Consider the following 115,343-nt stretch of genomic DNA (forward strand, 5'->3'; position numbering starts at 1 on the left):
AATACGAAAATATTATTAGATTGTGGCAGCGGAGCACTTTCTAAACTACAAGCAAGAGCAAATTTAGAAGATTTAGACGCTGTATTTATAAGCCATACACATACAGATCATATGGCAGATATTTATAGTTTAGGGTATGCCATGCTGATATTAACACAGTTAGGTAAACGAACAAAGCCCTTAGATGTGTATGTGTATACAGAAGATATAGCTTCGTTAACCTTTGAATTTCCGGATGTGATGCGTGTGCATCAGTTGCAATTAACTGACACTGTTAACATCGGTTCATTAATGCTAACATTTTCTGAAAATATTCACGAAATTCCTTGCTGTTCGATGAAAGTTAGTAATAACAAAAGCAAGCTTGTATATTCTGGTGATACCGGCTATACAACTGCACTTGTCGATTTTGCTATGGCTGCGGATTTACTGTTAATTGAATGCAGCTTTTATAGGAAGCAGAAAGGGATGATGAAAGGGCATTTATCTAGTGAAGAAGTAGCGGATATTGCCACAAAAGCGAAAGCTAAACATGTTGTTCTCACTCACTTTCCTCATTTTGGTGATATCTTGCAATTAAAGCAAGAAGTGGAGAGTGTATTGGGTCAACCTGTTTATCTAGCAAAGGAAGGTTTTACATTTACCATATAATATATTGGAGGATTTTATTATGAAAAAGAATGGATTGAAATTACTTATCTTTTTATCATTTATTTCTCTTTTATTAACAGCGTGCTCCAATGACAGTAAGAAGAATGAAGACAAATCAGCAAAAGCAAATGATGAGGTAAAATCCGGCGGTATTGTTAGAATTGCCATGAGTACAGAGATTGATACTTTAGATCCATATCAGTCGGCAGCAACCGATACGATGTCCATGATGGATAATGTTTATGATGGTTTATTAGATACCAATGAAGCAGGTAAATTGGTGCCGGCCATTGCAGCGTCCTATGAAGTTTCTGATGATGGACAAGTATATACGTTTAAATTGAAAAAAGATGTTACCTTTCATGATGGCTCAAAGTTAACCTCTGAAGATGTAAAATATTCGTATGAAAAATTAGCAGGATTAAGTGGGGGAGAGCCGATTTCTTCGCAATTTGAAATAATTGAAAAAATAGAAACACCATCAGATTTAGAGGCTGTTATCACATTAAAGGAAAAAAATTCAGCATTTTTAGCAGCGACGATTAGACCAATTTTACCGGCTGATTATGATAAACAAAGTGAAAAACCAATTGGTGCAGGTCCATTTAAGTTTGAAGAATATAAAGTCGGACAAGAATTACGGCTAGTAAAAAATGAAAATTATTATGATCCAGAAAAAGTACCAAAAATAGCTGAGGTTCAATTTAAGATTATGCCAGATCCAGAATCTGCTATTCTAGCAATGAAGTCAGGAGAGATAGATGTTATTCCCGGTATTTCTTCGCAAGGTAAGCAGCAATTAGATGATTTGATTGAAACGGTATCGGCACCGCAAAACATGGTACAGTTAATGGCGCTAAACAATAAAGTAAAACCATTAGATGATCCGAACGTTCGAAAAGCAATTAATCTGGCAATTGATAAAGATATGATTATAGAAACAGTAGCAGAAGGTGAAGGAATTAAGCTTGGTTCTAACTTTAGTCCTTCCATGGAACTTTATTATCAAGAAGGTTTAGAAGATACGTATCAAACGAATCCTGAAGAAGCAAAGAAATTATTAGAAAAAGCGGGGTACCCTGATGGGTTTACATTAGAATTAACGGTTCCCTCTGATTACCAATTTCATGTTGATACTGCGCAAGTGATTGCAGATCAACTAAGTCAAGTTGGGATTAAAGTAGATATGAAGCTCATTGAATTCAGCACGTGGTTAGAAAAAGTGTATAATGAAGCACAGTATGAGAGTACGATTATTGGATTTACTGGAAAATTAGATCCGTATGAAATTTTAAGCAGATATGTTAGTGATTATAAAAATAACTTTGTCAAGTATGAGAATAAAGAGTACGACCAGTTGATTCGTCAAGCATTGGTAGAAACAGATGTAGAAGAAATAGTTACTATTTATAAGCGAGCCCAAACATTGTTAACAGAAGATGCTGCTTCGGTATTTATTATGGATCCATATCGGACTGTTGCAATGAAAAAGGGCCTGAAAGGGTGGAAGATGTACCCAATTCAAAAGTTCAACCTAGAAGACTTATACTATACGGAATAACCGTCTAGTAAAGGAGACGTTGATGTGAGGTATTATCTATATAAAACTTCTATGTTCATCTTAACATTAATTATGGTTTCTCTAATAATTTTTTTTGTATTTCAACTGTTACCAGGGAATCCAGCCCAAATTATTCTTGGGCTGGATGCTGATGAACAGCAAATTCGTAATTTGGAACAAGCGTTAGGGCTGAATCGTCCAGTAACGGAACGGTATATTGATTGGATTGCAGGTGTTTTTCAAGGTGACTTAGGAAAGTCACTACGCTATCAGCTTCCTGTTAGCGAAGTTCTTGCGGATCGAATACCGGTGACCATGTCAATTGCTGTCTTTTCCATGCTGTTGACAGTTTTGGTTGGCTTTCCGTTAGGAATTCTCATTGCCCGTACGGATGGAAAATTCATATCCGTTTTTTTATCTATGATTACTCAACTGGGGATTTCTATTCCATCCTTTTGGTTTGGGTTTATGTTAATATTGTTATTTTCGGTTATCTTAAAGTGGTTTCCAGCATTTGGTTACGTCCCTTGGTCAGAGGATTTTTTTGGTGCTTTACGGGCCTATTTCTTGCCATCGCTAGCAATTGCCATCTTGAACATAGCAGTTGTCATTCGATATTTAAGAAATACGATTTTGGATCAGAAAAAAATGGATTATGTACGAACAGCAACATGTAAGGGTCTATCAGAGCGAACGATTTTGTATAGACATGTACTGCGAAATGCATTCATTCCAGTATTAACCATTATTGGATTAATAACCGCCGATACGCTTGGCGGCAGTATTATCATTGAGAATGTTTTTGCACTTCCTGGATTAGGAAATTTACTTGTTCAATCCATTACTTCGAGAGATTTTCCGCTTGTTCAATCCATGGTGCTATATATTGCCGTCATCGTTTTAGTAATCAATTTTATAATTGATTTATTATATAAGCTCATTGATCCAAGAATTAGCAAAAGGAGTGAACAGCTATAATGAACAAGGCAAATCGACTCCCTTTCTATTTAGGATTGAGCTTAGTTATTGTTTTATTGTTCATGATGTTTATTAGTTTATTTTATACACCGTATGAGCCTAATGCGATTGATCCGTCTAATCGACTTGCGGCTCCATCATTAGCCCACCCATTTGGTACAGATAACTTCGGAAGAGATATTCTAAGCAGGGTGATGGAAGGAGCTCAGACTGCTTTTTTAATTGGAACAACTACGGTTATGATAGGGTTGAGCATTGGTTTTTTTTTAGGTGCTTGTGCAGGGTATTTTGGCGGTTGGCTCGATGAATTACTGATGCGATTTATTGATGCGATGCTAGCTTTTCCAGGTATATTATTAGCTATTATGCTGATAGCTGTTTTTGAAGCGGGAATGAAAAATACAATAATCGCACTAGGAATTATGAGTATTCCAGCATTTACTCGAGTTATTCGGAGCAGCTTCATTCAATATAAATCATATGATTTTGTTAAAGCAAGTATCGCCAAGGGTGCAGGATCGTTTCATATTATTCTGAACCATATCTTGCCTAATGCTATTTCCCCTATACTAGTTGTGTCCAGTTTAAGTTTCTCTGGCTCTATTTTGGCTGAGTCAGGCTTGAGCTATTTGGGCTTAGGTGTTCAGCCACCAGATCCTAGTTGGGGAAGGATGTTAAAGGAAGCACAGCCCTATATTGAATCAGCTCCTTGGTATGTAATTATTGTTGGAAGTATTATTACAATGATGGTGTTAGGGTTTAATTTATTAAGTGATGGTTTACGTGACATTCAGGATAGAAAGGCATAGGAGGGGCTTAAATGGTAAAACCTTTATTGTCAGTTGAGGAAGTTGATGTGGCCCTTCAGCTTCCGGAGGGAGAGTTTAATGCACTAGAACGCATTTCATTTTCCGTCTACCCCAATGAGGTTGTCGGTATTGTTGGTGAATCGGGCTGTGGAAAAAGTTTAACTTCCCAAGCTATTATGGGAATACTCCCCAAGAATGCCACCATAAAGCAAGGCAAGATTATTTTTCAGGATGATGAGCTTACAGCTTTATCTCAAAAGCAGTGGCAGCAGATTAGGGGGAAAAAACTCTCCATGATTTTTCAAGAGCCAATGACTTCGCTTAATCCTGTACTAACAATTGGTAAACAAATATCTGAGGTATTGAAACAGCATACAACCTTATCGAAAAGAGATATGAAAGAAAAGACCATATCTGTCATGAAAGAAGTTGGGTTACCTCGTGCTGAACAATTATGGAAAGCATACCCCCACCAGTTATCTGGCGGTATGCGTCAACGGGTTGTAATCGCGATGGCTTTAATTGGCCAGCCGAAGCTTATTATCGCTGATGAACCTACAACTGCCTTAGATGTTACAATCCAAGCACAAATAGTAGAGCTCTTTAAAAAAATTAAACAGACTCGGAACACATCGATGATTTTTATCTCACATGATTGGGGAGTTATTCATGCCATTTGTGATCGTGTGCTTGTCATGTACGCAGGACGAATCGTTGAACAAGGATCGATATCAAAACTCTTAAGTTCGCCAAAGCATCCTTATACAAAGAGTTTAATACAATCAATTCCAGATGGCGCAAGACGAGGACAGCCATTATATACAATTCCCGGTACAGTACCACAGCTCCATGTTCGGCATACGGGATGCCCCTTCGCCGATCGCTGCCAGTTCAAAATAACGTCATGTGAACAAATTTTTCCTCATACGTATAAAGTCAATGAGCAGACAGTTACTTGTCATTTATATGCAAAAGAGAAGGAAGTCAGCTTATGAAGCCACTAATTGAAATAGAAAATATGAAAAAATTTTACAAACAAAAACGGACAAATATATTCGAAAAACCTTCGTTTGTAAAAGCTGTTAATGGCATATCACTCACATTATACGAAGGTGAAGCTTTTGGTTTAGTTGGTGAGAGCGGTTGTGGCAAGTCGACAATTGGTCAGCTGATTACTCAATTAATGAAGCAAACAGACGGAACTATTCGTTATAAGGGGAAAGATGTTTCTACGTTTTCGACTAAGCAGTTAAAAGCATGGCGACAAGAAGTACAAATCGTTTTTCAAGATCCATATTCATCATTGAATCCTAAAAAAACGATGAAGTGGATATTAAATGAACCGTTAGCATTGCATCGAATTGGGGATAAGGCATACAGAAATGAAAAAATTATTCAGACATTAAAAGAAGTAGGTTTAGATCCTTCTTTTTTGTATCGGTATCCTCACGAACTTAGTGGAGGACAGCGACAACGCGTAGCTATTGCAGCAGCAATTATTTTAGAGCCTCGATTTATAGTAATCGATGAAGGAGTCTCGGCGCTAGATGTTTCTGTCCAAGCCCAGATTATTAATTTATTGAAAGAGTTGCAAGAAAAGTATTCTTTGACATACTTATTTATTTCTCATGATTTAAATATTGTCCAATATTTTTGCGATCGGATTGCTGTGATGTATATGGGGGAAATAGTAGAACATGGCATGACGGAAGAAATAGGAGCTTATCCAAAGCATCCTTATACACAAGCGTTATTTTCAGCTATTCCAACGATAGGAAACAAGCAGTCATCAACCAAGTTAAAAGGAGACCTACCAGATACATCAGATCCGCCATGTGGTTGCACGTTTCATCCTCGGTGTCCTCATGCTTTTGAACGTTGTAAGTTTGAAAAGCCTAGTACCGTGACAATAAGTAAAGGACATGAGGCAGCTTGTCATCTTATGAAGCTGGAGAAAGGAAAATGAGACATCTGGTGTATGCTTATCCCGCATGTAAGGCGCCGTAATACCCCCCTTTAAGAATGTAGACATAGACAATACGAAGAAGCCAAAGTGGTAAAAAACGGCCCCTAAATGCCCGATTGGTTCATCTAACATTTCTTGGGAAAAGCATTCCAAGAAATGAAGTTTCACTTTATCCCGCATGTAAGGTGCCGTAATACTCCCACTTTAAGAATGTAGGCAATACGAAGAAGCCAAAGTGGTAAAAAACGACCCCTAAATGCCCGATTGGTTCATCTAACATTTCTTGGGAAAAGCATTCCAAGAAATGAAGTTTCACTTTATCCTTTAAGGAGAGCTGCACATGATAAATCCCTGTTGGCAGCTAATAAACAAACGAAATTGAAGAATGGAGAAATGCCATGAATAGCGAGATTAGGATTGAACAGTTGGTGGAAAAACATGAATTGGAAAAGGTGATCCCCATAGAGAAGGCGATCTGGGGAAATGCTACACCTGTGCATCAGACCTATACAACAGTAAAAAATGGTGGGCTTATGCTTGGCGCATATGATACGGACCAATTAGTCGGCTTTTCATATGGGTTTAGTGCCTATGATGGAAAAGAAGTATATTTATATTCGCATATGCTTGGAATTACTCAACCATATCAAAAAATGGGGTTAGGGATGAAGCTAAAGTTAAAGCAAGCAGAAATAGCAGAGCAAATGGGGTATACCAAAATGAAGTGGACATTTGATCCGCTGCAAAGCTTAAATGCATATCTTAATTTGGCTAAACTCGGAGCTGTCGGAATGACATATAAAGAGAATTACTATGGTGAAATGAAGGATGAGTTAAATCAAGGAATGCCCTCTGATCGTATGATTATAGAGTGGTATTGGAACCAGCGTTCATCAATGGATGTCCAGAAAGTAGTCGATGATCAACTGTTATTAAGAGAAGTTAACGGAAATCCAGTTACGGCAGATATAGCTGATCAGTTGCTTCAAGGAAAGGAATATTTTGTCACTATTCCTAACAATATACTAGAGTTAAAAAAAGAAGATTTGCAAAAGGCATTAGAATGGCGAATGAAAACACGCGAAGTTTTCCTGTCGCTATTCAAACAAGGTTTCCAAGCAAAGCACTTTATACGTGATTCTAATCGACCGTTTGGATATTTTTATTTTTCGAAATAAAGTAGAAGAAACCGAAAAGCCTGATTCGGCTTTCCGGTTTTTAAGGTTACCTATCTACTTTTTCTTACGATAAGTTAACATCGCCTCGGTGTGTCGTATCTTCGTTAGAAGCTCTTTAATTTGTGCGTTACTAACCGAGCGCTTCTAGCTTTTGTTTCTTAATGAATAGGTTGTTTTTTTACGATAGGATTGATTCAGCCATACACTTGTACCAAGGAGTAATAAGAGTGTGCCGATTAACATCCAATTAAATATATTTGTTGCTGTATTCGGTAAGGAAGATGATCCTGTACCATTGTGATTGGAGGTATTTTCAATAATTGGAGCTTGGCTATCATCCCTTGTTTGATTTGGTTTCGATTGGTTGATGCCATTATCCGCTGCTGGTTGCTCCATGCTAGGCTTTTCATTGTTGTTACTATCTTGATCGCTTCCAGTAGATCCCTGGCCGCCATCCCTACCGGTAGAATTATCTTGCTCGTTTTTACCATCATTGGTACCTCCACCTGGTTGGCCGTCGTCCTCTGGATTTTCCGGCTTCTCTGGATTTTCTGGTTCAATGATTTCTCCATCAACGGTTAGAAAATTCCAAATGCTGGAGCGTGTTTTGCCGCCAAATTTATCCGTCGCTATCGTATACCAGAAATATTCATGGTTCGGATCTAAATCATTCCATATGACAGAAGCTTTTTTACCACTTGGAACATTGTTTACGGTACCGATTTTTTCGTCTGTATAAACATTGACTTCAATGTAATCCGTAGCAACCTTTTTTGTTTGTGCTGCTGTATCAAACTCAAAAGAAAATTCATCTTTTCCAGGATACTCCGTTGGATCATAATAATTATAATCATCCAGATAAGGAGAATACGTTTGGACATAGACTTGATTATCTTTCATTTTGAAATTTAAAATCCGTAAATATCCTTGACCGCCTTCAGGGCCGCCTTGATAATCAGCCAACATTTGATAAACGGTCCGATCAGCAAAGCCGTCTCCATTATCATCAATGTCATCTACCAACGTTTGGGCATTATGATAATGTCCAGACAATACGGCAAAGACATTTTCATTTGGTACAACCACTTTTTCAAAAAGCTGATCCCCGATAGGGCTTCTATTACCAGTCGCTAATAGATATTCATGTACATTAAGAATAGCTTTTCTGTTAGGATGAGCTTCAAGAACTTGATTTACCCAGGCAATGCCCTCTTCTTCAATTCCCCAACCAAGATATATCATAATAAAGTCAATACCGTTTACAGACATTAAATCATAATGTCCACGGTTGTTTTGAAACGAACCTCCATAATAATCATTATTTTTAAAGCGATCTTCTCCAAAGAAACGACTATAGTAACTATAATCATGGTCTTTGTTGTTGACATCATGGTTTCCAGCAAGAACTCCATATGGAACACCTGCATCATCTAACGTTTTCATAGCTTTATCTGCAACATTCCATTGGTTTAAATCATTATACACATTTACGATGTCTCCTGTGTGAAAAACATATTCAATGTTTAGTTTTTCTCTATTTTTTACGATCCACTCTGTTTGCTTTTCATAAATATATGGATAGCTTTCCGTATAGTATTGTGTGTCAGACATCCAAACAAAGCTGAATTCTTCCCCAATAGCAGCAATCTGATCTTGAACGATAACACTTATTTTTTGATCTTGAACATATTCCTGCCCCTGAACAGTTCCCACAAGTTCAAAGTCTTCTTTTCCGGCAATCGTAGTTATAAGAGCATCCCATTTACTAGTTTGATAGTTCCAAGCGTACATGGTTACTTTTCTGCCTTCTAAGGAAGAACCGTTCCAAACAATTTCAATTTCGTCGTTTTCATCTACCTGTTGATCGACAGTAACATCAAAACGGTGATAAGGAAATTGATAATCGGATTCCGTTTCTAGTTTGTTTCCATCGCGTACTTGTAATTGGTTGCGCCTATCATCTGTTATACGTTCTTCTCCTTCAGGAAGATACCCCTTGGGAGGCTCGGTATCAACAGCATTCTGGGAAATGGTTATATTTTTATCTGCAGCAGTATATTGATACGCTTGATAAAAATCAACATTCATTTCATCATTTGTCGGATCTTTTACCGTAACGGATAGATTAGCACTGGTACTATCCGGATCATTTGCCAGCCAGTCAGGTAAGAACGGATGCTCTTCCACTACATGAAATGTTACCTTTTTTTCTACCGTATTGTTTGCGGCGTCTGTAGCTTGATAGACGAGCTCATGTTTTCCTGGTTTTAAAAGGGCAGAAGAAGTCTGATAAGGAAGTGAAATATATTCTCCATCTAATTGTGCAGTTAGTGAAGTAACTTCACTTGTTTCATCTTTTGCTTCTGCATTAATTATAAATTCGCCTTTATATGTTTCACCATCTTTGATAGAAGGAAGAATAATCGGCTTTGTATTATCCGTTATAACCGTAGCGGCAACTTCTTCGTTATCCGAAACAGCTTTTATGTGATGCTTGCCATCGGGTACTTTCGTTGTATCAAATAAATAAGCGGTTGAAGCAAATTCTTCTTCTCCAAGATTAAACGTGAAATCATAAACTGCATTTTTTCCAGGGCTGTCGCCAATCGAATAATCCTGATTTGGATCACTGTATTTTGGATCATATATCGTTGTTCCATCAGATAAAACCAAGCGAATGTTTTTAATGGTAAAATCATCCCGATTTTCTTGAGAGGTTTCATCAAATGGCCCTACTTTGTTACCGGCCCGAATGGTAATGGTGTTTTCATTCTGTTTCAGTTTATCAGCAGGGATTGGAACAGTTAATGTAGTAAATTTCGTATGTGTATCATCGAATATCCGGAGAATTTCATCTCCCATCGTCACTCCGTTTTGAAAATAAATATTTGTATCTTTAACATCGAAAGCAAAATATGCCTCTGATTCCATTGCTTTAAAGGTGTTTGTCGCTTCATTGTTATCGATAAATAATTTAGGTGCAGTTTTTCCATCATCTGTTGTCGCCTTCATTACTTTTTCTCCAGAAAGCAGCTCATTATTGCTAACATTTAGTCGTAAACCTTCTTGTATCGTTGAAGTTTTAATGTTGATTGTACTGGAATTAGAAATCGATTCATTTCTACCATCGCTTGCGACAAAATAATATTCTAATTCACGTTTGCCAATGAACTCTGGTTCATAAACAATATGTTCATATTTATGATCAGCTTGTGTTTCTAAATTAACTTTTTTAAAGTCGGCTGTTTTATCTGTGCGATAATAAACACTAACGGATTTAACATCAAGATTATCTGTAATGGTGGCTGAAAGAGTAACAGGTTCGTCTAAAGTAATTTCCTTGTTATTTGTTGTATGTTTAATTACTGGTTTTTCTGTGTCTTTAGGTAAATTGACTTTTTCAGCTGGCACTTGTTCCGTTAATACAGATCCTGGAGTTGCCGGGGATTTTCCGGCACTGATTTTTTTCGAATAAAGTCCTCCGTCGGTTGGATAACGATAAAAGATGCCTTTGTTAGCTGCCGTATCATCTACATCAACTTCATCATTATAGCTTGCATAGGAGAGTTCTTTTCCTGTTTTGGTAGCAATAATTAGTGTACGCTGGCCGCTGTTCGCCATTGATGTATTATAAATCTTAAAAAGGTTTTTCCCTTCTATTAAATTTGTTTTAAAATTCGCATTAAAATCAGCAGCTGTTTTATCTGTGTTTGCATGATTTATTATCCAGAATACGATTGTTTCTCCGGGATCAACCATCACTTCTTGGTCATCTTTTGGGTCCCAAATTAAGTCATTTCCCGCACCTGTATTCGGATAACGATAACGGATCGAATAGTCTTTAAAATTAATCGATTCTGTTGAATTGTTATAGACTTCGATAAACTCATAGGCATCAGCGCCATTACTATTTGTCGTATCCGGAACAAGTTCAGTAATTAAAAGAGGCGGCACCTTTTGATAATCTATATTTTCTACTGGAAAGTTGTATTCTTGAACTTTAGTTTTTGTCTCACCCGCTTCATTGGAAGCTGTTAAATAAAAGTTTATTTTATCGCTCCATATCGCATCCCGAGGAATTGTCACGGAATAGATAGTCGGGTCATCTTTAGAAGGTTCTAATTGCCAAGTTTGATAATCTGCTTTGTCACTTTGTGAAATTGAAATAGTTGCTCCTAATAACTTCTGTTTAGATGAGATGTTTACATTTATCGTAATTTGATCGTTGTCAACGGTAACCGCAGGATTTTTAATGATCGGTTTAGCTGCATTTTCGTCTTCAATCTTGACAGTTTTTTCCGGAGCTTGCCCAGGAACGATGGTTAATGGTGTAATCGTTTCACCAATTCCAACCTTCAGCATCTTTGTTCCTTCTCGAGGGTAACTGTATACAATGCCTTGATCTGGAAGTGTATCATCTGTTGCAGTATCATTATAGGTTGCTTGCACAATTTCGTTATTAAACTTATCTGCAACGACTAAGGTGCGCTGATTGCCATTAGCCATTCCATCATTATAAATTTCTGTCACATGACTTTCTGGCAGATTTAGCCCATATTGTTGATTGAAGTCTGCAAGTGTTTTGTCTTGGTTGCCGAAATTTTTAATCCAGACAATAAAGCTTTCTTGCGGCTCAATTACTTTGTTATCAGATAGCTTCCATACTTGATCGGCTGTACCGTCAGGATAACGATAAAATAATTGATAGTCTTTCATATTAATAGATTGGTTTGAATTATTATAGATCTCAATGAACTCATAACCATCTGCTTTATTCACATTTGTAGTGTCAGGAGTGATTTCAGTAATTAATAGCTTAGGAAGCTTTTGCGTATCCATGTTCGTTACTTGATCGACGGTAACGTGTATATCATTCTCTTTTGGGTATACAATTGTTCCGCCGTCCATAGTCTCTGCAACTATTTGGTAGCTAAAACTAGGTGACCAAAGGTATTGTTTTGGCACCGTTACGGTAAATGTATCTGTTCCCTCCATTTTTATAAAAGAAAGCTCTTGGGTCATCATTTGCTTTCCAGTTTTATATTTTAGTGTCAAGTTTTTCACATGAGAGGCAGTTGCGCGAATAGTTAGATCGTTTGCATTGGAAATCTGTTCCACCGGCTCGTGCTTAATAATCGATTCTTCGTTAGCCGTTTCTGCTTTATTTGTAGAGTTTTTATTCTTTTTTTCTTGAACTGGTTTTGTGGAATTGGCTGTCTTTTCTTGTTTGCTGTTATCTTGAGGAGTTTCTTGAGGTACTTCTATTTCCACTTGTTGATCTGGTATTTGTCCATGAATTAATGTACCAGGTGTAGCTGTTTCGGCTACGCCACCGTCATTCATCTGGTTATTGTGAAAATAAAAGAGTTGACTTGCACTAGCTTCATGATAGTTGTAAGTAATTTCGGATATTTCTTTATTTTCCTCTTGTTTAATAAATTTGATGGTTGAATCTTTCGCTGATATTGTTACATGACCAACCATGATGAATTGCTCACTTTTTAAGTTTGTATTGTAATGATGATTAAAGGTTTCCACATGATTCGCTTTGTTAGTAAAACGGATGATTTTGGTCTTTCCAGCTGGAATTAGCGGTGAATCATTAAATTCAATTTTTTTACCCTGAATCAATAACGAATAATCTTTTAACGGTACAGCTTCTGTCGTATTGTTATACACTTCGATAAATGGCTCGTTACCTAGGTTAACTTCCGTTATCATAAGATGTGGAGCGGCTTGTGAATCAGCTTTAGATTCTTTTTTGATAGGGACTGTAAAAGTGTTTGAAGTTTGTTGGGTTTGCCCATTATCAGCTACAATCCAATAGTTGATTTTTTCTGACCAAAGAGAAGTAGCTGGGATAGAAGTTGTAAAGGTATTGTTTTCTTCCTTATTCATCATTACTGCAACCGGCTTAGAAAATGGTGTAGGCTGATAGTATAAGGTTGCTTTTGTTGCGGTTGGAATGGTTGCGGTTATTTGCTGATTTTCGTAAGCAATAAACGATTCAGGTACGTCATGTTGAATTTCTAATGGTTGCTTTATTTCTTCAGATGAATTGGAACTTTCATTTGATTGCTCATTCCATTTTTCTGTCTGTTGCTGTGAATTAGAAACAGCGGCATAAGCAATAGAGCTAGTTTGTAATAAATTTGTGATGACTAGCGTAATTGCAGTTATTACTGCTAAAAGCGTATGTAATTTTCTTTTTTTCATTTTTATAACCATTCCTTTCACTTTCGCTCAAGGCACAAAACGGTATGAAATGTACTTGTGCTGAGCGCTTTTTTATTATTCTAGATTTATGGGGATGCTTAGTTAACTACAAATCACGTGGAGGTGAGTGTGCTATTCTGTAATTTAGACAGTTTGAAGAAAAAGGACCTTATAACCCAGAGCTATATAAAAAATCAGATGTACTTCCTGTAAGTCGTGAGATAACGGTCGAACAAGCTATTGCACTCGCAAAATCTCAAGGTTTTCGCATGCTATATTAGAAACTAAAGAACATAGACAAATTGCTATTGGTTTATAATTTTTTTTAAAAAGTCATCTTTGATGGTTTATTTGGCATATAGTTTTAATTTAAAAAGTAATTATGGGGTTATTTCATACTTTCCCTCCCTTTTATAGACTTTATATAAAGTATAAATATTAACTATTAATACTCAGTTAAAACAATGTAAAGATTTGTAAAGCATCACAAAAAGCGAAAGGAGTGCATATATCATCGGTTCTTTTCACTTTTTTATGTGTGTCAGGCATGGCGACTATCTTAGTGGTGAAAGTCCACTGTGGGGGTTACACAACAACCAACCACTAGAGAAGCGCAAGGCACTTATCGTGAGGAAAGGGCTGAACAATTTATAGTGTTTTTACACCATGAATGCACGAAGGATAAACTTCTAAATGAGTTAATGAGCGCTGATAAGGCTGCGCTTTTTTTAGTGGCTGATGTGGAAGAACAAACCACAGACATGGCGCCAGCTACCCAGGCATTTATTGATACGTTGAAAGCGAAGGGGTGGAAGGGTGATCTATATTCAGGCCACGACACCTATAAGCCGCTGGACATGGACAAGGTGAAAGCAGACTTTGTTTGGATCCCGCGTTATGGTAGCAACAAGCCAGCTTGCCCGTGTGATTTATGGCAATATACGGAGACTGGTCGTCTTGTGTCCAGTAATGTGGACTTGAACAAACTGACTGGTAGCAAGTTGTTGTCATATTTTACTGGCGGTAGTCTAATGTACAGCAAACCGCTAAACCGGTGAAGCCATCCAGTAAGCCTGCTGCCGCTTTCAGTACTTATACCGTAAAATCTGGAGATACGTTGTCAGGCATTGTGGCTAAGTATGGTACAAGCGTAGCAGCCCTGCAGCACCTGATCTATAAGGGACAAAAGATCAAGCTGTCCAGATCTGCACAAGCAAAGCCGGTCGCTAAATACCATACAGTTAGAGCAGGAGATGCCGTATCTGGACTTGCTGTTAAATATGGTAGTACGTAAGCGCAGACCAAGACATGGAATAAGCTTTCTGATGTCAATAAAATTTATGTGTGTCAGAGACTACTGATTAAATGAGAACGGGGCTGGGACAAAACTAGCCAAAAATAAATAAAAATGGTTTCAATCATCGGTTTTTGATAATTGGAACCATTTTTTGTTGGTTTATTTCCATTATCGATTGTTTAGTTTCTGTTCATAGCGATATACTTCTTCAAGTTCACCGCCATGAATGCAAAACCTAATTCATTTTCTACTTTCTCTTTGCCCTGACGGACAAACGAGTGAAACCCAAATTATCCTTCAAAAATCCGAAGACTGGCTCTACATCAATTTTACGTTTTCATAGATTTCACCAGTTTCTTTATTCGAAAGCTGTTGTCTTACATATTTTTTTTGTTGTTCCCATTTTTCGGTATGACAGTTTGTCAAATTAAGTGCAACAGTTCTTCCTGAAACGCTTCGTGTGTAGTTTTCCAATTTAAACATTTTCAAGGTCTATTGTTGATCAGTGTTAGTGCATTTTCTAGTTCTGCATCTGAGGCTTTAGCCAAAACGATTTTTTTAGGGAGGAACTCTTGTAATAAAATTTATGACGTAGAACAATCAAGTTTTTGTTTTCTAACCATCCTTGATATATCCAACGATAAATGGTTTTGATGCTAAGCCCCTTGAAATAAGCGTCCGGCAATGTGTTCTGGACCAGGTAAGCTTCAATTTTAGGTGTTTCACTTAATATTACAATGCGTCATGTAACCCAGCCTACAGTACTTTTAGTAATTGTTTTTAGAGAGTCTAACACAGTTCTTTGTTTATCTGTTAATCAGTTAGATAACGCTAGACGTTTGATTTCATACAAGGATATAGAACAAGGAGTGCGTGGCTTGAAGCACAGCGTAATAGTCAATACGAAAGGATTAAACCAATGATTTATGAGGGTATTGACGTAGCCAAGCATAAACACCAAGTGGCAATCATTGATAATGGAGGTGAAATCTACGAACATGATTTAGTTATATATCAGGATTTCAAAGACTTCATGAAAAACTTTGTCGTTTACAGACAGAAGTAGCGTAAGAATGCTAAATAGCGATGGAAGATACTGGCCATTATAATGTTCCTATCCTACAATTTTTCACGATTAATAGCCAATTATTCACAAACGTTCAAGGCGTACTATTGGAAAAAGCTAGCTGAGGGTAAGCACTATAACGTGGTGCTCAGCCATGTAACGAAGAAATTAATAAAAGTGATATTCCATTTTTGCTGTAAACCGGTGAATCATATAAAGAAGTATGTGCGTAATGTAAAAAGTGAAGCTATGGTAAATAGCGTTACAATAATCTCAGATTTCACACTACAAATAAGCTTGATGATTAATTTGAAATTCACAAATCATCAAGCTTATTTGCCATGCTCCAAAACTTCTAATGGAAAATACTAAATTTATTGCTAAAAGCTTATTGACTTTATATAGTTAGCCTCAAAGTATAAAAAAAGTGATTAGTATAGTCTTATTGATTCTTTGAATTCATTAAATGCATTTTTACCGTAATCATCACCATATTGATTTATATGTTTTTGAATTTCATCAAGATGTTCATGGAGAAAAGAATGTATTTCAGTAGTATCTGCTACATTATATATTTCATGAAGAAAATCTATAGTTTCTCCAATAAGAAAGCTATTATTAAGTTTTAATAAAACTGAACATATTTCTGGTATAGCATTAAATGCTTCTTCCGCTGAAAGACCTTCAGTAAGTTCTTCAAAAGACTCTTTGAAATACCATTCATTTTGATCAAGTTCTGCTTCCCAATTTTCAAAGATATTTAGTAGTTTTTGTTCCAACGATGTTGACCACCTTTATTTGTATTTGAAATCATCAAATTTCTTAGTCTTCTTATTATAATTGAAGTGGATTGTAATTGTTTTACTACCTTTAACTTTAAATGTTCTTTGCATTTTAACCCATCCTTTTTTACCAGACCAACGTTTATCCGTCAATTTTTTTGATGGAAGAATTTCTTTAGCACCTTTCAAAGGGTTGGATAAAACACTTTTCATTGCGATTTGTTCTTCAAGATTTTTTAGCTGTAGTTCTCCCTGTAGACCCCTTTCCTAGGGACTTTTTTTCAGTTGTTTATTTAAATCTTTAACTGCGCTTTTAATAGCCTTTTTTCCAAACTTCTTTACAACCCATTTGATACCAAATCTTGCTAAAAATCCGACTATTATAGGGATAGCAGGTATTACAGAGGCACTGATTTCAGATGAATTTATATCAAATACTTCACCAGTTTCCTGATCAGCTTTATCTAATAAACGATTAAGACAAAGGGGTATCCCCCTTTGTCTTAGACCAATATCTAAAAGTATACACCGCAATATCTTTCTACGTGGGGGACAACCTTTTTGAAAAGTAGCTTTGTCGTCTAGCTTTAAGCGCTCATCTGCTAGCAAACTTCGAATTTCTTCCTACGATAAGTCAACATCGGCTCGAATCTAAAAGAAGGCCGATTAAAAGCGGGCTGGTCGCTTAGGCGTTGGCATGACTCTGTTTATAGCATGTTTTTTTTATCTTGGATGTAAGAATCCGTATTTTTCTTATTTCAAAAACTACTTGAGATTTTACGTACTAATGGGAAAAACGGCACCTAAATGCCCGATTCATTAAAGGCTTTTAGGTCAAACCCTTCGCGGTACTGACATTCTGTGTATAAGGCGTTCACGGAATGAAGTTTCACTGTTCTTGTCAAAAGGTATCTAGTTTGCGTCATTAACTACGCTTCTAACTTAAATAGTATTTCAAATACCCATTATATAAGTTAGAAAATGTGTTTTATTGAGCATGTGATTACATAAAAAACATCATTAATTGCGCTGAAATGGCAACAAAAATAAGTGAAAATGGATAAGCAGCAGCGTAAGCAATAATGGCATCATCTGTATCGACTACTTGGTTTAATACACCTAAGGCGGGTGTACTTGTTCTGCCTCCGCATAGCGAGCCAAGTGAATGGACAATGCTAAGTTTAAACAGTTTTTTTGCTGCTAAATATCCTAAAAAGATTGGCACAAGTGTTATTATTGTGCCTCCAATTGCCAATTTAACTCCTTCTGTTTGAATCACATCTACAAAACCCTTTCCTGCTGTTGTACCTGCACCCGCTAAAAATAATACAAGTCCTAATTCACGAATAACATGATTAACAGGCTCAAAATAGCGTACATGAATCGGACCAATATGACCAAAATGGCCGATAATTAAGGCGATAAATAAAGGGCCTCCAGCTATTCCGAGCGTAATTGTTCCAAGTCCCGGTATGTAAATGGGGAGCATTCCAAGCATGATCCCTAATAATAGGGTTATGCTAATCGAGAAAATATGAATGTTTGTAAGTGTCACATTTTTTTGTGAGAAGAGTTTTTCTATCTGGTTTAAACGATCTTCCGTGCTTACAATTGTTAATACATCGCCACGAAGTAAACTCAAATTTGGATGCTGGTTTAATTCCAGTCCTTTTCGTTCAATTCTAGTTACTGTCGCACCATATTTTTTTCGGAGCTTCAATTCTTGAATACTTTTTCCGATTATCGTTTCGTCCTCTACAGTTACTTTTTTGAATTGTATATTATCAGGATTTTCAAGCTGGGTATTCACTTGCTGGCCAACATAATTACCGAAAGATTTCAGTTCTTTCTCTTCGCCAACAGTAACAAGATTATCACCCATTAAAACTGTAGTATCACTGAGCGCAATCATCGTATGACCATTACGAATAATCCTGCTGATGACAACGGCTTTTTTACTGATTGCAAGCTCTTTTAACGTTTTTTTATGGAGCTTCGGGTTTGTAACTTTAAATGACATGACTTCAGGAGAATGTTCATTTTTAACCGGATGATTCGTTTTCTCTAAGTCTTCCATAAGGTCTACTTTACTAAAACGGGGCAAAAGCTGAACAAATAGAATGATTGCAAGTACTCCAAAAGGATAGCCAATTCCATAGCCCACGGAGGCAATTGGATCGTTTGTTGCCTGTAATGCAGCAGCTAAGCCCGGTGTACTTGTTAATGCTCCCGTCATCAATCCGATACTTAATGGTGCTGTAAGATCAAATACTTTTGCAACTAACACTGTCGTTAACACAGCGCTGGAGACGATAAATAAAGAAATAACACAAAAAATGATGCCATTTGAACGAATCATTCGGAAAAAACGTGGCCCGGCTTGAAGACCGATAGCTACAGTAAATAAGCTCAATCCGAATTTTTGAATGATTGGTGAAACTTGATACCCAAAATGACCAAAAATCATAGCAATGAGTAATACTCCGGCAGTTCCTAAGCTTAATTTTTTTATTTTGATTTGGCCTAGAAAGGAGCCAAGAAATAAAATAATAAAAACTAAAGTAAGTTGTTCATCTAGTAGATCATGCAGTAAAGATTCCATTTTCCTCTCCTCTTTCATTTATCCCGCATGTAAGGTGTCGTAATTTTCTCCATTGCAAAATATGCTAGTGATGTTAGGAACATGATGAGAAAAAAGGCACCTAAATGCCCGATTCGTTCAGCTAGCATTTCTTGGGAAAGGCATTCCAAGAAATGAAGTTTCACTTTATAAACATATTGTACTATAAGCCGATTTAAAATCTTAGATTCAAAAGCAATGTTCAATAAGTTTTCAAGCTTCTATGGGCTAATTAAGTATGTAACCGTTTTGAATTAACTGTAAGTTGTTTTAATTAAGAAATTTATGAAAATAAGGAAGTGAAAAATGCATAATTGATTAATGAACAAGGAGAAGGAAAAAATGTATGCATTTACATTTTTGTTTTTGTTTCATATGTTTTGGCTGCTCCATGGACAAATGATTGACATTGCAGTTGTATGAGATGCACAAAACATTCAAATTAATTTAGAATGTAGGTTATAAAAGTGACAATGGAAACAAGAAAAACCTTTATTATAATAGCCCGTCACTTTGAAATAAATCTAAAAAATATGGTGACACGTTGGATTAGGGAGTACAAAGATGGTAAATACGGAGATATAGATATAACCACGTAACCACTGCTTTGGATCTTGCTTCTAAACTGATCGTCCATAGAAATGATGAATTGAAAAAATTATTGGGAGAGAGTGCCGTCAAATATGATCTCCATATAGAGCTATTATAACAATATGGAAGAAACGTATATCTGGATATAATTTTAAATCTTATGGGGGGCTGTGAAGCGGTTACGTATTTGTGAATTTCTACAGTTATTGACATAATTATTCTAGTTTCATGTCTATCACTTGTTACAAAAGAGTAAGAAGGTAGCTATAGAAGAAATTTGGGTGTTTTTCTTTTTGTCCACACTTTGTAGCTGTCAATTCTGAAATGGAAGTAAGGGCGAAGTATAGCGGACAAAGCCATTACCCTTTATGACATAAAAGAATTGGCTATCGTCTTAAGGAATAGCTAACGAAAAAAGAAGTGTATTTTGAAGAGTGTTATTGTCAAAAAAAGGGTTAATCTGTTGGTACAGAATTATAAAAAATTGTGCAATGCGGCTAATTTGTTTTAAAATTAGCCGCATCCAACTCAGCACTTAGTGATCCTAAGGTATCGTTTCAACTTCTTACAGCTTAGAAATCTTACACCAACGCGTAAAGCACCTTGTTGAGGGCGGATTAAGAAGCCCAATTTTGCTCCTGAAAAGTCGTATCATGTAATTCGTTATCTTGTGAAATAAAGAACATAATATCGAGAACTATAAAAAAATTATAAATTGAATGATGTTACGTACAGATGAATCGTTAGCGTAGATTCAATCAATATATAAAACATATTTTGTTTAGGTTGTAACTGTTTGCCGTTTATTAAGTTTTTATTTTACTATAGGAAAGCATAAAATTTTAGAGTTTATCATATAAGAAAAACTGTAGCTTTCTAATATAGACGTTAAAAGAAAATTAAAATGAGTTGAGCAGCAATGGATCCAAAAATAAGTGAAAATGGATAAGCGGCAGCATAGGCAATTGCCGGGTCTTCTGAATCTACTAACTGATTTAAAGCACCTAGTGCTGGGGTGCAGGTTCTGCCACCACATAGTGTGCCAAGCGAATAAACAACACCAAATTTAAACAGTTTTCTGGCCACAGTATAACCAATAATAATTGACACGATTGTTATGATAGTACCACTAACAACTAATTTGAATCCCTCGGTTTGAATGACTTCCACTAAGCCTTGTCCTGCTGTCGTCCCTGCACCAGCTAAAAATAAAGCAAGACCTAATTTCAATATCACGTGATTAGCTGGCCCATAGTAGCGTACATGAATTGGTCCAAGCTTACCAAAATGACCGATAATTAAAGCGACGATTAATGGTCCTCCTGCTAACCCAAGTTTCATCGTGCCAAGACCAGGAATAGGGATAGGTATCATTCCAAACAAAATTCCTACTAATAGTGTAATACTTATAGATAAGATATGAATATTCGTTACCGTTAGCTTTTTTCGGGAAAAGAGTTTCTCTAATTCATCTAATCGACTTTCACTACTTACCATTGTTAAAACATCGCCGCGAAGCAACGGCATAGTTGGATTTTGATTAAGCTCAATTCCTTCTCGTTGAATTCTAGTTACGGTTGCTCCGTATTTTCGTCTAAGTTTAAGTTCTTTAATACTTTTACCAACAATTTCGTCATCTTCAACCGCTATTTTTCGAAATTGAACATTATCTGGATTTTCTAAAAGTGTATCTACTGGTTCCCCGACATATTTGCCAAATAATTCAAGTTCATGGGCTTCTCCGACTGCAACAAGGTGGTCACCCATTAAAATAATTGTGTCGTGAAGTGCGATCATTGTATGACCATCTCGAATAATTCGGCTAATCACAATGGAATTTCGACTAAAAGCAATTTCGCTTAATGTTTTTTTATGCAACTTTGGATTAGTCACTTTAAATGTCATTACTTCTGGTGAATGTTCTGTTTTTATTGGATTGTTTGTTTCTTCTAAATCTTGGATTAGGTCTATTTTACCAATACGGGGCAGAAGCTGTATGAATAATATAATAGCTAATACTCCAAACGGATATGCAATCCCATAGCCAACCGATGTGATTGGATCATTGGTTGCTTGAAGAGCTGCTGCTAAGCCTGACGTATTTGTCAACGCACCCGTCATTAAACCAATTGCTAATGGAGGTGATAGGTGGAAGACTTTTGCTACAAAAACAGATGTGAGAACAGCGCTACAGACAATAAATAAAGAAATAAGGCAAAAAACGATCCCATTAGATCGCATCATTCGGAAAAAACGCGGTCCTGCTTGAAGACCAACAGCAACAATAAATAAGCTAAGGCCTAAATTCTGAATCGTTGGTGATACTTGATAACCATAATGACCAAAAATCATGGCAATAACTAAAACACCTGCTGACCCTAAGCCAATCCCTTTAATTTTTAATTGTCCTAGCCATGACCCAAGAAACAAAATAACAAAAACTAAAATAAGCTCTTCACTAAGTAAATCATGTAGTAAATCTTCCATTTTAATCTCCTTCATTCATTCTTCCTATATATATTACTACAACTAAATAGAGAAAACGAAACCAATTGATAAACTTCACTAATTTTTCAAGCTTATTGAAAGAATACATAGGTTTAAAACGGTTTTTACTAATATACAAGCTCTGGTAAAAAAGAATGATGTTTGTATTACGCCACTATTTGTGTGATTCTTACGAAAATAGGAATAAGAAGAAATAATTAGGGGGATGAGCATGGATAATAAGATGCATAAGATAAATATGACGTTTGAAGAAATCGTTAAGCAAAATGAGCGACGAATTTATTATCAGATCCATAAACTTAATATACGTGATCCACATCAGGAATTTTATCAAGAGGGATTAGTAGCGATGTGGAATGCATATGAAACCTATCGAGCGGACAAAGGACCAATGGCAACTTATTTTAATTATACCATTCGCAATCGATTGATTGATTTAATTCGAAGTAAAGCTAGAGAACAAGAAAAGTTAAATGTCTATCGCGAGTATCAGCAGCTCAATAAAACGAGCGGAAATTTTTATCGTGCTGGCAGTTTAAAGAAGCAAGTGCAAAGCCAAGAGCCAATGCTGGTAGATTACGACGATTTAATTAAAGAAGCTTATCAATTATTAAGCATAAATCAATTAAAATGGTTTTCTTTCTTTCTTATTCAAGACATGTCGATAAAATCTATTTCTGAAAGAGAGGGTGTATCGATTGATGCTGTGAAAAGCTGGGGAAGAGAAGCAAGAAAAAAATTGCGTGCTGCTAAGTTCTTGAATGAAGATTTATGCTAAAGGGGGAGTTGAATCGAATATCCCCTTAGCATGTTAAAAAAGTTCTATTCGTTATTGTGATAAACTTGTTGAACGGCTTTAAATAAAATATGTACCCCATTTATTAAGGCATCTTTATTAAATGTCATCTGTGGATGATGTAAGCCCGGTGTTAATTTACAGCCTAGTCCAAGCATTGTTGCTTTTAATTCAGGTTTTTTAATCGTATAAAAGTGAAAGTCATCTCCACCTGGTGTAAGTAATGGGGGGTCAACATTTTCTGAGCCTAAGACATTGCTAATAGCCGATTCCATAATAGATATTGCTTCTGAATTTATTTTTGCTGCTGCAATACCACGTTTCTCTATAATTTCTATTTCAATACTATTTAAGCTTTCGATTGCTGTGAAAATTTGTATTACTTGCTTATCTAATTCTTCCATTGCTTCATTTGTCTGAGCTCGCATATCTAGTGCAAAAATAGCGTTACCGGGAATAATGTTGGTACTTTTGCTGCCAGCTTGGAATTTTGTCATTTTTACAGAGTGGGGAATAGTCGGGTCTAAATGAATTTTATTTAGTAAATGAACCATTTGTGCACCTACTTCAATTGCATTACTATTTAAATGCGGCCGAGCTCCATGCGCATCATGTCCTTTAATTTTTGCCTGGTACATTTTTGTTGCCCCATGTACAATTACTGGAGTAGCATGATGCATTTGAGTTTCTTGCTGTGGACGTAAGTGAATGCCAAATAAATAATCAACATCCTCCACAGCTCCTTTTTCCACTAGTTTTAATGCGCCTTGCCCCGTTTCTTCGGCAGGCTGAAAGATAAATTTAACTGCTATATTTTCCATAAGCTCGGGTGTTTCCTTCAGCTTCCATAATAATCCTAGGACGATGGCCATATGTGCATCATGTCCACAAGAATGATTTGCCTGAAACACTCCATCTACTTCTTGCCAAAGAGCATCGATATCCGCTCGGACTGCTACTACAGGTAAATTTTTTTCAAAGTTTCCTAATTGTGCTATTACTCCTGTATGGTCTGAAAAAGTAGTCACTTCACAGCCATTTTCCTGCAATATGTTTGCGATATAGTTTGTAGTATTTATTTCTTCCCAGCTAATTTCTGCATGTGTATGTAAATAAGTAAATGTGTCTTTAATCCTTTGTTCTAAATACCCCATACTAATCCTCCCCATTTTTAATAAAGTATGTCGTTGATTGTACTTTGCCTATTTTACAATCCGTTCAAACAGTTCAATCAAAATAGCATTGATATAAGCTAATATCACTAGTCCTTTACTAAAAAAAATGATGTTGGTTTGTTGTTATAGGAATGACAACATCAGCAAAATCAATAATTGGTGCGATCCTGAAATCTGTAAAGGCAATCACCTTAATCCCTTTATTTTTTGCTTCTGCTGCTAAACGGATGGTATCTAGTGTATATCGATAGTAAGAGAATATAATACATTTTTTCTTTGAAGGTAAAACCAAGTAGTCCAGCATCTGTTTCTGGCTGGTATCATAGAGCATTGCCCATAATATAATTTAGATAAAAATACATCCAATGGATAAATGTAAAGGAATGGTGGTAACCAGCAATACTAATTCTATTTACTTTTTGATTATTGTGTTGAATAAGATCTTGAATAATTCAGTATTTAATTGCTAGATCCTTTCTATCATCGTAATGGCTTGATAGAAGCTTTTTGTAAAGGCGTTGACGTAGTATCTTTTTTTACGGTGTGTTGTTTAAATTGCAAAAGATATGGACAGATTTTCTTTTGTAAAGGACTAAAGCCCCATGTACTGAGTTCTTTTTTTGAGCAGTTAACGTATTTCCGTTATTTTTTATTGCGATAAATTATATCCTTTATTATAATAAAATGCAAGTTGGTAAAATTTCGAAAATTCAGGAGGGGTTATGATAAATTCTACAGGGGAAAAAGAGAAGCGGAAAAGGAAAATGGCTTTGCCTGATGCTTATGTTATCTTATTTACTATTTTGTTATTAGCTGCAATTGCTACTTATGTGGTACCAACAGGAAGCTTTGAACGAGAAACAGTAAATGATATCACGACAGTTGTACCGGAAAGCTATCAAAAAATAGATCAGCAACCAATATCACTGATTGAGATATTTACTGCTATTCAGCAGGGAATGATCGATTCAGCAGGCCTTATTTTTCTTGTACTCATTATTGGGGGAGCTTTTGCAGTTATTGAATACACTGGGGCGATTGATGCTTTAATTATGAAAACAATCAATCAGACCAAGGATAAGGAATATTTGCTAATTATTATTGTAAGCGCTCTATTTTCTGTTTTTGGTGCACTAGGAATTATTGTGAATGCGGTTATTGCGTTTATACCGATTGGGATTATTTTAGCCCGTTCTATGAGGCTAGATGCTATAGTAGGAGTATCCATTATTTACTTAGGGGCATACGCGGGTTTTAATACGGCATTTTTAGATCCGCTAACAACGGGAATGGCTCAAGAAATTGCCCAAGTTCCTTTATTTTCAGGGCTAGGTTTACGAATTTTAATTTATTTAACTGTATTAATTTCAACCATTGGCTACGTTTGCTGGTACGCAAATCGAGTCAAAAAAGATCCGCTGAATAGTATTTTAGGCGAACATCGTTTTCCGAAAAATGCTAATAAGGACATGGCAAATGCACCAACACCATTAACAATTGTACATAAATCGGTTTTAGGCTGGCTTGCAATTGGTATAGGATTCTATGTATTCGGAGTATTTCAATACAATTGGTCATTGAATCACATGGCTGCTATGTTTATCGTTATTGCAATTGGTACGGCAATAATTGCTAGAATTAATGCTAATAAATTTGTTATTCAGTTTTTTAATGGATGTAAAGGTTTGGTCTACGGGGCTTTAATTATTGGTATGGCCCGTTCCATCGTTGTCGTATTAGAAAATGGACAAATTTTAGATACGATTGTTCAAGGGATGTCCAAAATGATGGACCCTTTTACAAGTGTAATCGGTGCGATCGTCATGTTTATTGTAAATTTTTTGTTTAATATTATTGTATCCTCTGGAAGCGGGCAGGCAGTGATTGTTATGCCAATTATGACTCCACTTGCAGATATGATGGAGATCCCTCGACAAGTAGCTGTTCAAGCATATAAGATGGGAGATGGATTCTCTAATGTTATTACACCAATATCAGGCGTTTTAATGGCTACCTTGGCAATTGCTGGAATACCCTGGGGGAAATGGCTTAAATTCATTATGCCATTAGTGGTTATTTGGTGTGTCATTGGTATTGTTTATTTAACGATTGCTGTCATGATAGGGTGGGGACCTATTTGAAAACGTTCAAAGAAGTTTGTCAGGAAAGAAACTTTTTTGAAAACGTACTTAAAATTCATCTTTTTAATACTATTTCCCCGGATGCCAGAATGATAGGAAAGCATATATAACATATTTACAAATGTAAAAAGGAGCGATAAACGATGGAAATGAACGAAATTATTTTGTATAAACTCAAGATGAGAATGAAAAATCCATTTACAACCAGTTTTGGAACCGAACAAGATCGAATATTTTTGTTAGTAGAGGCAAAAGATGCAAATGGACGTTCTGGTTGGGGAGAAGGAGTAGCTTCTGAGCGTCCGCTTTATAGTGAAGAATTTACACAGCAAAGTTGGTACATGCTGGAACAATTTCTTATACCTGAAGTAATCCATCGAAAAATGGATCACCCTAATGATCTTCAAGCAATTTTTCAACCTTATAAGCGAAATCATATGGCTAAAGCAGCTTTAGAAGGAGCTGTATGGGATCTATATGCAAAGCAGAATAACCAATCGTTATCACAAGCTTTGGGAGGAAGTAAGAATAAAATTGAAGTCGGTATTAGCTTAGGTATTGAAGACAGTTATGCTAAACTATTGGAAAACATCCAAGGTAAAGTAAATGAAGGATATAAACGGATTAAAATAAAAATTAAACCAGGAAAAGATATTGAAGTAGTACGAGAGGTACGAAAACATTTCCCTAGTATTCCTTTGATGGTTGATGCTAATAGTGCTTATACCCTTAGGGATATCGATGTTTTAAAAGCATTGGATGAGTTCGATTTAATGATGATCGAGCAACCGCTTGCAGCAGGAGACCTCATTGATCATGCGAAGTTGCAGAAGGAAATAAAAACACCTGTATGTTTGGATGAGAGCATTCATTCCTACAACGATGCACGTCAAGCTATTGAGTTAGGAAGCTGTAAAATTATTAATCTAAAGATTGGCCGTGTTGGTGGTCTGACAGAGTCCAAACGCATCCATGATTTATGTGAACAGGCAGGTATTCCATTATGGTGCGGAGGAATGTTAGAGTCTGGAGTTGGACGTGCACATAATATTGCCATAGCCTCCCTTGCTAACTTTACACTACCTGGTGATACGGCTTCTTCATCCAGGTATTGGGAGAAGGATATCATTGATCCAGAGGTAGTTGCCGAGCAAGGGGTACTTACGGTAAATGATTGCCCAGGGATTGGCTATAATGTGTTGATGAACGAGTTAGAGAAACATACGATGGAAAAGAAAGTGTTCACGAAATAAAGCTAATGGAGTATGGCTGTATCCCCTTAGTTTAAAAGTAATTTAAAAAATGGGTGTTGTAAGTAAACGCAATCAAAGGCGCCTATTCCAATAAAAAATTCATTTTAAAACAACAGAAGTGAAGTGTAAAAAATAAAAATATCTTTATTTGTATTCAAGTACTAACTCAGTGGAGGTTAGTATAGATAAACAGCAATTAAATTTTACGATTGGTTGAAAGCATCCGACACAGTGACCGCCACAAATATGGTTGGCTCATTCCCATATTCTATGAGAAAATGGATGTTTTATTAGATTAGAAGAATTCGACATTTACGACTGATTTTATTCTTTTTGAACGGATTCTAATCGATTCTGATGATTCCGAACAAGCAGTTGAACAACTGGAATGGTTAAAAAACCAGTTTTCGGGATACAATTTGATAGTTATCAGCAATCAATACAACAGTCTAGGAAAATGTTTTCACAACGCTGGTCGATTTTTTTACTGGTGATTTTTGTTACTCTTATTGTGGAAATGTTAGGAACGATTAATACTTTAGTAAACCGTATTTACTCCAAAAGAAAAGAATTTGCAGTCGTAAAAGCGGTTTTTAGATAAAAGGAAGCTTGAATGTCATGATACACAGTTTTTTTATATCTGTTCTGTAGAATTGTATTTGACGTCATATCGGGTGTGTTGTTTACGTATTTACTAAATTTGATTGATCTGGGAACTAGGGCTACCTTTGCATTTGTATGAAGTATAATTGACCTTATGCTTCTGAGAGATTGTGGAGTTTTTATCCGGATTGCATAAAAGTTGGAAGTAGAAATATTGGGTTAGAATTAAAATATATCCTTTCCTTTATGTTAGACGTATAACGCGATTGTACAATAATCTCTTATTTGCTACTTGAACGTGGGAAGAAGAGATTTTTTTGTAATCTAATCTTTCCATGTTAGTTGGGTATTTTATTTGACTAACACATCTTGAGATGAGAGAAGCTTCCACGACGGAATATGGTTTTACTTTATCCCCCCCTTGCATACAAGCTTAAGGAATAAAACGTAAATTGTCAGCAGTTTGTCATACATGATGGGAAATGTTTTTGTTACACTATGTAGGAACTTGACAGGGGGAGGTCTATATGCATAAAGATCAATTGTGGGAAGAGGCTAACGCTTTTTTACGAATGTATTATCAAGAACTTCATTTATCATCAGACCAATTAGCAAATAGACTGGCAGTGATAAAACAGCAGATTGCTGCGACGGGAATATATGAACATACCTATGAGGAATTAAGCTATGGGGCTAAAGTTGCCTGGCGCAATTCCAATCGATGTATTGGACGACTATTTTGGAATCGGTTAGAAGTGATTGATGCAAGAGACGTACAAACAAGTCAAGATGTGTTTCACTATTTGTATGAGCATATTAAGAATGCCGGAAATAAAGGTAAAATAAAACCGTTAATTACAATTTTTCCTCCTGAGCGTCCCTATCGTCAGCAGCCTGTTAAGATATGGAACCATCAACTTTTACGTTATGCAGGCTACGAAACGGAAAACGGCATTATTGGAGATCCTGCCTCGCTAGAGTTTACCAAAGAATGTAAGAGGCTCGGCTGGCAAGGGGAAGGAACGCCGCACGATTTATTACCATTAGTTATTCAAGTGAATAATGAGCCACCTCAGTGGTGGAAGCTACCTAAAGATATAGTAATTGAAGTAAACATTCGACACCCTGAGACAGATATTTTTGCCGGACGATTGGTGAAATGGTACGGTGTTCCGATCATTTCTGATATGCGATTGGAAATTGGCGGGATAAATTATATAGCAGCCCCATTTAACGGCTGGTATATGGGAACTGAAATTGGAGCAAGGAATTTAGCTGATAAAGACCGCTATAATCTATTGCCTATCGTTGCTAAACAGTTAGGTTTAAATACAGAGCATGCTAGTACGTTGTGGAAAGACACTTCTCTTGTTGAATTGAATAGAGCTGTACTTGAATCGTTTAAACGGGCTGGGGTTTCGATTGTTGATCATCATACAGCAGCGAAGCAATTTCAAGTATTTGAAGAAACAGAACAAAAGCAAGGAAGAGAGGTTACCGGGAAATGGTCCTGGTTAATTCCTCCGCTTTCACCAGCGGCAACCCATGTTTTTCATAAACCCTATAACAATACAACGAAGAAACCAAATTATTTTTATCAGCCACCTTATTGGAAATAATTTTAGCTGCTCTTTGTGATTTTATAATCTTAGATAATGTTTCATCGAGAAAAACATGTTATAATCATACGTGCCGCAGAAAATGCTGTGAGAGGATAGAGGCTTTGAACATGTTTAGGGTTAAGAAGTCATTAAACAATAATGTACTAATTGCTTTAGATGGCCAAGAAAAAGAAGTCGTTTTAATCGGCAATGGGATTGGATTTCATTATAAAAAGAAAGATATCGTTGACGCACAGAAAGTTGAAAAAATGTTTGTATTACGTGATCAACAGGAGCAACAACAATATAAGCAGTTAATCCCAAATGTGGATGAAGCTTTATTGCATTCCATTATTAGTGCTATCGATTTGATTAGAAAACGATCTGACGTTATGCTGAATGAATCCGTGCATGTTGCGCTGACGGATCATATTCTGTTTGCAGTTAATCGTATGATGAAAGGATTAGAAATTAAAAATCCCTTTCTTGCTGAAACAAAAACGCTTTATCCATTTGAATATGAAATTGCCTCGGAAATTGTCGATTTTATGAATCAACGTTTAGATATTCATTTGCCAGAAGGAGAAATAGGGTTTATTGCCTTGCATGTACACAGTGCAATTTCCAACAAAAGGCTCTCTGATATTAATAAATATTCACAGCTCGTCACTCAATTTGTTGATATTATAGAAGAACAATTAAAAATCAAAGTTGATAAAGACGGGGTGGAATATATTCGTTTAGTTCGACATATCCGGTATACAATTGAGCGTGTATTAAAGGGAGAAACTGTAAATGAACCGGTAAAAATAGCTTCCTTATTGAAAAAAGAATATCCAACATGTTATAATTTAGCGTGGAAGTTAATTAAAATAATGCAACAAACATTAAAAAAACCGGTATATGAAGCAGAAGCAGTGTATTTAACGATGCATTTGCAGCGTTTATATCAAAAATATGAATCATAATTTATTTTTCCGTGTTACTGATCCGATCAGGCATGAGTGGAAAGATTATGAAATAAGTGCAAGTAGGACATCCTAACATCCTACTGCTTATTTCTGTTTTCTACTCATGCCTTTTTTGTATTTTGGAAGTGGCAATTTAGCGGTTCGGTTTAGCAATATGCAAAATTTCTTTGCATTGAAAGAAACCATACTGAATGAAGTTTCATGTGATGGTTTTTAAGTGTGTTTGTTGGTAAAAGGAGGAAACGGGATGTTTAAAAAGGCTTTTGGCGTTTTACAAAAGATTGGTAAAGCGTTTATGCTTCCTGTGGCATTATTACCTGCAGCTGGTTTACTGTTAGGTTTGGGGAATGCAGCACAACAGGAGACAACATTAGAGTATTTGCCGTTTTTAGATGCTGATTGGATTCAGCTTGTGGCAAAAGTAATGGAAGATGCTGGAGGTATTATTTTTAGTAATCTGGCATTGATTTTTGCGATTGGAATAGCCATTGGTTTAGCTAGCGACGGTGCAGCTGGTTTAGCAGCATTGGTTGGTTACTTAGTATTAAACCAAGTAATGGGATCCTGGATAGATGTTACACCAGAAATGATTAAGGCTGACCCTGGTTTTGCTTCCGTGTTAGGGATTCCCACACTGCAAACAGGAGTTTTTGGTGGTATTATTGTTGGGTTAATTGCAGCATATTGTTATAATCGTTATCATGACATCGAAACACCGGCATTTCTTGGGTTCTTTGCAGGAAAACGCTTTGTGCCAATTGTAACAGCGGCTTTTTCGTTTATTGCTGGGATGGTATTGGTATTTATTTGGCCACCTGTGCAGGACGCAATGAATAGTGCATCATACTGGTTGATGCAAGAAGGAACCTATTTTGCTGTATTTTTCTTTGGGTTTATTAAACGATTGCTCATTCCTTTTGGGTTACATCACATTTTTTATGCTCCATTTTGGTATGAGTTTGGTTCCTATACAACCGAAGCCGGCAATATTGTTCGCGGAGATATGACAATTTTCTTTGCACAGTTAAAAGATAATGTAGACATAACAGCTGGTAACTTTTTGGCTGGTGAATTTCCAATTATGATGTTCGGTTTACCGGCTGCAGCCTTAGCAATGTATCATGCAGCCCGTCCTGAGAAAAAGAAACTAGTAGCAGGCTTGTTAGGTTCTGCAGCACTAACGTCATTTTTAACTGGAATTACAGAGCCGCTCGAATTTTCATTTATGTTTGTTTCACCATTGTTATTCTTCTTACATGCTGTTTTAGATGGATTAGCATTTGTATTAATGACAATGTTTAGTGTAAATGTGGGATATACATTCTCTGGCGGAGCCATTGATTTTGTCTTGTTTGGAATTTTGCCTGGTAAAGAACCTTGGTGGATTACTATTATTCTAGGCTTAGCTTTTGCTGTCGTTTATTATGTGGTTTTCCGATTCTTTATCAAGAAATTTAATTTGATGACACCAGGGCGAGAACAAGATAATGGAGAAAATAAGGAAAAGACAGGTCAAACTGGAGATCTTGCTTATAATGTTCTAGGAGCTTTGGGCGGTGAGAAGAATATCGCTCATCTTGACGCCTGTATCACCCGTTTACGTGTATCTGTTCATTCCATTAAAGATGTGGACAAAGAAGAATTGAAAAACCTTGGCGCTTCTGGAGTACTTGAAGTAGGTAATAATATTCAAGCGATTTTTGGTCCTCGTTCAGAGATTATTAAAGGACAAATACAAGACATTATAGCAGGAAAAACACCACAAAAAGCTGAAGCAGATCAACAGGAAGAAGTAGAGCAGCAAATGGAAGAAGTGAATCCGGAAGCTTTATCGAGTGATGAAGTGGAGGATCGGATTGTTTCTCCTATGACTGGGGAGCTGCTTCCAATTACTGAAGTTCCTGACCAAGTATTCTCCGGAAAAATGATGGGCGATGGTTTTGCCATCAAGCCGGATGAAGGTCTTGTCGTATCACCAGTAAACGGAAAAGTGGTTAATGTATTCCCGACGAAACATGCGATTGGGCTTAAATCAGAGGGCGGTAAGGAAATTTTGATTCATGTAGGAATTGATACGGTAAACTTAAAAGGGGAAGGGTTTGAAACGTTAATCGAAGAAGGAGATCAAGTTGAAGCTGGACAGCCTCTATTGAAAGCCGATTTAGAGTTTATTCAACGTAAAGGTATGCCAATTATTACACCGATTGTATTTACAAATTTAAAAGAAGGGCAACAAATAAGCATCGAAAAAAGTGGAACAGTAGTACGAGCTGAAAAAGATATCATTAAGTTATAAGAATAAAAGCTCGGGCGCTCGTTTAGCACAGACAAGTTGCTACGGGAGATAGCTAACAAAAAGAGGCTGGGACATAACGAAAACAGCTAATTAAAAAACGAACCATAAATCGTCCTTGTACGATAGGAAAGTATAAAATTTTAGGCTTTATCCCGCATGTAAGGTGCCGTAAGACTCCCACTTTAAGAGCTTGAGTTGGTATAACAGGGTGTAAGGGAGAAAACGGCACCTAAATGCCCGATTCGTTTAAGAGCCTTTAGGTCATACCCCCTGAGGTACTAACATTCAGTAGGAGAGGGAAGCAAACTCCTGCTGAATGAAGTTTCACTTTATCGTATAAGAAAAACTACGGCTTTCGCTAAGGACTTGGCGATAAGCCAAGCTTTTCTAAACACAAACAAACCGAACAATTATAATGTGATTACCCCCAAAAGTTAGAGTTTTATTATACAGTTGATTGGCTGGATTGCGTTCGATACTCGACTGGGCTCAGCCCGGCCAATTTTTCTTTTATTCGTTCATGATTATACCAATAGATATATTCTTCAATCCGACTTTTTAATTCTTCATAGCTTACTAATTTTTCTCCATAATACATTTCTTGTTTTAAAATGCCAAAAAAATTCTCCATGGAAGCATTATCCGCACAGGTTGCTTTTCTAGACATGCTTTGGAATACTTTATTCTCTTTTAATGTTCTCACCCATTGGTTGTGCTGGTAATGAAAGCCTTGGTCAGAATGGATGGTGGTGCGATAGGTTGCATGATTCTTTATTATCTCTATCGTTTCTTTTAAAGGTTCTATGACAAGATCTAACGTTGGACGTTCCTTGATTTTATACGCAATAATTTCTCCGTTATAAAGGTCAAGAATCGGATTTAAATATAACTTCTCTTCACTTAGACATTTGAATTCTGTAATATCGGTTACTAATTTTTGAAGAGGAATTGGCGTGTTAAAACGGCGAGACAATCGGTTTTTCGCCACTTTTCCAACGTTTCCCTTATAGGAATTGTATTTACGGGATTTTCGCATAAATTTCACACATTTCAATCCCAATTCGCACATAATGCGATATACTTTTTTATGGTTGATAACGTATCCTAATTTATTTAGTTCTCTAGTAATACGTTTATAGCCATAACGTTCATGGAACTTTTTAAATAAATCTATAATGATTTTTTTTAGTACTTTGTCTGAATCTTCTCTGCCAAAATTTTTCACATGATAGTGATAGGTTGCTTCAGGTATGCCCACAGCAAGGAGAATATCTTTTAATCGGAATCCTTCTTCTTTAAGTCCAAATGCTACCTTTGCCTGTGCTTTTCGTGGAAGGCATTTGGATTCTCCCGAAAAGCTCGTAGCTTTTTTAGGTACGCATTTTCTAGCCTTAATAGTTCATTCTCTCGTTCTAATATTTCTTCACGTGTTAACTTTTTTTCTTCCTTTTTCTTCCGTTTATTGGGTTTCTTAGACATAGAAGACTCCCCCTTTGGTTTCAGGCCTTCTACTCCTTGTTCCTTAAATTCTTTCATCCAGCGTCTAATTAAGGAAGGGTTGTTCAATTTAAATTGAACAGCAGTTTCTAAAAAAGTAGCACCTGTCTTTAACACAAATTGTATCGTATTTAATTTAAATCGAACAGGATAAAACTTCCTAGCTTTTTTTCTTTTTAACCCATCCATTCCCTGAGACTTATAGACTTTCACCCATTCAAATATTGGTGTTGCGCTACCCATATTATATTTTTTTGCTAATAATTTATATCCTAGGTTGCCATATAAATACTCGGTGACAAGATTTATTTTAAATTCTTCACTATATTTAGCCATAAAAACACCCCCGAAAATTAGATTTCTACTCTAACTTTGGGGGGTCGGTACCTAAATGAATTGTTCGGTTTGTTCTATTTCGTATTTGCTTATGTCCCAGCCCCTAATTATTTATAACTTTAGTCCGTCTGAACTCGCGACAGCGTGCGAAACAGAAAACCAACCTGCTATTGAACTGCACCTCCAATTTAAAAAATTTGGAGTGCAGTTTAGGATGGATGTCACGATTTATATAATGTGCATTTAAACTACTTCTTTTAATAAAGTAAATGAGCTCTCTGTTCAAGAGCAAAATACTTCGAGTAAATAAATATAAGCAATTCTGTTCTACTATATAAATAGATCTCTTAAAAGAATATCGTTTGAGAAATAGAAATGAATGGATACTAAATGACATGCTACCTTAATACACTATACTAAGGACTATAAAAAAGGAGGACAGGTAGCATGAACACCATTAAGTTAGTAGTAATTGGTGGGGGTTCATCATATACTCCACAATTAATAGAAGAAATTATTCAACAATACGAGGTACTGCCGGTTGCAGAAATCTGGTTAGTAGATATTTTAGAAGGACGAAAAAGATTATCCATTGTTACGAATTTGGCTAAGCGAATGGTGACGCGTGCAGGCTATCCAATTAAAATTATAGATACATTAGATCGGCGTCAAGCAATTAAAGGTGCTACGTATATTATTACGCAAATTCGCGTTGGAGGATTAAGCATGCGACAAAGGGATGAGTCGATCTGCTTAAAACATGGCGTCATTGCACAAGAAACAACAGGAGCAGCAGGATTTATGAACGCATTACGAACGATTCCGGTCATGCTTGATATATGTGAGGATATTGAAGAATTAGCTCCTGACGCCTGGTTGCTAAATATTACTAATCCTTGTGGAATTATAACAGAAGCCATTTATAAACATACAAACATCAAAGTGGTTGGCTTAAGTGAAACACCAACCCATTTTTATCAAACGTTTGCCGAAATGTACCAAGTACCTAAAAAGGATATAAATATAAGTTTTGTAGGGACAAATCATTTACTTTGGGTGACGGAGCTATTCATTAAAGGAAAATCAAAGCTTACAGATATGATGCTTAGTGATTCAACAATCAGTGAGGTAAACGACAAAACTAACTCTTTAGGATTAGACCCATTTTTCTTACAGACTTATGGAGCAATACCTTGTAACCATCATCCATATTATTTAGAGACGGAAAAGATTTTAATGAAGCAAAAAGAAGCTTATAAAGAGGGAAATCTTCCATCAGATGGAAGAACACGAGAGGAGACAACGCTTTTTTCTATTTATGAAAGAAAATCTACAATAGAATTGCCAAAGGGTTTAGAGGATCGAGAGGGGGCTGCTTGTGCAGAAGCAGCAATCAATGTAATAAAGTCAATTCACTATGATCAAAAACAAGTTCACACAGTAAGTGTTTGTAATAATGGCGCAATACCTTGTTTACCTGATGATGCATGTATTCAAGTGAATAGCGTTGTGGAACAACATCGGATTTCGCCTTTAAATTCCGAAATAATCCTTCCACATATCCGTGGACTTTTACAACTTATCAAAGCCTTTGAGGAGCTAACTGTAGAAGCTGCAGTAACTAGAAATATGGGCATTTGTCTACAAGCATTAGCACTTCATCCATTGGTACCTGCAGAAAAAGCACATGCGTTAATTCAGGATTTATTTATGGAAAATGAAGCTTATTTTCATCCGGTTTTTTATTAAGAACCTAACATTTTTTATAAAGTAAAGGACCAATGTAGAAGACGGTCTAATTCTAACCGTTATTAAGGGCATAGGATTGTATAAAAAGGAAAAACAGCCCTTGACATGAGCTGTTGTGATAGAATGACAAGCTTATTCCAAAAGAAGGATAAAAAAGGAAAATAGTTTTATCACAAGCGTTAATATTTTTACTTCCTATTCATTAGCATTCTGTAGGAATAACAGGAAAATCTTACGAATGAAGTTTCATTTTATAAGTTGCCGATCGATAAGTACTTTGTTTCTAAATAAGGCTCAATACCTTCTAGCCCACCTTCACGACCGAGACCACTTTCTTTCATACCTCCAAACGGTGCATGAGCTGCAGATGGACCGCCATCATTCCATCCGATAATTCCATACTCCAAATGTTCATAAAGATATATACCAGTTCGATAATCATTCGTAAAGAAATATGCGGCAAGACCATATGGTGAATTATTTGCTAATTTAACAGCTTCATCAAGCTCTTTAAATACTGTAATTGGAGCAACTGGACCAAACGTCTCTTCATGCATAATATCCATATCTTCGTTTACATGATTTAGTATGGTAGGATGTACGAAATAATAGTCTTTTTCTTCATCTGTATCAAACTGATCGCCTAATAAAACGTCAGCACCTTTTTTCTTTGCATCAGCAATTTGGTCAACAATTTTTTCATAGCTGCTTTTATTAATGATTGGACCAATATCTACTCCTTTGTCTAGTCCATTTCCAATTTTGAGCTGTTTTGCAAAATGAACAAACGTTTCAGCGAATTCATCAACTATATCTTCATGAACAATCACACGGTTTGCACAAACACAGGTTTGACCGGCGTTACGAAATTTGGTAGCAACAGTCTCTTTAGCAGCAAGCTCCACATCAGCGTCCTTGGTGACAATTAAAGGAGCATGTCCACCGAGCTCCATTGTTACATGTTTAACCGTATTGGCACTATTTTTTATTAATTGTTTGCCAACTGAAGTAGAACCGGTAAACGTTATTTTTCGCACATATTTGCTGTCTGTAAACAAATCGCCAATTTCTTTTCCTGAGCCTGTAACATATTGAATGGCGTCTTTCGGTATTCCTGCTTCATGTGCCAATTCAATCATGCGAATCCCTGTTAGTGGAGTTTCAGATGCTGGTTTAACAATAAATGTACAACCTGCAGCAAGTGCCGGTGCAGCCTTTCTCGTCATCATAGCTGCAGGAAAATTCCATGGTGTAATAGCAGCAACTAAGCCAACGGGCTGCTTACTAATAATAATTCGCTTTGTTTCCGTATTGGCAGGGATCGTCCGGCCATAAATTCGCTTTGCCTCTTCTGCATACCAGTCAATATAACTTGCCGCATATTCTACTTCTCCATATGATTCTTTTAATGGTTTTCCATTTTCCATTGTCATCAATTTAGCAAGTTCGTCTTTATTTTCTCTCACCTTTACAGCCCAATTATTTAGCAACTCAGACCGTTTGTGAGCATTTGTTTTGGCCCACGTTGGAAAATAATCAAAACCTTTACGTAAAGCTGTTTCTACTTCCTCTTTACTAAACTTCTTAATTTTTTTAATTACCTCTCCAGTAGCAGGGTTTTTAACTATGATTGTATTTGCCACGGTAAAACTCCCTTCTTTGATAGATATTTTATTATAGTATATTCCCTTTCTTCGTATAAAGAAAAACATTTGAATTGGACTGTAAAAAGTGCTTCTTGTATCTAAAGCACTGTTAGAACGTATAAAATAATTTCAAAATATGATTGAAAATCATAAGAAAACCCCTCTCGACTATGCAGTGAGCCAAGAGGGATTCTAATTTTCTATCATTCTATAGATTTAAAAAATAGTTTAAAACCTCTATAAAATGTTTCAGGGCCGGATTTGGGTTGTCTTTTCTATGTGCGGTAATCCAACTGGCATGCATGGGTAAGTCTTCGATTTTCTTGTACACAACGTCCAGATTATATAGCCGTTTGGTCGCAGCCGGAACGATCGAGACCCCCATTCCAGCCGATACCAAGCCGAGTAACATCTGGAATTCTGTAGCTTCTTGATCGATGTTTGGCGTGAATCCGGCTTTTTCACACAAGAAGTTAAATTTAATGTATAAAGAGGGCCAAGATTCTTTGGCAATTATGATCAGTGATTCTTTTTCAAGGTCTTTTAAATAAACTTGGTTCTTTTGGGTCAGCGGATGTTGTTTAGGAAGTGCCAGTACGCAATGACTTTTCCTAACTGTATTTACTTTCAGCTTATCGTTTTCCAACGGGGGATGTAGTACACCGATATCGATATGTCCGTTTAATAAAGCATTGACTTGATATAGAGTTGATAGCTCCCGCAGTTCAATTTTGACGGAAGGGAACTGGTTTCGGTAGTGCCTGATAATAGGAGGCATAATCTCATATGTAGCAGACCCGACAAAACCGATTACTAGTTTACCAAGCTCCCCCCGGGCTGTACGCTGGGCCATGTCCACTGCGTGATCAATCTGGGAAAGGCCTTCCTTTATCTGTTTTAAAAAGACTCTACCTGCCGCTGTCAGTTGGACGTTCCTTTTTGATCTATTCAGCAAAGTTACGCCAATTTCACTTTCTAGCTGTTTAATTTGCTGACTAAGCGGAGGCTGTGTCATCTGCAGCCGAAGAGCTGCTTTTCCGAAATGTAGTTCTTCGGCTACAACTATAAAATAGCGAAGGTGACGTAGCTCTATCATTCACTCATTCCTTCCCGAATGCGATTTCAGTCGATTTCCATATTAATTGGAAGACAAACAAATATTGGAAACTAATTTCCATAAGTTGTATATTTAATAATACAATAATTTTATTAAAAATTCATTGTAAACAAATGAAATCGAAGGAGTGAGGACTTTGAATAATGAAGACATGAAAAAAGAAACTGTTACAGTAAGAGGAGCAGAACTTGTGGTGGATAGTCTCATTCAGCAAGGTGTCACTCATGTTTTTGGAATTCCAGGAGCAAAGATCGATGCAGTGTTTGATGTATTGAAAGACAGGGGGCCTGAATTGATCGTTTGCCGTCACGAGCAGAATGCAGCATTTATGGCGGCGGCAGTTGGACGATTGACTGGAAGGCCCGGAGTTTGCCTAGTGACTTCAGGTCCAGGAGCGTCTAATTTAGCTACTGGTCTTGTAACAGCCAATAAAGAAGGAGATCCCGTTGTTGCTCTGGCGGGAAATGTAAAAAGAGCGGATCTTCTCAAGAAAACTCATCAATCGATGAATAATGCGGCATTGTTTCAGCCGATTACAAAATACAGTGTAGAGGTAGAAGATCCTTATAATATCCCTGAAGCCATAACCAATGCATTTAGAGCGGCAACTTCCGGACAAGCAGGTGCAGCTTTCATCAGCTTTCCACAAGATGTGGTATCAGAATCGGTAACCGCCAACCTCAACCTGATAAAGGCTTCCCCGGTACCGAACCCTGGTGCTGCTCCAAATGAACAAATCAGTGCAGCTATTGCAAAAATTCATAACGCTAATCTCCCCGTCGTTCTAGTCGGAATGAAAGGAGGAAGACCTGAAGCGGCGGAAGCGGTACGTCGGCTATTGAGAAAAGTGAAGCTACCGTTTGTTGAAACATATCAGGCAGCAGGGACGCTGTCACATGATTTGGAAGATCAATACTTTGGACGAATCGGATTATTCCGCAATCAGCCTGGAGATATTCTCTTAGAAAAAGCTGATGTTGTATTAACGATCGGTTATGATCCAATTGAATACGATCCGGTATTCTGGAACAGAAAAGGCGAACGGAGCATTTTGCATCTAGATGAAATCCAAGCCGATATTGATCATGACTACCAACCTGAAATGGAGCTTGTCGGTGATATTGCCACAACGTTAGATCATATAGTGCGTGATTCTCTGCCGATTTCTATTGACAAACCGTTCTTATCTTTGCTTCAGCAATTAAAGAAAGCACTAAAAAATCAAAGTGAACCTCCAAAAGAGAAGAAAGCAAATCTCGTTCATCCATTGCAGATTGTACAGGATCTGCGCAATTTAATCGATGATGATATGACGGTGACTTGTGATATCGGTTCCCACTCCATTTGGATGGCGCGTTATTTTCGCTGTTACCGTCCGCTCGGTCTCCTGTTTACAAATGGTATGCAGACACTTGGCGTTGCTCTCCCTTGGGCAATTGCTGCAACTCTTGTCAATCCGGGACAAAAAGTCATCTCTGTTTCAGGTGATGGTGGCTTCTTGTTTTCGGCAATGGAGCTGGAAACAGCGGTCAGATTAAAAGCTCCGATTGTTCATCTTGTCTGGAATGATAGCACATATGATATGGTGGCATTCCAGCAGAAAATGAAATACAATCGAACGTCCGGAGTCGATTTTGGCAATATTGATATTGTAAAATACGCTGAAAGCTTTGGAGCTACAGGCTTAAGAGTCAATTCACCTGATGAACTGGCAATTGTGCTTCAAAAAAGCCTAGATAAAGAGGGACCTGTTGTCATTGATATTCCGGTTGATTACAGTGACAATATTCATTTGGCTGATCAGCGCTTTCCAAAGATCTTTGAGAGACAATTCAGGAAAAAACAAACCTCTATGTAAGTCTTAAACACATCATGTTCAATCATATTTAAACAATCAAGGAAGTGAAAAGAGGAAAATGAAAAGTCAAAGCAAGCAAAAAGACATGTCAACGATCGATAAAAATTTTGACCAAGTTTATCAGTTTTCAACCATGGTTTCTTTGTTGGACGGCATTTATGATGGGGATTTTTACATGTCGGAAGCGAGGGAACACGGTGATTTTGGGATTGGCACTTTTAATCAACTGGACGGGGAATTAATCGGATTTGATGGTAAGTTTTACCGTCTCCGTTCTGATGGAAAAGCTTATCCAGTCAAAGAAAGCGACTGCTCACCATTTTGTTCACTAACGTTTTTCCATCCAGCTATTTATCATGACATCAATCGGCAGATGACTCGTGAAACGTTTGAAAAAAAGATGCATGTGCTGTTGCCTAGTGAAAATGTGTTTTATGCAATCCGTATGGACGGTACCTTTAAAAAAGTAAAAACGAGAACGGTGGAATTGCAGGAAAAGCCGTACGTACCAATGGTTGAAGCAGTAAAATCTCAGCCGATCTTTGATTTTAATAACATCAAGGGGACAATTGTAGGATTTTGGACACCGCAATATGCTAATGGGATCGCCGTATCTGGCTTTCACTTTCATTTTATTGATGAAGATCGACATTCAGGTGGACATGTATTTGATTATGAAATTGAAAAGTGTACCATTCAAATTTCGCAAAAACTAAACATGTACCTTAGACTTCCGAATACGAAGGACTTCTTTAAAGCTGATTTAAACAGACATGATCTTGCAGCTGGAATTGAAGCTACAGAAGGAAATCCGAAATCGTAAATAAACTTCTTATAAAGAGACTTTCAGACTGTTGAAATAGGTCGGATTATAAAAATCTGACCTATTTTCGTTTTTTATACTATAAGAAAGTATAAAAACTTTAGGATTTATCCCACATGTAAGGTGCCGTAAGACTACAACTTCCGAGAAGTTTAAATTGGAGAACGGCACCTAAATGCCCGATTGATTCAAGGGCCTTTAGGTCATACCCTTGTGGTACTAACATTCCGTAGGAGAGGGAAGAAAATTCCTACTGAATGAAGTTTCACTTTATCGTATAAGAAAAACGATAGCTTTCGCCATAAAAACTTGGCGATAAGCCAAGTTTTTCTAATGCTATTTTTTTCTACGAGAAGGACTTTTCAAAAATCAATACGTCAGCTTTTCAGATACATACCTTGAAACAAGCATCTCTTGCTTACCTTTATGAAAGAGAAAAAATTGCTTCAACTGTTTACGGTAATCTAGTCGCTATCCCCCTTCCAGTAACACCACAGACCGATGAAACTTTTTTAACTGTTTGTACTCTTACAAATGTAATGGCTTGGAAAGACAAGCCAGCACAATATATATGTTTGTTAAATATAAAAAGAAACAGTCAGGAAGATTTACAACCGATATATGATTTATTAGGAGCTATTGTTAATTCTGAAACAATTGTCCAACAATTACTTAAAGTTGACGATTGTACGTCTTTTATTAAAGTGCTAAATGATTTTAATAATAAATCATTCGTACAAACCTTGCCTTTTTCCTCAGGAAGGTCACATGGCAGCAAATTAAAAATGCTTTATTTAAAGAATAATGCTATAATCTGCTATGCTATGTCTAGAGAGCTGTCAACAAAGTAGGTGCAACAATGAATCAAAGACAAAGAGAGTTAGTAGAAATTTTATTATCCAATAACCAACGTGCGTTATTAATAAAAGACCTTGCTAAACAAGTGCAATGTTCGGAGAAAACTGTACGCAATGATTTGCAAACGATTGACAAGTTGTTAAAGGGTTATCCATCTGCTTATATTATTCGAAAACCAGGAACAGGAGTATTTATAGAAATAAATGAAAACGACCGTGCCCGTTTATTCCATGCTCTTTTTCGTAAAGATGAAACAAAGGATGAACGAGTAATGAACATTGCTTATCGACTATTAACTGAGGAACAACCAATTACTATACAAAACCTTAGTGAAACATATTTTATGCCCACTACTATTATTAAAGATGATCTCAACTGCATACAGCAATGGCTAGAGAGTTTTGGTTTAAGTGTTGAGTGCAGACAAGGGCTTGGGCACTATATAGCGGGAGATGAAATAAATAGACGAGTTGCTTTAGCTCATATCGAAGAACTTACTGGCGATTCAGCAAACTTTGTATTGGATTTATTTATGCCATTTGAAGTTGCTACAGTAAAGCAAACCTTAGACAGCATGTGTAAGCGCTGGGAACTTCCTATAACAAGTGAATCATTGAATAACCTTTTAGTTCATGCGTTAATTATTGTGAAAAGAACAAAGTGTCATGCTCCTATTGGCATACCGAAACAGAATGAATCTATTTTTCAATCAAAAGAATACCAAGCTGCAAAGTGGGGCTTACAGCAATTAACAGAAAAATTTTGTCTTACTTTTTCTGAGTCAGAGATAATCTATTTCACTTGGCATATACGTGGCAGTAAAAAGTACGAAGAGGCGATTTATCAACAAAAAGATGAACCAATGAAGCAAATTTTAGCTACACTAATCGAAACGATGCAACAGCTGACGAGAGTCCCATTCTTGAGTGATGATCAATTAGTGAATGGGCTCATAATTCATTTAGATGCTGTAGTCAATCGTTTAATGTACGGGTTTCCAATTTCTAATCCGTTGTTGTTTGAGATTAAAAAGATGTACCCATATGTGTTTAGCATGGTAACACTCGCGACAGAGCGGATAAATGACAATTTTCATTTAGATATACCAGAGGAAGAAGTGGCATACATTGTACTCCATTTTCAAGCTTCCATTGAGAGGATGGATGCTGAAAAACATGCTATACCAAAAGTCTTAATTGTGTGTGATATGGGCATAGGCATGTCTCGTTTGCTGCAAGCTAAGGTCGAAAAGCAATATCAAGAATTAAAAATTGTAGGGGCAATAGGAAAAGGAGAAGTACAAGCTTTTTTGAAAGAAAATGATGTCAATTTAATTATTTCCACAACACCCTTAGAAAAGGTAAAAGTGCCTTCTATTATTATTTCGCCGCTTTTAGAAGCTACAGATAAAGAAAAACTACAAAAGTATCTTAAAAGACGAGCAGTGGAGTCATCTGTGTTAGCAGCTTCAGATCATGTGCTCTGTGAATTTATCGATGAAGCATTAACATTTGTCGGAATCCGACCACAGCATCGTTTTCAAGTAGTAGAAATGCTGGGAAATATGCTATATAAACAGGGAAAAGTAGACAAATCCTATATTCATCAGGCGTTATTACGAGAACGAAAGTCTGCAACTTCTATTGGCGGTGGAGTAGCGATTCCACATGGTGATCCAATGTTAGTTAGAGAGTCCTCGATAGCTGTAGCTGTTTTAGATAGGCCGATTGACTGGGGTAAAGAAAAAGTATCGATTGTGTTTATGCTAGCTTTAGTAAATGACAAAGCAAATCCGATTAAAGCAATTATTCACAAAATATCAGCTCTCTCTAAAAACCCAGAAATAGTTGGGGCTTTATTAAACGCTCGCGATAAACAAAATTTTTTACGAATTTTAAATGAAAGAAATTTATAAGACTTGCTTTAGTACTGCGAAAATAAAACTTTGTTAGCAGTATACTCCTGTATATTCCACAATACCAACGCTAGCCTTCATCCATGATGTTTTCATGGATGAAGGCTTCCCTTTTTATTTCCTAATTTTAAGTGAAACTGGGAAACCAATTCATAAATAGCGGTTCGGATAGACGAAAAAGGTATTTCTTACACGATAGGAAAGTATAAAACTTTAGGCTTTATGTATAAGAAAAACGATCGCTTTCGCTATAAAGACTTAGCGACAAGCCAAGTTTTTCTAATCTAACTGGGTTACGTTTACCCTATATATTTTAAATTACCATAGTTCCGGTAAAAACTTAGCGTAATTAATGAACAATAATGATATATACTTTGTGATGAAAGCATTATAGTTTTTTACTATAAAGCTTTACAAGATATTCATATAAAGCGCTTGTATGATACAACGAAAGAGATAATAGGCAAATGGATAAAAAATCCAATGTAGACAGTGGTAGCTCTTAGGGATAAAAAAGGAGACTTTTTGGAGTACGCCCACCAAAAACGCGGCTCTCTAATGGAAGGTATGAAATTCCAAATGGGCTTATTTTCTTCAAGATTGTTCTTAAACTTGTGGGGTATCTCTCGTAAGCAAGTTTCACTTTACAAGGAGGTTGAAATAATGAAAATAGTTGCTGTGACTGCGTGTCCAGTAGGTATTGCACATACTTATATGGCAGCTGAAAATTTACAAAAAGCTGGAGAGGAATTGGGTGTTGACATTAAAGTAGAAACTCAAGGTTCCATTGGTGTAGAAAATGCTCTAACCGAGAAGGATATTGAAGATGCGGATGGGGTCATTATAGCTAGTGACAAAGAGGTTTCCAAAGAACGGTTTATTGGAAAAAAGCTGATTGTAACAGGTGTACAAGAAGGAATTAGAAATCCGCAAAAACTGATCCAACGGTTTGAAACGGAAGATATACCTGTGTATAGAGCAGATTTAATGTCCGTAGAAGAAGTTAAAAAAAGGAAAAAACAAAAAGAAAATCCGATTTATAAGCATTTAATGAGTGGTGTATCTTATATGATTCCATTCATTGTTGTAGGCGGATTATTGATTGCACTTGCTTTAACATTAGGTGGAGAGCAGACACCTGGGGGAATTGTTATCCCCGAAGATTCATTTTGGAAAAAAATTGAAGAGATAGGAGCTGCATCATTTAGTTTTATGGTTCCTATTCTAGCTGGATTTATTGCTGTAAGTATTGCTGATCGACCAGGTTTAGCACCAGGTATTATTGGCGGGTTTATTGCGGCAAATGGGAGTTTTTATGGTAGTGAAGCTGGTGCCGGATTTATCGGCGGGATCATTGCAGGCTTTTTGGCAGGGTATATTACTTTAGCTATTAAAAAAATTAAAGTCCCTCAAGCTATCCAACCGGTTATGCCGATTATCTTTATTCCAATTTTATCAACCGCAGCTGTTGGCTTACTATTTGTTTATGTCATTGGTGCTCCCGTAGCTCAAGTGTTTGAATCACTAACAGCATGGTTGGAAGGGATGCAAGGGGCAAGCTCCGTATTATTGGCATTAATTCTCGGTGCGATGATCGCTATTGATATGGGTGGTCCATTTAATAAAGTAGCATTTTTATTTGGCTCAGCTATGATTGCAGAAGGAAACTATGAAATAATGGGACCAATTGCAGTAGCAATTTGTATTCCACCTCTTGGCATGGGTCTTGCAACATTTATCAATAAACGAAAATATCAACCAACAGAGCAACAAGCTGGTAAAGCGAGCTTTACTATGGGACTGTTTGGAATAACGGAAGGAGCAATTCCATTTGCAGCTCAAGATCCATTACGTGTTATCCCGAGTATCGTCATTGGTTCAATGACCGGATCAGTTATTGCTATGCTTGGAAATGTAGGCGATCGGGTGGCACATGGTGGACCAATCGTTGCTGTTTTGGGGGCAGTAGATAATGTACTTATGTTCTTTATTGCTGCTATTATTGGTACAATTGTCACCGCATTACTAGTTAACTTTTTAAAAAAAGATGTAGATGGTGTTCTTAAACATTCCAATAAGGAAAAAGCTAAGCAGAAAATAGACAATGAGCCCGGAGGCAATACGTCCATTGAGCTAAACAAATTAACAGATATTATGACGATGGATTTAATTGATACAGATATTCAGGGCACAACGAGAAATGAAGTAATTGATGAACTCATTCAAAAATTAAATGCATCGGGAGTTTTAAATGATCCAAAGGCTTATAAACAAGCTGTTATTGCTAGGGAAGAAGAAGGAACAACAGGATTGGGAATGAATATTGCTATCCCCCATGGAAAATCTACAGCTGTTAATAAGACCGCAGTAGCCTTTGCCATAAAACGTGATGGTGTAGATTGGGAAAGTTTGGATGGAACAGATGCCAAATTAATTTTTATGATTGCTGTACCGCAAGAACAGGCAGGAGATGCTCATCTAAAAATTTTGCAAATGCTGTCCAGAAAATTAATGGATGCTGCATTTAGAGACCAGCTTTTAAAGGTTACAACGAAGGAAGAAGCGTATCGGTTGCTAGATGAGATTCAATAGTATCAGCAGTTTCTTTGATAATTTAACAAAAGTCTACTTTACCTTTAAAATTTGAATTATTGGAAGAAATGAAAGAAAAACTGTCATTGTGCGGAGTTTCACTATATAATTATGGGAAAAGGGATGAACCTCTTTTCCCATTCCCTGTTTAATAAAAATAATCTATTGGAGGGATTCAGCATGAATCAAGAACCAATATTTTTACAACCTGTATTTCAAGAACGAATTTGGGGAGGAAAAAAATTAACAGCATTGTTTGGCTATGAAATTCCATCAGAGCAAACAGGCGAGGCTTGGGTTATTTCTGCACACCCACACGGTCCAAGCAAAATTATAAATGGCCCCTTAGCGGGAAAAACTTTATTAGATGCTTGGGAAAATCATGGCGAACTGTTTCATAAAAAAAGCAGTGTTAATGAAGCCTATCCACTGTTAGTTAAAATTTTAGATGCAAATGATAATTTATCGGTACAAGTTCATCCCGATGATGAGTTTGCAAGAAATGTGGAAAATCAACCATATGGTAAAACGGAATGTTGGTATGTGCTTGATGCAGAGCCAGGAGCAGAAATTATTTTAGGTCATCACGCAAAAACGAAAGAAGATTTAGCGGCTAAGATGGATCATGGAGATTGGGCTCAGTTGTTACAACGTGTAGCTGTAAACAAAGGCGACTTTATCTATGTACCAAGTGGAACCATTCATGCAATTGGTAAAGGTATCGTTATATTAGAAACCCAACAAAGCTCTGATATTACATATCGAGTGTATGATTATGATCGTAAAGATAATAAGGGAAATCCAAGAGAATTACATCTCGATAAAGCAAAGCAAGTTACAAATATCCCTCATCAAATGCCAAAGTTTGAACAGCAAAGTTATCAGAAAGAGGGTTTACATGTTCAGCAATTAGTAAAAGAAACTTATTTCACTGTGTATCATTGGAAACTTTCGGGCGAAGTGACGCAACATTTAGAAGCTGATTTTCTTCAATGCAGTGTAATTATGGGAAATGCTGAAATACATGTAAATAATAAATCTTACACATTAAAAAAAGGTGACAATTTTATTCTTCCATATGGCATGGATACATATCAGCTCGTCGGCAATGCAGAATTGATTGTTTCACATACGTAATGGATACGCAAAGGAGATATGTTGATTGCTAAATGTATCATTTTACATCAACAATATGAATGAGGTTAAGCAATGGTTAAAAAACGTTTGAATGGACTTTATTATTAGTTCGTTTGAGATATAACCAAAAATAAAAACGGGCGGGAGAAAACAATTATTTTTCTCCGCCTGTTTTTTGTTTTTATTTACGGCACCTATATTAGCTGCTACTGCCAAAAGGGGATAGTATTTCAAATGTTGTAGAATTTCAATCCACAAGGCTAAATACTAAATAACAAAAACCGAACAATTCATTTATAATTGTTCGGTTTGTTTGTGTTTAGAAAAACTTGATTTGTCGCCAAGTCTTTAGCGAAAGCGATCGTTTTTTTATACGATAAAGCCTAAAAATTTTATACTTTCTTATAGTGTAAAAAAATTCCTATCCTCGCTACGTCAACATATTTCGCTTTCCGCGGGCACGGCCTCAGCTTCCTCGGAAAGCAAAGAACGCTTTCCTGCGGGATCTTCAGCTCGAGCTATTCCCGCTGGAGTCTACATATATTGACTACGCTAAAAACTTGCATATACATTAGAAAAGCTTGGCTAGTCGCCAAGTCCTTAGCGAAAGCCGTAGTTTTTCTTATACGATAAAGTGAACCTTCATTCAGTAGGAGTTTTCTTCCATCTCCTACTGAATGTTAGTACCACAAGGGTATGACCTAAAGGCCCTTGAACGAATCGGGCATTTAGGTGCCGTTTTCTCCCACTTAGACCCTTTTGTATCAACTCAAGATTTTGAAGTGAGAGTCTTACGGCACCTTACATGCGGGATAAACCATATAAATTTTATACTTTCCTATCGTACAAGGACGATTTATTGTTCGTTTTTTAATCAGCTGTTTTAGTTATGTCCCCAGCATCGACGAAATGAGGACATGGGTAAGAGAAACGTACACAGTAATTTCAATCCACGTCACCTATGTAAGGTGCGACCAATTTCTTATCCTCCTATTTCTCCCTTTCTGATAATTTCAATCCACGCACCTATGTAAGGTGCGACTTAGTATTGGCGTGGTTATACCGGATAAAATGATAATTTCAATCCACGCACCTATGTAAGGTGCGACGCGAGATTAGTAGAATGCTAAGTGAAGATAATTCGGAGATTTCAATCCACGCACCTATGTAAGGTGCGACTTAAACTTATCCTTAGTCATTTCTTTATCCTTATATTTCAATCCACGCACCTATGTAAGGTGCGACCAAACCTCTCAAAGGGGGAACATCTATTGAGTTTCATTTCAATCCACGCACCTATGTAAGGTGCGACAGTGAATATAACCTAATTTTTTACAAAAACATGAGCGATTTGCCTCTTTTTATAACAAAAACTTCAAAAAAAGTGACTGTTTCCTTTATTTTATTCCATTATCGCGCATTATACAAACAAATATTGGTGCGAATCCCCTAGAGATTTTATGTGCACTTCAGATTCGCACCAAAATAATATGTCTATTCATTTATGATCAAAATACATAAACGTAGACGGATTATCTTTTAACGCTTGTCTACGGAATTAGGGGAATATATATTAAAACTAAAAGACCTGTAATTTTACAATATACATGTTGTTAAAAAAGATTCAAGTTTTAAACCTGTAAATAATTTATATTATTTAGGACTTATGAGAAAAGCGCTTCTGAATTCCCAATTCGCTTCACTAACATTCAAAGAGAAAAACACCTTCTTACATGAAGTGTCTCTTTATTTCCTCAGAATTCTGTCCGTTTGTATGTCGCTAACCGAACGCTTCAGCTTTAGTTCTTTACTATCTTTTTTCTAAGTACATTTGGAGTATATTCTCCATAAAATAAATAAAGGTGAATATTTATATACAAAATTTAATTTTTGTGATACGCTTACAGCAAGGAGGTGAAACGATGGATATAAATGAAAGCGGTTTTAAAATCATTATGCACAGTGGTGATGCACGCTCTCATACGCTGGAAGCATTAAAAAATGCCCGAAAAGGAAATTTTGAAAAAGCCGAACAATTGTTAAAAGATGCTGATGATCAGCTGCTTGAAGCACATAAAATTCAAACATCATTATTACATGAGGAAGCGAATGGAAGAAGCATGAAACTATCCATTATATTCGTTCACGCGCAGGATCACTTAATGACAGCAATGCTGGCAAAAGATTTAGCAACTGAAATTATTGCAATGCAGCAAGCTAAAACTCTATAGAGGCTTACAGTAAGTAAGATAGAAGTTTGTCTAAAACGAATAAATACGAGAAAAGGAGTGTGTGTTATGCGTGTATTAGTAGCATGCAGTGCAGGGATGTCCACGAGTTTATTTGTGCAAAAAATAAAGGATGCTGCAAAAACAGAAGGAGTAGATTTGCAAATAGGAGCTGTCTCCATTTCAGAAGCACGTTCGCTATTACAAAATAACCAGTATGATTTGCTATTGTTAGGTCCGCAAGTTGCCTTTATGAAAAATCAGATGGAAAAAGAATTAGGGAATTCGCTTCCGGTTCGTGTCATTAATAGTCAGGATTATGGTTTAATTCGTGCTGAAAATGTTTTAAAACAAATATTGGATATAGTAAACCGCTAGTATAGAAAAATAAAAGGCTAGGGGGAAATAAAAATGAATCGAATAGCCAATAAAATTGCCCAATGGTTAACGCCAATTGCTACAAGGTTTTCTACGCAGCGTCATTTAGGAGCTGTGCGTGATGGTTTTATTATTTTGATTCCACTTGTTATTGTAGCCTCATTTTTTGTATTGATTAATAATGTAATTTTGGATCCTAATAACGGTATTTTTGCTAATGTTGCAGATTTAAGTGCTTACCAGCAAATAGGAAATCAAGTTTACAATGGCACATTAGGACTGCTTTCAATCTTGATTGCTTTTACTGTAGCTTATAAACTGGCACGTTCTTACAATGAAGATGGCGTTATACCAGGAGTAATGGCAGTCGCTGTTTTAGTATCCATGTTTCCTAATATGGTTGAAGTTGTTCCCCTAAATCAAGAGAAAATAGTAGAGATAACGGGGGTATTTAGTCAAAGTGAAACATCTGCTACTGGATTAATTTTTGCGATTATTTCAGCTTTAATTGGAACAGAAGTTTTTTTACGATTAAAGAGAATCAAAAAATTACAAATCAAAATGCCGGAAAGTGTTCCACCAGAAGTTGCTAGATCTTTTAATGCATTGATTCCAGCATTTTTCACGTTAACATTGTTTGCTTTAATGGTGTTTTTAACGAATGCGTTTTTTGATTTAGGTTTACAAGAAATAATAACCAAAGCGATACAAGCACCACTTGATGCTATCTATCAGGGATTACTCGGTATTAATGGAGTTATGTTTGTACAAAACCTATTATGGGCTTTAGGAATTCATGGTACCTTTGTTCTTGGACCAATTACGGAACCAACGTTACTAGCTGCTATTCAGGAAAATATTGAAGCATTTCAGGCTGGTAGCATCATACCTAATATTGTAACCAAACCATTTATTGATAGTTTTGCGATGATGGGTGGTGGCGGAAATACAATTGGGTTATTAATTGCCATATTTATTGCTTCAAAACGTGCAGAGTACCGTGGTGTTGCTAAACTTTCTGCTGCTCCAGGGTTATTTAATATTAATGAACCATTAATGTTTGGGCTGCCAGTTATTTTGAATCCAATCTTAGCGATACCTCTTATTCTTGTACCAATTGTGAATTTGAATATTGCCTATCTCGCGACATCTTTAGGATTAATTTCAAAAACGGTTGTTTTTATTCCTTGGACAACCCCGCCTGTATTATCCGCTTTCTTAGCGACAGCAGGTGATTTCCGTGCAGCAATTTTAGCTGCTCTATTAATTGCTCTATCGGTAGTTATTTATTTGCCATTTGTAATCGCAACGAATAGAGTAGCAGCTATTGAAAGGAAAAACAGAAGCTAAAGAGAGCTCTTCAACAGGAGGATATGCATGACGAAAGTATTAATCTGTGATTTAGATGGAACATTACTTGATAAAAACAATGAAATATCATTAGAAAATACGAGGAAAATTCAGTCATTTTCAAACTCAGGTGGTACATTTATTATTGCTACAGGACGATTAGATCATGATATTGTGTATGTTGAGAAGCAGCTAGGAATTCAAGGTGCTTTTCGAATTAGCCAAAATGGTGCCGTGATAACGAATAAGGATGGAAAAGTAGTTTTTAAACAGGAGATTGATTCTTATGCGGCTAAAGGAATCATGAAAATATTAGATAAAAGAAAAGAACGAGTTGAAGTAAATGACGCTATACGGCGTTACTTTCCTTCACCACGCCCTATGGGAGGAGTCGCTGAATTTGTTGATTCGTCAGTTATTGATCCACAACTAAACAAAAAAGTTGGGAATAGTGTGATTCCAACCATCTTCCTTATATTCGGTGAAAAATCAGGTTTCAAAGAGATAAAAGCTGCCATCCATAAAAAATATGAAGACATCGTTAATTGTGTAGAAACCAGTGACTCTTCCTTAGAAATTATGCCTAAAAATATCTCAAAGGGTGTAGCTGTCCGCCAAATTATGAAAGAACTGAATAGAACAACACAAGATGTGTATGTTATCGGTGATTCTGAAAATGATATATCCATGTTTGAAGCAGCAGGATATTCATTTGCTATTGACAATGCTTCAGATCAAGTAAAGCAAAAAGCGGATGAGATTCAAAAAACAGTAGCTGACTGTATTGAAGTGATTATGAATACATCTCCGAAAGTCAGGTGAAAACATGAAAAAGATAATCTATATCCCGTTAGATGAGCGACCATGTAATTATGTATATCCGAAATATATGGAGGAAACAAGAAAAGACATCCAACTGATTGTTCCACCAAGTGAAATACTAGGCAAGAAAAAAGAAAAGGCAAATGTCGAGCAATTATGGAAGTTTATCAATGATCATGCTCCTGATGCGGATGGTCTGGTGGTTTCTGTTGAAATGATGCTATACGGCGGTCTTTTACCTTCTAGATTACATCAATTACGTGAATCAGAAGGAAAAGAGCGATTGAAAATGTTTCAAATACTAAGAGAAGCGTATCCGCATTTACTGATATTTGCATCAAATCTAATTATGCGAACTCCGAAATTTAATAGTGCTGATGAAGAACCGGATTATTATGCTGCGTATGGAGAAGTAATATTTAAAAGAGCTTATTTACTAGATAAAGACAAACGTACAGGATTAAATGAAAAGGAAAAGAGTCAATTACAAAAAATAAATACTAAAATTCCAGAAATGTTTATTGAAGATTATGAAAGAAGACGTAATTTCAATGTTACGATGAACATGCATATCCTCGACTTAGTTGTTAAAGATGTAATAAACTTTCTTGTTATTCCGCAAGATGATGCTGCAGTATATGGATATACTGCAAAAGATCAGGCAGTTGTTTATCGTTACATCGAACAAAAAAGATTACAAAACAAAGTAATGGTCTATCCAGGAGCAGATGAGGTTGGATCCACATTAGTTGCCCGGATGCTGAATCATTTGCTCAATAGGAAACCGCGGGTATACTCTTTTTTTAGCTCGACACTAGGTCCCTATATTGTACCACTTTATGAAGACAGACCATTTGCTGAAAGTGTCAAAGCACATTTGCTTGCTTCTGGCTGCAAAGTGTCTTTGCAACCGGAGGAGGCAGATTTTATATTAGCAATTAATACGCCAGGCAAAGTAATGCAAGAAGCATTTAATCAAGATGAAAAAGATGTCACATACAGTAGCTATCGCCAGCTTCACTTTTTTACGGAACGTATCCAAGACTATTTGGATATGGGAAAGCCTGTAGTGCTTGCGGACAGTGCCTTTGCAAATGGAGGAGATATAGAATTGCTCCATTATCTGGATGACTATCAGGTTCTAGATAAAATAATATCCTATAAAGGTTGGAACACAAATGGTAATACGTTAGGGACATCAATTGCTGCAGGCAGCTTTGCGTTTGACAAGCAGGATTGCTTGACAATAAAAAAGAATCTCATATACCATATTCTTGAAGATGGTTTATATCAGGCCATTGTTCGAAAAGAGGTTACAGAAACCGTTCTTCCTGGAATCGGTGCAGACTATTTCCAATTGAATCATCAAGATGATAAAGTTGCTAGTGAAATTGAGAAGAGGATTGTAACCTATTATCAGCAAATGGTGAAATATAGCTTTTCAGAATTCGAATTATCACAGGTTAGTATACATTTACCGTGGAGAAGAATGTTTGAAATTGGTCTTGATTTAAAAATAAAGAATAAATAGTTATCCCTGGCGTAAGGAGAGTTTAATCAATGAATATCATGGATTTTTTAGCAAGAGTGAAGAGCATTTATCCATCCTTAACAAAGAGTGAAAAAAAGGTAGCTTCGTTTGTTTCCGAGAACTACCAGCGCATTGCTTTTTTGTCTTTAACCGAGTTTGCTGATGAATTTGGTGTCGGGGAAGCTACTGTTATTCGCTTTTTAAAAAAGGTGGGCTTTTCTGGATATCATGAATTTAAGACTACTATGGCAAAGCAATTACTAGACGCAAAAGAGGTAAAAACAAATACTGAATTTGAAAAAACGTATCATGATATCGTTAAAATGCTTGATGAAACAAGGTTGTTAACGAATGCAGAAAAAATAAAACAATCAGCTAATTTGATAAAGAACAGCAAAGCAATCTATTTGTTTGGGATCGGCTTTTCAGCTTTGGCTGCACAGGGAGCACAGATTAGACTTATGCGCCTTGGATATAAAGCGTACTTTTTTTCAGAACAGCATACAAGAGTAGTATCATCTCATTTAATCGAATCTGATGACTTATCGATAGCATTTAGTGTAACAGGTGATACACGAGAGACGTTACAATGGTTAAGTAAGGTGAAGGAAAATGGGGCAAAAACGATCGCTATTACAAACCATTCACGTTCGCCTATTACCAAAATCGCTGAATTGATATTATTTACTGCAGGAAAAGAAGTAGCACAAGAAGGTAGTACATTAATTACGGAAATGTCGCAGCTTTTTGTCGTTGAACAGATTTGTCATTACCTGCATGAAATTGATGATGCTAGAATTGCATTGGCAAAGAAACAAATTTCTGAGTCCATTGATTAACGAAGACAAGTCAATTTTAGATAAACAATCTGGTTAAAGTCAATGTATAAAATTTATTCGCCTGTATCAAAGTAGAAAAAATCTGAGGTAAGCGGGTGTTGCTATGCGGAACAGGCGAATTTTTCATGTTCTCTACAACCCCTTCAAGAGGGGAATCTTACCGCACCTTACATTCCGGGTGACAGGACAAGGAAAACTGCGTCAGCGACACATCGCGATTTTTCAAGGATGGGAAGTAAGGGGGAGGAAAAATCCTACTAAAACATGGTTATTAGAATATCCGGCTATTTCCTCCGTTAAAACGAAGAATGGTATACTGGTAGTAATATATACTGCTAAAATCCGCAATGTTTTTTTCTTCCCTCCGCAGTTTATATTTATACTTGTTTTTGTGATGAATTTATTTTATTTATACTTGCTTATTCGTTAAAATAGATATATAAGAGCGCGTTTAAAAAAAGGATAAAAAGGGCTAAGATCAGCTCAGATCGCAGCATTTGCTAACGCCGATACTAGTATTCCTATCTAGGCGAAGTTTCGATTACGCGATTGTACAGGACGTACTGATTTCTAGTTACCCACAGGATGTGGGCGCTTTTAGTAGAAGATCCTTTTAATAGATACATAAGTGCTAGTGCAGCTTTCTTGAGATTATTTCCAAGGGACAGAGAAACAAGCTAATAAAGAAAACGTAGCTAGCGGCAAGCAGGGCGTAGACGATAGCCTTGTTGCACGTATACGTAAAACTTAAAAATTTTTACTGCATGGAATGAACTTAGAGCGCAAAATTTTATACGTTCGAACGGGCGAAGAAATTTGATGTTTTTAGTGTACTTTTGGAACACCTCTATAAGAGAATGTTCGAGGGGTAAGGCAAAAGTACAAAGCCAATATGGTAAATTTCAACGTTGAGTTAGGTTATTAAGTCCAACGTATATGTACAACTAGGACATTTCTTGTCAAAAGCTTGGGAGACAGCTAAGTTTTTATTGATCAAGAAACGCTATTCGTTTTTTATATGATGGATATCTTTTATGGAAGTAGCTTCGTCGTGTACTTCAACGCCTTAGCAAACCCGAACGCTTCCCCTTTTGTTCTTGACTTATTTCCTTGAAGTATGTCCCCTATCATCCTTTTTTGTACTATAGGAAATATAAAATTTAGGGTTTATCCCGCATGTAAGGTGCCGTAAGATTCCCACTTCAAGAGCCTTTAGTTAATACAAAGGGTCAAAGTGGGAGAAAACGGCACCTAAATGCCCGATTGGTTCCACTAACATTCAGTAGGAGAGGGAAGAAAACTCCTACTGAATGAAAGTTTCACTTTATAGTATAAGAAAAACTACAGCTTTCGCTAAAGATTTGGCGACAAGCCAAGTTTTTCTAAAACAAGCATATAAGTAATGATGGAGGAATAGCGATATGATAGCTCACTTACAAGATACAGTAACACTTAATAATGGAGTTGAAATGCCAGGATTTGGGCTTGGTGTGTACAAAGTAGAAGATGGAAGTACTGTGAAAACAGCTGTTCAAGCAGCGCTGGAAACTGGCTATCGCTTGATTGATACCGCTTCTTTTTATGACAATGAAATAGGTGTTGGCGAAGCGATTCGAGCATCAAGAATAGCTCGCGATGAGTTATTCATTACAACGAAGATTTGGAATGATCAGCAGGGTTATGAGAATACGTTCAAAGCATTTGAGCTTAGTTTGGAAAAGCTAGGTTTAGATTACTTAGATTTATATTTGATTCACTGGCCTGTAAAAGGTATGTATAAAGCAACTTGGCAGGCTATGGAGGAGCTATACCAAGCTGGCAAGGTTCGAGCAATAGGTGTTAGTAATTTTCACCAACACCATTTAGAAAATTTGCTGGAGGATAGTAAAATTATACCTGCTGTGAATCAAGTAGAATATCATCCGCATCTTACTCAAGTACCTTTACATGAGTTTTGTAATTCTCATCACATTCAACTGGAAGCATGGTCACCGTTAAAACGAGGTCAGCTGATTCATGATCCTCTCTTAGAAAGCATTGGCGAAAAATATGGGAAAACCGCCGCACAAGTAATTTTGCGATGGGATATACAAAAAGAGGTTATAACCATACCTAAGTCCATTAAGCCGAAACGAATCCATGAAAATGCTGACGTATTTGATTTTTCACTAACGGAAGAAGAAATGGAACAGATTAATAATTTAAATTTGAATGATCGTAGTGGCACAAATCCAGACAGCTTTGATTAAGCTACTTTAAAACCTATCATCAAAACTTCTATTCCGGTGCAGGGATGGAAGTTTTTCTTGCGCTATAGGAAAGTATAAAACTTTAGGCTTTATCGTATAAGAAAAACGATAGCTTTTGTTAAAGACTTGGCACAAGCCAAGTTTTTTCTAAATGTACATCTATTTATCACATATGTTACATCCCGTATCTCACTTCAAAAGTGATAAAGAATACGAAGAAGTCTAAGAGGGAAAAAACGGCTCTTCATTCCCAGATTTGTTCTGGGTGAGAAAAGCTTCGCCAGCACCACATGTTATGCGGAAAAAGTGTATTTCCTTTTTAAGGACGGCCAAGTTTTTGTTTTAAATCTATCAATTGGGAATCAATGAAGTTCGCTATCTATGCGGATAGGAAATTTTAATTATTCGTGACTTAGATTTTATTGTCAATCAAATCTTTTAAAGTTGTTAGAATAGCTAACTGAATAGCACTTAAACGGCTATTCGAAGTATCTATTTAGTTCAGTAGCTTACAAGTTCAGATTAGCACAACTGTGATCGAAGGATGAACAAATACGGAATTTTATCCTTTCCCAATTCCAAAAATACATTGAAGTATTTGATAATTAAGCATATAATAATGCGAAAGAAAGGTGGTAATAGATTTGGAAAAAGATTTGCGAATAAAAAGTCATGTCTTTAGTGATGGAGCAATGAGAGCCCCAAATCGTGCTATGTTGCGAGCTGTAGGTGTTTCAGATGATGACTTCAAAAAACCGATGATTGGTATTGCTAGCACATGGAGTGAGGTTACGCCATGTAATATACATATTAATGACTTGGCGAAACGCGCAAAAGAAGGTGCTAGAGAGGCGGGAGGGGTTCCGTTAATTTTTAATACCATTACGGTTTCTGATGGAATTTCGATGGGAACGCAAGGGATGCGTTATTCTTTACCAAGTCGTGATCTAATTGGTGATTCGATAGAAACGGTAGTAGGTGCAGAAAACTTAGACGGTTTGGTTGCTATTGGTGCTTGTGATAAAAATATACCAGGATGTATGATTGCCATTGCTAATGCAGAAGTGCCAGCCGTGTTTGTGTATGGAGGTACGATAGCCCCAGGATCCATTAACGGAAAAGATATCGATATCGTTTCTGTATTTGAAGGCGTTGGAAAACATAATAATGGCTTAATTGATGATAATGAGTTACGTCAGATTGAATGTCAAGCGTGCCCGGGAGCCGGAGCTTGCGGAGGGATGTACACCGCAAATACAATGGCTTCAGCAATGGAGGCAATTGGAATGAGTTTACCAGGAAGTTCTTCCAACCCTGCAGAATCGAAAGAAAAGGCAAAAGATTGTGAGAATGCAGGAAAAGCTGTTTATCATCTACTTGAAAAAGGCATTTACCCAAAGGATATTATGACAAAGAAAGCATTTGAAAATGCAATAACAGTTGTTATGGCTTTGGGCGGTTCTACCAATGCCATTTTACATTTACTAGCAATCGCTCATGCTATGGAAATAGACTTAACGATAGATGATTTCAATCGAATTCAAGAAAAAACACCGCATCTTGCTGACTTAAAACCGAGTGGTAAATATGTGATGCAAGATTTACACAGAGTTGGTGGTGTACAAGCTGTCATGAAAATGCTGTATGAAGCTGGCTACTTACATGGAGATTGCTTAACTGTAACCGGAAAAACGATGGCTGAAAATATGAAGAATGTGCCAGCTTTAAAAGAAGACCAAGCTGTAATTATGCCGTTTGATCATCCAAAGCGTAAGGATGGTCCATTAATCGTTCTAAAAGGTAACTTAGCTCCTCGAGGTGCTGTTGCTAAAGTATCTGGGGTAAAAGTCAGCCGTCATGTGGGTCCTGCACGAGTATTTAATACAGAAAAAGAAGCAACAGAAGCCGTTATCAATAATAAAATTAAAGAAGGAGATGTACTTGTGATTCGGTATGTTGGACCAAAGGGCGGACCTGGCATGCCAGAAATGCTATCAATCTCTGCAATTTTAGTAGGAAAAGGTCTGGGAGAAAAAGTTGCTCTCTTGACAGATGGCAGATTTTCTGGTGGAACGCATGGTTTAGTCGTCGGTCATATTGCTCCGGAAGCTCAGGATGGAGGGCCGATTGCTTTCTTAGAAGAAGGCGATATAGTTACGATCGATTCTACTAAAAAAGAAATTTTGTTTGCGATTACGGAAAAAGAGTTACAGAAAAGAAAGCAACACTGGACAGCACCTCCTTTGTATAAAAAAGGGGTATTAGGAAAATATGCACATAATGTTTCCTGTTCCTCACTTGGTGCAGTTACTGATTTCCTCGATAAATAAACAAAAAGATTAGTATATCGGGCAACTAAATGGTTTTATAGGCTTATTATAAAGCGCAGTATATTGAATTAATATATTGCGCTTTGTTTGTTTTTAAAAAACATTGTATTTATAGTGTTAATTGCGATATATTACATTGTAAAGAAAATGTAATATATTATCTGTTTTATTATAGTTAACGCTTTGTAAGCGTATACAATAAATAAATTTATCTAAAAATATTTAAATACCTGTTGACTCTTGTTTAAAAACAGTATATTATTAACGGCAATATCAAAAAAATCTTACAACAACAGTAATTTTCGTATTTCATTTATTTTGTCTATTTTTTGAAAAGTTAAACAAAAAACAAACTGAAAATTTAATCATTATAACGCGATGACGAGAAAAAAGGAATATAGCTAAATGTATTCACAGAGATCCGGGGATGCTGGAAGCCCGGAAATACAGTATATTCTGACATCATCTCTGAGCGCCGGACTGAACGGGTAACTTAATAGGCCGGCCAGGTGCATTTACTTATGTATCTGTTATCCAAATGAGTTTTCATTGATTCTTCGATGCTTAATCAAGATATAGCATAAGAATCAACTAAACTCGCTAAGTTAGTATTCGCGAGAATGCTAAAAAACTGGGTGGTACCGTGAAAGGCAGCGCTTTTCTCCCCAAACACTGTAAAATTATGTGCAGTTAGGGGAGGAGGGCGCTTTTTTTGTACTGTAGGAGTATAAAACTTTAGGCTTTATCGTATAAGAAAAACTGCCGCTTTCGCCATAAAGACTAAGCGACAAGCCAAGTTTTTCCAATAGCTAAATAGTCAGGTTAGCGAAATGTTGAATAAATCCGTACAGCTCTGATTGAGCGGGATTTTCATATTAAAAAAACTTTATCTAAAAGGAGGCATGCAGAAGTGAAGGTTGAGGCAAAGCATGAAGTGAAAAGTACAGAAAAATTAGAAACGGGTGCAGATGTATTAATTGACGCATTAGTCAAAGCTCGAGTCGATACTATTTTCGGTTATCCAGGTGGTGCTGTGTTACCAATTTATGATGCAATTTATCGCAGTAATGCTCCCTTTGAACATGTGCTTTCGCGTCATGAACAAGGGTCTATCCATGCAGCGGAAGGCTATGCACGAGTTACAGGGAAACCAGGAGTTGTTATTGCTACTTCCGGTCCGGGAGCGACTAATCTGGTAACAGGAATAACAGATGCAATGATGGATTCGTTGCCAATCGTTATTTTTACAGGTCAGGTGGCTAACACTGTCATTGGAACAGACGCATTTCAGGAAGCTGATATTATTGGGATCACAACACCAATTACAAAATATAATTATCAGGTTACTGATTTGCTAGAATTGCCAAGAATTGTAAAGGAAGCATTTCATATTGCTTCTACAGGGAGACCGGGACCGGTTGTTGTGGATATCCCAAAAGATGTTTCGTCGCAGCTTTCAACAGCTGTATACGATGATCATTTTGAACTTCCTGGTTATCAGCCAAATAAAACACCAAATCCACTACAAATAGTTAAACTGATGGATGCTCTGACAAAAGCGAAAAAACCAATGATTCTGGCAGGAGCAGGAGTAATTTTTGCTAATGCAAGCGATGAGTTAAAAGCTGTTGCAGAAAAATTTAATCTTCCTGTAGCTAATACGTTGCTTGGTTTAGGCAGTTTCCCGGGTTCTCATGATTTATCGCTCGGAATGGCTGGAATGCATGGAACTTATGCAGCAAATATGGCTTTATATGAATGTGATTTACTAATTAACATTGGGGCACGTTTTGACGATCGCCTAACCGGTAACCTCAAGCATTTTGCTCCAAAAGCGAAAGTTGCACATATCGACATTGATCCAGCTGAGATTGGAAAAAATGTACCGACCGAAATCCCGGTCGTAGCAGATGCAAAAGAAGCTTTAAACGCATTGCTGTTAAGTTCAGCAGAACCAATCAATCCCAAAAACTGGCGGAATCATTTAGAAAAATATAAGCGAGATTATCCACTGTGGTATGACAGATCGAATGGCTATATTTCTCCACAATGGCTGCTTGAGCAAATATACGACATCACAGAGGGAAAGGCAATTGTGACAACAGATGTTGGTCAGCATCAAATGTGGGCAGCACAATACTATCGATTTGAAAAACCAAATCGATGGGTCACTTCAGGAGGACTTGGAACAATGGGCTTTGGTTTCCCGGCATCAATTGGAGCACAACTAGGCGCCCCAAATGATTTAGTGGTATCGATCGTTGGGGATGGAGGGTTTCAAATGACTTTCCAGGAACTTTCGGTTGTAAAAGAAAAGAAGCTACCGGTTAAAACGATTATCGTAAATAATCAGGCACTAGGAATGGTGAGGCAATGGCAAGAAACTTTTTATGAAGAACGATATTCTGAATCTATATTTATGGAAAATCCTGATTTTGTAAAATTGGCAGAGAGTTATGGAATTCGTGGAATGCGTGTAGAAAGCGAAAAGGAAGTGCCGCTTGTATTGCAAGAGGCGTTTGCCTACGAAGGTCCTGTTGTAGTTGATTGTCGTGTAGAACAAGAGACCTGTGTATATCCAATGGTTGCTCCAGGAAAGGGAATCCAAGAAATGATTGGGGTGAGAAAATGAGGCGTATTATCACTGCCACGGTGCAAAATCGAAGTGGTGTGCTTAATCGAATAACAGGGATGTTGTATCGAAGACAGTTCAATATCGAGAGTATTTCCGTTGGCGCATCGGAAACAGAAGGGCTCTCCAAGATGACATTTGTTGTCGATATTGAGGATCATCAGAAACTGGAGCAATTAACGAAACAATTAAATAAACAAATCGATGTTTTAAAAGTGTCCGATATTACAGATAAAGCAATCGTAGCGAGAGAATTAGCACTTATTAAAGTTGTCGGAAGCGGACAATTACGAGCGGAAATACAAGGAATTATTACGCCATTTAGATCATCCATTATCGATGTGAGTAGAGATAGTTTAACGGTTCAAGTAACCGGAAAACCTGACAAGGTAGATGCACTTATTTCTTTATTACGACCTTATGGAATAAAAGAATTAACAAGAACCGGTGTCACTGCATTTTTGCGAGGGCAACAGCCGGCTCAAGTGACAGAAATAAATTCATGTACGATTTAAAAAACAGGGAGGAAATCAATATGTCAAAAGTACTTTATGAAAAGGATATAAATACAGAAGTTTTACAAGGAAAGAAAATCGCAATTATTGGCTATGGTTCACAAGGTCATGCGCATGCACTAAACTTGAGAGAAAGCGGATTTGATGTCGTTGTAGGGTTACGTCCAGGAAAATCGCAAGTAAAAGCAGAAGAGGATGGCTTTAACGTACTTTCTGTAGCAGAAGCTGTCAAGCAATCGGATGTAATTATGATTTTACTTCCTGATGAACTGCAAACAGCGGTTTATAAAGAAAGCATTGAAGCAAATCTGAAGCCGGGTAATGCGCTTGCTTTTGCTCATGGATTTAATATTCATTTTAGCCAAATTGTTCCACCTTCTAATGTAGATGTATTTCTTGTAGCTCCAAAAGGGCCGGGGCATTTAGTGCGACGTACCTATGAGGAAGGGGCAGGTGTACCAGCACTTTATGGAATCTATCAGGATGTATCGGAAAAAGCAAGGGACATTGCATTAGCCTATGCACAGGGAATTGGCGCAGCACGTGCAGGGATTTTGGAAACAACTTTCCAAGAAGAAACAGAAACAGACCTCTTTGGAGAGCAAGCAGTGCTATGCGGTGGAGTTACGAGCTTGATCAAAGCAGGTTTTGAAACATTAACGGAAGCTGGTTATCAGCCAGAAGTGGCGTATTTTGAATGTTTACATGAAATGAAACTAATTGTGGATCTTCTCTATGAGGGTGGTTTGGAAAATATGCGTTACTCCATTTCAGATACGGCACAATGGGGAGATTTTGTTTCTGGACCTCGGGTGATTAATGATGAAACAAAAGCGAGAATGAAAGAAATTCTAACAGATGTGCAAACAGGTGCATTTGCCAAAGGATGGATTTTAGAAAACCAAGCTAACCGTCCACAATTTAATGCCATAAACGCAAAAGAAAATCAACATCCAATCGAAAAAGTAGGGAAGGAGTTACGTGCATTAATGCCTTTTGTTTCAGAGCCATTACAAGCAAAAAAAAATAAACAAAAGGATGTGAATGTTCATGTCACGAATTAAAATATTCGATACGACACTTCGAGATGGTGAACAGTCCCCTGGGGTGAATTTGAATAAATTAGAAAAGTTAGAAATAGCAAAGCAATTGGAACGGTTAGGAGTTGATCGGATGGAAGCAGGTTTTCCTGCCTCCTCCGAAGGGGATTTTCAAGCGGTAAAAGCCATTGCAGATACGATTAAACATACATCTGTTACTGCATTGTCAAGAACGGTAAAGTCAGATATTGATATCGCTTGGGAGGCGCTGAAGGGAGCAGATGAACCTTGCCTTCATATTTTCTTGGCAACCTCTCCTATCCATATGACCTATAAGCTAAGAAAGACACCAGATGAGGTCATTGCAACGGCTACAGAAATGGTAGCTTATGCCAAGAAGAAGTTTCCACAGATAGAATGGTCTGCAGAAGATGCTTCACGATCAGATTGGAGTTTTTTAGCGCAAATTGTTGAAAAGGTAATCGATGCTGGTGCAACAGTTATTAACCTTCCAGACACAGTTGGCTATACAACACCGAAAGAATATGGAGATATGTTCAAGTATATTCGTGAAAATGTACCGAATATTGATCAGGTTACTTTATCTTGTCATTGTCATAATGACCTTGGGATTGCGGTGGCAAACTCGATTGCAGCTGTTGAAAATGGAGCAACGCAAATTGAAGGTACCATTAATGGCATTGGTGAGCGAGCAGGTAATGCAGCACTGGAAGAAATTGCAGTTGCTTTAAATATTCGTTCTGATTTTTATTCATTTCAAACAAACTTAAATCTAAAAGAAGTTAAGCGCACAAGTGATATGGTAGCTAAGCTGACAGGGATGTATATTCAGGCAAATAAGGCGGTAGTTGGGAGAAATGCGTTTGCTCATGAATCGGGTATTCATCAAGATGGCGTACTAAAACATGCTTCAACTTATGAAATTATTACACCAGAGCTTGTCGGAGTCAATGCCAATACACTATTTTTAGGTAAGCATTCCGGACGTCATGCATTTAAAGAAAAGGTTACGGAGCTTGGCATAGAGCTTTCCGAAGACAATATTAACAAAGCGTTTGCAGCTTTTAAACAGCTTACAGATCATAAAAAAGAAGTTACAGATGACGATATTTTTACGATTATTACTGAAATTCAAACGAATACAGCTTCTGTCGATAAATATAAGCTGGAAATGTTTCAAATTCAATACGGCTCGAATAATATTCCAACCGCAGCTGTTGAACTAAAAACGCCTGCTGGAAAAGTAGTTAAAACAGCATGTACCGGAAATGGAAGTGTAGAGGCCCTCTATAGAACATTAGAAGCTTTAACAGAAGAAGAAACAAAACTTATTGATTACCAGATAAACTCCGTAGGCGGAGGCAAAGATGCACTTGCTGAATCACGTGTTCAGCTGATGGTGAATGGGAAAACAGTGAACGGAAGAGGAGCGGCACAAGACGTTATGGAAGCGTCTGTGCAAGCATATTTAAACGCAGTAAATCGCTATATTATTCAACAAGTCAATACAGATAAGCAGAAAGTGGTTAAATCACATTAAAAGGGAGGGACTCATGTGGATAAGAAAATAGCTATTCTTCCTGGCGACGGAATTGGGAAGGAAATCATGGAATCTGCAATCCGAGTGATAGAAACGATTGCAGCAGATTTTAATCACCAATTTACTTTTGAGGAACATGCCATTGGTGGGCAAGCGATTGATCAATATAATGACCCATTACCAGAAGCTACGGTTCAAGCATGTGAAGTAGCAGATGCTGTACTGTTAGGAGCTGTTGGCGGAGAAAAATGGGATTCACTGCCTGGAGACAAACGCCCGGAAAAGGGGCTTTTAGGAATCCGCAAAACATTAGGATTATTTGCTAACTTACGTCCTATAAAAGGATTTGACCCCTTATTGCATGCTTCTCCTTTGAAGGAAGAAGTTATTAAAGGAAGCGATATTTTAATAATTCGAGAGCTGACAGGTGGTTTATATTTTGGTGAACCGAAAAAGCGTGTAGATGATGGCAATGCCGCAGTTGACACATTGTACTATACTCGAATGGAAATGGAACGAATTATTGATACAGCTTTTCAAACTGCAAGAACGAGAAAGAAACAGTTGACATCTGTTGACAAAGCGAATGTCCTAGAATCAAGCAGACTTTGGCGAGAAGTCGTAGAAGAAAAAAGCAAGCAGTACCCGGATGTAACAGTAAATCATTTGTTAGTAGACGCTGCTGCAATGAAGCTAATTGCTAGTCCGCAGCAATTTGATGTTATTGTAACCGAAAATTTATTTGGTGATATTTTGAGTGATGAAGCATCCGTATTAACTGGGTCATTAGGCATGCTACCGTCAGCTAGCATACGATCTGATGGAGTTGGCCTATATGAGCCTGTTCATGGTTCAGCCCCAGACATCGCTGGAAAAGGGATAGCTAATCCATTGGGAATGATTTTATCAGCAGCACTGATGCTTCGCCAATCTTTTGGTATGGAAAAAGAAGCAGATGAAATAGAAAGAGCAGTGCAAAAAAGTCTTGATCAAGGGTACCATACTCCTGATTTGAATATAAAAAATGGGACGATCGTTGGTACAAAAGAAATGACAGATCTTGTTATTAATAATCTATCAAGTAATGAAGCGTCTAATTGTATTTGTAATTCATATGTATAAAACTGGAGGTGAAATAAGTGGGAAAGCCGAAAACGATTATCGAGAAGATTTGGAATAATCATATTGTTTATCAAGAGTCGGGAAAGCCCGATTTACTCTATATTGATTTGCACTTAGTGCATGAAGTGACTTCTCCACAGGCCTTTGAAGGGCTACGCTTAAACAATCGTAAAGTGCGCAGACCCGATTTGACTTATGCAACGATGGATCATAATGTTCCAACTAAAAATAGAGATGTTATGAAAGATGAGATTTCTCGTAAACAAATGGAGACACTGAAGCGAAACTGTTTAGAGCATAATATTCCATTAGCTGATATGTTCCATCCTGATCAAGGAATTGTCCATGTCATTGGTCCAGAATTAGGGTTGACTCAACCCGGCAAAACAATCGTTTGCGGTGATAGTCATACTTCAACCCATGGCGCTTTTGGTGCACTTGCTTTTGGAATCGGTACAAGTGAAGTGGAGCACGTATTAGCAACGCAAACGATTTGGCAGGAACGCCCAAAAACGTTAAATGTTCATGTAGAAGGTGACCTAGGATCAGGAGTTACGGCAAAAGATTTGATTTTAGCAATTATAGCTAAGTTTGGAGTACGTTTTGGCACAGGTTATATCATTGAATATACGGGAGATGCGATTAGAAAGTTATCAATGGAAGGTCGTATGACTGTTTGTAATATGTCGATTGAAGCCGGAGCCAGAGCGGGGTTAATTAGTCCAGATGAAACAACGATTGAATATGTCCGAGGAAGAGCCTATGTTCCAAAAGGAGAAGCATTTGCAAAACGTACGAAAGAGTGGTTGAGTTTAGCGACAGATGAAGGAGCGGTATATGATCACCAAGTAACGATACGCGGAGATGAGGTAGAGCCACAAGTTACATGGGGAACAAATCCTTCTATGTGTGTTCCCGTGAGCGGATCAACTCCTAGCTTGGAGCAAACTGAACACCCAGAAGATGTAAAGCGGGCTTTAGAATATATGGGGTTGGAAGAGAATCAGCCAATTTCTTCAATTGAAATAGATCATGTGTTTATAGGGTCTTGTACGAACTCACGTCTAAGCGACTTGCAACGAGCAGCAAGCATTATTAAAGGAAAAAAAGTGCATCCAACTGTACGGGCTATTGTCGTACCAGGCTCTTTTAGCATTAAACTCCAAGCTGAACGCGAAGGTATTGACGAAATTTTTAAAAATGCGGGGTTTGAATGGCGTGATGCTGGCTGCAGCATGTGCTTGGCAATGAATGATGATGTTGTTCCGCCCGGTGGACGTTGCGCTTCTACCTCCAATCGTAATTTTGAAGGCAGACAAGGAAATGGCGCCCGTACTCATCTCGTAAGTCCGGAAATGGCGGCAGTAGCAGCGATTAAAGGGCGATTCGTAGATGTTCGAGACTATGCAGATGCGGTGTTATCAAGTAGCTAGTTAACCGAAACATCCGTATCATTTTACGAAGGAGGTAAAAAAGTGGAAGCAATTCAAACGCATAAAGGGCTTGTTTATCCTTTAAATCGAACAAATGTAGACACAGACCAAATTATTCCAAAGCAATTCTTAAAGCGAATTGAACGAACTGGTTTTGGGCAGTTTCTTTTTTACCATTGGCGTTTTGATGATGATGGCAATAAACGTAAAGATTTTAGCTTAAATGAAGATCACTATCAGGAAGCAACAATTTTACTTGCGGGTGAAAACTTTGGTTGTGGATCTTCTAGAGAACATGCGCCTTGGGCTTTATTGGATTATGGTTTTCGCGTTATTATTGCTCCAAGCTTTGCGGATATTTTTTATAATAATGCGTTAAAAAATGGAATTATTGTGATTCAAGTTGACGATAAGCAAGTTCAATACTGGATGGAGAAAGCAGAAAAAGGAACACTCATTTTAGAAGTGAATTTGGAAACACAACAAATTATCGAGGAAGATAATGCATATCATTTTGACATACCAGCATACCATAAACAGAAGCTGCTGAATGGTTGGGATGATATTGCTCTTACTTTACAGCATGAGGACAAAATCTCTCTCTATGAAAATAGGATGAGATCCTAAATAAACTTAACGATACAAGGAGTGTGGGGAAATTGGGGATTGCTTAACAGGTGAAAAGGTATATTATGCGATGCAGCGTCTTGCTCCAATCGTGCATCGAACACCATTATTAACATCACAAACGACAAATGATTTTTTACAGAAAAAAGTTTACTTTAAAATGGAGAATCAGCAGAAAACGGGTGCCTTTAAATTTCGAGGTGCTACATTCAAGTTAATGCAGCTGACAAAGCAGCAATTAAAAAATGGCGTTATCACAGCTTCTGCTGGAAATCATGCACAGGGTGTAGCTTATGCTGCAACCAAATTAGGTACAAAGGCAACGATTTTCATGGCAGAAAAAACACCTTTGGCAAAAGTAAATGCAACTAGAAACTATGGAGCAGAGGTTGTTCTTTCCGGGGAAACGTTTCAAGAGGCATATGAAGCTTCTCTTGAACATCAATTGCGGACAGGAGCAGAATATATTCATCCATTTGATGATTATGATGTGATGGCCGGACAGGGAACAATTGCAATGGAATTGTTAAGACAGGAAGATCGAATAGATACGATTATAGTTCCAGTAGGTGGCGGTGGCCTGATAAGTGGAATTGCCGTTGCTGCAAAGCATGTCAATCGCAATCTGAAAATTATTGGTGTGCAAGCCAGTGGAGCTGATGCAATGTATAGAAGCTATCATACAGGCGTAACTGAAAATTTAAGTTCAGTTAAAACGATTGCTGAAGGAATTGCAGTTAAAAAGCCTGGTCAGCGAACACTGCCTATCATTAGAGAATATGTAGACGACATGGTTACTGTTTCGGATGAAGAAATTGCTGCATCTATTGTCTATATGTTGGAGCGTAACAAAACGTTGATGGAAGGGGCAGGCGCTGCTGCAATAGCTGCCTTATTCGCCCATAATAAGCAAATCAATTCCAGGCATTGCGGGGTCATTGTTAGTGGAGGAAATATGGATATTAGTACAATGCCAAGAATACAGCAGCTAGCAGAACGATTACATGATCCCGTACTCGTTCACTCATAAAATTAAAAAAGGATTCGTCCAGATAGATGAATCCTTTTTTGCGTTAAGCGTATAATTTTTTTAGCACTACCGTTAATTCTCCGTCTTAAATTTTTTGTTATAAGAGCAATAAGTAATCTTCTGTGCTAAAAGACTTAGCTTTCGACGAAGCTACGACAGCGATACATCGCGGTTTTTCAAGGGAAGGAAAACTTGATAACGCTGTATCAAGCTTTTCAAGGGCGTTGCGATTTTAGCTGGTATTTCAGGTATTTAACATCATTACAGTTTCTGCCCATAATATTTATCGATTGAAAAACCTCTTCCTAATATTTCTGAAGCATTTAGAAAAATCACAAAGGACTCTGTTTCTTCTTGTTGTAAAATTTTTTTCAAACGTACTGCTTCTTGCTTTTCGGCAACACAAAGAATCATCGTTTTATCTTGATCTGAATAGCCACCAACTGAACGCACCTTTGTTAAACCACGGTCAAGCTCGTTTTGAATGAGAGATTGAATCCGTTCCTCGTTTTCTGTAATAATCATGATGAGTTTAGTGGCGGCAGTTTGAAGCTGAACAATATCGATCGTTTTACTCGTTATATAAATACATATTAAGGCAAACAATGTTAACTCGATATTAAATACAATAATAGAAGAGATGACAACTAAGCCATCAACGATAAATTGCGAATAACCGCTAGATAAACCGGTAAACTTTTTAACAATCTGGGCGATTGCTGCTGTTCCACCGGTCGAACCATTTCCTTTATAGACAACACCTAATCCAACCCCAAGTACTATCCCTCCATAGATCGCTCCAAGCAATGGATTGGTAATGGAGAAGGGAATATCGGAACTCAACCAAATAATAAAAGGCACCCAAAATGTCCCAACAAGCGTTTTCCAGCTAAAATCCTTTCCGAGTGCCAACCAGCCAATAATAAATATCGGAATATTAATGATAAATTGTACATAAGCAGGACTTAGATCATATAATTCAAAGAGAATCGTACTAACTCCGGAAATTCCTCCAGCAGCTAATTTAGCCGGTAATATAAATATGTTATAGGATAAACCGACAAGGGTTGCTCCAACGATGATTTGTGTATATGAAATCACTGATTTGTTCATTTTTTGTGTTATTGCTGTCATATCCTAGACCCCCTCTCTAACTCCTACTAACGGATATAATTCTAACATGAGGGGCTCCTACTGTCGACTTCCACAAATGGATTCCATAGAGATTTAAATGTATTATTGCATAACAGCAGGCTTTTTTTCTTGAATTTGTTTAATAACAGTATCCGTGAAATTAGCAATGATTTTCGGAAGAATGGCACGTAAAGCGGAGTTGATAATTTTTCCCGATAAACCTTTCACGGTAATGGTAAGGGAACCAATAATTTTTGTTTGTTTATTACAGAGTTTTTCTGCCTGAAAATACCCTTGGCCTACGAGTTGTTTACTAGTATTTGATAACGTAAAAGCTACTTTCTCTGGCTGTCTCCATTCGGTAATGAAGATGGTTAACTGAACCGTTTTCTGTATAGCTCCAATATCCCCTTTACATACCCAAATCGATTGTTCATTATTGATCATCGTATGGGTTTTATACCCGGGTACTAGTGGTGCCCAATTATTCATGTCACTAATAAAATTCCAAATCTCTTCAATTGGAATCATAACCTTTCTTTCACAACTGCTACTTGGCAACTTACAATTACCTCCTTTAAGTACGTGTTCAAAAAAGGATTAAAAAGGGGCTGGCTTCCTTTAAACTCAATCGCATCGGAAAACTGTTTTTCTTTTCCAAGGAACGGACAAGCCACAAAAAGTTCAATGCGTTTTTCCCCGAACTTTTTGAACATTCTCTTTCATGTTATATACATACTCCATACCTTCTGATTTATATGCATAAAAGTAAAAAATTAGTATACCGTTTTCTAAAACTTTATCCTGTATTGAAGGCTCCGTAAGACTTCCACTTCAAGGATGATAGAGGATATGAAGAAGTCTAAGTAGGAGATAACACCCTATATAAATGCTCGATTCGTTCAGGATGACAGAAAAAGGGAGATTTCTTGATTAAACATCGCGATTTTTCAAGGACAAGGAAGACTTCTTGACTAAGCTCCTCACGCAGAAAAAGCGTTCTTCTTTTACAAGGACGCCTGAGATTTTAGCCTTTGTTCAACTTTTATCAGTAAGGAAAAAGACCGCTTCAATAAAGATTTACTTTATCGGAGTACTCCAACAAGTAGTCCAGCAATAATTGATCCTTCTTTCACGGTCTTATCTACATACTATATGGTGTACGTCTGTAAAAGCGCAAGTTTCTTTTTGAAGAACGGAAGCACAAGTGCTTTGCTCAGCCCAGACAAGCGCTGAAACTCCGAGGAGGAGACCCGCTCCCTCGAGTGGGCTAGGACTGGATAAAAATTTATCACAAAAATTATTCACAATGAATAAAATTTATAATTTCCTTTATTTTCTAGAGAACAAGAAATATGTGAACAATTCATGGATAAAGGAAAAGATAACTTGCTTATTATTAGGCTAAGTTGTAGGATGTGTGGTAGAAATAGACAAAATGAAAGTTTATAATGAAGACATCAATTTTTAAGGAGAGAAAGAAAAATGAGTATCTTAGTTTTAGGTGGTGCAGGATATATTGGTTCACATGCTGTTTATCAATTAATTGATAAAGGTAAAGATGTCATTGTCATTGATAATCTCGAAACAGGTCATTCACAATCCGTTCATCCTCAAGCTACATTCTATGAAGGGGACATACGTGATATAAATTTTCTAAGAACTGTATTTAAACGTGAATCCATTGAGGCGGTAATACATTTTGCCGCTAACTCCCTTGTAGGAGAGTCCATGGAGCAGCCCTTAAAATATTTTGATAATAATGTATATGGTACACAAGTATTGCTGCAAGCCATGACTGAATTTAACATTAAGTATATTGTGTTCTCTTCGACTGCCGCCACGTATGGGGAGCCCGAACAAGTACCAATTACGGAAGACATGCCGACGCATCCGACAAGCACATATGGAGAAACAAAACTAACCATGGAAAAAATGATGAAGTGGGTACAAAAAGCACATGATATTCGTTATGTTTCGTTAAGATATTTTAATGTGGCGGGAGCACGGGAGACTGGAGAAATTGGTGAAGATCATCAACCTGAAACACATCTTATCCCAATTGTCTTACAAACAGCATTGGGAAAGCGTGATCATATAACTATTTTTGGCGATGACTATGACACAAAAGACGGCACTTGTATCCGTGATTATATACATGTGGAAGATTTGATCGATGCGCATTTACTTGCTCTTGCTTATTTGCAGCGTGGCGGTCATAGTGATGTGTTTAATTTAGGTAGCAGCCAGGGGTTCTCTGTAAAAGAGATTATTGATTCGGCTAGAAAAGTGACTGGAAAAGAAATTCCTGCTCAAATTGGAACAAGGAGAGCTGGTGATCCAAGCATACTAATTGCCAGCTCAGCAAAAGCTAAAAAGGTACTAGGATGGAATCCAGCTCGTACTTCTATTACTAAAATTATAAATGATGCTTGGAACTGGCATTTGAGCCATCCAGATAGTTATAATGGAAAGTAATTTATAACTCTAAACTAAAGGTTAAAACCAGTAGTGCTTTTATTAAAAAAGTATTGCTGGTTTTTTGAGGTGTTTGTTTTTACATAGCTTTTTAATAGTTGCTTCGCTGACTAGCTTAAGCACTTAAGCAACAGAAAACTTCGCTCTTCTTCCAATGATAAGTCAACATCGACTCAAATCTAAAGAAAGGCTGACTAAAAGCGGATTTGCGCTCAGGTGTCGGCATCCCCCTGTTTTAGAGGCATATTTCCTTGAACCCGAATATAAGAATCTGTATTTATCTTGATAAGATAGCTCGAGAAACAAGACCTCAATACCTCATTCGTTTCATTAATAGTCAATGAGAAAAGCACTCCTTCAAGGAAGTTTTTTTGTCTCGGCAAAATTTCTGCTGTTGGTACATTCCTAACCGGGAGTCTGTGCTTTTGTTTAGTTTGGGAGGAGGCTGGAGGACATTTTAGACGACACTAGGTAAAGTATAGTTCTTTCTCACTATTTTGGTTAATTAAAAGCAATATATCTAAAAAAGCAAACAACATCCCTATTGTGAAAGCGCTTTATTGCATGTAGTCTAACAATAGTACTAGTACTCATTTTATTAAATAGAGGGAGGTTAAGCAGTGAACAAACAAAAAAGGACGTCAATCTTTTTAATCATTAGCATGCTTCTAACTACAGTGTTAATCCATAGTGCTTTGCCTAAAAGTGTGGAGGCGGAAAACTCTCAGACAAATTTCGAACGTGAACTCACAAGTGCAGCTGTTGATAAAAGTAAAGAAGATAAGCAAGCATCGCAATTATTAAAGGAAATACCTATAGATATTTCTGATAAAAATTTAGAAGAAGGGGATTTTAAAATAATCCAGGGCGATGGGAAGCTAACATCAAATGATGACGGGTCTGTAACGTATCAAGTGACCTCAAACCAAAAAAACAAAATAGTTTATAACAACATACCAAAAATAAAAAATGGTATATTTGAAGCTACTATTTCTACAGATACGGATTTGCATCGTTTTGGTGTTATTTATCGAGTTCAGGACCCTTCCACTTATACGTATGTTGGTACTGGTGATGGTAATGATCAGTATTTCAGCGAAGTGTTCGGTCCAACAAACAAATGGACCTCGATGACAAGCAGTGTACCGCTTGAAGCTAATAACACGTATCAGCTGCGCGTTAAGTTTATTGACGATTCGGCCAGCTTATATATTGACGATAAAAAAATAGGTTCTTGGACACAACCGGAAGGAGTTGATTCTCCTGGATTGATCGGGCTTGAAAAGAGTCGGGGTGCTGCAAATATTACGATTTCCAATATTAAAATTAAAGAGTATGTTCCTCCAAAACCACCTCATACAGAACCTGTTATAGAAACATTACGCTCGGACTTTATGGATGTTACCATTGATGAAGTGTACCCACGCATTATCACCTATGATGTAGATGGAAAGAAAATGCATGGTCAAGAAACCCCTGTATACGGGTTGAAAATCAATAGTATACTCTATTATCCAGAAGTCACTTTTGAAAAAGTAAGCGATAATGAAGCCATATATTCTCTACATGTAAAAGATGAGTATGAAAATATTAATGTTCTCATTAAGCTTTCGTTAAGGGTAAACGATAATCAAGTCATTTATCAAATGAAAGAAGTGAATAATAAAACGGATGTAAGCATTGAAACCATTGAATTTGCTGATTTAAATTTTATCTCGGTACATGCTGGACAAAAAGATGCAGAGGCGAAGCTGACAAATTTAAGCAGTGATGTAACCAAGCCGGGAGATATTACTGTAAATGTTGATTCTTCAATGAAGAATGTAGGTCAAAAAATGGAGTACTATACCGCTTTTTTATCAACGAATGAGCTAAGTGCAGGAGTCTGGTCAAGCTCTGAAGTAAATGGCTATCGTAATTTAATTGCAACACGTTATGAAAATGAGAACGGTCACAAGGCAATTGGAATTGGTTCGAATACCTTATTCTATCATCGCGATTTTATGGATAAACCTTCATCTAACACACCAACAGTTAAAATAGTGATAGCTGAAAATATAAACGATGATAATCGAGTAGATTGGCAGGATGCTGCTATTGAATACCGAGATTTATTGCCTAAAATAGAAGGAGCTGAGGATGTAAATAATACGGTAGGAATGCGAATTGCAATGAATTTTGGTTCACATGCCCAGCAACCATTTTTAAAAACGTTAGATCATGTTAAAAAGGTTGCTCTTGCAACAGATGGTTTGGGTCAAGCTGTTCTTTTAAAAGGATACGCAAATGAAGGACATGATAGTGGTCATCCAGACTACGGAGATGTTGGAGAACGAATGGGGGGAAAAGAGGACTTAAATACACTCATTAACGAAGGAAAAAAATATAATGCTGATTTTGGAGTGCATATTAATGCACAAGAAGCCTATCCGGAAGCTAACTCGTTCAGTGAAGCATTAATCAATGGGCCTAATGCCAAAGGGTGGGGCTGGCTGGATCAATCGTATACCATCGATAAATTAAGAGATTTATATACAGGTTCAAGGGCCAAACGCTTAGATGAACTAAAAGCAAACGTCCCAGGTTTAGCGTTTATTTACCTCGATGTATGGTACCAAGATCAGTGGGAATCAAATAGAGTTGCAGAACAATTTGCTGATCGTGGTTGGAGAATGACAACGGAGTTCGGTACAGCGATTGCGAATTATGCAACTTGGCAGCATTGGGCAACCGATAAAAATTACGGAGGATCAACGGATAAAGGAATAAACTCGGAAGTTCTTCGGTTTATTAGTAACCACCAAAAGGATTCATGGGTATTAAATTGGCCTGAAAAAGGAGGAACAGCGGATCATCCATTGCTTGGAGGCTTTGAACTAGCTGGTTTTGAGGGCTGGCAATCGGATAAAAACTTTGATCAATTTATTAAAATGACGTTTGATACCAATGTTCCAACAAAGTTTTTACAAAAATACTATGTAACGAATTGGGAAACTGTAGAAGGAGATCCTTCTAAGACTAACTTAGAAAAAGAGATCACATTAAAGGATCCAAGTAATGGCGATATCGTTAAAGTGACAAGAAAAGAAAATGCTAGAGAACGTGTTATCACACTAAATGATCACGTTATTCTTGATGGCCATGCTTATTTATTTCCATGGGTAGAGCAGGATTTTGAAAATCCAACACCAGATTCTACAAAGTTGTACCATTGGAATCTGGAAGGTGGAAAAACGACGTGGACACTCCCAGATGAGTATAAAAATGCTTCCAAGGTATATGTTTACAAACTGACAGATCAAGGTAGATCGAAAAAGCAAAAAGTTGACATTAAAAATAACCAGATCACCCTACAAGCAGAACCAGCGACAGCATATGTGGTAGAAGCAAAGCAAACGAAAGGAATTCAGGTAGATGAATGGAGCACCAATGCCCATGTTTCTGATACAGGATTTAATACTGGGACATTGAAAAGTAAACATACAAAGGTTTTTGGGGATAAAAAAGCAATTCAGGTTAAGCGGACTAATCAATCTGGTGCGCCACGAAATTTAAGCAGTGGCGATTATTATCTCGAGTTTAATAGTCCGAAAAAAGATTCTAACGTAACGAAAAAAATCACCGATTTACAGCCGGGTAAGGATTATGTAGCAGAAGTCTATGTAGACAACTCCAGTGATGTGAAAGCAGGGATTCATGTAAGTGGAAGTGTTAAAGATGTATCGAATTATACGTATCGTAGTTTGCAAAAGAATTACGTCAAAGCAGATTCCCATGCAACCAATGATGGATATGAAAGCAAAATGCAGCGGATACAAGTTCCATTTACTGCGAAAAAATCTTCCGCAAAGTTAATCTTAAGCCGTGAAGCAGGAAAAGGAATTACCAAATTTGATGATATCCGGATCGTGCAAAAAAGTCTTAACAATAAACCTTCAGTAACGGTATTTGAACAAGACTTCGAATCCGTCGTCCAAGGTATCTATCCATTTGTAGTTGGTAATACAGAAGGTGTGGAAGATAATCGTATTCATTTATCACAACTTCATGCCCCGTATACTCAAAAAGGGTGGGCTGGCAAAAAACTCGTGGATGATGTTATAGATGGTGAGTGGTCATTAAAAGTCAATACTGGTAATCGTGGTTTAGTATATCGGACACTCCCGCAGCATTTTCATTTTGAACCAGGAAAAACGTATAAAATAACGTTTGATTACCAAACAACTGCAGACTCTTATCGTTTTATCTCAGGAGATAAAGAAATTGATGTGAAGGACATTAATCAAGCCGAGGGGCTCCATGTAAATGAAAAGCTTCCAAATGCTTTAAACACCAAGACAGTAAGCTTTACAATCCAGGGATCTGATAACCAGCAAACGTATATTGGTATTTTCAATGACGGAACCACTTTAGATGGTGATACGGGTGAAGGTACTTTTATCCTCGATAATTTGCGAGTAGAGACACTATTAAACTAGAATTATAAACTAGCTCGAAACTGCATGCAGTTTTCGAGCTAGTTATATTTTGTCCCCTATGTAAGGGACTGTAAGACTCTCACTTCAAGATTTATAGAGGAAATGAAATGAGAGGTAACAGTCCATAAATGCGCAATTCGTTTGGGTTGACAGGACAAGAAAGACTGCAACAGCGGTACATCGCGGTTTTTCAAGGACAAGAAAGGACAACAACAGCGATACTCTACACGAAGAAAAATATTTTTCTTTTTTAAGAAGAACAAAAGCGTAAGCGTTCGGTTATCGGTCTCTAATGGCAAGCCTTTCGCTCGCAAAAATTAGGACACTTCTAACTTAATTTAATTAACGCCTTTTAGAAATATGCACCTAAATAATTATTTAACATGTCTTTTATATAATAACTCAATTTTTCACATTATATGAAATCCCTTTCATTACTTTCCGGTAACGAGAAGGTGTTTTATTTGTCGTCCGCTTAAATGCCTGCGTGAAAAAAGATTGTGATGAAAAGCCAGTAAAAGCTGCAATATGTGCTATGGAATAATCCGTTGTCTCCAATAGCAATTTTGCCTCTTTTATTCGAATACGATTTAAATATTCAATTGGAGAAATCCCCATATCTTTTTTAAAGGTATGTGCTAAATAATATTTATTTATATGCCCAACACTAGCCAGTTTGTCTAGCGTAATTGGATCTCGGTAATTTTGATTCAGATAATACATGATAAAAGCAGAGATTTTATTCATATTTTGGGCTTCTGTTTTAGTGACGGTTAATTGTTTTTCGCGTGTAAGTTTAATAATTAGTATTTCAATGATGTTTTGACAGATGATCTCATAATTTTCCTTATGCCCCTGTATTTCTTCTAATAATCTTTTAAGATAAAATAGGATATTCTCGCGATCGGCTTGAAAAATATATAAACCAAGCTGTGAATTTTCATCATCTTCTTTACTAAAGGAAAGTCCCTCAATTCCTAAAGCAATATATTCTAAGGAATCGTGCTTATTCGACTTTTCTGTATGAACCACATTTGGATTAATAATAACTAAATCATTTTCTTTTATAGGAAGCTCGAGGTTGGAAAGTACAAATGATCCTTTTCCTTTGACAATATAGAACAATTCAGAAAAATGGTGAGTATGTTGTGTACTGTGCCACCCTTTATCGTATTCCGAGTGTGTTATATAAAGCAGTTTAAATGGTGGCTTTTTGTTTATTGTATCTTTTACTTTATAAATTTCGTACGACATCATTTCCCCCTCCTTTTAACAAGCACTCAAAAGAATTTCTAAGTGCTATTTCTAAAACAACATCCAACTGATCCATTATCCTAAGCGGGCAAGCTAACACACAGTAGTTTATGGGGAATTTTGAACATATTCTAATAGTTTAACCCGACTGCAGTCGATTGGGTACCCTATACCTACTTTCTATTAAACGATAATTTAACTAGAAATGGAAGGGCTTTACTAATTGAAAGCACGTGGTTTTGGAAAAATTTTATAGGAGTTCTTCTAAATAGCAATATTCCTAAAAAACTTAACAAGATGTTTATTGTGAAAGCGTTTTACAATAGATAGAATAGTAGTTAGCAAGGAATTTAATAAAAAGCTAAGGAGGCTTTATTAATGAAACGGATAAAATGGTTGCTCAGTTTATCACTAATTTTGGTAATTTTTAGTTTAGCGGCTTGTTCTGACGGTGGAAAAGAAGAAAAATCATCTGATAGTGATGGAGAAGGAAAAACGACCCTTCAAGTAGCAGCTTTAGAGTCTGCTTATGGAGCGGATATATGGAAAGATATTGCCAAATCATATGAAAAAGTGAATCCTGATGTGAAAGTAGAATTAATGATTGAAAAAAACCTGGAAGAAGTAGTTCGTCCGAATATGCAGGCTGGTAAATATCCAGATGTTATGCTATTAGCAACAAACCGGGAAGAAGCTCTAACTGAAACGCTAATTAAAGAAAATGGGTTAGAAGATATAACCGATGTATTAGATATGAAGGTTCCAGGAGAAAAAAACGCTGTAAAAGATAAATTATTGGATGGTTTTACCGACACATTGGCTACAAATCCGTATAATGATGGAAAAATGTATCTAGCTCCGATGTTTTATAGTCCTACAGGTTTATTCTACAATGCAGGGTTATTTGCGGAAAAAGGTTGGGAAGTTCCAACAACATGGGATGACATGTGGAAATTAGGAGACAAAGCAAAAGAAGAAGGAATCTCTCTTTTTACGTATCCAACTAGTAATTATTTTGATACCTTAATTGGTTCTATGCTTTATGCTGCTGGAGGACCTGATTTTTATAGTTCTGCAATGACTTATAAAGACGGAATTTGGGAAACAGAAGAAGCCACACTAGTTTTGAAAACGGTTGAAAAAATGGCTGACTATGTTCATCCGAATACAGTAGCGAATGCAAATCCTAATGACTTTACAAAAAACCAACAGCTGATATTGGATAATAAAGCCCTTTTTATGCCAAATGGCAACTGGGTAGTAGATGAGATGAAGGAAGCACCAAGATCCGAAAACTTTGATTGGGGGATGACCTCCGTTCCAGCGTTTGAAGAAGATGGTGATCGTTATGCATTTACTTTCTTTGAACAGATTTGGATTCCAAAAGAAGCCAAGAATAAAGAAGCCGCAAAAGATTTTATTGCATACATGTATTCTGATGAGGCAGCCGATATTTTCTTAGAGGCTGGAGCAGTCCAACCAATAAAGGATATTACGGAAAAACTGGAAGGACAAAAGCAGATGTTTTATAGCATTTACGAAGAAGATAATGTCTTGCCTGCAATGGGTACCTTCGCTTCAACGAAACCAGTACCAGGAGCCAATATGGGAGAGACATTATATGGAACGATTGACAGTGTAATAAGTGGAAAAACAATGTATAAAGAATGGCAGGATAAAATCGAAGAAGTTAGTGATAAGTTAAGAGAAGCAATGAAACAATAAAGATCTTTGTATGAGGCTGTTAATTAGGTTAAATGAGAAGCAGTTAGGAAGAGAATGAAAGCGGAATCTGAGTATCCAAACCAAATTCAAAAGTTCATCATTACACAGAATTAACTGAGTTTCAGTGACGAATGAAGGTGGTTGTCTTTTCCTTACTGCTCTTTTCCTTTTAGAGGTTGTGCAAAAAACACGTGACATCGAATTTTTTCGGATGTTAGAACATATAAAATTTTCGCGCTCTAAGTTCATTTAATATAGTTACGAATTTTTAGTTCTACGTATACTGCAACTAGGCTATCGTTTACGCTATGCTTGTCGCTAGCTACGTTTTCTTTATTGGTATGCTTCTTTGTTTCTTGAAAAATAAAACGTTTTTCCTACATGGGAATGAGTTTCAAAAAAGCTACACTAGTGTCATGTTTCCATCCTGCAAAACTTCGCCGGATAGGGAGTGCTAGTATTGGCGATTAAACAAGATGCCTGAGACTTTAGCTGACTTTGGATCTTCTTATTCCCTTTTTGAACGCGCACGTTAACTAAAAGAGGTGAGAAAATGAGTAAAACAAAGTCAAGAGGGTTATTTATTGCCTTATGTGTTAGTCCTGCACTTATTCTACTTTTTGTTTTTATGTTTTTACCAACGATAGAGGTATTTCGCATGTCCTTTTATCAATGGGGAGGCTTTTCCAATACAAAACAATTTGTCGGATTAGATAACTTTAAATTATTGTGGAATGATATGAATTTCATTCGTGCATTTCAGAATTCGGTATTCTTAATTGTAATTGTAGCCATCGTAACATTTACTTTTGCCATCTTTTTTGCTGCTATCTTAACAAAAGAGCGGGTAAAGGGAGGTAACTTTTTTCGGATTATCTTTTATATACCAAATATTTTATCTATTGTAGTTATTGCTGGGATATTCTCAGCTGTTTATGATCCTTCCAATGGATTATTAAACAGTATCCTCGGTTTGTTCAGCCTGGATAAGTTGCAACAAATGTGGTTAGGTGATCAGAAAATCGTTATATACAGCTTAGCAGCTGCTTTAGTATGGCAAGCAATTGGTTATTATATGGTGATGTATATGTCGAGCATGGCTGCAATACCGCCAAGTTTTTACGAAGCGGCTTCTCTTGAAGGAGCAAGCAAATTTAAACAGTTTACAAGCATTACATTACCTTTAGTTTGGAATAACATCCGGACAACACTGACCTTTTTTATCATTAGTACAATTAATCTAAGCTTTTTATTAGTGAAAGCAATGACAGGCGGAGGACCTGACGGATCAACGGAAGTATTCCTTTCCTACATGTATGATCAGGCATATGGGAACTCTACCTTTGGTTACGGCATGGCCATCGGTGTAATTGTGTTTTTATTTTCATTCTTGTTAGCAGCTATAGTCAGTCACATTACAAAACGTGACGTTTTAGAGTACTAAGGAGGTTCGAAAGGTCCATGAGAAAGTCTAACCGGTTAAGTACTGATACCCTTATTAAACTATTTATCTACGTAGCTTTAATAACGTTAGCTATTTCTATTATTGTACCAGTTGCTTGGGTGTTTTTAGCTTCAATTAAACAAAATAAGGAGTTTTATGGTAGTCCGTGGTCTCTTCCAGAAGGGATTCATTTTCAAAATTTTATCGAAGCTTTTCGTGAAGCTCAAATGGGAGAGTATCTATTTAATTCAATGATGGTTACAGCACTGGCATTAATCATTTTATTGGTTGTAGCTTTACCAGCCGCTTACGTATTATCAAGATTTAATTTTAAAGGCAATCGACTATTGAATTCTATTGTTAAAGCAGGCTTATTTATAAATGTCAGCTATGTTGCGGTACCTATTTTTTTAATGTTGTTGGATTGGGATACGAGTTTAAATACAATTTTTGGTCAAGAGTTTTTATTGAATAACCGGTTTATGCTCGCCCTTATTTATGCTTCAACAGCTTTACCATTTACGATTTATTTATTGTCGAGTTATTTTAAAACATTGCCATCTGATTTTGAAGAAGCTGCTAGTATCGATGGTGCAGGATATTATCGGACCATGTTTTCGGTTATGTTTCCAATGGCAGCTCCAAGTATTGTGATTGTTATTTTATTTAATTTTTTGCTGTTTTGGAATGAATATATCCTGGCATTAACATTAATGCCGGCAAAGAATCAAACATTACCAGTCGGTTTATTAAACTTAATGGCAGCAGAAAGAGCTGCTGTTAATTACGGACCTTTATATGCGGGAATGGTGATCGTAATGTTGCCTACATTAATCCTCTATATATTGGTGCAAAAGCGTTTAACAGAAGGTATGACAGTAGGTGGAGTGAAAGGTTAGGTGTTAGATATGAAAAAAACAGCAGGAAGAGTTACATTGCCTAGTCAGCAAAATTTTCTAAAAGAGACAAAAGAATTAATGAAACGATGGGGTGCAGACGCAATTCGTGACAGTGATGGTACGAAGCTTGATGAGGAGATTAAGCAATTAGATGCAAAAATATATACGACTTACTTTGTTGCCCGTAATCATAATGACTTCGCTATAAAGCATCCGGAAGAAAGACAGCAAATCTATTTAATGTCACAATATAATACAGCTATAAGTACAACGATTGAAATTGATTTTCTAAAAGGATACTTTACAGAGCAAATAGAACCAGATTATATTCACGATCCGAAAGTTTGGTGGGAAGTGATTGACCGTACCACGGGAGAAGTTGTTTCACCAGATCATTGGAGTGTTAATCAAACAGCAAATACACTAACCATTACGGAAGCTAAACAGTGGCATGAATATACCGTATCCTTTTTAGTATATATGAAGTGGGATCCAACACATATGTATAATCATATAACAAATGATTGGGGAGATACACCACACGATATTCCATTTGATGTACGACAGCCTCATGCTAACCAATATGTCAAGGAGTATTTACGAAAGTGGTTAAAGGATAATCCGGAAACAGATGTTGTACGATTTACAACCTTTTTTTACCATTTTACACTTATCTTTAATCATCTTGGTAAGGAAAAGTTTGTTGATTGGTTCGGTTATGGAGCAAGTGTTTCGGTAGCTGCACTCGAAGCTTTTGAAAAAGAAAAAGGCTATCGTCTAAGACCAGAAGATATTGTGGATGAAGGGTACTATAACTCTACTTTCCGTGTCCCATCACAAGCCTACTTGGATTACCTTGATTTTATTCAGCAGTTTGTTGCAAAAGAAGTGAAAGAATTGGTAGATATTGTTCACGAGCATGATAAAGAGGCGATGATGTTTTTAGGTGACAATTGGATAGGAACAGAGCCGTATGGAAAGTATTTCAAACATATTGGTATGGATGCAGTAGTCGGCAGTGTAGGTGATGGTACTACGTTACGAATTATTTCAGACATTCCAGGTGTGAAGTATACAGAAGGAAGATTTTTGCCTTACTTTTTCCCGGATACTTTTTATGAAGGAAATGACCCGGTTATAGAAGCAAACGAAAATTGGCTGACTGCAAGAAGGGCCTTCATGCGTAAACCTTTGGATCGAATTGGTTACGGCGGCTATCTTAGCCTTGCATACAAGTTTCCGAAGTTCGTTGATTATGTAGAAAAAGTTACGGATGAGTTTCGAGATATATATGACAAAATAAATGGTATTAAGCCTTATACCGGTTTAAAAGTAGCTATTTTAAATGCGTGGGGAAAATTAAGAACATGGCAAACGCATATTGTAGCTCATGGGAAATGGTATAAACAAGCGTATTCTTATCATGGAGTTTTAGAAGCGCTTAGCGGATCTGCTGTCGATGTGTCTTTTATTAGTTTTGATGAAGTAATTAACAATGGTATTCCAAGGGATATAGATGTCATTATTAATGCCGGTAATGCAGATACGGCATTCTCGGGTGGAGTTTGGTGGAAAAATGAGAAGTTAACTACTATCTTACGTGAATGGGTTTATAATGGCGGCGGCTTTATCGGGATTGGCGATCCGAGCGCATATCACTATCAAGGCAAGTTTTATCAGCTTGCAAATGTATTAGGAGTTGATAAAGAATTAGGATTTAGTTTATCGACCAATAAATATTTCACGGAAACGAAAGAGGAACATTTTATTGCTGCGGACGCAACGAACTTTGATTTTGGAGAAAGTATGGAGAATGTTTATGTTTTAACGGAAAATACGGAAATCATTGAGTACTCGAATGGTGGGGTTCATTTGTCTAGTTCGCCATTTGGTAAAGGTAGAGGGATTTATATTGCTGGTCTACCATATAGTCACGAAAATACGAGGTTATTATTGCGGGCTATGTACTATGCAGCTCATAAGGAAAAAGAAATGAAAAAATGGTTTGTCTCTAATGTTCATTGTGAGGTCCATGCATATCCGGAAATTAATAAGTATGCCGTAATTAATAATTCGATGGAAAGACAGGTAACAGATGTCTACAATGGTGCCGGAAAAAAACATAACGTCACGCTAGAAGCTAGTGAAATTTTATGGGAGGATTATTCTCATGAAGGATAAAATCTTTTTCGGTTTAAAAATTGCTTTTTTTCTACTCTGTATGTTTCTACTTTTTTACGGACAACAAACCGTGGGTAAATGGGAGTTGTTTCTACAGCTTGTTGGTCTAGCTGGATTATTGTTCCTACTATGGAACTACAATAGGAAATTTATTTAGAAATCCAATTAAAAGCGGAAGCAATAATAATTTGGAGAAAACAACAGCTGTTTTATGAAGGTGAGGAGACAAATGAAGTATGCTATTGGGATTGATATCGGTGGGACAAAAGTAGCAGCAGGAATCGTTAATGAGCATGGTGATCTAATTCAGCAGGAACTTGTGAGCAGTGATCCTTCAAGTAAAGAAGCGATGTTTCAACGAGTCGTTCAATGTGTTGAGCAACTGATGAATCATTCAAGTATTCCTTTACAAGAAATATACGGAATTGGCGCAGGTATACCAGGTAAAGTTGATAGAAAAAAGGGAATAGCTGTCTTCCAAAATAATGTACCATGGAGAAATTTCCCTTTTGTCGATCGTCTTCGTGAAGCTCTAGGTATGGAGAGAATTATTATTGATAATGATGTGTACATGGCTGCTTTTGCTGAATGGAGAGCTGCCAACATGTCAGATGAAGAATTGTTTGTCTATCTTACGATTAGTACTGGAATCTCCTGTTCGATCATTCAAGGCGGCCGATATATCCGAGGAGCAGGGTTTGCTGGAGAATTAGGGTTAATCCCAATTGATACAAAAAATAGAAAACAACCATTCGTCATGCTGGAAAATACAGCTTCTGGTCCCGCAATACAACAGAAAGCAAGGGATATTTATAAAAATGATCAAATGTTCACAAAAAATATCTTTGAAAACTATATCCGAGGAGATGCAAAGGCCGAGCAATTAATTGAGGAAATGGTTTTTGTTATTTCTAAAGGGGTTTATCTAATTAACTGCTTATTAGATCCGCATAAAATCATTTTTGGTGGCAGTGTGATGGCATATAATCCATATTTAATTGAGCAGATCAAAAAGAAGCTTGAACCATACCTGCTTGCCGAACAGAACCATATTTTAGAAAGCATGGAGATAAATAAACTAAATAATGGACAAGGGATTATCGGTGCAGGGTTAAGAGCGTGTGTCCTGTAAACGATTTGCTTTCATGAATTTGCTAAAGGAGGACACGGATATGATATATGCATATATAGAAGGTTTAATCGAACAGGCCATACATGCCGAACTAATAAACTCAATGGATAAAACCTATACACGTAATCAGGTGATGAAGCTGTTACATTTAGAAACATATCCTGATCCATCAGTTCCTGCACAGAAATTGCCAATTCCAAATTTATTAGATGATTTGGTAGCATATGCTGTTGAACATAAAGTAATTGATGATATTTTTAGTGACAAGGAAATACTGGCTGCTGAGATTATGAATTGTTTTATTGCTCATCCATCTACAATAAATACCATTTTTTATAAGAAATATGATGAATCACCGAAAAAAGCTACAGATTACTTTTATGAGCTTTGTATGAAAAATAATTACATTCAAATGGAACGTATTAAAAAGAATATTAGCTATCCAGTGGAAACACCGTATGGAAAAATGGATATTACCATCAACTTATCTAAACCGGAAAAAGACCCAGAACAAATAAAACGTGAACGGGAAACAAAAAAAGCAATCGCTTATCCTAAATGCCTTTTATGTATTGAAAATGAAGGATATCCAGGAAGAATTGATCACCCTGCACGTGCTAATCATCGAATGATTAGAGTGCCATTATGCAATGAGACATGGTTTTTTCAGTATTCCCCGTATGTTTATTATAATGAACACAGTATCTTACTTTCTGAGGAACACCGGGATATGAAAATTGACAGCAACACATTCAAAAGATTACTAGCTTTTACAAATAAATTTCCCCATTATTTTATTGGTTCCAATGCCGATCTGCCAATTGTCGGCGGTTCAATTTTAAGTCATGATCATTATCAGGCGGGGCGCTATGAGTTTGCTATGACAAATGCACAAGTAGCATATACATTCGAATTAAAACTCCTTCCTCAAGTGAAGTCTTCTGTTTTACATTGGCCGCTATCCGTTATTCGATTACAAGGGAAAAAAGCGGATGACGTAGTTAAAGTAGCAGAACATATACTTGATACTTGGAAGAACTATTCAGATGAAACAGCCAATATTCTAGCTTATACGGATGATATGCCACATAATACCATTACACCAATTGCCAGAAAGCGAAATGCTTTGTATGAACTCGACCTTGTATTACGAAATAATCGAACAACAGAGGAGTATCCACAAGGTATTTTTCATCCACATCAGGATGTCCATCATATAAAAAAAGAGAATATTGGGTTAATTGAAGTGATGGGCCTTGCCGTGTTGCCAGCAAGATTAAAGGATGAATTAGCTCAAATTAAAAATTATTTATTAGGCAAACAGCATGAACTAGCCACTTATCACAAAACTTGGGCCAAGCAATTAAAAAGTAAATATGGAAATGTCAAGTCAAAGGAAATGGCAGAGGACATTGTTCAAAAAGAGGTCGGTAAAAAGTTTGTAAGAATATTACAAGATGCGGGTGTATTTAAAAACAGCACTGCATTTGCACGATTTATTGATGTATTAAATAAATAACAGGTCAGCGAAAGAAATAAATTTTATCCCGCATGTAAGGTGCCGTAATCTCCCACTTCAAGAGTGTAGGCGCTACGAAGGGGTCAAAGTGTGAGAAACGGCACCTAAATGCCCGATTGGTTCAACTAAAATTCCGTGTAAAAAGCATTTCACGGAATGAAGTTTCACTTTATCCCGCATGTAAGGTGCCGTAATCTCCCACTTCAAGAGTGTAGGCGCTACGAAGGGGTCAAAGTGTGAGAAACGGCACCTAAATGCCCGATTGGTTCAACTAAAATTACGTGTAAAAAGCATTTCACGGAATGAAGTTTCACTTTATCCCGCATGTAAGGTGCCGTAATCTCCCACTTCAAGAGTGTAGGCGCTACGAAGAGGTCAAAGTGTGAGAAACGGCACCTAAATGCCCGATTGGTTCAACTAAAATTCCGTGTAAAAAGCATTTCACGGAATGAAGTTTCACTTTATCCCGCATGTAAGGTGCCGTAATCTCTCGCTTCAAGAGTGTAGGCAATACGAAGAGGTCAAAGTGTGAGAAAACGGCACCTAAATGCCCGATTGGTTCAAGGGTCTTTAGGTCATACCCATGTGGTACTAAAATTCCGTGTAAAAAGCGTTTCACGGAATGAAGTTTCACTTACAGAATACCGCGAAGTTGGAATCAGAATGAGCGAAGTCGCAACAGAGAACTAGGAAAGTCAAAACAAAACGTTGTAAAGTCGCAACAAATGCTATGAAGACGAAACAGATAGAGTCCGCTATTAAATGGGGTTGTCCAAAAAGTCCCTGATTTTTACTTTTTGGGGGCCCATTTTTTTCATTTTTTATTAAAATAGAGCACAAAAAAGTCGCCTTTTCTAGTAAAATGTAAATGTCATAAGTTTCCTTCTATGATAATGTTGAATGGTTTTGTCTTACGGTTGCATTATTTTAATAGTTGTTCCAACGATGAGCATATGCCTATAAGCAGTACATACAGAATATGGGGCAAGCACTTGGTATTTCAGATCTGGAGAGGAATATACCAGAATTAGTACAGAGTACTGCCGTTTACCCAGAATGCGCTTCGGCCTTCTGTCTGTTTCAAGTGTTACGCTAAAGCTATTTTGAAATTAAAGGAGTTTCAGGACTAGAAATGAAGATAGCATATCTGGTTGGGACAAACGCATATTTGAAGTTGAGGAGGCTGAATGGCTCATATAGACAATCTGATTTGCTAAAAGTAGTTAAAGATGAAGGTAAAGAAAGTACTATGATGAATTAACCGAAGCTTATCGTAGGCATTGGGAAAAGCAGCCCTAAATTGGTACTGTAAGCGGATGGGGCGATACTATTCATCTGTCGGTGCGACACACTGGGAACAGTTTATGATTTAGTGTGAGTCACCGCTCGTCATGGACAAGGCCAACCCCCAGTATTGGAAACGTTTTTAACGATATACCGTATTTATGACGTTTCCTACAATCCGGGTACGGCGTTAAAAGGTGTGGCCGCTCATTATTGCCATAAGTATGTAGGAAAAGAGGATGCGAAATTCAAGAAGGCGGCGACTACTATAAAATGTTGTTTGGTACGAAGGATCAAGCGGCACTTATTCACTGTCACAATGCTTTTCCTACTTCAGCTACAGTAGGAATCGCTCTTCGAGTAGATGTCATGACACCTCATTATCATGGATATAACGAGAATACATCAACTCTTCAGGCGTCTCGAGGCGATTTTTTTTGGAAATTTGGACCGAGAAGGGTTAAAGTTAGGGTTCTGTTTGGGTAATACATTTATGAGGGAAACAATTTTGGCAGGTTAAACGCTAACTATTATTAAAAGGAAGATGATGACGAGTGATCAAAAACGAATTAACTGTCTAAATTTACTTCTCACATGGGTGTCTAATATGTACTTAAGAACTGTCTCTAGCGGAGCTTCTGATGTTCTTCAGGCTAGTAGTTATAGATGTACAGATATTATGGGATATTCCCAAGGATAGAAATAAACAAGTTGAGGCAGTATAGAACATTTTTCGTTATAGACTGCCATTTTTTATGTTCGTTTTTTCCAATTTATGCTTAAAATAGTCCATTTCTTTTGTCTGGTTATATTAAAAGACTAGGAAAAAATAATCAATCTACCGCCTATTAAGTCTTATTTATGGGAAAAGGACTTGATTTTTTTCTGCAATCTTCATAAAGTAAGTAGCGGACGACTGCTACAAGACTATCTAATCTACTAGTCAAAACTATCAGAATAGGAAGGAGAGAAGGATACGGATTGAGCAGATTCGGGTTTTCGGCGATGCGTCCTAATCTTACATCTAGCATGGAAGGATGATTTACATCATGAAAAGGCTAGTAAATATTTTATTAGGGTTATCGTTGTTTTTTGGACTTATCGTTACGGTTGAAGTGGATCGAGCCTATGCAATAAAGGCTCAGTTTTCGGGAATTACGGCTCCAATCGGGGTTAATGTCCGTTCCGGTCCAAGCACATCATCACCAGTATTGTTCGTCGTTGCCGGCAATACTTCTATCCAGTTTAGAGGCTGGGAGACAGGCGAAACGCTGAGGGATTACTGGACGGGAAAAGATGATAACCGCTGGTTTTATTATGTTTACAACGGCAAGAAGTACTATCTGGCTTCGGCGTTTGTGTATGGAAATCCTCCGGCTAACGAGCCTAGCGCACCTTATCCGTCAGATTTAGCCGCAAAAGTCATAAAAGTGCCTAGTGGGTCTTATGATGTGGCGGAAGCGAATAAAATAAATGCAAATATTAAAAAATTCGGCGATAACATTTTGCAACGTATGTACAACAACGGGGTGGAGGTTCATATGGTTAATGGTCCGATTACAGATCATCCATCGATGCGCCATCTTAGAGGTGTAACACCTCGCGGATGGGAAGGAACAGGAAAGACGTGGGATGATATACCAGGTGCCGGTGGCAATCCGGTCGTAGTCCGAATCGGGTACAGTGAAACAGGAATGGGGCACGGTTCTGTAAATTTGGAGCTTCACGAGACTGCGCATGCCATTGATACGTATATTTTTAACGATTACAGTAGCACGTCTGAATTCAGATATGCGTTTTACTACGAAGCTAATCAATTGTTTGGTAACGACGGATACAACAGCTATTATCCTGAGGAATATTTTGCAGAAAGCTCTGCCATGTACTTTCTTAATTCGACCACAAGAGCACGTTTACAGCAGTATGCACCTTATACGTATAATTGCATCCAACGTGTTTATGGCATATAAGAGTCGCTTATCTGTTTGGCTGAAGGATAGCGTACCGGTTATAACTTTTTGGCAAATAGGATGAATAGCGTACAACTTTTCAAATTAGGAAGGTGGAGTAAGATCGGCGCAGGCATGCAGCGCCACTACTGGGGTAAGAGTTTCCTGTGAGATGATATTGATAAACAGGTAAAGATAGGAACACACAAGGAGGAAGAATAGTGATAGAATCACGATTTTGGAATAGAGTACGGATAAAAGTATCGACTTTGTTTGCTTTTTTGGGATTTATGTTAATTGGATTGGTCGGGTCAATGATCGTTGCAGATAGTGCTTCGGCGCATGGTTATATCGAATCTCCAGCCAGTCGCGCTGTCTTGTGCAAGCAGGGACTGAACAAAAATTGCGGACCGGTGCAGTATGAGCCGCAGAGTGTAGAAGGAAAGGGATCTTTCCCGCAAGACGGCCCGGCTGACGGCCAAATCGCCAGTGGCGGTGTCTTTGCTAATTTGAACGAGCAATCGACTGACCTTTGGCATAAGGTGACGATGAAAGGTGGAAAGAATACGATTAAGTGGTATTTGACCGCTCCCCATGCTACATCCGAGTGGAAATATTACATAACGAAAAAAGATTGGGATCCAAACAAACCGCTAAGCCGCGCTGTTCTTGAACCAATCCACTCGATTAATGACGGCGGCAAGAGACCACCGAACAACATAATACATGAAGTCATCTTGCCGAAGGATCGTAGCGGTTATCATCTGATCCTTGGCGTATGGGAAATCGCGGATACAGGCAACGCATTCTATCAAGTGATTGACGTAAATCTAGTGAATGACGATACAGGTATCGAAGAGCCGACTACAGGCAATAATCCTACGGTCCCGGGCGTCCCGGCTTGGGAAGCAGGCAAAGTATACTACAAGGGTGACCGTGTGCAATACAATGGCTTAGAGTACGAAGCGTTGTATTGGACGCAAAACAACAAACCTGACTCATCGGACGCGTGGAAGTTGGTTAGCAATGTGATTTTGGAATGGAATCGATTCAACGCTTATATAGGTGGAGACAAAGTCAAGCATAACGGCATTGTCTACGAGGCTCGTTGGTGGACGAGAGGTGAAGAGCCTGGGCGCGCTGGCGTATGGAAAGTTGTACAATAAAGGATATTGCAGGGCCTGTTCCAAGCTGATGCTTGGGACAGGATCTGTTGTTAGATCGTCTCGTCAACAAAAGAGGGCGTAAGGGCATGGGAAAGGTTCACACTTCATGCAGCTCTGGAGCCCATAGTTGTGATCCTAGATTGCGCGGTCGCTCACATGTTATAGTCAATTCGGTAGTGAGTTGTAAAAAGTACAGTAATATCAGGTGTTTTAAACATTTTCCTTTTCAAATGGTTTATGTTTTGCAGCATTTATATCACAAGTAGACCTCATCTTCCAGGTGCGGAGCTCTTCCTAGCGGTTAACGACCAACTGTTGAGGTAAAAAAATGTTCGTATACGATGTGGTGATATGCCATAGCAAATGAAGCAGCGGCATGCATGCTGTTATGTACATTCCTAAAATAACGCTTTTTCAGCCAGAAAACAAAAAACAACAAGCTCATCCTAGAAACGCCCCTTTTAAAACTGAAAAGGAGTAGGAAAATCAAATGGTGAGAAAGCTCCCGTAAATACTTAATAGACTCTTAAATTAAAGCTAACTTTAATATTTGATAGTTTTGTGGTAAACTTCACCTTAAAGATGCTCCTTTATTTGGAATTTTAGTTTTAGCAACTCAATTATAACAAGGGCTGAAGTCCTTTTTGTTTAGTTACTAGATTTTACTTTCGTAATTCAGGATTATAGATAAAACAAAAAAATATAACGAAATGGACTGTGTTTGACCTAACTAGAATTCTATAAAAGACTCTCTGTTTTATTGGGGTTTCAAGTCTTCTTTAACTGTCATCTCCTCCATGCATTTTAAATATCTAGGTTTATTTATAATAGATTTAAATGCCAGTTAAAAAAAGTTGTCTGAAGTTTCCACTAACAATTCCTCATGAAATGAAAAACCACAAGGAAAGGATTTACTTTGATGTCTGTCTTAAACAACCTGAAAATTATATATGTATAAAAAAACATAATTTGTCTGACAATTCCATCATTTTAAATGATGTTTAAATATAATTACAAATTAAATGGAGGAGAACCAAATGACAAAACGATTGTTCATCTTGTTTCTTTTAGGATTGTTTGTCGCATCCATTCCATCTTATGTAATTGCCCAATCAGAAGGTTTGGCTGAGCCAAAATTGGTTAGCAAAGAAAAAGAGCACTTGATAATGGGGAAGGGAGGGAATGGAAATAATGAAACACCCGGTGAATGGTTTGTAGGGGAATCGCCGGCTGATCCACAACCAAATGCTCCGGTTTTATTGTTTGTCCCTGGTTTAAATGGTGTTGCACAAACTTTTTGGGAAGAAAATGGCTTGTATTCAGCAGCAAATGAAGCGGGGTATGAAACTGCTTTTATTCAGCTTTATGATGCAGGTGGGGCCTCGGCGGATATGTGGGATAATGGAAAATTACTTGCCGAAAAAATTAAAGAGATATCGGCGTATTTTAATGGTAAGCCGATTACAGTCATAGCCTACAGTAAGGGGGGAGTAGATACACAAGCAGCGGTTACGTATTATGGAGCATGGCGATATGTTGACAATATAATTACATTATCTAGTCCTCACTATGGGTCAGAATTAGCGGATTTAGCAAATAGTAACTGGGCTGGCTGGTTAGCGAAACTATTAGGTTTGCGAGGGGAAGGTACATCGGCAGTAGAAACAGGTTATATGGAATATTTTCGCTCAATCACTGATGACAAACCGTATGCGTACGTAAATGATTTTTACACAGTTGGCGGAAAAGATTGGGGAAATATATTTTCTGCAACTTGGTTTGGCGGCGTTTATTTATCCAGTTATGGTGAAAATGATGGAGTAGTTACAGCAGTAAGTACCCGTTTGCCGAAGGGTCAAGAAATCGGGATCGGTGATTGGAATCACGTCTCCATTCGCAGTAATATTATCTTTCCTGTGATTGAAAATTATATTTCAGCAGATATGAAGAATAGAAATCAGAGTAAATCTAACTTGATGCACACGAATGTCCCTGATGCTGACCGGTATATTCATGGAAATAAATTAACCAAGGGTAAGCAAGCGAAACAAGTTTTTCCAATTGAAACGGATGTAGATAAGATGACATTACAATTATACACAGGATACCAACTAACTGACGTACAGCTTGTAGATCCTAAGGGCAATGCTTATTCAGCAAATCAAGTTGCGACAATGGAAGAAACGGGCGTTTTTGATGGTGTAACAGCCTATAATATTGAAGTAGATGACCCTCCACAAGGGGATTGGTCGATACAAATGCAAAGTCCTGAAGAAAATGCTTATTTGCTCCATGTTCAGTTTAGCAAAGCAAATGACAAGAAAATTATTTCACATGTCAATCAAGATAAAAATATCTCTGGAAAATACCAACTAAAGGCGGATAAATCTTATGTTAAAGAAGATAGTATTGAAGCTGTTTATACGGTAATTGAATCAGGAAAGAAGAATAATGTTTCGACATGGAAAACGAAGGGAACTATTAATTTATCAGAAGAACTCTCGCATTTAAAAAAGAATCGTGCTTATAATATTACGATTGACATTAAAGGTGAAACAGCTTCAGGATCACCATTCAAACGTACGATTATCGATTCTGTTTACTTGTCTGATTAAGGCGGAAGTATAAAAGATCTTCTAATGCTTACAATGCAAGCTGTAATGAATAATAGTAGAAATATATAATCATTACAGCTTGCGATTCTTTTTTAGCGGCAATTTCAAGGACTGTATTTTTAGAGATAACAACGGTAACTGATAAACATGAAATGATTAATTATTATGAAAAGGACATTTTCCAACAGTTCATTCACAATGAAAAGCTGTTATGTTCTCTAAGTCGTGTCACCAGTTTTTTTGTTAAGCAAGTATTTTTGTAAATACACAAAAATAGAGTTTAAATACGATAATCTGTACCAAACAGACTAGTGAAAATGAACTTTAAGGAATGCTAACTTAAGAGGTACAAGTACATAAATTCAAGCTAATAAAAACCTAAGAAAAAAGGGAATAATAGTTAGAAGAAAGAAAAAGGCAGCCTTGAATATAATAGGTGACTCGCAGTTAAAACTAGGAAACTTCTAAAAACTTCAGCGCAAACGTTGAGCGGGTTTTCTCCATCCTTATGCTTGACAAATGTTAATAATTGCAAGCTGTTCCGAATAAGCTAGTATAAGAATTATCAGGAGATGGGGGAGCGCGATGAACAAACGAGTCATTCTATTATTTGGAATTATTATGGTTAGTATTTTAGTGATATTGGCTTATCTTATAGTAAAATCATCTCCTGAAAATCAAGCAGAAGAAGCTTGCGAAGAATTTTTTACATATGAACAGCAAGGGGCTTTTTCGAAATCATGGGAAATGCTCCATCCCATTATGAAAGATAAATTTGCGAAAGATACCTATATACAAGATCGCTCAGAAGCAATTATGAACTATTTTGGTGTATTGTACTTTACCTATAGCTTTGGTGAGGTGGAAAAAATAAAGGATTGGGCTCCAACAACGGATGCCGAGCCGATACCAACTGTGTACCGAATTACAGTATCACAACATTTTAATGGGAAATATGGAAATATTACAATCGTTCAAGATGTATATATGACGGAGGTAGAAGGAGAATGGTCGGTTTTATGGGATTATAAAAATGTCGGTGAAAGCAGTCACGAGAGTGAGTAAAAAAATGGGGAGCGGTGGAAATTCAGGGCTATTTTTTGTCTAGTTTCTTCATTAATGTAAACGTTTCCTTTTCGCTATAGAAAATTATAAAACTTTAGGCTTTATCCCGCATGTAAATGCCGTAAGACTCCTGCTTCAAAATCTTGAGTTGATACAATGGGTCAAAGTGGGAGAAAACGGCACCTAAATGCCCGATTGGTTCAAGGGCCTTTAGGTCATACCCTTGTGGTACTAACATTCCGTGTAAAACGCATTCCACGGAATGAAGTTTCACTTTATTGTATAAAAAAACGATAGCTTTTAAAGATTGGGCGATAAGCCAAGTTTTTCTAACCTAAAAACGTACATTTACTCCTTTTCTACGTGTCAAAATGCCTTCCGAATTATATTTACGATACCTGATAAAGTCAGATATTCATATTGCCTCTTTGTGATTAAACATTCACTCTAAAGAAAGACTAAGCTCGTTTGCATGAACAATTGGAACAGTAGAAAAAATTTAGCCTATTCCTAAATCCTTTCGTGCATTTGTATCTATATTTAAATGTTCAATCTTCTTTACATGATACCAAAGCTGTTAACGAACATATCTGCCTCAACTGTAGAATCTCTATAAGAGTTTCCAGGATCATATAGAGTTGTTTCACTGAATTTTCTAGTTTTTCTAATAAATTATCATGAAATCAGATAAAGGGTAATAAATCATCGGTTTTAAATGCTTATTTATACTATCCGTGCTTGAAGAAAGTCTGGAATCATTTTCCCCTAGCTAAAATAACCGCTTTCATTGTTCCCCTTGTATTGAAGATTTATCCCGCATGTAAGATGTCGTATTTTTCTCATTTCAAAATGTGCTATTAATGTTACGACATGATGAGAAAAACGGCATCTAAATACCCGATTCGTTCAACTAACATTCCGTGTAAAAAACATTCCACGGAATGAAGTTTCACTTTATTCCAATGTTACTTGAAAACTATAATATTATTCGTCTGTATTAAAGTATAGTCTTACATTTTTGTTGCAAATATGTTGCAAGACGCATTTTAATATAATCATGCTTACTAGACTATTAATTTTAAATAAAATGATATTAATTAGGAAAAAAGTAAGATAATACAAAAATACTATTTGACAGAAAATAAAATAAGTAATACTATAGTAACAATAATTTAATATACAATACTTCTTATTAAGAGAGGTGGAGGGAATTGGCCCAAAGAAACCTCGGCAACGGGAATGATACTATTCCTGTGCCAAGTCCAACAAGCATTTTATGCTTGATAAATAAGAGGAGACCCCAATGAAATGGTATCTCTTCTTGAAAATATACAAGGGGGGGTATTTTGTTTTTATATGACAAGTAAAGCTAAACATTTAGCACCGAACTAGACTATAAAACTAGAATGGGTTTTTATACTTTAGTCTTTTAATTATTTTGGGATTTAAATGCCAATGAATGACTGCAAATGGCTTATAGCTTTAATTTTCAGACAATTAACGCAAATGAGTTAGATTTTTTAAGAATGTAGCTTTTTTTAAAAAGCAGCATATGATATACTATTCCATTTTTAGATTATTTTAAAAATTTAGGTTTGGTCTGTTTGTTTTAAAGTTGACAGTTATTTTTATAATTATATAGGTCGAAAAATTCCGAAATAATAAAGAATATGGTTAATGCTACTAATTTAAAAAGGAGGGATCAACATGGGCAATAATTTATTAGAAATCAAAAATTTAAAAACTTCTTTCAGAATTAAAGATCATTATTATGCTGCAGTGGACGATGTCTCTTTATTAGTAAATAAAAATGAGACGATGGCGATTGTAGGTGAGTCTGGTTCTGGAAAAAGTGCTTTAGCATTCTCGATAATGAGATTACATAATCGAGCAAAGATAGAAGGAAATATTTACTTCCATGGCCAAGATATTGTTCATTTACCAAATGCAAAATTAAATAAGCTCCGAGGTAATGACATGGCTATGATTTTTCAAGATCCTTTAACAGCATTAAATCCATTGATGACTGTTGGGGAACAAATAGGTGAAGCATTATTACTCCACAATAAGGAACTAACGAAGCAAGAGCGCCAAGATCAGGTTATTAACTTACTAAAACAAGTTGGTATACCTAGACCAACGTATACATGTGAACAATACCCCCATCAATTATCAGGTGGAATGCGACAGCGGGTTATGATTGCAATTGCTATCTCAAATAAACCAAAATTACTAATTGCTGATGAACCTACAACAGCTTTAGACGTAACCATTCAAGCTCAAATATTACGTTTAATCAATGATTTAAAAGACAAGATGAACACAGGTATCATTTTAATAACCCATGATTTAGGGGTTGTGGCAGAGATGGCAGATCGTGTAGCAGTAATGTATGCAGGGCAAGTTGTTGAAGTAGCAAATGTACAAACACTGTTTAAAAACCCTCTACATCCATATACTAGATCGTTGTTAAACTCCATACCAAATACAGATCAAGTAAACGATAAGCTTCATGTTATTCAAGGAATTGTACCTTCCTTGCAAAATCTACCGCGTGAAGGGTGTCGGTTTGCTGCACGAATTCCGTGGGTAGAGAGAACAGCTCACGAATCGGACCCGAAATTGCGTGAAGTCGCTCCTGATCATTTTGTTCGCTGTACGTGTTATCAACACTTTTACTTCCCAGAGGAACAAAATAAGGAGGTGTTTGGTAATGGCACTTTTAGAAGTTAAAGATTTAAAAGTCCATTTTCCAATTCGAGGAGGAGTCTTAAATCGGAAAATTGACGAGATCAAGGCTGTAGACGGAGTTTCATTTTCTATTGAACAAGGAAAAACATATGGTCTTGTAGGTGAATCAGGATCAGGTAAAACAACAACAGGACGTGCGATTATTGGATTAAATCATGTCACGAGCGGAAATATACGATTTTCTGGTGTTGATTTAACGAACTTAAGATCAAACCGAAGGGATATTCGGAAAGAAATTCAGATGATCTTTCAAGATCCTTACTCTTCCTTAAATCCCAAAAAAAGAGTATTCGATATTGTTGCAGAACCGCTACGCAACTTTGAAAGATTATCAAAAGTGGAAGAAAGAAAACGAGTACAAGAATTGCTGGAACATGTTGGCTTAAGCCCAGAAAGCATTTTTAAATATCCACACCAATTTTCAGGTGGACAACGGCAACGAATTGGAATTGCCCGAGCGATTGCATTAAAGCCAAAATTAATTATAGCAGATGAGCCAGTATCTGCTCTGGATGTATCGGTTCAAGCTCAAGTTCTAAATTTTCTAAAGGATATTCAAAAGGATTTAAATTTAACGTATCTTTTCATTAGTCATGACCTAGGTATTGTAAAACATATGTGTGATGAAATAGGCATCATGTACAAAGGACGTTATGTAGAAGAGGGTTCTAGGGATGACATTTTTTATAATCCTCAACATATTTATACAAAACGTCTCATTGCGGCGATTCCGGATATCGATCCTTTTAAGCGACAAAAACTACAGAAATGGCGAGATGAAGTAGAAAAAGAATATAAGAAACATTATGATGATTATTTTGATCATGAAGGCTTGGCTTACGGTTTACGGAGTATATCCAATACTCATTTAGTAGCTTTGCCGCAGAAAGGTTGATAACATGTGGAAATTTACTGTTAGACGACTATTGATTACGATGCCGCAAATCATTTTGTTAAGTGTATTAGTTTTTATTATGGCACAAATGATGCCTGGAGATGCATTATCAGGTTTAATCGATCCGAATATCGATCCAGCTGCTATGGAAGAGCAACGGGAAAAATTGGGACTTAATGATCCTTGGTATGAGCAATATGCTGATTGGTTTACTTCAGCCTTGCAAGGAGATTTAGGGCAATCTTTTCGCTTTAAAATGCCGGTTGAAAAATTAATTGGAGAGCGACTTGTTAATACCTTTTGGCTTTCTTTAGTAACGTTAATTTTCACTTATATTATAGCTATTCCTCTTGGTATTATAAGCGGTCGTTATAATGATACTTTACGTGATCAATTAATCTCCGGATATACGTATATTGGGTTTGCAACACCGTTATTTATTTTTGCACTTGTCATGCTGTGGCTATTTGGGTATACACTTGGCTGGTTTCCTACAGGCGGAAGCGTTGAGCCAGGGTTAGAGCCCGGGTCATTTGCTTATATCATGAGCAAGTTTAATCATCTATTATTGCCTGCAATTTCTATGGCATTAATTACGACTGTAAATACAGTACAGTATTTGCGAAGTGAAATTATTGACACGAAACAAAAAGACTTTATCATCACAGCCCGAGCTAAAGGTGCTTCGGAGTCACGAGTTTATAACAAGCATATTTTGCGAAACTCTTTACTGCCAATAGCCGCATATTTTGGCTTTGAAATTACTGGCTTAATTGGTGGAACTGTTTTTATTGAGACGATTTATAGTTATCCCGGAATGGGATTATTATTTATGGAATCTGTCTTACAACGCGATTATAGTGTCGTAACATCTGTTGTCTTATTATTCGGAATTGCTTCTATTTTAGGTGCGCTTTTATCAGATATTATTTTAAGTTTAGTGGATCCTAGGATACGAATTAAGTAAATTTATTTGGTTATCTAACATGGAGGTGATATGGTTTGGAACATACAAACATCAACATTATTCATACAGATACAGAAAAAGCCCCTTCGATGATAAGCATTATTTGGCGAGAAATTGTCCGGGATAAAATTGCACTTCTTTCATTATTATTTCTTGTGATCATTACAGCATTTGTCTATGGTATTTCTTTATTTTTAAACCAAGAGGAAATTGTTAAAGTTGATTTATTTGCCATTAACCAACCTCCGTCTTCTGAATTTTGGCTGGGAACCGATTATGGTGGACGGGATATCTTTGGACAGCTCATTATCGGAACACGCAACTCTTTATCAATTGGTATATTAGTAACATTGATGACAGGGAGTATTGGTGTTGTTTATGGATTGGTTTCTGGTTATTATGGTGGAACCATCGACAATATAATGATGCGAATTGTTGATTTCTTCTTAATCTTACCCTTTTTAATGATTGTTATTGTATTTGTAGCAATTGTGCCCAAGTATAGCATATGGTCATTTTCTTTAATTATGACAGCTTTTTTATGGATGGGAATAGCTCGTTTAATTCGTTCAAAGGCATTGCAAGAAAGAGAGTTGGACTATGCCCAAGCTTCCAAAACATTAGGTACACCAGATTGGAAGATTATGTTTACGCAAGTACTACCAAACTTAAGTTCAATTATCATAGTAACGATGACGTTAAACTTAGCTGCTAATATTGGTCTGGAATCCGGGCTTTCCTTTTTAGGTTTTGGATTTCCTGAATCAACTCCAAGTCTCGGGACATTGTTAGGATATGCGCGAAATCCACAAACGTTAGAGTTAAGATGGTGGATTTGGTTGCCGGCTGCGGTAATGGTTTTCCTATTGATGTTGGCTGTTCGAAATGTTGGAGAGGCTTTAAAACGTGCAACGGATGCCCGACAACGTAGAGGCTGATAAAAAACACGTAATTTTTTAAGCTACTTACATCATAGGATGATGTTAAGTATAGATGACGTCAACATGACGTGAATTAAAAAAGGAGGTTTATTTTATGAAAAAAAGAAATTGGCGTTTCATGCTATATGCATGTATGCTAGGATTATTGCTTGCTCTAGTAGCATGTAACAGCGATGATAAAAGCAAGTCAGACAAATCTGGCGATAAGAAGTCAGAAAAAAACGGTGAACAAGTATTTTCGATTGAGGATTTTAATGTAGAGAAGAAAAATGAAGGTGAAGCGATAGACGGAGGTCATTTTAAATACGGTCTCGTTACAGATACGGCTTTTGAGGGATTATTAAACTTTAATTTTTACTCAGGTGAACATGATGATGAAATTATCAAATGGTTTGATGAGTCGTTATTAGCTGCTGATAAAAATCATAATTTAACACAAGATGGAGCTGCAACATTTGAAATAGACGACAGTGGGAAAGTGTTTACTTTTAAGATTCGGGATAATGTGAATTGGCATGATGGAAAACCGGTAACTGCCGAAGATTGGGCCTTTGCCCATGAAGTTATTGCAGATCCCGATTATACGGGTGTTCGCTATGGTGAAGATTTTACCATTATTGAAGGAATGGAAGAGTATCATAGTGGCAAAGCGGATTCTATTTCAGGGATTGAAGTGATCAATGACAAAACATTGAAAATAACGTATAAACAAGCATCACCGTCTTTATTAAGTGGAGGTATTTGGTCTTATGCTTTACCGAAACATATTTTTAAGGATATTCCGGTAGCAAAAATGACTGAATCACCAGAAGTACGGGAAAAGCCAATTGGCTTTGGTCCGTTTAAAGTAGAGAGTATTACTCCGGGAGAAGCTGTCGTGCTTACGAAAAACGAAGATTACTGGCAGGGAGAACCGAAATTAGATAAGGTGACGGTTAAAGTAGTAAATCCAAAAACGGTTGTCCAAGCGTTGAAAACGGGAGAAGTGGACACAGTTGATAAATTTCCAGTTGATCAATATCCGGATAACGCCAATATGTCAAATGTTGAGTTTTTAGGAAATATTGACATGGCTTATTCCTATATTGGCTTTAAATTAGGAACATGGGATAAAAAGAAGAAAGAAGTCAAGCCTGACCCGAATAAGAAAATGGCAGATGTGAATTTGCGTAAGGCGATGTGGCATGCGATTGACAACGAAGCTGTGGGAAAACAGTTTTATAATGGTTTACGCTGGAATGCTACTACCTTAATTCCACCGTCACATCCGAACTTCCATGATCAAGAAAACCCGGGACTAGCATATGATCCGGAAAAAGCAAAGAAAATTTTGGATGAGGCAGGCTATAAGGATGTAAATAACGATGGTATGCGAGAAAATCCGGATGGGGAAGAACTAGTGATTAACTTCGCTTCGATGTCCGGTGGGGATACTGCTGAACCAGTTGCTAATTATTATATTCAGGCTTGGAAAGAAGTAGGGCTAAATGTACAATTGCTGGACGGTCGCTTGCATGAATTTAACTCCTTTTATGATCGAATCGGCAATACTGGAGAAGATGATCCGAAGATTGATGTTTATATGGCGGCATGGGGCGTAGCAACAGATGTGAATCCTGCTGGTTTATACGGTCGCGATGCATTATTTAACTATACGCGTTATGCAAGTGAAGAAAATGATAAGTTGTTAGCTGAAGGTGCATCCGAAAAAGCGATGGATCAAAAGTATCGTCAGAAAGTGTATAAAGAATGGCAGCAATTAATGGTAGATGAAGTTCCAGTTATTCCAACCCATTATCGCGCTGTCGTCGTACCTGTTAATAATCGTGTTTTAAATTATACAATAGAGTATTATGGATTAAAGCGGCATGAAATTGCTGTAACCAAAGAAGAACCAATGAAAGCAGAATAACATATATTTAGGCAGTCTGTTTGTAATATTCGACAGACTGCCTATTTTTATTGCTCAGGAAACTTTCCGTTTGTCCGCTGCTATTCGAGCCCTTCTAGCTTTTGTTCTTCTGGAATATGGCCCCAATCCATGAAAGGCATACTGCTGACATTTTCCGCATAAACTGTTTTGTAAGCTAGTTTTTATGCTTCCAGGGAGGGTGACAGATTTTGTGTGGAATTACGGGATATATGGATTGGCAGAACGATGTGCGAAGAAATAGACAGATGCTTGTAAATATGACAGAAACATTAGCCCATCGTGGCCCAGATGAAACAAATACGTGGATGAATCAACATGTCGCTTTTGGTCATAAGCGTCTGTCTGTTATTGATATGGAGGGTGGAAAACAGCCAATGCAGCGTATTAAGGATGGATTCACCTATACCCTCATATATAATGGCGAGCTGTATAATACAGAAGAACTTCGCAATGAATTGAGAAATAAAGGTTATTCCTTTACGACGACTTCTGATACGGAAGTGTTACTTACTGCTTATTTGGAGTGGAAAGAATCATGTGTTGACTATTTGAATGGGATTTATGCTTTTGCTATTTGGGATGGGCAAAAAGCCCAGTTATTTTTAGCCAGGGATCGGTTAGGGGTCAAGCCATTATTTTATCAAGAAAAATCAGGTCAATTTATTTTTGGTTCGGAGTTAAAAGCTGTACTTGCTCATCAAGCTGTAAAGGCTGAGATAGATTCCACCGGTTTGGCAGAGGTTTTCGGCTTGGGTCCATCAAGAACACCGGGACACGGTCTCTTTAAAAATATGCAAGAATTGCGGGCAGGTCATGCACTTACGTTTTCCAAAAATGGTTTAAAAACGTGGCGATATTGGAATGTCAAAAGCTGTAAGCATACGGATTCGGAACAGGAAACGGTACAAACGGTAAGGGAGTTGTTTATCGATGCCGTACAGCGACAACTGGTAGCAGACGTACCAGTTTCTACGTTTTTATCAGGGGGACTGGATTCCAGTGCGATTACAGCAATTGCTGCTAATTATTTACAAGCTAAACGCAGAGGTGTGTTAACCACATTTTCTGTTGATTATGAAGGTAATGAACAATATTTTAAAGTGAGTAAATTTCAGCCTTCTATGGATCAACCTTTTATTCAGTTGATGGCTAAGGAATTTACTACAAAACATTATAATGAAGTGATTACCGGAGAAGAACTTGCCGAGCATTTAAAAGAGTCGGTAACATTACGAGATCAGCCAGGAATGGCAGATATCGATTCATCGCTGCTCTGGTTTTGCAAACAAATTAAAAAGCATGCGACCGTAAGTCTTTCTGGAGAGTGTGCCGATGAAATATTTGGAGGCTATCCATGGTTTCATGATCCGTCAACTGCAGCAGGAACAGGATTTCCGTGGATTCGGTCATTAGAATCACGGATAGACTTACTCCATGAAAAATGGAGTAAAAAGTTAAAGTTGAAGGAATATGTTTATCAGCGGTATAAAGAAACGTTAGGCGAAACGCCGCGCTTAGAAGGGGAATCTGATATTGATGCACGACGAAGAGAGCTATTCTATTTAAATATGAATTGGTTTATGGCACAGTTACTTGACCGTAAAGATCGGATGAGTATGGGTGCCAGTTTAGAAGTAAGAGTTCCTTATGCAGATCATCGATTAGTTGAGTACGTATGGAATATTCCATGGGAAATGAAAATGATGGGTGGGCAGGAAAAAGGAATTTTGCGAAAAGCGATGGAGGGTATTTTACCAGATGATGTTTTATATCGTAAAAAAAGCCCTTTTCCTAAAACATTTCAACCAGAATATACGAATGCAGTAAAAGCTTGGATGCATGAGATTATCAATGATAAAGATGCGCGCTTATTTGAGTTTTTAAAGAAAGACAAGGTAGAAGCGATTTTAGAAAGTGAAGGCAAAGAGTTTAAGGACCCTTGGTATGGACAGTTAATGAAAGGACCACAATTAATTGCCCACCTGTGTCAAATTGATTATTGGTTACGCATCTATGATATTAATATAGTAGACTGATAGAGAGATACAAATTAGGGAAAAAAGTTGAAGCCGTTTTTGAGAAGATTCAATGCCAACAATTTATCCCACATCTAACTGAAAGTCAAATGTCCGATTGGTTTAAAGGCCTTTAGGTCATACCATTAAGGAACTAACCATCAGTAGAGGATAAGAGAAATCTCCCACTGATGGAAGTTTTATTTTATGTAGCTTAATACTTGAATAGCAATAAATGAAGACAATGAAAGATTTTACTAGATTTTTTAGAGAGCTTTTTGAGCTTTACACAAGCTTTTTTAGAGTTCTGAATAAATGTTATATGGATGTTTTACCAGATAAACAATATGATATGAAAATCAGTTATCCTGTATCTTTTAAAGGTGATACGGGATATTTTTTTACGAACATAGTTCATTATTTTACAGAATATATTAAATAAAGAGGGGGGAAGACATTAAAGCGGAAAATAAGCAAGGAGGAAGGGTATGGCAGAGCGTGTATTGGATAAACAAACAGAAATAGGAAAGAAACGAGTTAAAAAAAAGTGGGTTATTATTATTAGTGGTATGTTGGCAGTTTTATTGTTTTTACTTGCTTTATATGGGAACGAATACACAAAGAAACCGGTTGAACAAATAGAAGGTACCATTGAACTCCCAATGTTGAAAAAGGAGGTTGAAATCATAACGGATGAACAGGGTGTACCACAAATAAACGCTAAAAATGATTATGATTTATATATGGCACAAGGATATGTACAAGCACAATATCGCTTGTTCCAGATGGAAATGTCGCGTAGACAAGCCTCTGGTACATTAAGTGAAGTTGTCGGGGAAGCAGCTGTGGATCAGGATAAATATTTTCGAACGGTAGGGTTACGCCGAGCTGCAGCACAATCATATGACGTTTACAGTGAGGAAGCAAAGGAGATTTTACATGCTTTTGCAGAAGGCATAAATGCGTATATTAACCAAGCAAAGGAAGATAGTCGTTTGCCAATAGAATTTACCATAATGGGATTTGAACCAAAAGAATGGACGGCATTGGATTCATTAACGATTGGTAAATATATGGCGTTTGACCTGGGTGGACATTGGGAGCGTCAAGCTTTTCATTATTTTCTTTTACAAAACTATAATGAAAAGAAAGCGTATGAATTATTTCCTTCTTATCCTAGTCACAAGCCAGTAATTATGGAAGAAGAATTTGTTTCTGTTCATGATCGTTTAAAAAAAGCAATTATTCCCCATGAATTGAATGGCAGTAATAATTGGGTTATTTCTGGAGAAAAAACGCAAACGGGTTTACCGCTATTAGCAAATGATCCACACCTGGGATTAGCAATCCCCTCTATTTGGATTCAAATGAAACTAAAAACAAATCAACAACAAGTGAGTGGTGTGATTTTTGCAGGCGTTCCAGGAATTATTTTAGGGCATAATGACAAAATTGCCTGGGGCGTAACGAATACCGGACCAGACGTTCAGCAATTATATTTGGAAAAAAGAAATCCTGATCAGCCGACAGAATATTTGTATGAGGAAAAATGGGAACAAGCAAAAGTTATAAAGGAACCCATTGCTGTGAAGGACGGGAAAACAATTGATTATCAAGTCGTTGAGACGAGGCATGGTCCAGTCATTTCCGAATTTGCTGAAGATAGTGGAAAAGATAATGTACTATCATTGCGATGGACAGCATTAGAGCCGACAACGGAGTTAGAGGCAATTTTACAAATGAACAAGGCAGAAAATTGGCAAGAATTCGAGAAGGGACTGGAAAAATTTTTAGTTCCAGCACAAAACTTTGTATTTGCCTCCGTTGATGGAACCATTGCCTTTAAAGCAAATGGCAATATTCCAATTTATAGAGATGGAAAGGAGGCATTATTGCCACTTCCTGGCTGGGATAAGGATTTTGAATGGAAAGGATATATACCTTTTGACAAGCTTCCAACTATCGTAAATCCTGAAAAAGATTATATTGCCACTGCAAATAATAAAGTTACAATGGATGATTATCCTTATCATATAAGTAATGTATGGGCACAGCCTTATCGTTATGAACGGATAGTAGAAGTACTTGAAGCGAACGAGAGATTAACAATACAGGATATGAAAAAACTGCAAATGGATAGCTTTAATAGGCAAGCTAAAGAATTCGTACCTTTGTTTATTACTGAATTAGAAGGAATCGACTTATCAGGTCAAGCGAAACAAGCAATCGAACTTTTAAGAAAATGGGACTATAAAGATTTATCGACAGCTGCGCAACCGTTAATATTTCATCACTGGTACGAAACATTAGAAAACATTATTTATCAAGATATTCCGGATTCAATGATGAATTTGTTCACATCTAAGGGACAAACGACCGATGAGTTGTTACGAACGGCAATAAAAGAAGAAACTTCACAGTGGATTAATGATCAAGGCGGATTACAAAATATTTTATCTGAATCTTTAAATCAAGCATTATCCAATCTGGAAAAGGAATACGGAAAGAACTCGGAAAAATGGCAGTGGGGGGATTATCACCAGGTAGAGTTTAAGCATCCCCTGTCCAGTATCCATCCTGTGTTAGCATTCCTTTTTAATCGTAAGGGTCCGATCCCGTCAAATGGGAGCAGTGTAACTCCAATGGCGGCAGATTATGACTCTGAAACGGGAATTATTAATCACGGAGCACCATGGCGATTTGTTATTGATATGAGTCAAGCGGATCAAGGATATCATCTTGTTGCACCCGGACAGTCAGGACATATTAAAAGTAAATGGTATGATGATCAATTAGAGGATTGGGTTACTGGCAATTATCATATAACTAAGCTGAATGAAACAGTAGGTAAACCATTGATTTTGCAGCCTAAAAAAGATAATTAGGTTTCGTGTATTTAAAAAGAATAAAGACAGAATCAGCTAAGATCATAGCGTCCTTTTAAAACAGCATAGAACAATTGATTTCACAGCTGAAACGAAAAGTTGATATTATTCCCCGGGAAATAAGTTGGAGAATAGATATTTTTTCCTAATTTTAAGAGTGTGAATCAATTTCATAATAGCACCTATTAAAAAAGTTCATATTTTCAGTGTTTTAATATTATACTTTAAAAAATCCCACCCGTATATACTTACTTTCCGTGGGCAACGCCTCAACTCCTCGTAAGCAAAGAGTGGCTTCCTGCGGGATTTTTGGCTGTTACCATGGAAGTTTACCTAATGGGTACAAATTCCGGTTTAGACTGAAGTTTTTAAATCATAGGATAAGATTCTAGTTTTTTTCCACCATGATCAAATATTAACTATATCTATACATCTTAAATAGGTTGTGTTATAAAATTTCATCTTCGTTATTCTATACTCCGGATGACCCGGTGCACCTCTAAAGAAACATCTAATTGTGCTTCCATTTTCCTGCTATAAAGAGATATGTATACCTCCTTTTCAGCTTGTTTCTTTAGCCATTGTTTATACACGTTTTTAGATTTAACGTCCACGTTTTTGGGTCAGGTTTTGACGTTTCCTCTTTTGGCAGTAATTGAAGCAACAACATCATTTATGATAAAGCCCTCAGCGATAGCTTACAGTCAAACACTGCCCACAGAAAGGTTAATCCGTTCAAAGACTTGTCAAGGTTATGCATATAAAAGATTGTTTTTATCTTGACAACGTTTTCAACATCAGCTAATATTTAAACATAAGTTAATTATGTGGCGGAGAATAGGAGACCCACACTTTTTATCGTATGTTCCAAAGGTGAAAATATGGATAAAAAGTGTGGTCTTTTTTGTTTGCTCATAATTAATCAAACTGATACAAAGGGGTGTTACATATGGCAGAATCTGAATTTCTAGCTGAGTTAATTGGTACAATGATTTTGATTATCCTTGGTGGTGGCGTTGTAGGCGGGGTAACATTAAAATCATCCAAAGCTGAAGGCGCAGGCTGGATAGTTATTACGATTGCCTGGGGACTTGCGGTCACGTTTGGAGTATATGCGGTTGGCAATTATTCTCCTGCCCATATTAATCCGGCAGTAACGATTGGATTTGCTGCTATTGGCGAATTTCCATGGTCGAAAGTACCGATGTATGTTACTGCACAAATAATTGGAGCGATTATTGGGGCAACGATTGTCTTTTTAAATTATTTAGCCCATTGGAGAAAAACAAAAGACCAAGCAACAAAGCTCGGCGTTTTTGCAACGATCCCAGCCATTCGCAGTCCATTAGCCAATTTATTATCTGAAATTGTTGGTACGTTCGTTCTCGTAATGGGGTTATTGTTTATTGGGGCAAATGAATTTACAGAAGGTTTAAACCCAATTGTTGTCGGGGTATTAATTATAGCAATAGGCATGTCTTTAGGAGGGCCAACTGGATATGCAATCAATCCTGCCCGTGACCTTGGACCGCGAATTGCTCATGCAATACTTCCAATACCCGGAAAAGGGAGTTCCGATTGGGGCTATTCTTGGGTGCCGATTGTTGGACCTATTATTGGAGGGATTTATGGAGCTTTCTTTTATGATGCATTGTTCGTAGGAGAGTTGACCATTGGATTTTGGCTGTTAAGTGGGATAATTACTATTCTTATTTTAGGGGCACTGAGTGTAGAATTAAAGAATAAGGGAGATAATTCTGCTAAAATAAAGAATGAAATTATTTAGGGGGATGACAAAATGAAAGATAAATATATTCTATCTATTGATCAAGGCACAACAAGTTCTAGGGCAATCATATTTAATCATAATGGAGAGATTGTTGCTACTGCACAAAGGGAATTTGAACAGTTTTTTCCACATCCGGGTTGGGTAGAGCAAGATGCTAATGAAATCTGGACATCCGTTCTTGCCTGTATTGCTGAAGTGTTACGAATAGCTGATCTAGAAGCTAATCAAATTGCTGCTATTGGGATTACAAACCAACGAGAAACGGTAGTCGTTTGGGATAAGCATACAGGAAAACCGATCTATCGAGCCATCGTTTGGCAATCCAGGCAAACAGAGGGTATTGTTAAAGAATTGATGGATGCTGGATATAATGAATTGTTTAGGAAAAAAACGGGATTATTGCTCGATCCATATTTTTCTGGTACAAAAGTAAAATGGATTTTAGATAATGTAGAAGGTGCAAGAGAAAAAGCAGAAAATGGAGATTTATTATTTGGTACGGTTGACAGCTGGCTCATTTACAAGTTTTCTGCTGGAAAAGTACATGTTACAGATTATACCAATGCATCACGTACATTAATGTTTGATATCTACAATTTGAAATGGGATGATGAGCTCTTAGATATTTTGACTGTACCGAAAAGTATGCTTCCCGAAGTAAAACAATCATCTGAAATATATGCCCATACTATTTCTTATCATTTCTTTGGAGAAGAAGTACCAATTGCTGGAATTGCTGGTGATCAACAAGCTGCACTATTTGGTCAGGCTTGCTTTGAAAAAGGCATGGTTAAAAACACATATGGAACTGGGTGCTTTATGTTAATGCATACTGGTGAAGAGGGTATACCCTCAAAGCATGGCTTATTAACAACTTTGGCCTGTAGTGTTAATGGGAAAGTTGAATATGCATTGGAAGGGAGTGTATTTGTAGCGGGATCTGCCATTCAATGGTTACGTGATGGACTAAAGTTAATTGAAGATTCGCCGGAAAGTGAAAGCTATGCGAAAAGTGTAGATAGCACAGAAGGTGTATATATGGTTCCTGCATTTGTAGGATTGGGTACACCGTATTGGGATAGTGAAGCTAGAGGAGCCGTATTCGGTCTTACTCGTGGAACGACAAGAGGTCATTTTATTCGTGCCACATTGGAATCACTAGCTTATCAAACAAAAGATGTTATCGAGGCAATGGTTGCCGATTCAAACTTAGAATTAAAAACATTACGTGTAGATGGCGGAGCAGTAAAGAATGACTTCCTAATGCAATTTCAAAGTGATATTCTAGGCGAAGTACCAGTCGAACGCCCTGTTATTCAAGAAACTACAGCATTGGGGGCTGCATATTTAGCTGGATTAGCAGTTGGTTATTGGAAAGATAAAGATGAAATTGCTACACAATGGGATGTAGAAAAGACATTTCATAGCAAAATGAGCAAGCAACAGCGTCATGAACTTTATGCTGGATGGAAAAAAGCAGTGGAAGCAACCCGAGCATTTAAATAAGCAGGCGAATAGAAAATAGAGGTCATGATTATCTTAAGAAGGTGGGAGTGACCTCTTTTTATTCTTAAGCCAAAATATAATACAATAGGGTTAAGGAGGAATGTAAATATGAAAAAAATCATTAATAAACCAGATGAAGTTGTTCAGGATATGGTACAAGGCTTAATTGCTGCATATCCGTCCCAGTTAAAGCTCATCCCTGAGACATTGGCTATTGCAAGGAAGGATGCACCCGTTCAAGGAAAGGTTGGATTAGTTAGTGGGGGAGGAAGCGGTCATGAACCAGCACATGCTGGTTATGTCGGTAAAGGGATGCTAGATGTTGCTGTCGCTGGCGAGGTATTTACTTCCCCAACACCAGATCAAGTCTTAGAAGGAATAAAAGCAGCAGATGGAGGAAAAGGAGTATTTCTAGTTATTAAAAATTATACGGGAGATGTTCTTAATTTTGAAATGGCTGCTGAGCTTGCTGAAGCGGAAGGTATTGAAGTAGAAAAAGTTGTCGTAAATGATGATGTTGCCGTAGAGGATAGTTCGTTCACCACTGGCAGAAGGGGAATCGCTGGGACAGTACTTGTCCATAAAATAGCCGGTGCTATGGCTGAAAGCGGAGCAACACTTCAGGAAATAAAGCGAGTTGCTGATAAAGTAGTTGCTAACGTACGTTCCATGGGAATGGCGCTAACATCTGGAACCGTACCGGCAGCGGGCAAACCAAGTTTTCAATTAGGAGAAAATGAGATGGAAATTGGAATAGGGATCCATGGTGAACCAGGTATTGAACGAAAGCCGATAGCATCCGCTGATGATATTGCGACTGAATTAGTGGAACGAATTTTGGCGGATATGGAAATACCAAAAGGTAAGGAAGTAGCAGTGATGGTAAACGGTCTGGGTGCTACTCCGGAAATGGAACTATATATTGTAAATAAAAAAGTGCAACAAATACTAAAAGAAACTGGATTACACGTATATAGAACGTTTGTTGGCGAATATATGACATCATTAGAAATGGCAGGCTGCTCCGTAACGGTATTACAGCTTGATGATGAACTAAAGACATTGCTTAATGCCCCATGTAGTGCGCCTGCTTTTCGAAATTAGGAGGAATTACGATGCAATTGGATGTAAAAAAAACAATCGAATGGTTGCAATTAGCTAATACTAAAATACAGGAGAAGAAAGATTATTTAACTAGCCTCGATCAGCCAATTGGAGATGGCGATCATGGGATTAATATGGCAAGGGGCTTTAAAGAAGTAGAGGCTAAAATAAGTGGTAAAGATTATAAAGATATATCGGAGCTGTTGAAAGATGTAGCCATGACACTAATGGCAAAAGTTGGTGGTGCTTCAGGGCCTTTATTCGGAACAGCGTTTTTAAAATTATCTACATCTATTAAAGGGGAAGTAACAATAAATGTAAAGCAATTTGCAAATGCTTTAGATGCTGCCGTTACTGGCTTGAAACAGCGTGGAAAAGCAGAAGAAGGCGAAAAAACGATGATTGACATGTGGGCACCAATTGCTAAACTATTTCAACACGAAGAGGGCATTACTGCTGATAAAGTGGTAGATACCGCTAAAATGGCGTTGGAAAAAACGAAGGAAATGAAAGCAACAAAAGGAAGAGCGGCATATTTCAAAGAAAAATCGGTAGGTCATCAAGATCCCGGCGCGGCTTCAAGCTATTATATTTTTGAAGCTCTAGCAGAAATTTGGAAAGGAGACAGCAAAGCGTGAGCTACGTAGGCATCGTACTTATTTCCCATAGTGCTAAAATTGCAGAAGGAACAAAAGAATTAATTCGTCAAGTAATGAAGGATATACCACTTGAAACAGCCGGTGGAACAGATGAAAACGAAATTGGGACAAGTATTGAAAAAATATCTGCAGCTATTGATCAAGCAAATCAAGGTATGGGTGTACTGTTATTTTATGATCTTGGCAGTGCAAAAATGAATGCAGAAATGGCGATAGAATTGGCAGAACGGGATGATGTGAAATTAGTGGAAGCGCCAATTGTGGAAGGATCGTATGTGGCGGCAGTTGAATCTGGAATGGGTAAACAGCTTGCCGATGTCTATGATGCGGTTATCCGTTCATTTCCTGAGAAAAAATAACAACGTAGAAGCCCTCTAGATTTTGTTGATTGGAGGGCTTTTTTGAACAATAAAAATTAGTCTCTACGATATATGTTAGGATTTATAAAAATGGTTTTCTGTTAAATGCGATTTTGGAAAATCGACTTCACTATTTCTTTTGAACCTTAGATGGTTTTTTATTCTCTTGTTACCACAATATTCCTTTTTCATTCGCTAAAACACTTAATTCCAAATGAATTACGCTTTAACACTTTTATGGTGTTATTTACTCTTTCTAATATAGCCATTATTAAATGGATCCATAAATGAGTATAATAGTTCTGTTTTACTGGGCTCAAATGTATTTCTTACACGTTGAAATGCTTCCAAATCTGTCATGGCTTCCATACAAACTTCTAAATTTGCTCTTAGGTATGTTTGTCGCTTTTCTTAAACCAACGATCTACTTTATTTTTTAGCTCGTACGTCTCTTTCATGCGAAAGCCTATTAAAGCAACTTTTGCACCTTTTCTTTTTCTTCTTCATCTACCTTATAATTGGAGCTATTTACTTCTTTTCATCTTTATACGAGATGACTTATCTAGGCCCCTTTGTACTTCAGGTTGCACTTCATCTAGCACTTGATATTACTTGCCTCATATCGTAAAATCGATCGGCTATGGATCGATGGATTTCCCAATGCTTTTTTGTACAGCATATTTAAAGGATTTGGATAAATCCATCACGACTATTTCCAGACGTCCAGTATCGCAGGAGGACTGTAGATAGTTTTTAATCGTATCCACTTCATTTTATTTTCAACATCTGCAATAAACTGTCTGAAACTTTTCTCCCCCTGCATCCTCTTTAAACTTATCATTAGTGGCACACGGAATAAATTATTTGTTTTTAGTTGATGTCGGCTGATAGCAATCCACCATTTGCAATCGCTCTTAGAACGTATGATGGCAATGCGTACAT

Annotated in this window: 78 protein-coding genes, 3 pseudogenes, 1 CRISPR repeat array and 1 riboswitch (1 of these 83 only partly in view); of the genes and pseudogenes, 63 read left to right on the forward strand and 18 right to left on the reverse strand. The window is 37.2% G+C overall.

The window, feature by feature from the left end:
* The 7 genes from BN1066_RS12545 to BN1066_RS12575 all read left to right on the forward strand — a co-directional run.
* Positions 1 to 651: the 3' portion of an MBL fold metallo-hydrolase gene (locus BN1066_RS12545; protein WP_077319831.1), read on the forward strand. 81 nt of this gene lie to the left of the window's left edge; 651 of the gene's 732 nt are visible here — the last part of the coding sequence; its start codon lies beyond the left edge, outside the window; its stop codon occupies positions 649 to 651.
* A gap of 19 nt (positions 652 to 670) precedes the next feature.
* Positions 671 to 2,212 (forward strand): ABC transporter substrate-binding protein, encoded by a 1,542-nt coding sequence (locus BN1066_RS12550; RefSeq protein ID WP_077319832.1) that lies wholly within the window; start codon positions 671 to 673, stop codon positions 2,210 to 2,212.
* Between the two features lie 24 nt (positions 2,213 to 2,236).
* Positions 2,237 to 3,190 carry an ABC transporter permease gene (locus BN1066_RS12555; protein WP_077319833.1) on the forward strand — a complete coding sequence of 318 codons (954 nt, stop codon included), beginning with the start codon at positions 2,237 to 2,239 and terminating at the stop codon, positions 3,188 to 3,190.
* Entirely contained in the window at positions 3,190 to 3,999 is an 810-nt protein-coding gene (locus BN1066_RS12560) for an ABC transporter permease (RefSeq protein ID WP_077319834.1), read from the forward strand. Before BN1066_RS12555 ends, BN1066_RS12560 begins: the two co-directional genes overlap by 1 nt.
* Positions 4,000 to 4,010: 11 nt before the next feature.
* Positions 4,011 to 4,994 carry an ABC transporter ATP-binding protein gene (locus tag BN1066_RS12565; protein ID WP_077319835.1) on the forward strand — a complete coding sequence of 328 codons (984 nt, stop codon included), beginning with the start codon at positions 4,011 to 4,013 and terminating at the stop codon, positions 4,992 to 4,994.
* Positions 4,991 to 5,965, forward strand: a complete 975-nt coding sequence (locus BN1066_RS12570) for an ABC transporter ATP-binding protein (protein WP_077319836.1) — start codon at positions 4,991 to 4,993, stop codon at positions 5,963 to 5,965. The genes BN1066_RS12565 and BN1066_RS12570 overlap by 4 nt, the downstream gene beginning before the upstream one ends.
* A 398-nt stretch (positions 5,966 to 6,363) precedes the next feature.
* Entirely contained in the window at positions 6,364 to 7,143 is a 780-nt protein-coding gene (locus tag BN1066_RS12575) for a GNAT family N-acetyltransferase (RefSeq protein WP_077319837.1), read from the forward strand.
* Positions 7,144 to 7,287: 144 nt separating this feature from the next.
* Here BN1066_RS12575 and BN1066_RS12580 read toward each other — a convergent pair whose 3' ends face one another.
* Complete coding sequence (locus BN1066_RS12580) at positions 7,288 to 13,359, reverse strand: lamin tail domain-containing protein (protein ID WP_179104386.1); 6,072 nt, start codon at positions 13,357 to 13,359, stop codon at positions 7,288 to 7,290.
* Between the two features lie 578 nt (positions 13,360 to 13,937).
* Between BN1066_RS12580 and BN1066_RS12585 the strand changes: the two genes are divergently transcribed.
* Together BN1066_RS12585 and BN1066_RS12590 are read left to right on the forward strand one after the other, a co-directional pair.
* Positions 13,938 to 14,417 carry a GH25 family lysozyme gene (locus BN1066_RS12585; RefSeq protein WP_245799781.1) on the forward strand — a complete coding sequence of 160 codons (480 nt, stop codon included), beginning with the start codon at positions 13,938 to 13,940 and terminating at the stop codon, positions 14,415 to 14,417.
* Positions 14,414 to 14,653 (forward strand): LysM peptidoglycan-binding domain-containing protein, encoded by a 240-nt coding sequence (locus tag BN1066_RS12590; RefSeq protein WP_077319839.1) that lies wholly within the window; start codon positions 14,414 to 14,416, stop codon positions 14,651 to 14,653. The genes BN1066_RS12585 and BN1066_RS12590 overlap by 4 nt, the downstream gene beginning before the upstream one ends.
* Before the next feature lie 182 nt (positions 14,654 to 14,835).
* On the opposite strand, the pseudogene BN1066_RS12595 reads toward BN1066_RS12590, so the two are convergent.
* The 8 genes and pseudogenes from BN1066_RS12595 to BN1066_RS12620 form a co-directional block, all read right to left on the reverse strand.
* Positions 14,836 to 15,064 (reverse strand): annotated as a pseudogene (locus BN1066_RS12595) (transposase); the annotation flags it as partial.
* A gap of 14 nt (positions 15,065 to 15,078) precedes the next feature.
* A pseudogene (locus tag BN1066_RS21275) lies at positions 15,079 to 15,237 on the reverse strand (IS30 family transposase); the annotation flags it as partial.
* A gap of 35 nt (positions 15,238 to 15,272) precedes the next feature.
* Positions 15,273 to 15,370: pseudogene (locus BN1066_RS21280) on the reverse strand (IS30 family transposase); the annotation flags it as partial.
* Between the two features lie 783 nt (positions 15,371 to 16,153).
* Positions 16,154 to 16,501: a hypothetical protein gene (locus BN1066_RS12600; protein ID WP_077319840.1), complete on the reverse strand. Its 348-nt coding sequence runs from the start codon at positions 16,499 to 16,501 to the stop codon at positions 16,154 to 16,156.
* 15 nt (positions 16,502 to 16,516) lie between these two features.
* Entirely contained in the window at positions 16,517 to 16,717 is a 201-nt protein-coding gene (locus BN1066_RS12605) for a hypothetical protein (RefSeq protein ID WP_077319841.1), read from the reverse strand.
* A gap of 54 nt (positions 16,718 to 16,771) precedes the next feature.
* Positions 16,772 to 17,113, reverse strand: a complete 342-nt coding sequence (locus tag BN1066_RS12610) for an SAR2788 family putative toxin (protein WP_077319842.1) — start codon at positions 17,111 to 17,113, stop codon at positions 16,772 to 16,774.
* Positions 17,114 to 17,507: 394 nt separating this feature from the next.
* Complete coding sequence (locus BN1066_RS12615; protein ID WP_077319843.1) at positions 17,508 to 19,106, reverse strand: aspartate:alanine exchanger family transporter; 1,599 nt, start codon at positions 19,104 to 19,106, stop codon at positions 17,508 to 17,510.
* A 1,497-nt stretch (positions 19,107 to 20,603) separates the two neighbouring features.
* On the reverse strand, positions 20,604 to 22,217 hold the full coding sequence (locus BN1066_RS12620; protein WP_245799782.1) for an aspartate:alanine exchanger family transporter: 1,614 nt from the start codon (positions 22,215 to 22,217) through the stop codon (positions 20,604 to 20,606).
* A 217-nt stretch (positions 22,218 to 22,434) separates the two neighbouring features.
* On the opposite strand from BN1066_RS12620, the gene BN1066_RS12625 reads away from it, so the two are divergent.
* Positions 22,435 to 23,001, forward strand: a complete 567-nt coding sequence (locus BN1066_RS12625) for a sigma-70 family RNA polymerase sigma factor (RefSeq protein WP_245799783.1) — start codon at positions 22,435 to 22,437, stop codon at positions 22,999 to 23,001.
* A gap of 44 nt (positions 23,002 to 23,045) precedes the next feature.
* On the opposite strand, the gene BN1066_RS12630 is transcribed toward BN1066_RS12625, so the two are convergent.
* Together BN1066_RS12630 and BN1066_RS12635 are read right to left on the reverse strand one after the other, a co-directional pair.
* Complete coding sequence (locus BN1066_RS12630) at positions 23,046 to 24,173, reverse strand: M20 peptidase aminoacylase family protein (protein WP_143695812.1); 1,128 nt, start codon at positions 24,171 to 24,173, stop codon at positions 23,046 to 23,048.
* Between the two features lie 118 nt (positions 24,174 to 24,291).
* Positions 24,292 to 24,486, reverse strand: a complete 195-nt coding sequence (locus BN1066_RS12635) for an SIS domain-containing protein (RefSeq protein ID WP_179104387.1) — start codon at positions 24,484 to 24,486, stop codon at positions 24,292 to 24,294.
* 430 nt (positions 24,487 to 24,916) lie between these two features.
* On the opposite strand from BN1066_RS12635, the gene BN1066_RS12640 reads away from it, so the two are divergent.
* The 5 genes from BN1066_RS12640 (at position 24,917) to ptsG (ending at position 33,059) form a co-directional block, all read left to right on the forward strand.
* Entirely contained in the window at positions 24,917 to 26,335 is a 1,419-nt protein-coding gene (locus BN1066_RS12640) for a YfcC family protein (protein ID WP_077319846.1), read from the forward strand.
* A gap of 143 nt (positions 26,336 to 26,478) precedes the next feature.
* Entirely contained in the window at positions 26,479 to 27,588 is a 1,110-nt protein-coding gene (gene menC / locus BN1066_RS12645) for an o-succinylbenzoate synthase (RefSeq protein ID WP_077319847.1), read from the forward strand.
* Positions 27,589 to 28,718: 1,130 nt separating this feature from the next.
* Positions 28,719 to 29,810: a nitric oxide synthase oxygenase gene (locus BN1066_RS12655; RefSeq protein ID WP_077319849.1), complete on the forward strand. Its 1,092-nt coding sequence runs from the start codon at positions 28,719 to 28,721 to the stop codon at positions 29,808 to 29,810.
* A 104-nt stretch (positions 29,811 to 29,914) separates the two neighbouring features.
* Positions 29,915 to 30,760 (forward strand): glucose PTS transporter transcription antiterminator GlcT, encoded by an 846-nt coding sequence (gene glcT / locus BN1066_RS12660; RefSeq protein WP_077319850.1) that lies wholly within the window; start codon positions 29,915 to 29,917, stop codon positions 30,758 to 30,760.
* A 250-nt stretch (positions 30,761 to 31,010) separates the two neighbouring features.
* Positions 31,011 to 33,059, forward strand: a complete 2,049-nt coding sequence (ptsG, locus tag BN1066_RS12665; protein WP_077319851.1) for a glucose-specific PTS transporter subunit IIBC — start codon at positions 31,011 to 31,013, stop codon at positions 33,057 to 33,059.
* A gap of 445 nt (positions 33,060 to 33,504) precedes the next feature.
* Here the strand turns inward: ptsG and BN1066_RS12670 are convergent, their stop codons facing one another.
* A complete protein-coding gene (locus BN1066_RS12670; RefSeq protein WP_143695707.1) occupies positions 33,505 to 34,455 on the reverse strand; it encodes an IS3 family transposase in 951 nt (316 codons plus the stop codon).
* Positions 34,368 to 34,892, reverse strand: coding sequence for a helix-turn-helix domain-containing protein (locus tag BN1066_RS12675; protein WP_077319561.1), 525 nt, complete (start codon positions 34,890 to 34,892; stop codon positions 34,368 to 34,370). The genes BN1066_RS12670 and BN1066_RS12675 overlap by 88 nt, the downstream gene beginning before the upstream one ends.
* 447 nt (positions 34,893 to 35,339) lie before the next feature.
* Here BN1066_RS12675 and BN1066_RS12680 point away from each other — a divergent pair, with 447 nt between their 5' ends.
* Positions 35,340 to 36,641, forward strand: a complete 1,302-nt coding sequence (locus BN1066_RS12680) for a family 4 glycosyl hydrolase (protein ID WP_077319852.1) — start codon at positions 35,340 to 35,342, stop codon at positions 36,639 to 36,641.
* 251 nt (positions 36,642 to 36,892) lie between these two features.
* On the opposite strand, the gene BN1066_RS12685 is transcribed toward BN1066_RS12680, so the two are convergent.
* Entirely contained in the window at positions 36,893 to 38,284 is a 1,392-nt protein-coding gene (locus BN1066_RS12685) for an NAD-dependent succinate-semialdehyde dehydrogenase (RefSeq protein ID WP_077319853.1), read from the reverse strand.
* 211 nt (positions 38,285 to 38,495) lie between these two features.
* Positions 38,496 to 39,380, reverse strand: coding sequence for an acetoin biosynthesis transcriptional regulator AlsR (alsR, locus tag BN1066_RS12690; RefSeq protein ID WP_077321462.1), 885 nt, complete (start codon positions 39,378 to 39,380; stop codon positions 38,496 to 38,498).
* Between the two features lie 175 nt (positions 39,381 to 39,555).
* Here alsR and alsS point away from each other — a divergent pair, with 175 nt between their 5' ends.
* The 22 genes from alsS (at position 39,556) to ilvA (ending at position 70,274) form a co-directional block, all read left to right on the forward strand.
* A complete protein-coding gene (gene alsS / locus BN1066_RS12695; RefSeq protein ID WP_077321464.1) occupies positions 39,556 to 41,262 on the forward strand; it encodes an acetolactate synthase AlsS in 1,707 nt (568 codons plus the stop codon).
* A 58-nt stretch (positions 41,263 to 41,320) separates the two neighbouring features.
* Positions 41,321 to 42,085 (forward strand): acetolactate decarboxylase, encoded by a 765-nt coding sequence (budA, locus tag BN1066_RS12700; RefSeq protein ID WP_077319854.1) that lies wholly within the window; start codon positions 41,321 to 41,323, stop codon positions 42,083 to 42,085.
* Positions 42,086 to 42,474: 389 nt separating this feature from the next.
* Positions 42,475 to 42,936: a PTS sugar transporter subunit IIA gene (locus BN1066_RS12705; protein ID WP_425445296.1), complete on the forward strand. Its 462-nt coding sequence runs from the start codon at positions 42,475 to 42,477 to the stop codon at positions 42,934 to 42,936.
* An 8-nt stretch (positions 42,937 to 42,944) separates the two neighbouring features.
* Positions 42,945 to 44,858 carry a BglG family transcription antiterminator gene (locus tag BN1066_RS12710; RefSeq protein ID WP_077319856.1) on the forward strand — a complete coding sequence of 638 codons (1,914 nt, stop codon included), beginning with the start codon at positions 42,945 to 42,947 and terminating at the stop codon, positions 44,856 to 44,858.
* Between the two features lie 663 nt (positions 44,859 to 45,521).
* Positions 45,522 to 47,450, forward strand: a complete 1,929-nt coding sequence (locus BN1066_RS12715) for a PTS fructose transporter subunit IIABC (RefSeq protein WP_077319857.1) — start codon at positions 45,522 to 45,524, stop codon at positions 47,448 to 47,450.
* A 180-nt stretch (positions 47,451 to 47,630) separates the two neighbouring features.
* Positions 47,631 to 48,587, forward strand: a complete 957-nt coding sequence (gene manA / locus BN1066_RS12720) for a mannose-6-phosphate isomerase, class I (RefSeq protein ID WP_077319858.1) — start codon at positions 47,631 to 47,633, stop codon at positions 48,585 to 48,587.
* 1,010 nt (positions 48,588 to 49,597) lie between these two features.
* Positions 49,598 to 49,899: a CRISPR direct-repeat array (repeat unit 32 nt; unit sequence ATTTCAATCCACGCACCTATGTAAGGTGCGAC).
* Between the two features lie 610 nt (positions 49,900 to 50,509).
* Positions 50,510 to 50,818 carry a PTS sugar transporter subunit IIA gene (locus tag BN1066_RS12725; protein ID WP_077319859.1) on the forward strand — a complete coding sequence of 103 codons (309 nt, stop codon included), beginning with the start codon at positions 50,510 to 50,512 and terminating at the stop codon, positions 50,816 to 50,818.
* 66 nt (positions 50,819 to 50,884) lie between these two features.
* On the forward strand, positions 50,885 to 51,193 hold the full coding sequence (locus BN1066_RS12730; RefSeq protein ID WP_077319860.1) for a PTS sugar transporter subunit IIB: 309 nt from the start codon (positions 50,885 to 50,887) through the stop codon (positions 51,191 to 51,193).
* Positions 51,194 to 51,226: 33 nt separating this feature from the next.
* Complete coding sequence (locus tag BN1066_RS12735; RefSeq protein WP_143695815.1) at positions 51,227 to 52,543, forward strand: PTS sugar transporter subunit IIC; 1,317 nt, start codon at positions 51,227 to 51,229, stop codon at positions 52,541 to 52,543.
* 27 nt (positions 52,544 to 52,570) lie between these two features.
* Complete coding sequence (locus BN1066_RS12740) at positions 52,571 to 53,365, forward strand: Cof-type HAD-IIB family hydrolase (RefSeq protein WP_077319862.1); 795 nt, start codon at positions 52,571 to 52,573, stop codon at positions 53,363 to 53,365.
* 4 nt (positions 53,366 to 53,369) lie between these two features.
* Complete coding sequence (locus BN1066_RS12745; protein WP_077319863.1) at positions 53,370 to 54,896, forward strand: DUF4127 family protein; 1,527 nt, start codon at positions 53,370 to 53,372, stop codon at positions 54,894 to 54,896.
* Positions 54,897 to 54,925: 29 nt separating this feature from the next.
* Positions 54,926 to 55,735, forward strand: coding sequence for a MurR/RpiR family transcriptional regulator (locus BN1066_RS12750; protein WP_077319864.1), 810 nt, complete (start codon positions 54,926 to 54,928; stop codon positions 55,733 to 55,735).
* 1,421 nt (positions 55,736 to 57,156) lie between these two features.
* Positions 57,157 to 57,984 (forward strand): aldo/keto reductase, encoded by an 828-nt coding sequence (locus BN1066_RS12760; RefSeq protein WP_077319866.1) that lies wholly within the window; start codon positions 57,157 to 57,159, stop codon positions 57,982 to 57,984.
* A gap of 644 nt (positions 57,985 to 58,628) precedes the next feature.
* Entirely contained in the window at positions 58,629 to 60,314 is a 1,686-nt protein-coding gene (ilvD, locus tag BN1066_RS12765) for a dihydroxy-acid dehydratase (RefSeq protein ID WP_077319867.1), read from the forward strand.
* Between the two features lie 910 nt (positions 60,315 to 61,224).
* Positions 61,225 to 62,946 carry an acetolactate synthase large subunit gene (gene ilvB / locus BN1066_RS12770; RefSeq protein ID WP_077319868.1) on the forward strand — a complete coding sequence of 574 codons (1,722 nt, stop codon included), beginning with the start codon at positions 61,225 to 61,227 and terminating at the stop codon, positions 62,944 to 62,946.
* Positions 62,943 to 63,461 (forward strand): acetolactate synthase small subunit, encoded by a 519-nt coding sequence (gene ilvN, locus BN1066_RS12775; protein WP_077319869.1) that lies wholly within the window; start codon positions 62,943 to 62,945, stop codon positions 63,459 to 63,461. Before ilvB ends, ilvN begins: the two co-directional genes overlap by 4 nt.
* A gap of 20 nt (positions 63,462 to 63,481) precedes the next feature.
* Complete coding sequence (ilvC, locus tag BN1066_RS12780) at positions 63,482 to 64,525, forward strand: ketol-acid reductoisomerase (protein ID WP_077319870.1); 1,044 nt, start codon at positions 63,482 to 63,484, stop codon at positions 64,523 to 64,525.
* Positions 64,512 to 66,062: a 2-isopropylmalate synthase gene (locus tag BN1066_RS12785; RefSeq protein ID WP_077319871.1), complete on the forward strand. Its 1,551-nt coding sequence runs from the start codon at positions 64,512 to 64,514 to the stop codon at positions 66,060 to 66,062. The genes ilvC and BN1066_RS12785 overlap by 14 nt, the downstream gene beginning before the upstream one ends.
* 15 nt (positions 66,063 to 66,077) lie before the next feature.
* Positions 66,078 to 67,184, forward strand: a complete 1,107-nt coding sequence (gene leuB / locus BN1066_RS12790; RefSeq protein WP_077319872.1) for a 3-isopropylmalate dehydrogenase — start codon at positions 66,078 to 66,080, stop codon at positions 67,182 to 67,184.
* A gap of 17 nt (positions 67,185 to 67,201) precedes the next feature.
* Positions 67,202 to 68,617 (forward strand): 3-isopropylmalate dehydratase large subunit, encoded by a 1,416-nt coding sequence (gene leuC / locus BN1066_RS12795; RefSeq protein ID WP_077319873.1) that lies wholly within the window; start codon positions 67,202 to 67,204, stop codon positions 68,615 to 68,617.
* A 42-nt stretch (positions 68,618 to 68,659) separates the two neighbouring features.
* Positions 68,660 to 69,244 (forward strand): 3-isopropylmalate dehydratase small subunit, encoded by a 585-nt coding sequence (gene leuD, locus BN1066_RS12800; protein ID WP_077319874.1) that lies wholly within the window; start codon positions 68,660 to 68,662, stop codon positions 69,242 to 69,244.
* A 70-nt stretch (positions 69,245 to 69,314) separates the two neighbouring features.
* Positions 69,315 to 70,274 (forward strand): threonine ammonia-lyase, encoded by a 960-nt coding sequence (gene ilvA / locus BN1066_RS12805; RefSeq protein ID WP_077319875.1) that lies wholly within the window; start codon positions 69,315 to 69,317, stop codon positions 70,272 to 70,274.
* 261 nt (positions 70,275 to 70,535) lie between these two features.
* Here the strand turns inward: ilvA and BN1066_RS12810 are convergent, their stop codons facing one another.
* Positions 70,536 to 71,408 (reverse strand): YitT family protein, encoded by an 873-nt coding sequence (locus tag BN1066_RS12810; RefSeq protein ID WP_245799784.1) that lies wholly within the window; start codon positions 71,406 to 71,408, stop codon positions 70,536 to 70,538.
* A 102-nt stretch (positions 71,409 to 71,510) separates the two neighbouring features.
* Entirely contained in the window at positions 71,511 to 71,969 is a 459-nt protein-coding gene (locus BN1066_RS12815; RefSeq protein ID WP_077319876.1) for an SRPBCC family protein, read from the reverse strand.
* Positions 71,970 to 72,893: 924 nt separating this feature from the next.
* Here BN1066_RS12815 and galE point away from each other — a divergent pair.
* Both galE and BN1066_RS12825 read left to right on the forward strand, forming a co-directional pair.
* Positions 72,894 to 73,886, forward strand: coding sequence for a UDP-glucose 4-epimerase GalE (gene galE, locus BN1066_RS12820; RefSeq protein ID WP_077319877.1), 993 nt, complete (start codon positions 72,894 to 72,896; stop codon positions 73,884 to 73,886).
* A gap of 620 nt (positions 73,887 to 74,506) precedes the next feature.
* Positions 74,507 to 78,364 carry an endo-alpha-N-acetylgalactosaminidase family protein gene (locus BN1066_RS12825; protein ID WP_245799785.1) on the forward strand — a complete coding sequence of 1,286 codons (3,858 nt, stop codon included), beginning with the start codon at positions 74,507 to 74,509 and terminating at the stop codon, positions 78,362 to 78,364.
* A 402-nt stretch (positions 78,365 to 78,766) separates the two neighbouring features.
* On the opposite strand, the gene BN1066_RS12830 is transcribed toward BN1066_RS12825, so the two are convergent.
* The gene (locus tag BN1066_RS12830) at positions 78,767 to 79,618 is read right to left on the reverse strand and encodes an AraC family transcriptional regulator (RefSeq protein WP_077319878.1); all 852 of its coding nucleotides are present in this window, start codon (positions 79,616 to 79,618) and stop codon (positions 78,767 to 78,769) included.
* 378 nt (positions 79,619 to 79,996) lie between these two features.
* Between BN1066_RS12830 and BN1066_RS12835 the strand changes: the two genes are divergently transcribed.
* The 23 genes from BN1066_RS12835 (at position 79,997) to dhaM (ending at position 114,401) form a co-directional block, all read left to right on the forward strand.
* A complete protein-coding gene (locus BN1066_RS12835; RefSeq protein ID WP_143695817.1) occupies positions 79,997 to 81,343 on the forward strand; it encodes a carbohydrate ABC transporter substrate-binding protein in 1,347 nt (448 codons plus the stop codon).
* Positions 81,344 to 81,896: 553 nt separating this feature from the next.
* Positions 81,897 to 82,787 (forward strand): carbohydrate ABC transporter permease, encoded by an 891-nt coding sequence (locus BN1066_RS12840; RefSeq protein ID WP_077319879.1) that lies wholly within the window; start codon positions 81,897 to 81,899, stop codon positions 82,785 to 82,787.
* Positions 82,788 to 82,804: 17 nt separating this feature from the next.
* Entirely contained in the window at positions 82,805 to 83,686 is an 882-nt protein-coding gene (locus BN1066_RS12845; RefSeq protein ID WP_077319880.1) for a carbohydrate ABC transporter permease, read from the forward strand.
* 9 nt (positions 83,687 to 83,695) lie between these two features.
* Positions 83,696 to 85,867, forward strand: a complete 2,172-nt coding sequence (gnpA, locus tag BN1066_RS12850; protein WP_077321471.1) for a 1,3-beta-galactosyl-N-acetylhexosamine phosphorylase — start codon at positions 83,696 to 83,698, stop codon at positions 85,865 to 85,867.
* A gap of 40 nt (positions 85,868 to 85,907) precedes the next feature.
* Complete coding sequence (locus BN1066_RS21290) at positions 85,908 to 86,024, forward strand: DUF6903 family protein (protein ID WP_425445297.1); 117 nt, start codon at positions 85,908 to 85,910, stop codon at positions 86,022 to 86,024.
* A gap of 72 nt (positions 86,025 to 86,096) precedes the next feature.
* Positions 86,097 to 86,999 carry an ROK family protein gene (locus BN1066_RS12855; RefSeq protein WP_077319881.1) on the forward strand — a complete coding sequence of 301 codons (903 nt, stop codon included), beginning with the start codon at positions 86,097 to 86,099 and terminating at the stop codon, positions 86,997 to 86,999.
* A 40-nt stretch (positions 87,000 to 87,039) separates the two neighbouring features.
* Positions 87,040 to 88,518 carry a UDP-glucose--hexose-1-phosphate uridylyltransferase gene (gene galT / locus BN1066_RS12860; RefSeq protein WP_077319882.1) on the forward strand — a complete coding sequence of 493 codons (1,479 nt, stop codon included), beginning with the start codon at positions 87,040 to 87,042 and terminating at the stop codon, positions 88,516 to 88,518.
* A 2,333-nt stretch (positions 88,519 to 90,851) separates the two neighbouring features.
* A complete protein-coding gene (locus BN1066_RS20835) occupies positions 90,852 to 91,772 on the forward strand; it encodes an anthrax toxin lethal factor-related metalloendopeptidase (protein ID WP_143695819.1) in 921 nt (306 codons plus the stop codon).
* A 200-nt stretch (positions 91,773 to 91,972) separates the two neighbouring features.
* The gene (locus tag BN1066_RS12875; protein ID WP_425445278.1) at positions 91,973 to 92,917 is read left to right on the forward strand and encodes a lytic polysaccharide monooxygenase; all 945 of its coding nucleotides are present in this window, start codon (positions 91,973 to 91,975) and stop codon (positions 92,915 to 92,917) included.
* Between the two features lie 1,037 nt (positions 92,918 to 93,954).
* On the forward strand, positions 93,955 to 95,532 hold the full coding sequence (locus BN1066_RS12880; protein ID WP_077319884.1) for an esterase/lipase family protein: 1,578 nt from the start codon (positions 93,955 to 93,957) through the stop codon (positions 95,530 to 95,532).
* A gap of 585 nt (positions 95,533 to 96,117) precedes the next feature.
* On the forward strand, positions 96,118 to 96,597 hold the full coding sequence (locus tag BN1066_RS12885; protein ID WP_077319885.1) for a hypothetical protein: 480 nt from the start codon (positions 96,118 to 96,120) through the stop codon (positions 96,595 to 96,597).
* A 1,186-nt stretch (positions 96,598 to 97,783) separates the two neighbouring features.
* Positions 97,784 to 97,891, forward strand: a riboswitch (SAM riboswitch).
* 413 nt (positions 97,892 to 98,304) lie between these two features.
* Complete coding sequence (locus BN1066_RS12890) at positions 98,305 to 99,330, forward strand: ABC transporter ATP-binding protein (protein WP_077319886.1); 1,026 nt, start codon at positions 98,305 to 98,307, stop codon at positions 99,328 to 99,330.
* Entirely contained in the window at positions 99,311 to 100,243 is a 933-nt protein-coding gene (locus BN1066_RS12895; RefSeq protein ID WP_077319887.1) for an ABC transporter ATP-binding protein, read from the forward strand. The genes BN1066_RS12890 and BN1066_RS12895 overlap by 20 nt, the downstream gene beginning before the upstream one ends.
* Before the next feature lie 4 nt (positions 100,244 to 100,247).
* Positions 100,248 to 101,210, forward strand: a complete 963-nt coding sequence (gene opp4B, locus BN1066_RS12900; RefSeq protein ID WP_077319888.1) for an oligopeptide ABC transporter permease — start codon at positions 100,248 to 100,250, stop codon at positions 101,208 to 101,210.
* A gap of 89 nt (positions 101,211 to 101,299) precedes the next feature.
* Positions 101,300 to 102,148: an ABC transporter permease gene (locus BN1066_RS12905; protein ID WP_077321474.1), complete on the forward strand. Its 849-nt coding sequence runs from the start codon at positions 101,300 to 101,302 to the stop codon at positions 102,146 to 102,148.
* Positions 102,149 to 102,245: 97 nt separating this feature from the next.
* A complete protein-coding gene (gene opp4A / locus BN1066_RS12910) occupies positions 102,246 to 104,063 on the forward strand; it encodes an oligopeptide ABC transporter substrate-binding protein (RefSeq protein WP_077319889.1) in 1,818 nt (605 codons plus the stop codon).
* A gap of 209 nt (positions 104,064 to 104,272) precedes the next feature.
* Entirely contained in the window at positions 104,273 to 106,120 is a 1,848-nt protein-coding gene (gene asnB, locus BN1066_RS12915; protein ID WP_077319890.1) for an asparagine synthase (glutamine-hydrolyzing), read from the forward strand.
* A gap of 467 nt (positions 106,121 to 106,587) precedes the next feature.
* A complete protein-coding gene (locus tag BN1066_RS12920; protein WP_077319891.1) occupies positions 106,588 to 108,984 on the forward strand; it encodes a penicillin acylase family protein in 2,397 nt (798 codons plus the stop codon).
* 949 nt (positions 108,985 to 109,933) lie between these two features.
* Positions 109,934 to 110,770: an MIP/aquaporin family protein gene (locus BN1066_RS12925; RefSeq protein WP_077319892.1), complete on the forward strand. Its 837-nt coding sequence runs from the start codon at positions 109,934 to 109,936 to the stop codon at positions 110,768 to 110,770.
* Between the two features lie 12 nt (positions 110,771 to 110,782).
* A complete protein-coding gene (gene glpK, locus BN1066_RS12930) occupies positions 110,783 to 112,279 on the forward strand; it encodes a glycerol kinase GlpK (protein ID WP_077319893.1) in 1,497 nt (498 codons plus the stop codon).
* A gap of 108 nt (positions 112,280 to 112,387) precedes the next feature.
* The gene (gene dhaK / locus BN1066_RS12935) at positions 112,388 to 113,383 is read left to right on the forward strand and encodes a dihydroxyacetone kinase subunit DhaK (RefSeq protein WP_077319894.1); all 996 of its coding nucleotides are present in this window, start codon (positions 112,388 to 112,390) and stop codon (positions 113,381 to 113,383) included.
* Positions 113,384 to 113,394: 11 nt separating this feature from the next.
* Entirely contained in the window at positions 113,395 to 114,021 is a 627-nt protein-coding gene (dhaL, locus tag BN1066_RS12940) for a dihydroxyacetone kinase subunit DhaL (protein ID WP_077319895.1), read from the forward strand.
* On the forward strand, positions 114,018 to 114,401 hold the full coding sequence (gene dhaM / locus BN1066_RS12945; protein ID WP_077319896.1) for a dihydroxyacetone kinase phosphoryl donor subunit DhaM: 384 nt from the start codon (positions 114,018 to 114,020) through the stop codon (positions 114,399 to 114,401). Before dhaL ends, dhaM begins: the two co-directional genes overlap by 4 nt.
* Positions 114,402 to 115,343: the final 942 nt, after the last annotated feature.

Origin of the sequence: Virgibacillus proomii (genome assembly GCF_900162615.1) — a bacterium.
GTDB classification, from domain to species: domain Bacteria; phylum Bacillota; class Bacilli; order Bacillales; family Amphibacillaceae; genus Virgibacillus; species Virgibacillus proomii.

What these genes read in the sequence shown, in the direction of transcription:
- alsS (WP_077321464.1), top strand. Translation starts at nt 39,556, where the DNA reads ATGAAAAAAGAAACTGTTACAGTAAGAGGAGCAGAACTTGTGGTGGAT.
- BN1066_RS12835 (WP_143695817.1), top strand. Translation starts at nt 79,997, where the DNA reads ATGAAACGGATAAAATGGTTGCTCAGTTTATCACTAATTTTGGTAATT.
- opp4A (WP_077319889.1), top strand. Translation starts at nt 102,246, where the DNA reads ATGAAAAAAAGAAATTGGCGTTTCATGCTATATGCATGTATGCTAGGA.
- BN1066_RS12895 (WP_077319887.1), top strand. Translation starts at nt 99,311, where the DNA reads ATGGCACTTTTAGAAGTTAAAGATTTAAAAGTCCATTTTCCAATTCGA.
- dhaK (WP_077319894.1), top strand. Translation starts at nt 112,388, where the DNA reads ATGAAAAAAATCATTAATAAACCAGATGAAGTTGTTCAGGATATGGTA.
- BN1066_RS12905 (WP_077321474.1), top strand. Translation starts at nt 101,300, where the DNA reads ATGATAAGCATTATTTGGCGAGAAATTGTCCGGGATAAAATTGCACTT.
- BN1066_RS12855 (WP_077319881.1), top strand. Translation starts at nt 86,097, where the DNA reads ATGAAGTATGCTATTGGGATTGATATCGGTGGGACAAAAGTAGCAGCA.
- BN1066_RS12655 (WP_077319849.1), top strand. Translation starts at nt 28,719, where the DNA reads ATGCATAAAGATCAATTGTGGGAAGAGGCTAACGCTTTTTTACGAATG.
- BN1066_RS12615 (WP_077319843.1), bottom strand. Translation starts at nt 19,106, where the DNA reads ATGGAATCTTTACTGCATGATCTACTAGATGAACAACTTACTTTAGTT.
- BN1066_RS12810 (WP_245799784.1), bottom strand. Translation starts at nt 71,408, where the DNA reads ATGACAGCAATAACACAAAAAATGAACAAATCAGTGATTTCATATACA.
- BN1066_RS12785 (WP_077319871.1), top strand. Translation starts at nt 64,512, where the DNA reads ATGTCACGAATTAAAATATTCGATACGACACTTCGAGATGGTGAACAG.
- galT (WP_077319882.1), top strand. Translation starts at nt 87,040, where the DNA reads ATGATATATGCATATATAGAAGGTTTAATCGAACAGGCCATACATGCC.
- ptsG (WP_077319851.1), top strand. Translation starts at nt 31,011, where the DNA reads ATGTTTAAAAAGGCTTTTGGCGTTTTACAAAAGATTGGTAAAGCGTTT.
- BN1066_RS12735 (WP_143695815.1), top strand. Translation starts at nt 51,227, where the DNA reads ATGAATCGAATAGCCAATAAAATTGCCCAATGGTTAACGCCAATTGCT.
- BN1066_RS21290 (WP_425445297.1), top strand. Translation starts at nt 85,908, where the DNA reads ATGTTTCTACTTTTTTACGGACAACAAACCGTGGGTAAATGGGAGTTG.
- BN1066_RS12710 (WP_077319856.1), top strand. Translation starts at nt 42,945, where the DNA reads ATGAATCAAAGACAAAGAGAGTTAGTAGAAATTTTATTATCCAATAAC.
- galE (WP_077319877.1), top strand. Translation starts at nt 72,894, where the DNA reads ATGAGTATCTTAGTTTTAGGTGGTGCAGGATATATTGGTTCACATGCT.
- BN1066_RS12715 (WP_077319857.1), top strand. Translation starts at nt 45,522, where the DNA reads ATGAAAATAGTTGCTGTGACTGCGTGTCCAGTAGGTATTGCACATACT.
- dhaL (WP_077319895.1), top strand. Translation starts at nt 113,395, where the DNA reads ATGCAATTGGATGTAAAAAAAACAATCGAATGGTTGCAATTAGCTAAT.
- menC (WP_077319847.1), top strand. Translation starts at nt 26,479, where the DNA reads ATGGAAATGAACGAAATTATTTTGTATAAACTCAAGATGAGAATGAAA.
- BN1066_RS12580 (WP_179104386.1), bottom strand. Translation starts at nt 13,359, where the DNA reads ATGAAAAAAAGAAAATTACATACGCTTTTAGCAGTAATAACTGCAATT.
- BN1066_RS20835 (WP_143695819.1), top strand. Translation starts at nt 90,852, where the DNA reads ATGAAAAGGCTAGTAAATATTTTATTAGGGTTATCGTTGTTTTTTGGA.
- BN1066_RS12885 (WP_077319885.1), top strand. Translation starts at nt 96,118, where the DNA reads ATGAACAAACGAGTCATTCTATTATTTGGAATTATTATGGTTAGTATT.
- BN1066_RS12890 (WP_077319886.1), top strand. Translation starts at nt 98,305, where the DNA reads ATGGGCAATAATTTATTAGAAATCAAAAATTTAAAAACTTCTTTCAGA.
- gnpA (WP_077321471.1), top strand. Translation starts at nt 83,696, where the DNA reads ATGAAAAAAACAGCAGGAAGAGTTACATTGCCTAGTCAGCAAAATTTT.
- ilvC (WP_077319870.1), top strand. Translation starts at nt 63,482, where the DNA reads ATGTCAAAAGTACTTTATGAAAAGGATATAAATACAGAAGTTTTACAA.
- BN1066_RS12730 (WP_077319860.1), top strand. Translation starts at nt 50,885, where the DNA reads ATGCGTGTATTAGTAGCATGCAGTGCAGGGATGTCCACGAGTTTATTT.
- BN1066_RS12675 (WP_077319561.1), bottom strand. Translation starts at nt 34,892, where the DNA reads ATGGCTAAATATAGTGAAGAATTTAAAATAAATCTTGTCACCGAGTAT.
- BN1066_RS12925 (WP_077319892.1), top strand. Translation starts at nt 109,934, where the DNA reads ATGGCAGAATCTGAATTTCTAGCTGAGTTAATTGGTACAATGATTTTG.
- BN1066_RS12760 (WP_077319866.1), top strand. Translation starts at nt 57,157, where the DNA reads ATGATAGCTCACTTACAAGATACAGTAACACTTAATAATGGAGTTGAA.
- BN1066_RS12920 (WP_077319891.1), top strand. Translation starts at nt 106,588, where the DNA reads ATGGCAGAGCGTGTATTGGATAAACAAACAGAAATAGGAAAGAAACGA.
- BN1066_RS12620 (WP_245799782.1), bottom strand. Translation starts at nt 22,217, where the DNA reads ATGAAGGAGATTAAAATGGAAGATTTACTACATGATTTACTTAGTGAA.
- ilvN (WP_077319869.1), top strand. Translation starts at nt 62,943, where the DNA reads ATGAGGCGTATTATCACTGCCACGGTGCAAAATCGAAGTGGTGTGCTT.
- BN1066_RS12575 (WP_077319837.1), top strand. Translation starts at nt 6,364, where the DNA reads ATGAATAGCGAGATTAGGATTGAACAGTTGGTGGAAAAACATGAATTG.
- glpK (WP_077319893.1), top strand. Translation starts at nt 110,783, where the DNA reads ATGAAAGATAAATATATTCTATCTATTGATCAAGGCACAACAAGTTCT.
- opp4B (WP_077319888.1), top strand. Translation starts at nt 100,248, where the DNA reads ATGTGGAAATTTACTGTTAGACGACTATTGATTACGATGCCGCAAATC.
- ilvA (WP_077319875.1), top strand. Translation starts at nt 69,315, where the DNA reads ATGCAGCGTCTTGCTCCAATCGTGCATCGAACACCATTATTAACATCA.
- BN1066_RS12745 (WP_077319863.1), top strand. Translation starts at nt 53,370, where the DNA reads ATGAAAAAGATAATCTATATCCCGTTAGATGAGCGACCATGTAATTAT.
- BN1066_RS12880 (WP_077319884.1), top strand. Translation starts at nt 93,955, where the DNA reads ATGACAAAACGATTGTTCATCTTGTTTCTTTTAGGATTGTTTGTCGCA.
- BN1066_RS12725 (WP_077319859.1), top strand. Translation starts at nt 50,510, where the DNA reads ATGGATATAAATGAAAGCGGTTTTAAAATCATTATGCACAGTGGTGAT.
- BN1066_RS12560 (WP_077319834.1), top strand. Translation starts at nt 3,190, where the DNA reads ATGAACAAGGCAAATCGACTCCCTTTCTATTTAGGATTGAGCTTAGTT.
- BN1066_RS12570 (WP_077319836.1), top strand. Translation starts at nt 4,991, where the DNA reads ATGAAGCCACTAATTGAAATAGAAAATATGAAAAAATTTTACAAACAA.
- BN1066_RS12605 (WP_077319841.1), bottom strand. Translation starts at nt 16,717, where the DNA reads ATGAAAAGTGTTTTATCCAACCCTTTGAAAGGTGCTAAAGAAATTCTT.
- manA (WP_077319858.1), top strand. Translation starts at nt 47,631, where the DNA reads ATGAATCAAGAACCAATATTTTTACAACCTGTATTTCAAGAACGAATT.
- BN1066_RS12550 (WP_077319832.1), top strand. Translation starts at nt 671, where the DNA reads ATGAAAAAGAATGGATTGAAATTACTTATCTTTTTATCATTTATTTCT.
- BN1066_RS12845 (WP_077319880.1), top strand. Translation starts at nt 82,805, where the DNA reads ATGAGAAAGTCTAACCGGTTAAGTACTGATACCCTTATTAAACTATTT.
- BN1066_RS12640 (WP_077319846.1), top strand. Translation starts at nt 24,917, where the DNA reads ATGATAAATTCTACAGGGGAAAAAGAGAAGCGGAAAAGGAAAATGGCT.
- BN1066_RS12740 (WP_077319862.1), top strand. Translation starts at nt 52,571, where the DNA reads ATGACGAAAGTATTAATCTGTGATTTAGATGGAACATTACTTGATAAA.
- budA (WP_077319854.1), top strand. Translation starts at nt 41,321, where the DNA reads ATGAAAAGTCAAAGCAAGCAAAAAGACATGTCAACGATCGATAAAAAT.
- BN1066_RS12630 (WP_143695812.1), bottom strand. Translation starts at nt 24,173, where the DNA reads ATGGGGTATTTAGAACAAAGGATTAAAGACACATTTACTTATTTACAT.
- BN1066_RS12565 (WP_077319835.1), top strand. Translation starts at nt 4,011, where the DNA reads ATGGTAAAACCTTTATTGTCAGTTGAGGAAGTTGATGTGGCCCTTCAG.
- BN1066_RS12625 (WP_245799783.1), top strand. Translation starts at nt 22,435, where the DNA reads ATGGATAATAAGATGCATAAGATAAATATGACGTTTGAAGAAATCGTT.
- BN1066_RS12750 (WP_077319864.1), top strand. Translation starts at nt 54,926, where the DNA reads ATGAATATCATGGATTTTTTAGCAAGAGTGAAGAGCATTTATCCATCC.
- BN1066_RS12840 (WP_077319879.1), top strand. Translation starts at nt 81,897, where the DNA reads ATGAGTAAAACAAAGTCAAGAGGGTTATTTATTGCCTTATGTGTTAGT.
- BN1066_RS12830 (WP_077319878.1), bottom strand. Translation starts at nt 79,618, where the DNA reads ATGTCGTACGAAATTTATAAAGTAAAAGATACAATAAACAAAAAGCCA.
- BN1066_RS12680 (WP_077319852.1), top strand. Translation starts at nt 35,340, where the DNA reads ATGAACACCATTAAGTTAGTAGTAATTGGTGGGGGTTCATCATATACT.